The 112,382-nt window shown below is 61.2% G+C and carries 116 protein-coding genes and 1 pseudogene (2 of these 117 cut by a window edge); 61 read left to right on the top strand and 56 right to left on the bottom strand.

Features of this window, described 5'->3' with window-relative positions; genetic code table 11:
• Positions 1-291: the 3' portion of an acetylglutamate kinase gene (gene argB / locus ACQY1K_RS01725; RefSeq protein WP_062453976.1), read on the top strand. The gene continues 597 nt to the left of window position 1, outside the view; 291 of the gene's 888 nt are visible here — the last part of the coding sequence; the start codon falls outside the window, past its left edge; it ends in the stop codon at positions 289-291.
• 21 nt (positions 292-312) lie between these two features.
• Here argB and ACQY1K_RS01720 read toward each other — a convergent pair whose 3' ends face one another.
• Positions 313-1,215, bottom strand: coding sequence for a DMT family transporter (locus ACQY1K_RS01720; protein WP_430250551.1), 903 nt, complete (start codon positions 1,213-1,215; stop codon positions 313-315).
• A 106-nt stretch (positions 1,216-1,321) separates the two neighbouring features.
• Between ACQY1K_RS01720 and ACQY1K_RS01715 the strand changes: the two genes are divergently transcribed.
• Entirely contained in the window at positions 1,322-2,035 is a 714-nt protein-coding gene (locus ACQY1K_RS01715; protein ID WP_184654148.1) for a pyrimidine 5'-nucleotidase, read from the top strand.
• Between the two features lie 105 nt (positions 2,036-2,140).
• Positions 2,141-2,869 (top strand): EF-hand domain-containing protein, encoded by a 729-nt coding sequence (locus tag ACQY1K_RS01710; protein ID WP_062453979.1) that lies wholly within the window; start codon positions 2,141-2,143, stop codon positions 2,867-2,869.
• Between the two features lie 94 nt (positions 2,870-2,963).
• Here ACQY1K_RS01710 and ACQY1K_RS01705 read toward each other — a convergent pair whose 3' ends face one another.
• Positions 2,964-3,866, bottom strand: a complete 903-nt coding sequence (locus tag ACQY1K_RS01705; RefSeq protein WP_062453980.1) for a ribokinase — start codon at positions 3,864-3,866, stop codon at positions 2,964-2,966.
• 49 nt (positions 3,867-3,915) lie between these two features.
• Positions 3,916-5,028, bottom strand: coding sequence for a DNA recombination protein RmuC (locus ACQY1K_RS01700; protein WP_430258864.1), 1,113 nt, complete (start codon positions 5,026-5,028; stop codon positions 3,916-3,918).
• A gap of 205 nt (positions 5,029-5,233) precedes the next feature.
• On the opposite strand from ACQY1K_RS01700, the gene def reads away from it, so the two are divergent.
• From def to truA, 3 genes are read left to right on the top strand one after another with little or no spacing between them, the layout of a single operon-like run.
• Positions 5,234-5,749 carry a peptide deformylase gene (gene def, locus ACQY1K_RS01695; protein WP_430258152.1) on the top strand — a complete coding sequence of 172 codons (516 nt, stop codon included), beginning with the start codon at positions 5,234-5,236 and terminating at the stop codon, positions 5,747-5,749.
• A 58-nt stretch (positions 5,750-5,807) separates the two neighbouring features.
• Complete coding sequence (fmt, locus tag ACQY1K_RS01690) at positions 5,808-6,743, top strand: methionyl-tRNA formyltransferase (RefSeq protein ID WP_430258150.1); 936 nt, start codon at positions 5,808-5,810, stop codon at positions 6,741-6,743.
• Entirely contained in the window at positions 6,743-7,507 is a 765-nt protein-coding gene (gene truA / locus ACQY1K_RS01685) for a tRNA pseudouridine(38-40) synthase TruA (RefSeq protein WP_430250554.1), read from the top strand. Before fmt ends, truA begins: the two co-directional genes overlap by 1 nt.
• Here truA and ACQY1K_RS01680 read toward each other — a convergent pair.
• Genes ACQY1K_RS01680 through dapD form a run of 4 tightly spaced genes read right to left on the bottom strand, consistent with a single transcriptional unit; the run spans position 7,495 to position 10,807 of the window.
• Positions 7,495-8,091 (bottom strand): hypothetical protein, encoded by a 597-nt coding sequence (locus tag ACQY1K_RS01680; protein WP_325263959.1) that lies wholly within the window; start codon positions 8,089-8,091, stop codon positions 7,495-7,497. The genes truA and ACQY1K_RS01680 overlap by 13 nt on opposite strands.
• A 48-nt stretch (positions 8,092-8,139) precedes the next feature.
• On the bottom strand, positions 8,140-8,751 hold the full coding sequence (locus tag ACQY1K_RS01675; RefSeq protein ID WP_430258148.1) for a hypothetical protein: 612 nt from the start codon (positions 8,749-8,751) through the stop codon (positions 8,140-8,142).
• A complete protein-coding gene (dapE, locus tag ACQY1K_RS01670; protein WP_430258146.1) occupies positions 8,735-9,931 on the bottom strand; it encodes a succinyl-diaminopimelate desuccinylase in 1,197 nt (398 codons plus the stop codon). The genes ACQY1K_RS01675 and dapE overlap by 17 nt, the downstream gene beginning before the upstream one ends.
• Positions 9,932-9,946: 15 nt before the next feature.
• Positions 9,947-10,807 (bottom strand): 2,3,4,5-tetrahydropyridine-2,6-dicarboxylate N-succinyltransferase, encoded by an 861-nt coding sequence (dapD, locus tag ACQY1K_RS01665; RefSeq protein ID WP_113166991.1) that lies wholly within the window; start codon positions 10,805-10,807, stop codon positions 9,947-9,949.
• Positions 10,808-10,971: 164 nt separating this feature from the next.
• On the opposite strand from dapD, the gene ACQY1K_RS01660 reads away from it, so the two are divergent.
• Positions 10,972-11,832 (top strand): LOG family protein, encoded by an 861-nt coding sequence (locus tag ACQY1K_RS01660; RefSeq protein WP_062453988.1) that lies wholly within the window; start codon positions 10,972-10,974, stop codon positions 11,830-11,832.
• A 102-nt stretch (positions 11,833-11,934) separates the two neighbouring features.
• On the opposite strand, the gene ACQY1K_RS01655 is transcribed toward ACQY1K_RS01660, so the two are convergent.
• Entirely contained in the window at positions 11,935-12,876 is a 942-nt protein-coding gene (locus ACQY1K_RS01655; protein WP_430250558.1) for a nucleoside hydrolase, read from the bottom strand.
• 160 nt (positions 12,877-13,036) lie between these two features.
• On the opposite strand from ACQY1K_RS01655, the gene ACQY1K_RS01650 reads away from it, so the two are divergent.
• Together ACQY1K_RS01650 and ACQY1K_RS01645 are read left to right on the top strand one after the other, a co-directional pair.
• Positions 13,037-13,480: an Hsp20 family protein gene (locus tag ACQY1K_RS01650; RefSeq protein ID WP_062578879.1), complete on the top strand. Its 444-nt coding sequence runs from the start codon at positions 13,037-13,039 to the stop codon at positions 13,478-13,480.
• A 43-nt stretch (positions 13,481-13,523) separates the two neighbouring features.
• Positions 13,524-13,781 carry a DUF1150 family protein gene (locus tag ACQY1K_RS01645; protein WP_062453991.1) on the top strand — a complete coding sequence of 86 codons (258 nt, stop codon included), beginning with the start codon at positions 13,524-13,526 and terminating at the stop codon, positions 13,779-13,781.
• A gap of 12 nt (positions 13,782-13,793) precedes the next feature.
• Here ACQY1K_RS01645 and trmB read toward each other — a convergent pair whose 3' ends face one another.
• The 16 genes from trmB to ACQY1K_RS01565 form a co-directional block, all read right to left on the bottom strand.
• Entirely contained in the window at positions 13,794-14,495 is a 702-nt protein-coding gene (gene trmB / locus ACQY1K_RS01640) for a tRNA (guanine(46)-N(7))-methyltransferase TrmB (RefSeq protein ID WP_430258144.1), read from the bottom strand.
• 86 nt (positions 14,496-14,581) lie between these two features.
• Complete coding sequence (metK, locus tag ACQY1K_RS01635; protein WP_430258142.1) at positions 14,582-15,841, bottom strand: methionine adenosyltransferase; 1,260 nt, start codon at positions 15,839-15,841, stop codon at positions 14,582-14,584.
• 176 nt (positions 15,842-16,017) lie between these two features.
• Positions 16,018-16,437, bottom strand: coding sequence for a helix-turn-helix domain-containing protein (locus ACQY1K_RS01630; RefSeq protein WP_062453994.1), 420 nt, complete (start codon positions 16,435-16,437; stop codon positions 16,018-16,020).
• Between the two features lie 149 nt (positions 16,438-16,586).
• The gene (lnt, locus tag ACQY1K_RS01625; protein ID WP_430258141.1) at positions 16,587-18,188 is read right to left on the bottom strand and encodes an apolipoprotein N-acyltransferase; all 1,602 of its coding nucleotides are present in this window, start codon (positions 18,186-18,188) and stop codon (positions 16,587-16,589) included.
• A 90-nt stretch (positions 18,189-18,278) separates the two neighbouring features.
• Positions 18,279-19,475, bottom strand: coding sequence for a hemolysin family protein (locus ACQY1K_RS01620; RefSeq protein ID WP_113166986.1), 1,197 nt, complete (start codon positions 19,473-19,475; stop codon positions 18,279-18,281).
• A 9-nt stretch (positions 19,476-19,484) separates the two neighbouring features.
• Entirely contained in the window at positions 19,485-19,994 is a 510-nt protein-coding gene (gene ybeY / locus ACQY1K_RS01615) for an rRNA maturation RNase YbeY (RefSeq protein ID WP_062578871.1), read from the bottom strand.
• 17 nt (positions 19,995-20,011) lie between these two features.
• A complete protein-coding gene (locus ACQY1K_RS01610) occupies positions 20,012-21,067 on the bottom strand; it encodes a PhoH family protein (RefSeq protein ID WP_062453998.1) in 1,056 nt (351 codons plus the stop codon).
• 24 nt (positions 21,068-21,091) lie between these two features.
• Positions 21,092-22,501 (bottom strand): tRNA (N6-isopentenyl adenosine(37)-C2)-methylthiotransferase MiaB, encoded by a 1,410-nt coding sequence (miaB, locus tag ACQY1K_RS01605; protein ID WP_430258139.1) that lies wholly within the window; start codon positions 22,499-22,501, stop codon positions 21,092-21,094.
• Between the two features lie 42 nt (positions 22,502-22,543).
• Positions 22,544-23,347: a lysophospholipid acyltransferase family protein gene (locus ACQY1K_RS01600; RefSeq protein ID WP_062454000.1), complete on the bottom strand. Its 804-nt coding sequence runs from the start codon at positions 23,345-23,347 to the stop codon at positions 22,544-22,546.
• A gap of 39 nt (positions 23,348-23,386) precedes the next feature.
• Positions 23,387-23,812: a Fur family transcriptional regulator gene (locus tag ACQY1K_RS01595; protein ID WP_062454001.1), complete on the bottom strand. Its 426-nt coding sequence runs from the start codon at positions 23,810-23,812 to the stop codon at positions 23,387-23,389.
• Positions 23,813-23,850: 38 nt separating this feature from the next.
• Complete coding sequence (locus ACQY1K_RS01590) at positions 23,851-24,345, bottom strand: GNAT family N-acetyltransferase (RefSeq protein WP_092663734.1); 495 nt, start codon at positions 24,343-24,345, stop codon at positions 23,851-23,853.
• A 39-nt stretch (positions 24,346-24,384) separates the two neighbouring features.
• Positions 24,385-25,038, bottom strand: coding sequence for a tRNA (adenosine(37)-N6)-threonylcarbamoyltransferase complex dimerization subunit type 1 TsaB (tsaB, locus tag ACQY1K_RS01585; protein WP_430258137.1), 654 nt, complete (start codon positions 25,036-25,038; stop codon positions 24,385-24,387).
• Positions 25,039-25,059: 21 nt separating this feature from the next.
• Complete coding sequence (locus ACQY1K_RS01580) at positions 25,060-25,626, bottom strand: NifU family protein (RefSeq protein ID WP_174195519.1); 567 nt, start codon at positions 25,624-25,626, stop codon at positions 25,060-25,062.
• A gap of 121 nt (positions 25,627-25,747) precedes the next feature.
• Positions 25,748-26,239, bottom strand: a complete 492-nt coding sequence (locus tag ACQY1K_RS01575) for a universal stress protein (RefSeq protein ID WP_430258136.1) — start codon at positions 26,237-26,239, stop codon at positions 25,748-25,750.
• 116 nt (positions 26,240-26,355) lie between these two features.
• Positions 26,356-27,420, bottom strand: a complete 1,065-nt coding sequence (gene trpS, locus ACQY1K_RS01570; protein ID WP_430258135.1) for a tryptophan--tRNA ligase — start codon at positions 27,418-27,420, stop codon at positions 26,356-26,358.
• A gap of 138 nt (positions 27,421-27,558) precedes the next feature.
• Positions 27,559-27,966, bottom strand: a complete 408-nt coding sequence (locus tag ACQY1K_RS01565) for a VOC family protein (RefSeq protein ID WP_430258134.1) — start codon at positions 27,964-27,966, stop codon at positions 27,559-27,561.
• Between the two features lie 225 nt (positions 27,967-28,191).
• Here ACQY1K_RS01565 and ACQY1K_RS01560 point away from each other — a divergent pair, with 225 nt between their 5' ends.
• Positions 28,192-28,683, top strand: a complete 492-nt coding sequence (locus ACQY1K_RS01560; RefSeq protein WP_062454008.1) for a YcbK family protein — start codon at positions 28,192-28,194, stop codon at positions 28,681-28,683.
• Between the two features lie 2 nt (positions 28,684-28,685).
• On the opposite strand, the gene murJ is transcribed toward ACQY1K_RS01560, so the two are convergent.
• The 3 genes from murJ to ACQY1K_RS01545 form a co-directional block, all read right to left on the bottom strand.
• The gene (gene murJ / locus ACQY1K_RS01555; RefSeq protein WP_430258132.1) at positions 28,686-30,278 is read right to left on the bottom strand and encodes a murein biosynthesis integral membrane protein MurJ; all 1,593 of its coding nucleotides are present in this window, start codon (positions 30,276-30,278) and stop codon (positions 28,686-28,688) included.
• Between the two features lie 171 nt (positions 30,279-30,449).
• Positions 30,450-33,320, bottom strand: a complete 2,871-nt coding sequence (locus tag ACQY1K_RS01550; protein WP_430258131.1) for a [protein-PII] uridylyltransferase — start codon at positions 33,318-33,320, stop codon at positions 30,450-30,452.
• Positions 33,321-33,495: 175 nt separating this feature from the next.
• The gene (locus ACQY1K_RS01545) at positions 33,496-34,560 is read right to left on the bottom strand and encodes a helix-turn-helix domain-containing protein (RefSeq protein WP_430255808.1); all 1,065 of its coding nucleotides are present in this window, start codon (positions 34,558-34,560) and stop codon (positions 33,496-33,498) included.
• 126 nt (positions 34,561-34,686) lie between these two features.
• On the opposite strand from ACQY1K_RS01545, the gene ACQY1K_RS01540 reads away from it, so the two are divergent.
• On the top strand, positions 34,687-35,739 hold the full coding sequence (locus ACQY1K_RS01540; RefSeq protein ID WP_430258130.1) for an alpha/beta hydrolase family protein: 1,053 nt from the start codon (positions 34,687-34,689) through the stop codon (positions 35,737-35,739).
• A 4-nt stretch (positions 35,740-35,743) separates the two neighbouring features.
• Here ACQY1K_RS01540 and ACQY1K_RS01535 read toward each other — a convergent pair whose 3' ends face one another.
• The 3 genes from ACQY1K_RS01535 to mutS form a co-directional block, all read right to left on the bottom strand.
• Positions 35,744-36,688, bottom strand: a complete 945-nt coding sequence (locus ACQY1K_RS01535) for an MYG1 family protein (RefSeq protein WP_430258129.1) — start codon at positions 36,686-36,688, stop codon at positions 35,744-35,746.
• Between the two features lie 92 nt (positions 36,689-36,780).
• Entirely contained in the window at positions 36,781-37,263 is a 483-nt protein-coding gene (greA, locus tag ACQY1K_RS01530; RefSeq protein WP_092663754.1) for a transcription elongation factor GreA, read from the bottom strand.
• A gap of 30 nt (positions 37,264-37,293) precedes the next feature.
• Positions 37,294-39,942 carry a DNA mismatch repair protein MutS gene (gene mutS, locus ACQY1K_RS01525; protein ID WP_430258862.1) on the bottom strand — a complete coding sequence of 883 codons (2,649 nt, stop codon included), beginning with the start codon at positions 39,940-39,942 and terminating at the stop codon, positions 37,294-37,296.
• 213 nt (positions 39,943-40,155) lie between these two features.
• On the opposite strand from mutS, the gene ACQY1K_RS01520 reads away from it, so the two are divergent.
• Both ACQY1K_RS01520 and ACQY1K_RS01515 read left to right on the top strand, forming a co-directional pair.
• On the top strand, positions 40,156-42,453 hold the full coding sequence (locus ACQY1K_RS01520) for an NADP-dependent malic enzyme (RefSeq protein ID WP_430258128.1): 2,298 nt from the start codon (positions 40,156-40,158) through the stop codon (positions 42,451-42,453).
• Between the two features lie 84 nt (positions 42,454-42,537).
• Positions 42,538-42,801 (top strand): type II toxin-antitoxin system Phd/YefM family antitoxin, encoded by a 264-nt coding sequence (locus ACQY1K_RS01515; protein WP_430258127.1) that lies wholly within the window; start codon positions 42,538-42,540, stop codon positions 42,799-42,801.
• A 122-nt stretch (positions 42,802-42,923) separates the two neighbouring features.
• Here ACQY1K_RS01515 and ACQY1K_RS01510 read toward each other — a convergent pair whose 3' ends face one another.
• From ACQY1K_RS01510 to ACQY1K_RS01490, 5 genes are all read right to left on the bottom strand, one after another.
• Entirely contained in the window at positions 42,924-43,808 is an 885-nt protein-coding gene (locus tag ACQY1K_RS01510; protein WP_430258126.1) for a GNAT family N-acetyltransferase, read from the bottom strand.
• Between the two features lie 112 nt (positions 43,809-43,920).
• On the bottom strand, positions 43,921-45,654 hold the full coding sequence (locus ACQY1K_RS01505) for a hybrid sensor histidine kinase/response regulator (protein ID WP_062578844.1): 1,734 nt from the start codon (positions 45,652-45,654) through the stop codon (positions 43,921-43,923).
• 95 nt (positions 45,655-45,749) lie between these two features.
• Positions 45,750-46,256 carry a signal peptidase II gene (lspA, locus tag ACQY1K_RS01500; RefSeq protein WP_430258125.1) on the bottom strand — a complete coding sequence of 169 codons (507 nt, stop codon included), beginning with the start codon at positions 46,254-46,256 and terminating at the stop codon, positions 45,750-45,752.
• Positions 46,256-47,113 carry a TrmH family RNA methyltransferase gene (locus ACQY1K_RS01495; protein ID WP_430258124.1) on the bottom strand — a complete coding sequence of 286 codons (858 nt, stop codon included), beginning with the start codon at positions 47,111-47,113 and terminating at the stop codon, positions 46,256-46,258. The genes lspA and ACQY1K_RS01495 overlap by 1 nt, the downstream gene beginning before the upstream one ends.
• On the bottom strand, positions 47,110-48,309 hold the full coding sequence (locus ACQY1K_RS01490; RefSeq protein WP_430258860.1) for a class I SAM-dependent methyltransferase: 1,200 nt from the start codon (positions 48,307-48,309) through the stop codon (positions 47,110-47,112). The genes ACQY1K_RS01495 and ACQY1K_RS01490 overlap by 4 nt, the downstream gene beginning before the upstream one ends.
• 133 nt (positions 48,310-48,442) lie before the next feature.
• Between ACQY1K_RS01490 and ACQY1K_RS01485 the strand changes: the two genes are divergently transcribed.
• On the top strand, positions 48,443-48,913 hold the full coding sequence (locus tag ACQY1K_RS01485; RefSeq protein WP_209902951.1) for a CoxG family protein: 471 nt from the start codon (positions 48,443-48,445) through the stop codon (positions 48,911-48,913).
• A 10-nt stretch (positions 48,914-48,923) separates the two neighbouring features.
• On the opposite strand, the gene ACQY1K_RS01480 is transcribed toward ACQY1K_RS01485, so the two are convergent.
• From ACQY1K_RS01480 to sppA, 3 genes are all read right to left on the bottom strand, one after another.
• Positions 48,924-49,307 (bottom strand): lipopolysaccharide assembly protein LapA domain-containing protein, encoded by a 384-nt coding sequence (locus ACQY1K_RS01480; RefSeq protein WP_430258123.1) that lies wholly within the window; start codon positions 49,305-49,307, stop codon positions 48,924-48,926.
• A gap of 118 nt (positions 49,308-49,425) precedes the next feature.
• On the bottom strand, positions 49,426-49,725 hold the full coding sequence (locus ACQY1K_RS01475) for an integration host factor subunit beta (protein ID WP_062454023.1): 300 nt from the start codon (positions 49,723-49,725) through the stop codon (positions 49,426-49,428).
• A 47-nt stretch (positions 49,726-49,772) separates the two neighbouring features.
• Positions 49,773-50,729 carry a signal peptide peptidase SppA gene (sppA, locus tag ACQY1K_RS01470; protein ID WP_430258122.1) on the bottom strand — a complete coding sequence of 319 codons (957 nt, stop codon included), beginning with the start codon at positions 50,727-50,729 and terminating at the stop codon, positions 49,773-49,775.
• Positions 50,730-50,942: 213 nt separating this feature from the next.
• Between sppA and lptC the strand changes: the two genes are divergently transcribed.
• The 7 genes from lptC to ACQY1K_RS01435 all read left to right on the top strand — a co-directional run bounded on the left by lptC (position 50,943) and on the right by ACQY1K_RS01435 (position 56,455).
• Positions 50,943-51,620, top strand: a complete 678-nt coding sequence (lptC, locus tag ACQY1K_RS01465) for an LPS export ABC transporter periplasmic protein LptC (RefSeq protein ID WP_062578831.1) — start codon at positions 50,943-50,945, stop codon at positions 51,618-51,620.
• 12 nt (positions 51,621-51,632) lie between these two features.
• Positions 51,633-52,181: an LptA/OstA family protein gene (locus tag ACQY1K_RS01460; RefSeq protein ID WP_062454026.1), complete on the top strand. Its 549-nt coding sequence runs from the start codon at positions 51,633-51,635 to the stop codon at positions 52,179-52,181.
• Between the two features lie 18 nt (positions 52,182-52,199).
• Complete coding sequence (gene lptB, locus ACQY1K_RS01455) at positions 52,200-53,000, top strand: LPS export ABC transporter ATP-binding protein (RefSeq protein ID WP_371816128.1); 801 nt, start codon at positions 52,200-52,202, stop codon at positions 52,998-53,000.
• Between the two features lie 168 nt (positions 53,001-53,168).
• Positions 53,169-54,752: an RNA polymerase factor sigma-54 gene (rpoN, locus tag ACQY1K_RS01450; RefSeq protein ID WP_430258121.1), complete on the top strand. Its 1,584-nt coding sequence runs from the start codon at positions 53,169-53,171 to the stop codon at positions 54,750-54,752.
• A 228-nt stretch (positions 54,753-54,980) separates the two neighbouring features.
• Positions 54,981-55,553, top strand: coding sequence for a ribosome hibernation-promoting factor, HPF/YfiA family (hpf, locus tag ACQY1K_RS01445; RefSeq protein ID WP_062454028.1), 573 nt, complete (start codon positions 54,981-54,983; stop codon positions 55,551-55,553).
• A gap of 61 nt (positions 55,554-55,614) precedes the next feature.
• The gene (gene ptsN, locus ACQY1K_RS01440) at positions 55,615-56,079 is read left to right on the top strand and encodes a PTS IIA-like nitrogen regulatory protein PtsN (protein ID WP_062454029.1); all 465 of its coding nucleotides are present in this window, start codon (positions 55,615-55,617) and stop codon (positions 56,077-56,079) included.
• A gap of 139 nt (positions 56,080-56,218) precedes the next feature.
• Entirely contained in the window at positions 56,219-56,455 is a 237-nt protein-coding gene (locus ACQY1K_RS01435; RefSeq protein ID WP_062454030.1) for a hypothetical protein, read from the top strand.
• A 72-nt stretch (positions 56,456-56,527) separates the two neighbouring features.
• Here the strand turns inward: ACQY1K_RS01435 and grpE are convergent, their stop codons facing one another.
• Together grpE and hrcA are read right to left on the bottom strand one after the other, a co-directional pair.
• Positions 56,528-57,166, bottom strand: coding sequence for a nucleotide exchange factor GrpE (gene grpE / locus ACQY1K_RS01430; RefSeq protein ID WP_062454031.1), 639 nt, complete (start codon positions 57,164-57,166; stop codon positions 56,528-56,530).
• An 89-nt stretch (positions 57,167-57,255) separates the two neighbouring features.
• Positions 57,256-58,335, bottom strand: coding sequence for a heat-inducible transcriptional repressor HrcA (hrcA, locus tag ACQY1K_RS01425; protein WP_062454032.1), 1,080 nt, complete (start codon positions 58,333-58,335; stop codon positions 57,256-57,258).
• 133 nt (positions 58,336-58,468) lie between these two features.
• Here hrcA and rph point away from each other — a divergent pair, with 133 nt between their 5' ends.
• From rph to hemW, 4 genes are all read left to right on the top strand, one after another.
• Complete coding sequence (gene rph, locus ACQY1K_RS01420; protein WP_092663772.1) at positions 58,469-59,188, top strand: ribonuclease PH; 720 nt, start codon at positions 58,469-58,471, stop codon at positions 59,186-59,188.
• A gap of 123 nt (positions 59,189-59,311) precedes the next feature.
• Complete coding sequence (locus ACQY1K_RS01415; protein ID WP_430258120.1) at positions 59,312-59,716, top strand: VOC family protein; 405 nt, start codon at positions 59,312-59,314, stop codon at positions 59,714-59,716.
• An 8-nt stretch (positions 59,717-59,724) separates the two neighbouring features.
• Positions 59,725-60,369 carry an RdgB/HAM1 family non-canonical purine NTP pyrophosphatase gene (gene rdgB, locus ACQY1K_RS01410; RefSeq protein WP_113166968.1) on the top strand — a complete coding sequence of 215 codons (645 nt, stop codon included), beginning with the start codon at positions 59,725-59,727 and terminating at the stop codon, positions 60,367-60,369.
• Positions 60,370-60,405: 36 nt separating this feature from the next.
• Positions 60,406-61,569, top strand: a complete 1,164-nt coding sequence (hemW, locus tag ACQY1K_RS01405; RefSeq protein ID WP_430258858.1) for a radical SAM family heme chaperone HemW — start codon at positions 60,406-60,408, stop codon at positions 61,567-61,569.
• Here hemW and ACQY1K_RS01400 read toward each other — a convergent pair whose 3' ends face one another.
• The 5 genes from ACQY1K_RS01400 to mutM form a co-directional block, all read right to left on the bottom strand.
• The gene (locus ACQY1K_RS01400) at positions 61,570-62,163 is read right to left on the bottom strand and encodes a class I SAM-dependent methyltransferase (protein WP_062454036.1); all 594 of its coding nucleotides are present in this window, start codon (positions 62,161-62,163) and stop codon (positions 61,570-61,572) included. It abuts the gene before it with no gap.
• Between the two features lie 5 nt (positions 62,164-62,168).
• On the bottom strand, positions 62,169-62,786 hold the full coding sequence (locus ACQY1K_RS01395) for a LysE family translocator (protein ID WP_113167010.1): 618 nt from the start codon (positions 62,784-62,786) through the stop codon (positions 62,169-62,171).
• Between the two features lie 125 nt (positions 62,787-62,911).
• On the bottom strand, positions 62,912-64,480 hold the full coding sequence (gene dnaA / locus ACQY1K_RS01390; protein ID WP_062454037.1) for a chromosomal replication initiator protein DnaA: 1,569 nt from the start codon (positions 64,478-64,480) through the stop codon (positions 62,912-62,914).
• 847 nt (positions 64,481-65,327) lie between these two features.
• Positions 65,328-65,594, bottom strand: a complete 267-nt coding sequence (rpsT, locus tag ACQY1K_RS01385) for a 30S ribosomal protein S20 (protein WP_062454038.1) — start codon at positions 65,592-65,594, stop codon at positions 65,328-65,330.
• A 280-nt stretch (positions 65,595-65,874) separates the two neighbouring features.
• Complete coding sequence (gene mutM, locus ACQY1K_RS01380; protein ID WP_430258119.1) at positions 65,875-66,753, bottom strand: bifunctional DNA-formamidopyrimidine glycosylase/DNA-(apurinic or apyrimidinic site) lyase; 879 nt, start codon at positions 66,751-66,753, stop codon at positions 65,875-65,877.
• Positions 66,754-66,880: 127 nt separating this feature from the next.
• Between mutM and ubiE the strand changes: the two genes are divergently transcribed.
• From ubiE to ACQY1K_RS01355, 5 genes are all read left to right on the top strand, one after another.
• The gene (gene ubiE / locus ACQY1K_RS01375; protein WP_062454932.1) at positions 66,881-67,657 is read left to right on the top strand and encodes a bifunctional demethylmenaquinone methyltransferase/2-methoxy-6-polyprenyl-1,4-benzoquinol methylase UbiE; all 777 of its coding nucleotides are present in this window, start codon (positions 66,881-66,883) and stop codon (positions 67,655-67,657) included.
• A 4-nt stretch (positions 67,658-67,661) separates the two neighbouring features.
• Complete coding sequence (ubiB, locus tag ACQY1K_RS01370) at positions 67,662-69,224, top strand: 2-polyprenylphenol 6-hydroxylase (RefSeq protein WP_430258118.1); 1,563 nt, start codon at positions 67,662-67,664, stop codon at positions 69,222-69,224.
• An 86-nt stretch (positions 69,225-69,310) separates the two neighbouring features.
• Positions 69,311-70,897 (top strand): aromatic amino acid lyase, encoded by a 1,587-nt coding sequence (locus ACQY1K_RS01365; RefSeq protein WP_430258117.1) that lies wholly within the window; start codon positions 69,311-69,313, stop codon positions 70,895-70,897.
• A 93-nt stretch (positions 70,898-70,990) separates the two neighbouring features.
• Complete coding sequence (locus ACQY1K_RS01360) at positions 70,991-72,358, top strand: hypothetical protein (protein WP_430258116.1); 1,368 nt, start codon at positions 70,991-70,993, stop codon at positions 72,356-72,358.
• Positions 72,345-73,130, top strand: coding sequence for an ATP-dependent Clp protease proteolytic subunit (locus ACQY1K_RS01355; RefSeq protein WP_430258115.1), 786 nt, complete (start codon positions 72,345-72,347; stop codon positions 73,128-73,130). Before ACQY1K_RS01360 ends, ACQY1K_RS01355 begins: the two co-directional genes overlap by 14 nt.
• Here ACQY1K_RS01355 and ACQY1K_RS01350 read toward each other — a convergent pair.
• Positions 73,127-74,395 (bottom strand): MFS transporter, encoded by a 1,269-nt coding sequence (locus ACQY1K_RS01350; RefSeq protein WP_430258114.1) that lies wholly within the window; start codon positions 74,393-74,395, stop codon positions 73,127-73,129. The two genes, ACQY1K_RS01355 and ACQY1K_RS01350, sit on opposite strands and share 4 nt — an antisense overlap.
• A 97-nt stretch (positions 74,396-74,492) precedes the next feature.
• On the opposite strand from ACQY1K_RS01350, the gene ACQY1K_RS01345 reads away from it, so the two are divergent.
• Positions 74,493-75,365 (top strand): LysR family transcriptional regulator, encoded by an 873-nt coding sequence (locus tag ACQY1K_RS01345; RefSeq protein ID WP_062578806.1) that lies wholly within the window; start codon positions 74,493-74,495, stop codon positions 75,363-75,365.
• Between the two features lie 9 nt (positions 75,366-75,374).
• Here the strand turns inward: ACQY1K_RS01345 and ACQY1K_RS01340 are convergent.
• Positions 75,375-75,737: pseudogene (locus ACQY1K_RS01340) on the bottom strand (glyoxalase superfamily protein); the annotation flags it as partial.
• Between the two features lie 146 nt (positions 75,738-75,883).
• Between ACQY1K_RS01340 and coaBC the strand changes: the two are divergent.
• The gene (coaBC, locus tag ACQY1K_RS01335; RefSeq protein WP_430258113.1) at positions 75,884-77,089 is read left to right on the top strand and encodes a bifunctional phosphopantothenoylcysteine decarboxylase/phosphopantothenate--cysteine ligase CoaBC; all 1,206 of its coding nucleotides are present in this window, start codon (positions 75,884-75,886) and stop codon (positions 77,087-77,089) included.
• Positions 77,090-77,092: 3 nt separating this feature from the next.
• Here coaBC and ACQY1K_RS01330 read toward each other — a convergent pair whose 3' ends face one another.
• Positions 77,093-77,911 (bottom strand): class II glutamine amidotransferase, encoded by an 819-nt coding sequence (locus ACQY1K_RS01330; RefSeq protein WP_062454047.1) that lies wholly within the window; start codon positions 77,909-77,911, stop codon positions 77,093-77,095.
• Positions 77,912-78,103: 192 nt separating this feature from the next.
• Between ACQY1K_RS01330 and otsB the strand changes: the two genes are divergently transcribed.
• The 4 genes from otsB to ACQY1K_RS01310 all read left to right on the top strand — a co-directional run bounded on the left by otsB (position 78,104) and on the right by ACQY1K_RS01310 (position 82,041).
• Positions 78,104-78,901, top strand: a complete 798-nt coding sequence (gene otsB, locus ACQY1K_RS01325; protein ID WP_430258112.1) for a trehalose-phosphatase — start codon at positions 78,104-78,106, stop codon at positions 78,899-78,901.
• A 35-nt stretch (positions 78,902-78,936) separates the two neighbouring features.
• Positions 78,937-80,316: an alpha,alpha-trehalose-phosphate synthase (UDP-forming) gene (otsA, locus tag ACQY1K_RS01320; protein WP_062454049.1), complete on the top strand. Its 1,380-nt coding sequence runs from the start codon at positions 78,937-78,939 to the stop codon at positions 80,314-80,316.
• A 152-nt stretch (positions 80,317-80,468) separates the two neighbouring features.
• Positions 80,469-81,407, top strand: a complete 939-nt coding sequence (locus ACQY1K_RS01315; RefSeq protein WP_430258111.1) for a threonine/serine dehydratase — start codon at positions 80,469-80,471, stop codon at positions 81,405-81,407.
• Positions 81,408-81,456: 49 nt separating this feature from the next.
• Positions 81,457-82,041 carry an IMPACT family protein gene (locus ACQY1K_RS01310; protein WP_430258109.1) on the top strand — a complete coding sequence of 195 codons (585 nt, stop codon included), beginning with the start codon at positions 81,457-81,459 and terminating at the stop codon, positions 82,039-82,041.
• Positions 82,042-82,043: 2 nt separating this feature from the next.
• Here ACQY1K_RS01310 and ACQY1K_RS01305 read toward each other — a convergent pair whose 3' ends face one another.
• Entirely contained in the window at positions 82,044-83,624 is a 1,581-nt protein-coding gene (locus ACQY1K_RS01305) for a peptide chain release factor 3 (protein WP_430241196.1), read from the bottom strand.
• 90 nt (positions 83,625-83,714) lie between these two features.
• Between ACQY1K_RS01305 and dut the strand changes: the two genes are divergently transcribed.
• Positions 83,715-84,185 carry a dUTP diphosphatase gene (dut, locus tag ACQY1K_RS01300; RefSeq protein WP_430258107.1) on the top strand — a complete coding sequence of 157 codons (471 nt, stop codon included), beginning with the start codon at positions 83,715-83,717 and terminating at the stop codon, positions 84,183-84,185.
• A 36-nt stretch (positions 84,186-84,221) separates the two neighbouring features.
• On the opposite strand, the gene ACQY1K_RS01295 is transcribed toward dut, so the two are convergent.
• The 4 genes from ACQY1K_RS01295 to rsmI all read right to left on the bottom strand — a co-directional run bounded on the left by ACQY1K_RS01295 (position 84,222) and on the right by rsmI (position 88,312).
• Positions 84,222-85,754 (bottom strand): YifB family Mg chelatase-like AAA ATPase, encoded by a 1,533-nt coding sequence (locus ACQY1K_RS01295; RefSeq protein WP_430258105.1) that lies wholly within the window; start codon positions 85,752-85,754, stop codon positions 84,222-84,224.
• A 173-nt stretch (positions 85,755-85,927) separates the two neighbouring features.
• A complete protein-coding gene (gshB, locus tag ACQY1K_RS01290) occupies positions 85,928-86,878 on the bottom strand; it encodes a glutathione synthase (protein WP_062578789.1) in 951 nt (316 codons plus the stop codon).
• A 111-nt stretch (positions 86,879-86,989) separates the two neighbouring features.
• Positions 86,990-87,361: a YraN family protein gene (locus ACQY1K_RS01285; protein WP_062454055.1), complete on the bottom strand. Its 372-nt coding sequence runs from the start codon at positions 87,359-87,361 to the stop codon at positions 86,990-86,992.
• A gap of 9 nt (positions 87,362-87,370) precedes the next feature.
• On the bottom strand, positions 87,371-88,312 hold the full coding sequence (gene rsmI / locus ACQY1K_RS01280; protein WP_062578787.1) for a 16S rRNA (cytidine(1402)-2'-O)-methyltransferase: 942 nt from the start codon (positions 88,310-88,312) through the stop codon (positions 87,371-87,373).
• A gap of 262 nt (positions 88,313-88,574) precedes the next feature.
• Here rsmI and dnaN point away from each other — a divergent pair, with 262 nt between their 5' ends.
• The 4 genes from dnaN to pyrF all read left to right on the top strand — a co-directional run bounded on the left by dnaN (position 88,575) and on the right by pyrF (position 91,733).
• Positions 88,575-89,693, top strand: a complete 1,119-nt coding sequence (dnaN, locus tag ACQY1K_RS01275; protein ID WP_092663804.1) for a DNA polymerase III subunit beta — start codon at positions 88,575-88,577, stop codon at positions 89,691-89,693.
• 123 nt (positions 89,694-89,816) lie between these two features.
• The gene (gene pmtA, locus ACQY1K_RS01270) at positions 89,817-90,410 is read left to right on the top strand and encodes a phospholipid N-methyltransferase PmtA (RefSeq protein ID WP_430258103.1); all 594 of its coding nucleotides are present in this window, start codon (positions 89,817-89,819) and stop codon (positions 90,408-90,410) included.
• Between the two features lie 19 nt (positions 90,411-90,429).
• Positions 90,430-91,017 carry a histidine phosphatase family protein gene (locus ACQY1K_RS01265; RefSeq protein WP_430258101.1) on the top strand — a complete coding sequence of 196 codons (588 nt, stop codon included), beginning with the start codon at positions 90,430-90,432 and terminating at the stop codon, positions 91,015-91,017.
• 5 nt (positions 91,018-91,022) lie between these two features.
• Positions 91,023-91,733 (top strand): orotidine-5'-phosphate decarboxylase, encoded by a 711-nt coding sequence (gene pyrF / locus ACQY1K_RS01260; protein ID WP_430258099.1) that lies wholly within the window; start codon positions 91,023-91,025, stop codon positions 91,731-91,733.
• A gap of 17 nt (positions 91,734-91,750) precedes the next feature.
• Here the strand turns inward: pyrF and ACQY1K_RS01255 are convergent, their stop codons facing one another.
• Positions 91,751-92,821, bottom strand: coding sequence for a NosD domain-containing protein (locus tag ACQY1K_RS01255; RefSeq protein ID WP_430258097.1), 1,071 nt, complete (start codon positions 92,819-92,821; stop codon positions 91,751-91,753).
• 57 nt (positions 92,822-92,878) lie between these two features.
• Between ACQY1K_RS01255 and ACQY1K_RS01250 the strand changes: the two genes are divergently transcribed.
• The 3 genes from ACQY1K_RS01250 to ACQY1K_RS01240 all read left to right on the top strand — a co-directional run bounded on the left by ACQY1K_RS01250 (position 92,879) and on the right by ACQY1K_RS01240 (position 94,629).
• Positions 92,879-93,166 (top strand): DUF1330 domain-containing protein, encoded by a 288-nt coding sequence (locus ACQY1K_RS01250; RefSeq protein WP_430258095.1) that lies wholly within the window; start codon positions 92,879-92,881, stop codon positions 93,164-93,166.
• 113 nt (positions 93,167-93,279) lie between these two features.
• Complete coding sequence (locus tag ACQY1K_RS01245; protein ID WP_325263860.1) at positions 93,280-94,260, top strand: complex I NDUFA9 subunit family protein; 981 nt, start codon at positions 93,280-93,282, stop codon at positions 94,258-94,260.
• 216 nt (positions 94,261-94,476) lie between these two features.
• The gene (locus tag ACQY1K_RS01240) at positions 94,477-94,629 is read left to right on the top strand and encodes a hypothetical protein (protein ID WP_092663810.1); all 153 of its coding nucleotides are present in this window, start codon (positions 94,477-94,479) and stop codon (positions 94,627-94,629) included.
• 70 nt (positions 94,630-94,699) lie between these two features.
• On the opposite strand, the gene ACQY1K_RS01235 is transcribed toward ACQY1K_RS01240, so the two are convergent.
• Positions 94,700-95,506, bottom strand: a complete 807-nt coding sequence (locus ACQY1K_RS01235; protein ID WP_092663812.1) for an undecaprenyl-diphosphate phosphatase — start codon at positions 95,504-95,506, stop codon at positions 94,700-94,702.
• Positions 95,507-95,668: 162 nt separating this feature from the next.
• Here ACQY1K_RS01235 and ACQY1K_RS01230 point away from each other — a divergent pair, with 162 nt between their 5' ends.
• From ACQY1K_RS01230 to ACQY1K_RS01165, 14 genes are all read left to right on the top strand, one after another.
• Positions 95,669-96,361, top strand: a complete 693-nt coding sequence (locus ACQY1K_RS01230) for a glutathione S-transferase family protein (RefSeq protein ID WP_062454065.1) — start codon at positions 95,669-95,671, stop codon at positions 96,359-96,361.
• On the top strand, positions 96,354-97,532 hold the full coding sequence (gene queG / locus ACQY1K_RS01225) for a tRNA epoxyqueuosine(34) reductase QueG (RefSeq protein ID WP_430258856.1): 1,179 nt from the start codon (positions 96,354-96,356) through the stop codon (positions 97,530-97,532). The genes ACQY1K_RS01230 and queG overlap by 8 nt, the downstream gene beginning before the upstream one ends.
• Entirely contained in the window at positions 97,532-98,404 is an 873-nt protein-coding gene (locus tag ACQY1K_RS01220; protein WP_430258093.1) for an SDR family oxidoreductase, read from the top strand. The genes queG and ACQY1K_RS01220 overlap by 1 nt, the downstream gene beginning before the upstream one ends.
• Positions 98,405-98,785: 381 nt before the next feature.
• Positions 98,786-99,202: a septal ring lytic transglycosylase RlpA family protein gene (locus ACQY1K_RS01215; protein WP_430258092.1), complete on the top strand. Its 417-nt coding sequence runs from the start codon at positions 98,786-98,788 to the stop codon at positions 99,200-99,202.
• Positions 99,203-99,301: 99 nt separating this feature from the next.
• Positions 99,302-100,591, top strand: a complete 1,290-nt coding sequence (locus tag ACQY1K_RS01210) for an RsmB/NOP family class I SAM-dependent RNA methyltransferase (protein ID WP_430258090.1) — start codon at positions 99,302-99,304, stop codon at positions 100,589-100,591.
• A gap of 124 nt (positions 100,592-100,715) precedes the next feature.
• Positions 100,716-101,987, top strand: a complete 1,272-nt coding sequence (locus ACQY1K_RS01205) for an imelysin family protein (protein WP_430258089.1) — start codon at positions 100,716-100,718, stop codon at positions 101,985-101,987.
• 212 nt (positions 101,988-102,199) lie between these two features.
• Positions 102,200-103,687, top strand: a complete 1,488-nt coding sequence (locus tag ACQY1K_RS01200; protein ID WP_430258854.1) for a di-heme oxidoredictase family protein — start codon at positions 102,200-102,202, stop codon at positions 103,685-103,687.
• Positions 103,687-104,793: an imelysin family protein gene (locus ACQY1K_RS01195; protein ID WP_062454070.1), complete on the top strand. Its 1,107-nt coding sequence runs from the start codon at positions 103,687-103,689 to the stop codon at positions 104,791-104,793. Before ACQY1K_RS01200 ends, ACQY1K_RS01195 begins: the two co-directional genes overlap by 1 nt.
• A gap of 3 nt (positions 104,794-104,796) precedes the next feature.
• Entirely contained in the window at positions 104,797-105,882 is a 1,086-nt protein-coding gene (locus ACQY1K_RS01190) for a DUF1513 domain-containing protein (protein ID WP_430258088.1), read from the top strand.
• Between the two features lie 37 nt (positions 105,883-105,919).
• On the top strand, positions 105,920-106,372 hold the full coding sequence (locus ACQY1K_RS01185; RefSeq protein WP_062454072.1) for a TspO/MBR family protein: 453 nt from the start codon (positions 105,920-105,922) through the stop codon (positions 106,370-106,372).
• Between the two features lie 70 nt (positions 106,373-106,442).
• The gene (locus ACQY1K_RS01180; RefSeq protein WP_430258086.1) at positions 106,443-106,892 is read left to right on the top strand and encodes a PaaI family thioesterase; all 450 of its coding nucleotides are present in this window, start codon (positions 106,443-106,445) and stop codon (positions 106,890-106,892) included.
• Entirely contained in the window at positions 106,889-107,527 is a 639-nt protein-coding gene (locus tag ACQY1K_RS01175) for a 5'-methylthioadenosine/S-adenosylhomocysteine nucleosidase (protein WP_430258084.1), read from the top strand. Before ACQY1K_RS01180 ends, ACQY1K_RS01175 begins: the two co-directional genes overlap by 4 nt.
• 40 nt (positions 107,528-107,567) lie before the next feature.
• Positions 107,568-109,157: a glutamine-hydrolyzing GMP synthase gene (gene guaA / locus ACQY1K_RS01170; protein ID WP_430258083.1), complete on the top strand. Its 1,590-nt coding sequence runs from the start codon at positions 107,568-107,570 to the stop codon at positions 109,155-109,157.
• A 65-nt stretch (positions 109,158-109,222) separates the two neighbouring features.
• Positions 109,223-109,813: a YqaA family protein gene (locus ACQY1K_RS01165; protein ID WP_430258082.1), complete on the top strand. Its 591-nt coding sequence runs from the start codon at positions 109,223-109,225 to the stop codon at positions 109,811-109,813.
• 255 nt (positions 109,814-110,068) lie between these two features.
• Here ACQY1K_RS01165 and ACQY1K_RS01160 read toward each other — a convergent pair whose 3' ends face one another.
• On the bottom strand, positions 110,069-110,233 hold the full coding sequence (locus ACQY1K_RS01160; protein WP_430258081.1) for a hypothetical protein: 165 nt from the start codon (positions 110,231-110,233) through the stop codon (positions 110,069-110,071).
• Between the two features lie 170 nt (positions 110,234-110,403).
• Here ACQY1K_RS01160 and ACQY1K_RS01155 point away from each other — a divergent pair, with 170 nt between their 5' ends.
• The 3 genes from ACQY1K_RS01155 to ACQY1K_RS01145 form a co-directional block, all read left to right on the top strand.
• Entirely contained in the window at positions 110,404-110,757 is a 354-nt protein-coding gene (locus ACQY1K_RS01155) for an ArsC family reductase (RefSeq protein WP_113109357.1), read from the top strand.
• 5 nt (positions 110,758-110,762) lie between these two features.
• Complete coding sequence (ybaK, locus tag ACQY1K_RS01150) at positions 110,763-111,236, top strand: Cys-tRNA(Pro) deacylase (RefSeq protein ID WP_430258080.1); 474 nt, start codon at positions 110,763-110,765, stop codon at positions 111,234-111,236.
• 92 nt (positions 111,237-111,328) lie between these two features.
• On the top strand, positions 111,329-112,382 hold the 5' portion of the coding sequence (locus ACQY1K_RS01145) for an aminopeptidase (protein ID WP_430258079.1). 200 nt of this gene lie beyond the right edge of the window; 1,054 of the gene's 1,254 nt are visible here — the first part of the coding sequence; it begins with the start codon at positions 111,329-111,331; its stop codon lies beyond the right edge, outside the window.

The raw sequence follows: 112,382 nt of genomic DNA, 5'->3' as shown, positions 1-112,382 counted from the left end.
GCGGGCGCCATTGCCGGCGCGCTGCATGCCACCCGCCTCTTGTTCCTCACCGACGTTCCAGGCGTGCTCGACCGCGACAAGAACCTGATTAAGGAACTGACCGTCGCGCAGGCACAGGCGCTGATCAAGGATGGCACGATTTCCGGCGGCATGATCCCCAAGGTCGAAACCTGCATCGAGGCGATCCGCGCAGGCGTTCAGGGCGTCGTCATCCTGAACGGCAAGACCGCGCATTCGGTGCTGCTCGAGATCTTTACCGAACACGGTGCGGGCACGCTGATCGTTCCCTGATCAGCAGCAAGAACTCGGCCTTCAGGACATCAGAAGGCCGAGAATGCCGCAGACGATCAGCAGGCAGCCCGACAGTTCCATGCGGTTCAACCGCTCGTGGAACAGGAAATAGGACGAGGCGAAGGTGAAGATCAGCTCGATCTGGCCGAGCGCCTTCACATAGGCCACCTGCTGCAGCGTCATGGCCGTGAACCAGCAGGCGGAGCCGACAACGCCAGCGAGCCCCACAAGCGCCGAGGAGCGCCAGGTGCGCGCGACCTGGACGATCTCTCGCTTGTCCTTCCACAGCATCCAGATCAGCATGAAAACGGTCTGGAATATCGTGACGCAGGTCAGCGTGACGGCGGCCTGCATGATCGAATTGGGTCCGTTGAGCGACAGCGACGCGGATCGGAAGGAAATCGAGGCGATGGCGAAGAGGCCGCCCGAGGCCATGCCGATCAGCGCGATCCTGCCGACCATGGCGGTGCCGAGATTGCGCCACGAGAGCGGTAGATTGGCCATCGAGATCAGCATCACCCCGATCACCCCGACGATGATCGCCACTATGCCGCCGGTGGTCAGTTTGTCGCCCAGAATAATAAAGCCAAAGATCGCCGCCTGCACCGGCTCGGTCTTCGAATAGGCGGTGCCGACCGCGAAATTCCTTAGCGAAAACAGGTAGACCAGAAGCATGGTCGCGAAAATCTGCGCAAGCCCGCCGAGAACGACCCAGAAGACGAACTCAAGATCCGGGCTGGGCAATGCATAGCCCACACCGAAATGCAGAACGAGCACGTAGATGACGGCGAGCGGAAATCCGTAGCCGAAGCGCACGAAGCTTGCGCCGCGGGTGCCGAGCGAGCCTTGCAGATGCTTCTGAAGCGCTGACCGCAAATTCTGACAAAAGGCGGCAGCGATGGTTATGGGGATCCAAAGTTCCATCCCAAGGCGGTATCACGCAGGGTCACGACCGGCCAAGGTCGGTGCGGCGTGTAAATGTTCGTAGAGGCGGATTTTCTTCCCGTTCAAACGCTGGCATAACACGGCGATGGACAAGACGCCGAAGACTGCCCCCGACGCCGCCGATTTCGCAAATATCCGTGACTGGGTTTTCGATCTCGACAACACGCTCTACCCGCATCACGTCAATCTGTTTTCGCAGATCGACAAGAACATGACGGCCTATGTGCAGGAATTGCTGCAGCTGGAGCATGACGAGGCCAAGCGACTGCAGAAGCAGTATTACCACGAGCATGGCACGACGCTGCAGGGCCTGATGCTGAACCACGGTATCGATCCGGACGGGTTTCTCGAACAGGCGCATGCGATCGACTACTCGGCGCTGTTGCCGCATCCGGAACTGGGCGCGGCAATCCGGGCGCTTCCCGGCCGCAAGTTCATCTTTACCAATGGCAGCGTGCCGCATGCGCAGGCGGCTGCCCGCGCTCTCGGCATTCTCGACGATTTCGACGACATCTTCGATATCGTCGCCGCCGGTTACCTGCCCAAGCCCGCCGGCGAGACCTACGATAAGTTTGCGGCCCTCCACACGGTCGATACGAAGAATGCCGTGATGTTCGAGGACTTGCCCCGCAACCTCGTCGCGCCGAAAGCGCTCGGCATGCGCACGGTGCTGCTGGTGCCGCGCAACCTCGATACTGTCGTCATTGAGCGCTGGGAAAAGTTTTCCGACGAGGACGATCACATCGATTACGTCACCGACGATCTCACCGCATTCCTGTCAGGCCTCAAATTCGCGTAGGCCGCGCCTTACCAAAAGTTCATCTACATTACAGATGTTTAAGTGGTTTTGACCAGTTGCCGATCCTATCTTCAGGCTATCGAAGCAACCGGAAAGGACCACTCGATGATCGCGAAGAAGATAGTTTTGGCAAGCCTGAGCGCTGCTCTTATCGCTGGCGCAGCCATCCCCGCCTTCGCTGCACCAGGCCCTGACGGACCACGCCACCATGAAGGTCGGCGCGGAGGCCCTGACGGCGGCCCGCATGGCGGTCCACGCGCTGCGATGATGCAGGATGTAATGTTCGTTCGCCTTCTCAAGCAGGCGGATACGAACAAGGACGGCAAGATTTCCAAGGAAGAGCTGACCGCTCGCCAGGAAGCGCTTTTCGCCGAGATCGACCTCAACAAGGACGGGTCCATAACCCGCGGTGAAATGGTTGATTTCCGTGACAACAAGATGGCCGAGTTCCGCAAGAACAACCCGCCGCCGACGCCTGAAGAGGCTGAGGACGAAGGCCCGGATGCAGACGGCCCGATGGCAGAAGGACCCGAGGGTGAAGGCCCTAAGGCTGAGGGCCCTAAGGCTGACGGACCACGTGCCGACCGCGAGCAGGCCCGTGACCGCCACCACGACCGGCACGAGCGCCGGGAAGCTCGCCGAGATCGCGGTCCTAGGGGTGGACCTGGCGACGGTATGATGGGCCCCGGCATGTTCCGCATGATCGACGAGAACCGCGATCGCAAGATCAGCAAGGAAGAAGCCGCTGCTGCCACCGAAAAGCTGTTCGCCCGCATGGACACGAACAAGGACGGACAGATCACGATCGACGACCTGCCGGACCGCCCCCTCTAGTTCTACGCCCCCCTGAACTAGACCGGTAGTCGTCTGATGGACCCGCCTTCCCTTCCGGGAGGCGGGTCCAGTCGTTTTAACTGTCAGAAACGTGTCAGAGCCGCGCCTCAACGGCCGATACCTCAGGGATAGACGGCTGAGCGCCTCTCTGAAGGCATGCGAGCGAGCCCGCAACGGCTGCGCGCCGCAGGGCATCTGCAAAGCCTATCCCCTGATCGAGACTTGCAGCCAGATAGCCGCAGAACGTATCGCCGGCACCCACCGTGTCGACGGGCTCTATCTTCAGGCCCTTGGCCGACAGGATTTCACCATCAAGCATGGCAACGACCCCTTCGCCACCGAGCGTGACCACGAACGTCTGGCCGGTCTCACTGTGAAGGCGGCGCAAAACTTCTTCGCGCGCTTGGGCGTCGATGATCGTGCAACCTGCGAGCAACTCGAATTCGGTCTCGTTGGCGACGACGATATCGGCGAGGCCGGATAGTCGAACCGCATCTGCCGTCAGCGGCGCAGTGTTGATCATCGTCCGGATGCCCTTCGCCTTTGCTGCGCGCAGTGCCGCCTCGACGGCTGCCGGCGGGATCTCGAGCTGCAGCATCAACGTGTCGGATGGAGACATGGCCTCCACCGCGCCCTGCGCCTGCGCCTCGCCGATCGTGCCATTGGCACCGGGCACGACGGCGATCATGTTCTCGCCGCTGTCATCGCCAACCAGTATCAGTGCTGTGCCGGTTGAAATGTTTGTCCGCGTGACCGCTGACAGGTCAGTTCCGGATGCCTGGAGCAAAGCCAGCGCCGGGTCTGCAAAACCGTCGTTTCCGACAGCGCCGACCATGCGCACGTCGCTGCCTGCGCGGCGGGCGGCCAGTGCCTGGTTGGCACCCTTGCCGCCGGAGGCTGTCGCAAAGGTCGAACCCACAACCGTTTCGCCCGGCCCCGGCAACCGCTCCGTCGTTGCGATAAGATCCATGTTGATGGAGCCGAAGACGGTAATCATGCTGTGCCTGCCTGTTTTGTGAAATGCGGGCTGACACTGCCCGAGAGGATCAGTCCTCGTCAACTACCCTCAAGCGCAGCGAACCGGTGCGGCTTTCGACTGCGCCGGATGCCGGAACTGCGGGGGTTGGTCCAGCGTGGGGTATCGGGGCGGCCACCGGTGCTTCCAGTTCGAGCGCTTCGATCCTTGCACCGCGCCGGCCGAGCTTTTCGGTCGACGTCACGATCTGCTCGACATCCTTCTGGGCTGCGAAGAAATGCGATTGCAGCTTGCGGGTCCGCTCGTCGAGGCGACCGAGATCCTCCATCAGCAAGGCCACCTCGCCCTGGATCAGATGCGCCTGTTCGCGCATGCGCTGGTCTTTCAGCACGGCCTGGATGACCTGGATTGACAGCATCAGCAGCGACGGCGAGACGATGACGATCCTCGCGCGCTGCGCCTTCTGGATCACGCCCTCGAAATGCTCGTGGATCTCGGCAAAAATCGATTCGGACGGCACGAAGAGAAAGGCGGTGTCCTGCGTTTCTCCGGCGATCAGGTATTTCTCCGAGACATCGCGGATATGGACTTCCATGTCGCGACGGAATTGCTGGGATGCGGCACGGCGTGCTTCGGGAGCAGCCGCTTCGCGAAACGCATTCCAGGCCTCCAGCGGAAATTTCGCGTCGATGACCAGCGGTGGCAAACCGTTCGGCATGCGGATCACGCAGTCTGGTCTCGACCCGTTCGACAGGGTCTTCTGGAATTCGAAGGCACCCATCGGCAGGCCGTCGGCAACAATCGCCTCCATCCGGCCCTGACCGAAGGCGCCGCGCGTCTGCTTGTTGGAAAGGATCGCCTGCAATCCGACGACATCCTTGGCAAGGCTCTGAATGTTGTTCTGCGCAGCATCGATGACGGCCAGGCGCTCCTGCAACTGGCGCAGGTTGTCATGGGTGGATCTGGTCTGCTCGGTGATGGTTGCGCCGATCCGGTGGGTCATGCCATCAAGCCGCTGGCCGACGACCTGGCTGAGTTCGACCTGACGTGCCGCGAGCGTTTCGCCCATCGCCGAAAGCCTGCCCTGCATTTCCCCCTGCATCCGCATCAGTTCGCCCATACGGGCCTCTGCGTCTTCCGCTTGACGGCTATTCCCTCCGGAAAGGCGCATGAGAAACAACATGAGAAGCATGCCGAAGATGCACGAAGCAGCCATCAGCACCAGTGGGTGCTGGCTCTCCAGAAAACGGGAAATCTCGGTGAACAGGTCATTCATGGCGGCAAGCTAGCAGAAAACCGCGGATTGGAAAGATCAAAACGGGAACATTGATCGAAAACGGCGATCCGGGGCTGTTCCATCGGCGAAAAAGATAGGTTATGGGATCGCCATGACGATCAAGCCGCTTATCATTCTCCCAGATCCGCTCCTGCGTCAGGTGTCCAAGCCTTTCGAACGGGTGGACGACGCACTTTTGAAGCTCGCGGACGACATGCTGGAAACCATGTACGACGCTCCGGGCATCGGCCTTGCCGGGATCCAGATCGGCGTTGCCCGCCGCATTCTCGTGGTCGACGTGTCCCGCGAGGAGGACGAGAAGAACCCGATCGTCGTGATCAATCCGGAGATTATCCGCTCTTCGGACGAGCGATCGGTGTATGAGGAAGGCTGCCTTTCCATCCCGGAATACTATGCCGAGGTGGAGCGCCCCGCTTCCGTGACGGTCAAGCATCTCGGTCGCGACGGCAAGGAACACGTGATCGAGGCCGATGGCCTGCTCGCCACCTGCCTTCAGCACGAGATCGACCATCTGGACGGCGTGCTGTTCATCGACCATATATCGCGGCTGAAGCGCGAAATGGTGGTCAAGAGGTTCACCAAGGCTGCCAAGGCGAAGGCGGTCTAGCGATCGCTTGCAGGCAATCTCGGTATGAAGGCGCGTTCCGTGCGGGCGCGAAAGGTCCATGTCTCTTCGCATCATCTTCATGGGCACGCCGGAATTTTCCGTGCCTACACTGCAGAACCTGAAGCAGGCAGGCCACGAGATCGTCGCGGTCTATAGCCAGCCGCCGCGTCCCGGCGGGCGCCGCGGGCTCGATCTCGTCAAGTCGCCGGTGCATCACGCGGCGGAACTTCTCGGCATTCCGGTCCTGACGCCGCTCAATTTCAAAAGTGAGGAAGACCGCGAGACCTTCAGGTCCTTCAAGGCAGATGTCGCCGTCGTCGTCGCCTATGGCCTGCTTCTGCCTGAGGCGATCCTCACAGGCACGCGGCTCGGCTGCTACAACGGCCATGCTTCGCTGCTGCCGCGCTGGCGGGGTGCTGCCCCGATCCAGCGCGCCATCATGGCTGGCGATGCAAAGACCGGCATGATGGTGATGCAGATGGAAAAGGGCCTCGATACCGGCCCGGTCGCGCTTACCCGGGAAGTCGAGATCGGCGAGGCCATGACCGCAGGCGAGTTGCATGACCGGCTGATGCTGACGGGCGCCCGCGCCATGGTCGAGGCGATGGAGAAGCTCGAAGCCGGCGACCTGCCGCTGACACCGCAGTCTGCTGACGGCGTGCTCTACGCGTCGAAGATCGACAAGGTCGAAACTCGCATCGATTTCTCGAGACCGGCGCGCGACGTTCACAACCATATCCGCGGGCTCTCTCCGTTTCCGGGCGCCTGGTTCGAGGCCGAGATCAACGGAAAGCCGGAACGGATCAAGGTTCTCTCGTCCGCAATGGGCTCCGGGCAGGGAGACGCCGGCACGGTGCTGGACGACCACCTGACGATCGCCTGCGGTGATGGCACCGTTTGCCTGACGCGGCTGCAGAAGGCCGGCGGCAAGGCGCTGGATGCGGCCGATTTCCTGCGTGGCACGGCGATCACGGCCGGAATGCGGGTGGCCTGATGCCGCGTTACAAGATGATCGTCGAATATGACGGCACGTCCTATGTGGGCTGGCAGATGCAGGACAACGGTCATTCGGTGCAGGCCGCGCTGCAGAAAGCGATCCTGAAGCTGACCGGCGAGACCGTATCGGTCCGTGGCGCAGGGCGCACCGATTCAGGCGTACATGCCTGGGGCCAGACGGTTCATACGGATCTTTCCCGCGAGTGGGTGCCGTACAAGCTGCGCAACGCCGTCAACGCCTATCTGATGACGGCATCGGAAAAGGTTTCGGTCATCGATGTCAGCCTCGTCGACGAGACCTTCGATGCGCGGTTCTCGGCCACCAAGCGGCATTACCTCTACCGCATCCTCAACCGCCCTTCTCCCTTGGCGCTCGAGGCGAACCGGGCGTGGTGGGTGTCAAAACCTCTCGACCACGAGGCGATGCATGCCGCAGCCCAGATGCTGGTCGGGCATCACGATTTTACCACCTTCCGCTCCACCCACTGCCAGGCGAAAAGCCCGGTCCGGACGCTCGATCGGCTGGACGTGACGCGCTCAGGCGATCTGATCGAGATCCGCGCCTCGGCCCAGAGCTTTCTGCACAACCAGATCCGCTCGTTTGCGGGTACGCTGAAGATCGCCGGACAAGGCAATGTCACGCCTGAAGACGTTCGGGCAGCGCTCGAGGCGCGCGACCGCAAGCGCTGCGGTCCTGTGGCACCGCCGGATGGCCTCTATTTCATGAAGGTGGATTATCCCGACGACCGTCAGGAAGGGTAGACGCCGAGAAACCGCTGCAGCATCTCGGACAGAAGCATGTCCGGCACGATCAGCACCATCACCAGAGCCGTCACCAGCAGCGGCTGCGGGCCGCAGAGCATGCGCATCACCCGCGTCAGCGCGACAACGACGACAATCAGCAGCGACAGATGCAGGAGGGCGAGAAACCCGGTCATGCCGATCGGCAGGATGAAGGCTGCCGCCAGAACCGCATAAGCATAGGCAAACGGCACGGACAGCCAGTTGACCACGATCACCATCGTCGGGAATTTCTGGCCGAGCCCGAACAGCGCGCAGACGATGCCCACCAGAATGAGCGGCAGGATCCAGTCGATCGCCTCCAGCATGCCGAGCCTGAAGAAGAACAGACCTCCGGTCTTCGTCCCCGGCGGCATTGCCTGCAGAAACATCATCCGCCACCAGGCCCAGGTGACGAACATTGCCGGCAGACACCAGACAAAGGCCCAGAAGGAGCGCAGCAGGCCGCGGTCGGAGAGATCGAGCTGTTTGAACCCTTGCTCATCGCCCTTGATCAGCAGCCAGATGCCGGACACGTAAAACCGGACTTCAGCGTAGCTGGGCATCGGCACCTCTTGGATTGGGAATGCGGGAAGAATGTCCGCGGTGGGCAATCATGCGACCGTCACTCCAAGGCTTGTCTCCAGCCAGGACACGACGACCAGTTCGGTCAACACGGTGAACCCGAGCAGCGAAGCCCGCAACCATGGGGAACCGCCGACAACCGTCGTCAGGAGCCGCCAGTAGAGAAGAACTGCACCGACGAGCATGACGCTAAGCAATCCATATCGGTAAACGAGGCCCGCACCGAACAGGCTGTCCAGCGCAAGGCTGACCGGGAATGCCGTCACGTAAGATGCATAGACCAGCGGCACCGTGAACCAGTTGCGCGTGACGATCAGCGTGCGCAGCAGCGGTCGCAGTCCGAAGGCGACAGCGACGAGGCAGATGGCGAGAACCGGAACGATCCACTGCGCGATCTCCACCAGAAACATCTTTCCGGCGAATGCGAGGACACCGTCACCGCCGCGGGGATGCGCCTGCGCATATTCGGCACGCTTGAACATCCATCCGGCAACGATCGCGGGCAGGCACCACAAGATCGCGAAAAAGGAGCGGGCAACGCCTTGGTCGGAAATGTCGAAGGCGCTGAGGCCGCGCGCATCGCCGCGGATCAGCAGCCAGAGGCCGCTCAGGTGATGGCTGAGGTCATGAAACCGCAGCATCGTCGAACCAGCGGGAGAGGAAGGTTCCGTAGATCTGCGTCAGCGTTTCAAGGTCCGCGATCGCTACCCGCTCGTCCACCATGTGCATGGTCTGGCCGACGAGGCCGAACTCGACGACCGGGCAATAATCCTTGATGAAACGCGCATCGGATGTGCCGCCGGTGGTCGACAGCGCCGGCACCCTGCCCGTCACGGCCTCGACAGCGCCGGACAGCGAACTGATCAGCGCGTTGTTGCGGGTCAAAAAGACGTGGCTCGGTCGCTCGGCCCAGACGATCTCGTAGCGGACCTTGTCGCGACCGGGACGCAGCGTCTGATCGCCTGCCGCCGTATCGAGACGGCGCAGGATCTCGGCCTGGACGGTTTCGGCCGTCCAGGTGTCGTTGAAGCGGATGTTGAAGGCAAAACTCGCCTTGGCAGGCACGACATTGGTGGCCGGGTTGCCGATATCGACCGTGGTGACTTCGAGGTTGGAGGCCGGGAATTCCGGTGTGCCTTCGTCGAATCGCGGGTGCATCAGGGCATGCGCCAGCGGCAGCAGCCCGCGTACAGCGTTATCGGCGAGATGCGGATAGGCCGCGTGGCCCTGAACGCCATGGACCGTGACCTTGCCGGAGACGGAGCCGCGGCGGCCGATCTTGATCATGTCGCCGAGCACATCCGGATTGGTCGGTTCGCCGACCAGGCAGGCATCCCAGCGCTCGCCCTTGTCGGCTGCCCATTTCAGCAGCTTCTCGGTGCCGTTGACGGCCGGGCCTTCCTCGTCGCCAGTGATCAGGAAGGAGATAGAGCCCTGCGGTGCGCCGTGTTCTTCGATATGGCGGGCAACCGCTGCAGCAAAGCAGGCAATGCCGCCCTTCATGTCGACGGCGCCGCGGCCGAACATTTCTCCGCCCTCGATTTCGGCGGAAAACGGAGGATGGCTCCAGGATGCCTCGTCGCCGACCGGCACCACATCCGTATGGCCGGCAAACATCAGGTGCGGACCGCTCGTTCCAAGCCGGGCATAGAGGTTCTCGATGTCGGGCATGCCGGGCTCGGTCGCCACCATCCGCTCGACGGTAAAGCCGAGCGGTGAAAGCATCGCCTCAAGCGCCGACAGGGCGCCGCCTTCGGCAGGCGTGACGGATGGGCAGCGGATGAGGTCCCGCAGGTTTGCGATCGGATCGACAGCGGACATCGGGATTGCCTTCGGTTAGTCGCGCAGCAGTTCGTTGATACCGGTCTTGGAGCGGGTCTTTTCATCGACCGTCTTGACGATGACGGCGCAATAGAGATGCGGTGCGGCCAGGCCGTTCGGCATCGTGGCATTGCCTGACGGCATCGAGCCGGCAACGACGACCGAGTAAGGCGGCACTTCGCCGAACGAGACTTCGCCGGTGGCGCGATTGACGATCTTGGTCGACTTTCCGATGTAGACGCCCATTCCGAGGACCGAGCCTTCGCGAATGATGCAGCCTTCGACGACTTCCGAGCGGGCGCCGATAAAGCAATTGTCCTCGATGATGGTCGGGCCGGCCTGCATCGGCTCCAGCACGCCGCCAATGCCAACGCCGCCCGACAGGTGCACGTTCTTGCCGATCTGTGCGCAGGAACCGACGGTTGCCCAGGTATCGACCATCGTGCCTTCATCGACATAGGCGCCGAGATTGACGAAGGACGGCATCAGCACGACGTTCTTGCCGATATAGGCCGAGCGGCGCACGACGGCGTTCGGCACGGCGCGGAAACCGGCCGAGCGGAACTGGTTCTCGCCCCAGCCTTCGAACTTCGAAGGAACCTTGTCCCACCAGGTGGAGGCGCCGGGGCCGCCCTTGACGACTTCCATGTCGTTGAGGCGGAAGGACAGAAGAACCGCCTTCTTCAGCCACTGGTTGACGGTCCAGCTGCCATCCTCGCCGCGCACGGCCACACGCGCCTCGCCGGCATCGAGAAGGTTGAGCGACTGCTCTACGGCATCGCGGATCTCTCCCTTGGTCGAGATCGTCACGCTGTCGCGGTTGTCGAACGCGGTTTCGATCGTCTTTTCGAGGGAGGAGAGGTCTGCGCTGCTCATGGGAAATCCTTCGTCGTCGTCGATATCGTGATGGCCGCAAAGGCCCGGGACACAGCCGTGCGGCTGGCCAAATGGTGCCAATTGCTCTAAGCGACCGGCACTCAAGCGTCAATGCGAATTGGCGTCAACGCATATAAGCGAACGGCTCCAGAAGGGTTATTGCGATGGCACGGGTGAAGAATGACGGACCACGGCGGAAGGACGGGGTCTGGGATCCGCTGAAGGACAACAAGGCCGACAAAAGTGCCGCCGCAGTTCAGCCGAAAACACCGCAGACGCTGTCGCCGACCTATCGCCTTGCCTTTGCCGATGAGGATTTCCTGAGCCGCGAAGAATTGCGGCCGGTGCGGCTGCAGCTGGAACTCATGAAGGCTGAGATGATGCTCGCCGAGGCCGGGATCAAATCCACGGTCGTGCTGTTCGGCGGTGCCCGCATTCCGGCACCGGGCCAGGCGCCTTGGGCGGCTCACAACGAGACCCAGCGCAATAACCTGATCGCAGCCTCGGTTTTCTACGAAGAGGCCCGCAAGTTCGCGACGCTCTGTGGTGTGCATTCGGCAGCCTACGACCATCAGGAATATGTGGTCGTGACCGGTGGCGGACCGGGCGTGATGGAGGCCGGCAACCTTGGCGCGTCGGAGGTTGGCGCACCGAGCATCGGGCTCAACATCATGCTGCCGCACGAACAGGCGCCCAATCCTTACGTGACGCCGGAGCTCTCGTTCAACTTCCACTATTTCGCGATCCGCAAGATGCATTTCCTGATGCGGGCCAAGGCCGTCGCCGTCTTCCCGGGCGGTTTCGGCACGCTCGACGAGATGTTCGAGGCGCTGACGCTGATCCAGACCAAGCGCATGGAGCGAATCCCGCTCATCCTGTTTTCAGAAAAGTTCTGGCGCGGCATCGTCAACTTCGAAGCGCTTGCCGATTTCGGCACGATCTCGCCGAAGGATCTTGAGTTGATCAGCTTTGTGGAAACCGCAGATCAGGCGTGGAAGATCATCGCGGATTTCTACGGGCTTTGAAGGTGGGACGGTGCAGGTTCCTTACCCTCTCCCCGTGCGCGGGGAGAGGAAACAGGCCCTGATCGGGCAATGACCATTCAGCTTGCCGGTTGAGCTTAGGCCCTAGAGACGACCGACGCGCTCCGTCAGCAATTCGAAGAAACCATCCGCGTCGACATGGCGCATGAAGGTCGCATTGGCCGTGCGGCCGGTAACGCCCCACCAGTCGGCGACCGTCATGCCGACGGTGAGTTCCGATTCGGTCTCGATCTCGACATTGCAATGGCGGCCGGTAAAGAGCTCCGGCTTCAGGAGATAGGCGATGACCGACGGGTCATGCAGCGGGCCGCCGTCGGAGCCGTATTTCTCGATGTCGAAGCGCTCGAAGAAGGCAAGCCATTCGACGAGAACCTGCGACGGGCGGTTGCCGAGTGCGGCGATCTTTTCGACCCGTGCCTTGGTGGTCAGCAGCTGATGCGTGACATCGAGCGGCATCATGACTACAGGGATACCGGCGCCGAACACGATCTTGGCCGCCTCCGGATCCACATAGATGTTGAATTCGGCTGCTGGCGTGATGTTGCCGCCTTCGAACAGGCCGCCACCCATCATCACCAGTTCCTGGACGCGCGAAGCAATGTCCGGCGCCTTGGTGAGCGCCATGGCGATGTTGGTGAGCGGACCGAGCGTGCAAAGCGTCACGGTGCCTTCCGGCTCGCGGCGCAGCGTCTCGATGATGAAGTCGATGGCGTTCTGTTCCTGCGCCGCCATGGTCGGCTCAGGCAGTTCCGCTCCGTCGAGACCAGTCTTGCCGTGGACGTGTTCGGCGGTCACCTGCGGCCGGTTCAATGGCTTCAATGCACCTTCATAGACCTTGGCATCGGGCCTGCCGCAGAGCTCGCAGACGATCCTCAGATTGCGGCTGGTAAACGACAGCGGCACGTTGCCGGCAACGGCAGTCAAACCCAGCACATCCAGCTCGTCGGGGCTCGCAAAGGCCAGCATGATGGCCGCTGCGTCGTCCTGACCGGGATCGGTGTCGATAATGATCTTTCTGCGTTGCATGTCTCTTCCCCTTGAACTTTACGGGTTTTTGAGCCGGGTTGCGGATCGTGTCAAGCGCTCGCCGGCGTCTTGCGCTGACTGCCGCAAATTCCCATATATTGACCCGTCGGCGGGCCTTATGGACGCCGGCACAGTCGCTGGATAAAAGCTGGGACGACCGATGAGCCGTATGACACCTTTCGCAAGCCCTCTTCTTCTGGGCTTCGACGCGATGGAAAAGACACTCGAGCGATTGGGCAAGGGAAGCGACGGCTACCCGCCCTACAATATCGAGCGCGTCAAGAAGACAGCGGGTAACGAGCCGCCCGAAGACGAAGGCGACCTGCTGCGCATCACGCTTGCGGTTGCCGGTTTTTCGGAGGCCGAGCTCGAGGTCATGACCGAAGAAAACCAGCTTATCATTCGCGGCCGGCAGGCCGAGCAGAACGAGCGCGACTACCTCTACCGCGGTATTGCGGCCCGCCAATTCCAGCGGATCTTCGTGCTGGCGGACGGGATGCAGGTGTCCGGCGCATCGTTGAAAAATGGTCTTCTCTCGATCGATCTGATCCGCCCCGAGCCGGAGCGTGTAGTGCGAAAAATTAACATTTCCGTCTCACAGTAGATCAATCAGCAATCGCTGATGCGTCCCCACTGTGGAGGCAGAAATGCTTATGAAAGAAGCGAATCCGAGCTTGACGGAGTCCGAACTCGCGCATCTCGGAAACGGCGAAGTCGGTTACATTCGCAAGATGAAGTCGGACGATGTGTCCCGCTGTTTTCCCGAGGCTCCGGACATCGATCCCAGCCTTGACCTTTGGGCCCTGTTCGGTGCGGACGGTACGCCGATCCTGCTCACCGACAACCGCTCCAGCACCTTTTTCAAGGCTGCCGAAGACGAGCTGAAGACCGTCACCCTGCACTGATCGGAATGAGCGTCAGACCTTGATGAATGTCAGGTAGGCGGATGACCGTCCTTCCCGGCGAGCCTTGTTCTCGTATCGCGTACCCGGCCAGCCGGCATAGGGCGTGAGCCAGTCCGAAGCCTGTTCTGCCTGCCAGGCAAAGCCGCCATGATCGCGGCAATGGATCAGCGTCCAGTTCACATAGGTATCGATGTCGGAGGCGAAGCAGAATGTTGCGCCCGGCTTCAGCACGCGGTGGAACCGCTCCAGGTTGACCTGCGACACGAAGCGGCGCTTCCAGTGCTTCCGCTTTGGCCACGGATCGGCGTAGAGAAGGTCGATCTGATCGATCGACGCATCCGGCAGCCAGTCCAGAACCTGGGTCGCATCGTCATCGTAAAGGCGGATGTTGCGCAGGCCCTGCTCTTCCACGCTGGTCAGAAGCTTTGCCATGGAATTGACGAAGGGTTCGACGCCGATAAAGCCGGTCGACGGATTTTCGGCGGCGCGGTGGATCAGGTGCTCGCCGCCACCGAAACCGATTTCCAGCCGCATCCGCTCGACAGAGAAGTCGTAGAGGCTCTCGATCCTATCCGGTGCAGGGTTGGCGAGATCCAGCTTCAGCTGCGGCAAGAGCGTTGCCAGACCTTCCGCCTGCTTCTCGCGCAACGGCTTTCCCTTGCGGCGGCCGAAAAAGGCTTCCGTGGAACGGCTGGGATGCGGCTTGTCGGTCATGGATCGAATTCTCTCACGGTAAAAGCGGACGCCTTCGGCAGAAGGCACCCGCTTTACTGTTTTACAGGCGTGCTCGTAAAGGGCGATCAGGCCGCTTCGAGCTGATCACCCTTGAGGGCGTCCTTCAAAGGCTTCACGAGATCGGTCTTTTCCCAGGAGAAGGAACCGTCGCGACCGGCCTTGCGACCGAAATGGCCGTAAGCGGACGTCTTTGCATAGATCGGCTTGTTGAGATCGAGGTGACGGCGGATGCCGGACGGGGAAAGGTCCATGGTCTTGCGGATTGCCGCTTCGATCTGGTCTTCCGTCACGTTCTTGCCGGTTCCGTGCAGGTCGACATAGATCGACAGCGGCTGGGAAATGCCGATCGCGTAGGAAATCTGCAATGTGCAGCGTTCGGCAAAGCCGGCGGCCACGACATTCTTGGCGAGGTAGCGGGCTGCATAGGCTGCCGAACGGTCGACCTTTGTCGTGTCCTTGCCGGAGAATGCGCCGCCGCCATGGGGCGCTGCGCCACCGTAGGTATCGACGATGATCTTGCGGCCGGTGAGGCCTGCATCGCCATCGGGACCGCCGATGACGAACTTGCCGGTGGGGTTGATGTACCACTTGCAGTCGGCGGCGATCGGGAGTTCGCCCAGCGCTTCGCGGATATAGGGTTCGACGACGGAGCGTACCTTCTTCGAGTCCCAGCTGGGATCAATATGCTGGGTGGAGAGCACGATCGAGTCGACGGCGGCGGGCTTGCCGTTTTCGTAGCGGACGGTCACCTGGCTCTTGGCATCGGGACCGAGCTTGGCGGCTTCGCCCTCGCCCTTCTTGCGGGCCGTGGCAAGCAGCTGCAGGATCTTGTGCGAATAATAGATCGGCGCCGGCATCAGGTCCGGCGTTTCCTTGCAGGCGTAACCGAACATGATGCCCTGGTCGCCGGCACCTTCGTCGCCCTGACGGTCGCTTGCGTTATCGACGCCCTGCGCGATATCGGCGGACTGCGAATGGAGGAGCACGTCGATCTTGACGGTCTTCCAGTTGAAGCCATCCTGCTCGTAGCCAATGTCGCGGATCGCGCGGCGGGCAGCGGATTTGAACTTCGACGGGTTGATCACGTCAACGCCGTTCTTGTCCTTCTTCATCAGGCTCGGCGGTAGGCGGACTTCGCCCGCAATCACCACCCGGTTTGTCGTCGCCAGCGTTTCACAAGCGATGCGGACGCCCCAAGGATCAATCCCGGTCTTTGCGGCTTCGCGGTAGACGAGATCGACGATCTCATCGGAAATACGATCGCAGACCTTGTCCGGATGACCTTCTGCAACGGACTCACTCGTGAACAGATAACTGGCGCGCATAACGGGATTCCCCTCAAAGAACAGACATCGAATGTTTAGTAAGTTCATGCGCCGAAAACAAGCGTACAACGACATAAATATATCTTTATGCGTCCAAGCGATTACCAATTCCTTGAGGTCACGGCATAAAAAAAGCGGCCCGGAGGCCGCCTTTCAAATAATGACCGGTCGACCGGTCATTCCGTCTCGGCATCGGCGGCAAGCGCCTTGACCAGATCCACCAAACGGCGGCGAACCTTGGGATCGGCGATCTTCACAAATGCGCGGTTCAACTGCAGCCCCTCAGAGGACGACAGGAAATCAACCACGTAGTTCGAGCTGGATGCTTCCGCCATACCGGACGCTCCACCCGCCTGATCGCCTGGCGCATCTTCGAAGAAGAAGGAGACCGGGACGTTCAAGATGGACGAAATGTTCTGCAGACGGCTGGCGCCAACGCGGTTCGTTCCCTTCTCGTATTTCTGAATCTGCTGGAATGTGATACCAAGGCTCTCCCCCAGCTTTTCCTGGCTCATGCCCAGCATTGTGCGGCGCAGACGAATCCGGCTCCCGACGTGAATATCAATCGGGTTCGGCTTCTTCTTGTTTTCAATCATAACGACGTCCTGACGAAGTTGCTGTCAATCTTCAACCCGGTCCGCGTGTGGGAGATACACTTTGGTGGCGCCGGTCACAACAAATCCGGCAAGCAAGGTGTATGGCGAGACGATAGGCCAAACCACTATGCAATTTTAGGGGTTTTGGGTCAATTCTTCCAGAATTTAAAACTTGTACGGGAAATAAGTGCAATCACAAACATGAGACATATCAGCAACCAGAAGTAAAAACGCCGTTCGGAAGCGTTCCAAAATGGGACTTCGACACTCGACATGGTTGAGTCAATCACACCCTTTTGATTGTAATCCAGGCCGCGTACGACCCTGCCGAAAGGATCGACGAAAGCCGAAATACCGGTGTTGGCACCGCGAATCAACGGCATGCCGTTTTCGACAGCCCGGACACGCGCCTGCTGGAAATGCTGGAAGGGTCCGGGCGTTTCACCGAACCATCCATCGTTGGTGACGTTCAAGAGCGCGCTCGAGCGTTCAATGCCGGCACCGATTTCATCCGGGAAGATCGCTTCGTAGCAGATCAGCGGATAGAAGGTTTTCCCGCCCGGCAGCGTCAGCATGGTGCGGCCCGGTGCTGCGGTAAAGCCGCCCGGCATGGCGATCGCATCGGGGATGCCGAGCGACCGCAGCATGTCCTCGTAAGGCACATACTCGCCGTAGGGGACCAGATGCACCTTGTCCGACGCCGACACGATCTGGCCGTTGCTGTCGATGACGTAGATCGAGTTGTAATAGCGGGTCGCAAAACCCGGCCCGGCATTTTCAGCGCGGACGGCGCCGGTCACCAGAACCTGACCATCTTCCAGCACGTCAGCAATGCGCGACAGGGCATCGGGATTATCGGTCAAGATGAACGGAACCGAGGTTTCCGGCCAGACGATGATATCCGGACGCTTTGCACCATCCTTTGCGGGCAGCGCCGTCATCGCCAGATGTTCTTCAAAAATCGCCCCGCGCTCGGAATCGTCGAGTTTGCGCGACTGGTCGATCATCGGCTGGACGAGGCGCACCTCGACCGGATCCTTGGCAGTGGCTGAAAGCACCGCGTCGGCACCCGCAAGCCGCCAGGCGCCGAAGCCTAGATGGGCGCAGAGGAGAAGACCTGCGAGCGCGAGGCCAAGCCCCATGCCGCGTCGGGTCCCGATCAGTGCCGGTGCGGAGAACACGAAAACAGCCAGCACCGTCACACCCGTCACGCCGAGCGGAGCGGCCGACTGCATCATCAGCGGCATCGGCATGGCGCCGTAGCCGATCGAGTTCCAGGGAAAGCCCGTCAGCATGAAGCCCCGCAGCCATTCCGCAAGGCCAAAGCCAAACGCAGCAGCCGCAATCCTGCCCAAGCCATCGGACCAGAGAATGCGTGCCACCAGCGCCGCAAAGCCCCAGAATAGCGCCAGAAAAGCCGGCAGACCCAGAACTGCAAGCGGTATTGCCCAGGCAAACTCGTCCGCCTCGACGAGAAGCGCATTGCCGAGCCACCAGAGGCTGGCGACGAAGTAGCCGAAGCCGAACACCCAGCCGAGGAAAAAGGCCGATCGCAGGCGGCTGAGCCGCCCACCATCCGGATTGCCGGTCGTGCCGTCCATCAGCCAGATGAACAGCGTGAAAGACACGAACAGGGCAGCAAAGAAGCCGAAGGGTGGAAGGGCGAGTGCGCCGACAGCGCCGGCAAAAAACGCAAGGAAGATACGCGGCCAGCCCCATAGAAGCATGACCCTGCCAGCCAGTCGCTCCATCGATGTCCCCTTCGCCCGAATCAGAAGCCGCAGTCTTTCATGAAAAACTGCGGCTTGTCCTGTTGCAGGCTGTTCAAAACACCTGGAAACTCAGGCCGATGGATGATCGTTGCTGCGGTCGGACGAGGGAGCCGCCAGAAGCACGGTCGGCGTCCCGTCGGTAATCGCCTTCTGCTGCGTGTCGGCCACGGGTTCGGCCTCACCCTTCAGCTGCCTGCGGCGAACGAGCGCGCGCTTGCGCATGATCCGGACACGCTTGATGCGGCGCGGATCGGCGTCGAGGATCTGGAATTCGAAGCCTGGCACCGCCTGCACCACTTCACCGCGCACCGGAATGCGACCGAGCGCTGAGAAGATCAATCCGCCTAGCGTATCGACGTCGTCCAGCCGGTCCCGCACGTCGAAATCGGAGCCGATTGCCTTGGAGATTTCCATCAGCTCGATACGGGCATCGGCAATGAAAATATCGTCGCCGGCACGCGAGAACATCACTTCCTCGTCGTCATGCTCGTCCTCGACATCGCCGATCACCATCTCGACGATATCCTCATGCGACACGAGACCATCGGTGCCGCCGTATTCGTCGATCACGAGCGCCATCTGGGTACGGGCGGCCTGCATGGTGCTCATCAGCTCGGATGCCAGCATCGAGGGCGGCACAAACAAAAGCTTGCGCACCAGGCCTGCCTCGGCAACGGTCTGATCGAGATTGACGCGGCTGAGATCGAAGGCCGCCTTGGCGGTACGGGCCGGCTTCTCGACCGCTCCACCGGCAACGACGGCTGCTGCTGCCGTTGCACGGGTACCGGTCCGACGCTTATTGCGGGCCTGCTTTGCCAGATAGGACAGAAGGTCGCGGATATGCACGAAGCCGCGGGCATCATCCAGATTGTCGCTGTAGACCGGCATGCGCGAGCGGCCGGTCTCCTCGAAATGGATCATCAGTTCGCCGATCGTCATGCTCATGTCGACGGCTTCGATATCGGCGCGCGGCACCATGATGTCCTCGACGCGAACCTCGCGGAAGCGGAGGATGTTGTGCAGCATGGCGCGCTCTTCCGGAGAAAAGGCGTTGCTGACATTGGTGTCGGTCATCAGCGCGTCGGCGAGATCCTCGCGGAGCTGTTCGCCCTGCGACGGCCGCAGCAGGCGGACCGCCCGAGACCAGAATGTATTATGGGATTTGGGGTGGTGCTCGGATCGTCCCGAACTACTTCCCTCGTCCGACGAGGGTGAGTCCGAACTGTCCTTGCCCTCGCGGGCGACATTGCTCGAATAATCGTTCATTGTTCCAAACTACACTATCGGGTCCTGCCCCGCATAGGGGTCAGATAGGCCGAGACCGGCTAAAATGCGAGTCTCGAGTGTCTCCATTTCCTCCGCCTCGTCCTTTTCCATGTGGTCGTAACCGAACAGATGGAGAAAGCCGTGGACCAGAAGATGGGTCAGATGATCGTCGAAACTCTTGTCGAGATCAACTGCCTCGCGTTCGACAGTCTGCCTTGCGATGACGATATCGCCCAGCATCGGGCCCGGCATACCGCCGGGTTCGAGCGGAAAAGCGGGGAAAGACAAGACGTTGGTCGGCTTGTCCATGCCGCGCCATTCGGCGTTGATTGCCCGGATGGAATCATCGTCGGTAAAGACGAGAGAGACTTCGGGCGGTATTTTCGGAAACGGTTGATCTTCTTCGCGGACGAGATAATCGGCGGCGGCTGCGAAAACCTTTTGCGTCAACGCCAAAAGCGCCGGCTCTTCCGGCCAGCCTTCGTCGTCGATGCTGATCTGTATGTCGAGTTCGGGCATAGGGACTGGAAACCGGACTAGCGTCCGGCCTCCTCGCTTTCCTCGTGGACGGCATATTGCGCGTCATAGGCCCGGACGATGCGGCCAACCAGCGGGTGGCGCACGACGTCGGTATCCTTGAAGCGGATGACCGAGATGCCTTCGACCCCGTTGAGGATCTGCAGCGCCTCGACCAAACCGGATTTCACGCCGCGCGGCAAATCCACCTGGCTCGGGTCGCCGGTGATGATCATTCTTGCGTTTTCACCCAGACGGGTGAGAAACATCTTCATCTGCATCGATGTCGTGTTCTGCGCCTCGTCGAGGATGATCGCGGCATTGGCAAGCGTGCGGCCGCGCATGAAGGCGAGCGGCGCGATCTCGATGACGCCGGCGGTGATTGCCCGTTCGACCTTGTCGGCTGGGATCATGTCGTAGAGCGCGTCATAGAGCGGCCGCAGATAGGGATCGACCTTTTCCTTCATGTCGCCAGGAAGGAAGCCCAGACGTTCGCCCGCCTCGACGGCCGGACGCGAAAGAATGATCTTGTCGACGGCACCGCGTTCCAGCAGCTGCGCGGCATGCGCCACGGCCAGATAGGTCTTGCCGGTACCGGCCGGACCGACGCCGAACACCATCTCTGCCCGATCGAGCGCCCGCATATAGGCGTCCTGCGTCGGGGTACGCGCGACGATCGTCTTTTTCTTGGTGGAGATCTGGCTCATCGAAAGCCTGGCCTTTTTCTCGAGCGTCGGCAGTTGCAGCTGGTCGTCCGCAGCCTGTGCCATGCGGATAGCTCCTTCGACATCGGATGTTTCGATGGTGCCGCCCTTCTGGATTCGCTCATAGAGGGTATCGAGAGCCCGACGGGCCTGATTGGTGGCTGGGACATCGCCTGAAATGGCCACGGAATTACCGCGGGGCCGCGCATCAATATTGAGGCGCTGTTCGAGAAGTTTCAGATTCTGGTCGAATTGACCGAACAGCTCGCTCGCGAAGCGATTGTTCTCGAACGTCAGGACAAAGTGGTTGGCGTCGGTCGCTGCTGATTTGGGGTGGCGCGCTGTCGAAGAAACCGATTCTCGTCCGCTCAAGTAAACAAGCTCCTCACTTGCTGGTCAGGCACCCATTAAACTCTCTGCCGGCTCGGCAAACAAGCTGTTCGGGCCGGTACCAATGATTCGTACACGGATAATCTCACCGATTTGCGATGTTTTTGCATCAACATTCACAGACTGGAGCCAGGGCGAACGGCCGATCACCTGCCCGGGCATACGTCCCGGCTTTTCCAGAAGCAGATCGATCGTCTTTCCAACACAGGATGTGGCGAAATCGGCCTGCTGTTTCAAGAGCAAAGCCTGCAATCGTTCGAGACGCTCGGCTTTTACCTCTTCAGCGACCTGATCGGTGAGATCCGCGCCGGGTGTTCCCGGCCGGGTCGAATATTTGAACGAGAAGGCGGAGGCGTAGTTGACGTCCTCGACGATCTTCAACGTGTCTTCGAAATCCTGATCGGTCTCGCCCGGGAAACCGACGATGAAATCTCCCGACATGGCGATATCGGGACGGGCATTGCGGATGCGGTCGATCAGCGCCAGATATTCGGCGCCCGTATGGCGACGGTTCATCGCCTTCAGGATGCGGTCGGATCCCGACTGAACAGGCAGATGCAGATAAGGCATCAGGATGCGCAGGTCGCGATGCGCCTCGATCAGTCGGTCATCCATGTCGCGCGGATGGCTTGTCGTATAGCGCAGGCGGGCAAGGCCCGGGATTTCAGCAAGACGATAGAGAAGGTCGGCGAGACCCCAGTCGTTACCGGTTGGTCCTTCAGCGCTCCAGGCATTGACGTTCTGGCCAAGCAGGGTGATTTCGCGCACGCCGCTTTCGACCAGCCGGATGGCCTCATCCACGACCTGGCTGATCGAGCGGGAGACCTCCGAGCCGCGGGTATAGGGCACGACGCAGAAGGTGCAGAACTTGTCGCAGCCTTCCTGCACGGTGAGGAAAGCCGTGACGCCGCGGGCGCGGATAAGCTTGCGGTCGGTGGCCGGCAGATGGTTGAACTTGTCCTCGACCGCATATTCCGTATCGACCACCGGCTTGCCGCCGCGAGCCTTGCGCAGCGCATCCGGCAGGCGGTGGTAGGTCTGCGGGCCGATCACCACGTCGACCGATGGCGCGCGGCGAATGATTTCCTCGCCTTCGGCCTGGGCGACGCAACCGGCAACGCCGATCATCAGCTCACGGCCTTCAGCGGCACGCGCCTTTTTCATGTCACGCAGACGGCCCAGCGCCGAATAGACCTTTTCGGCCGCTTTCTCGCGGATATGACAGGTGTTGAGAAGGATCAGATCCGCCTCGCCCATCTCTTCGGTCGCGACATAGCCTTCGCTCGCCAACGCGTCGCCCATGCGGGTCGAATCGTAGACGTTCATCTGACAGCCGTAGGTCTTGATGAAGACCTTGCGGGTGTTGGGGATGGTGACGGGCTCTTCTGCCGGCGAAAGGGTGACGTGTTCGTTCATGGCCGTCTCCTTACTCCAAGAAGGACCGGATTTGAAGCGGTTCTAATCGGCGTCGTACTCTCTTTGGCGAAGATGCCGGATCAGCATGCGGCGAAGCCGGGCGGTAATGGTCTGGCTGAGATGCTTGCGGTTGTCGCCCGTGCGGAAATCGACCGTCTCGCCGAACGCCACATCCACGTCGATCGCGCCTTCCTTCAGCACGCCCATCAGGTGCGGCATGAGCTCGATATCCCCCGGCCAGGCCGCAAGCGGGCGGTGGAAACGACCCATCGCCATGCCGTGCACCCGCGTATAGGCGATCGATACAGGCTGGACATACACGACGCCGTGGGGCGTGTGCGGCACGGCGGCAGCGGCTGCCCCGAACAGCGAGGACTTTACCTCGAGCAGGCGGTTGCCATCCGACGTCGTGCCTTCCGGGAAGAGCACGACGATCTCGCCCGCCGTCATGCGTGCGGCAATCTCGTTGATCTGGTCGCCGGTTCGGCGTTTTTCCTCGCGGACGACGAAAATCGTCTTCTGCAATTTCGCGAGCGTGCCGAAGATCGGCCATTTGGCGACTTCCGACTTGGCGATGAAGACGACATCCGCGATAGCACCAAGCACGAGGATATCCTTCCACGAGACGTGGTTGGAGGCGAGCATCAGGGGGCGCCGATGCTGCAGGTGACCGTGGACGTGGATGCGGATGCCGAGCAGGAAGCAGGCGGTGCGGTGCCAGAGGCGCGGAATATAACGGCGCATCTTCAGATCGAAGGCGAGGCCGATCAGCTGAAACGGCAACAGCACAGCCGTGACCACCAGCAGACAGACGACGATGAACCCGATGCGGATTGAGGTGATCACTGTCGATCCTTGGCTGTCGTCACGCCGTTCGTGTTCAGGCTATTCGTCTTTGTCGAGCGGGATGCCGTAGAGTTCCAGCCTGTGTCCGACCAGCCGGAAGCCGAGTTCGCGGGCAATGCGCTCCTGCAGCGCTTCGATCTCCGCAGATTGGAATTCGATCACCGTGCCGGCATTGAGATCGATCATGTGATCGTGATGTTCTTCCGGCACCGTCTCGTAGCGAGAGCGACCGTCACGGAAATCGTGGCGCTCGATAATGCCCTCGTCCTCGAACAGTTTCACGGTGCGATAGACGGTCGAGATCGAGATCCGTGGATCGACCTTGGAGGAGCGACGATACAGTTCCTCGACATCCGGATGGTCGTCGGAGTCCTGCAGGATACGCGCGATCACCCGGCGCTGATCCGTCATGCGCATGCCCTTCTCGGCACACAGTTCCTCCAGATTTTTGGAAAGATCCGTCATGACGTTTTGGCCTTCAAATGCTCTCGTTTCATCACGAACTAACGAAGAACGCGGCTCATGACAAGCGCCGAGGACCGTCGTCCATCGGCACCGGTATAATAGGCCGGGCGTTCGCCGACCTTTTTGAAACCCAGCCTGCCATAGAGCGTCACAGCGGCCTTGTTTTCGGCCTCGACCTCGAGAAACATTGTTTCGGCGCCGCGCGATGTCGCTTCGCGCAAGCCGGCCTGCATCAGCCTCCATCCGAGCCCAAGACGGCCAAACTTTTCGGGGACGGCGATCGTGAGAATTTCCGCCTCGCCGGCTGCTTCGCGCACCAGCACGAAGCCCCCGAAGGGTTTGGAAAAGAACGCGTTGGTCTGGCGTGCGACGAAACCGAACACGCCTTTCTGAAGAAGAAGATTCTGAAATTCGCCATCGTTCCAGCCGCGCGGAAAGCGCGCACCATGAAGCTCGGAGACTTCGACGCAGTCGGAGATCTCCATCGGGACGACTTCGAAAAACGGCTTCCAGCTGAGATAATCGTCAAACATCGGGCATTCGGTCGCGTGAAAGAATTGAACGACGCGGAGTTACGAGATCTGCCGCGCCAACGCAAAGCCTGTCTGCGGTTTTGCATCCGGTCCACGAAGATAAAGCGGTTTCGGCTTTTGCGAACCTTTCGGCTTTGAAGCCGCAAGTCTTGCAATGACGGCGATATCGAAATGGTCAGGCAGGACCGGCGCCTCGTGCGGGCGCCATGAGCCGGTGACATCAGCCGAAAGCTGGGCAATCAGGGCCGCCGCATCGTGCGGAGACAGCGCCGCGGGTTCGCTGAGCGCAACGCCTTCGGATGAGAATGCCTGGGCATAGACCTCGTCCCGCTTGGCATCCATGGCGGCAACAACGGGGCGTCCCGGATGCTTGGCAAGATGCGCTGCTGCGAGCGTTTCGAGCGTGGTGACGCCGACGCATTCCACATTGAGCGCCAGTGCCAGACCGCGGGCGGCCGCAACGCCAACTCGAATACCGGTAAACGAGCCCGGGCCGATGCCGACGGCGATACGCTGCACGGATGGAAGTTGAAGGCCAGCTTCATCAAGCGCCTCGTCGACGATCGCCATCAGCCGCTCTGCATGACCCTTGCCGATCGTCTCAGTGACGGACGAAAGAAGTCTGCCGGACGCGCCATCATAGAGCGCGGCGGAACAATCAACCCCGGTAGTATCGATGGCCAGAACGAGCATGTGCGGAACTGTTTTTCGAAATCAGATGGCTTCGACGGCCTGCACTTCAGGCACGAAGTGCTTGAGCAGGTTCTGAACGCCATGCTTCAGGGTCGCGGTCGAGGACGGGCAACCGGCGCAGGCGCCCTTCATGTTGAGATAGACCGTGCCATCCCGAAAACCCTTGAAGGTGATATCGCCGCCATCTTGGGCAACGGCCGGCCGAACGCGGGTTTCCAGCAGTTCCTTGATGGTCGCGACGAGGGTTTCGTCGTCTGCCTCGTAGAACTCGCCGTCCTCATCGGTATCTTCGGCAAGCGACGAGGCACCGCCCATGACCGGCTGACCGGACATGAAATGCTCCATGATCGAGCCGAGGATGGCCGGCTTCAGATGCTGCCACTCGGCGCTATCCTTGGAGACGGTAATGAAGTCGTAGCCGAAATAAACACCGGTGACGCCGTCGATCCCGAACAGTCTGGCGGCCAGCGGAGACGCATCGGCCTCGCTCGCATTGCGGAAATCGGCCGTGCCCTTTTCCATGACGATCTTGCCGGGCAGGAACTTCAGGGTTGCCGGATTGGGTGTGGCTTCCGTCTGAATGAACATGATTTGTCTCCTTGACCCGTGCGCGCCAGCGGGCGCCGCAAACTTAGAACTCTTCCAAAGAAGATAGTCGCGATCAGCTTTTGGTTCAAGTGCGCCTTTCTGCCAATCCGGTCAAGAGAGGTCAGGCGAGCGCGTCGATTTCCTCGTCGGTCAGCGTGTCAGGCAGAACGGTGACGGGAATGGGGAATGCAGCACCCCTGCCCGCGACGGCCGAGACCAGCGGGCCCGGCCCTTCCTTGGTCGAACCGGCCGCCAGAACCAGAACGGCGATATCGCGATCCTCTTCCACCAGCATGTTGATCTGCTCGGGCGCGCTTCCCTCGCGGATGACGATTTCCGGATCGATCCCGATCAATTCGCGCACCCTCTGGGCGGCCTTTGCCATGATCGATTCCGCTTCTTCCATGGCTTCGGCGCGCATGATCTGCTCGACGCCGATCCATTGCTGGAAATCCCCATCGGGGATGACGAAAAGCAGCACCAGGCCGCCATTGGAATTCTTCGCGCGGCGGCCGGCATAGTGCACGGCAAGCTCGCATTCGGGGGTGCCATCGATGACCGCTATGAACTTGCGCCGATGTCCCTCAAGCCTGGAAAGCCGTTTCGAAACCATGCCGCCCCCTCAATTCCCGTCGGACGTTGTCGTTGTGGCGAAATTATACGAACCCGCGAAAATGAAAACCCGCCACGCGACCGTGGCGGGTGCAAGATTTTCGCCGATGTTCCCGCTTAGCGCAGGAAGCCGACGATATCGAACACTTCACCCATGACCTTTTCGGCGCGGGCACGGGCACGCTCGCCCCCATCACGCAGGATGGCATCGATATGGGTCGTGTCGTCCAGCAGGCGGCGCATCTCGAGCGAAATCGGCGCCAGAACTTGAACGGCGAGGTCGGCAAGCGCCGGTTTGAACACCGAGAACTGCTGGCCGCCGAATTCGGCAAGCACATCCGCCTTGGTGCGATCGGCGAGTGCCGCGTAGATGCCCACGAGATTGGCTGCTTCCGGACGCCCTTCGAGGCCTTCGAGTTCGCTCGGCAGGCCTTCCGGATCGGTCTTCGCCTTGCGGATTTTCTTCAGGATCTCATCGGCATCGTCCATCAGGTTGATGCGCGACAGATCTGACGGATCGGATTTCGACATCTTCTTGGTGCCGTCGCGCAAGCTCATGACGCGCGGGGCCGGACCATCGATCAGCGGCTCGACGAGCGGGAAATAGCCGTGGATCGGCTCTTCGCCGACGACCATGTCGACGCCGGTGCCGGTCGCACGGATCTTGTCCTGGAAATCGATGTTGAATTTCTGGGCGATATCGCGGGCAAGCTCCAGGTGCTGCTTCTGGTCATCGCCGACAGGCACATGGGTGGCGCGGTAGACGAGAATGTCGGCGGCCATCAGGCTCGGATAGGCGAGCAGTCCGAGCGAGGCGTTCTCGCGGTCCTTGCCGGCCTTGTCCTTGAACTGGGTCATCCGGTTCATCCAGCCGATGCGGGCGACGCAGTTGAAGATCCAAGCAAGTTCGGCATGCTGCGGCACGGCGGACTGGTTGAAGACGATATGCTTCTTCGGGTCGATGCCGGAGGCGATGAACGCTGCCGCGATGGAGCGGATCTGGCCGCGCAGATCGTCATGCACGAGGTGGGCCGTGATCGCGTGCAGGTCGACGACGCAGTAGATGCAGTCGTTGTTTTCCTGTAGGGCGACGAACTTGCGGATGGCGCCGAGATAGTTGCCGAGATGGAGATTGCCGGTGGGCTGGACACCGGAAAAGACGAGCGGCTTGAAGCTGTTCATTCTAGATCCTCGATAGGCTGATGGAAGGCCTCAGGCCGTTGGACTTGCGCAACCTGACAAGTGTGCGTGCTTGCCGCTGCTGCGCCCCGCGGGCCATGTAGCTGATGGCCGGGCTTATGCACGCCCCGCCACGAGGGATCAAGAGGCTGCATCATCCGCGTGCTGAATGAGATCCCAAAGGTTGCCGTAGCAATCTTCAAACACTGCGACCGTGCCATAGGGTTCGTGGCGCGGTTCTTCGATGAAGCGGACGCCTTTTGCCGACAAACGGGAGTGATCCCCGGCAAAATCTTCGGTTTTTAGGAAAAAACTTACCCTGCCCGCCGTCTGGTTGCCGATCGCCTCCGTTTGGACGTCGCCGTCGGCGCGTGCCAGCAGGAGTGCTGCCCCCTCTTTGCCCGGCGGGCGCACCACCACCCAGCGCTTGGTGGCTTCCAGAGGGGTATCGGAGACAAGGTCAAAGCCCATGATTCCGCAGTAAAAATCGAGCGCTCGATCGTAGTCGTCAACGACCAGCGTGACCAGAAAAAGGGAACGGATCGACATTGAAGCACACCTTGTTTTGACGTGGCGGGAATTGGTCTTCGACGCTTCCTGCCTGCCCTGTCAAGAACGCCGAAGCAACCGCAAGGTTAACGCAGTTTAACCCCTGAGGCAGACAAATCCCACTTTGGGGCAAATTCCTCCATACTGAGGTCACTTTTCGGAAAGAAATACTCCCCCACCAAGTCGACCCCAGTCGGTCGTGAGTATTTTCCGAGGTTTACCCGTATGCGCATCTTTTACCGCGTCGCGCTGTCCTGCTTCATGACGCTCTGCCTAACGCTATCCGCGACCGCACAAGCCGCCGAAAAAGGCGAGAAACGCCGCAGCAGTTCTTTCAAACACGACTACTCTGCTTACTATACTGTCCAGCGCGTCAGCGTTCGGACCAACTGCTTTCCCGAGAAGCTGGGTGCCATCCTTGCCCATATCGCCAAGGAAACCGGCAAGAAGCCGATGGTGACCTCCGGCCACCGTCCGCGCTCTGGGACATCACAGCACAGCCATTGCTACGCCGCCGACATTCGCGTTCCCGGCGTTGCCGAAAAGAGGGTGCTTGCGGCAGCAGCGAGCGCCCCGGGCATCGGCGGCATCGGCCGTTACTGCAACGGCATCGTGCATGTGGATGTCGGCCCGCGGCGTGCCTGGGCGCATTGCGGCAAAGGTGGAAAAGGTGGCAAGGGCAGCCTTGCAAGCCTGAAGCGCCGCGGAAAGTCCTGAGATCAGGACTCCGCCGGTGGTGGAACCGCAGACTTTGGCTTCCGCTTGATGTTTCGCCTGATCATGCCGAGATCGGCACCGCCGATCGCAAACGCGCAGGCGAAATAGACGACCATCGCAATCCCCAGAAGGCAGGCCAGAGCCAGCACCTGGGTCAGGAGATGCGAGCCGGGCTGCAGCCATGGGCTGGCATAGGGAAGCGCATAGAAGAGCGCCGCTGCCATCACCGCTGTCGCGACCAGCAGCAAGGCGGTGCGCCGGGCAAGCGCCCATTCCCAGACGAGATCACCCCGCCAGACCAACGTCGAGAATAGCAGGATCGTGTTGATCCATCCCGCCGCGGCTTCCGCCGTCGCGATGCCGCGTTCGGCGATCATCGGAAACAGCGTGATGGCGAGGCCGGAGTTGATGACGACCGACACCATGGTGAAGCGCATCGGCGTCTTTGTATCCTCGCGGGCATAAAAGCCCGGCTGCAGCGCCTTGATCAGCACGAAACCCGGAAGACCGATACCGTAGATCGCAAGGATCGAGGCGACGACGGTGGTGTTTTCCGCTGAAAACGCACCGCGCTCGTATAGAACGCGGATGATCGCATCCGACAGCATCCAGAGACCGGCAGCGGCAGGAAGCGTCAGGAACAGCACGAATTCGATCGAGCGGTTCTGGATGTTGCCGGCTTCCTTGACGTGGCCGCCCTTCAGCGCCCGTGACAATTCTGGAAGGAGCACGACACCGACGGCAACGCCGACGACACCGAGCGGCAGCTGGTAGATGCGGTCGGCATATTGCAGGGCAGCGATTGCGCCTTCCTTGCCCGACGCAATCGCCTGGCCGATGATCTGGTTGATCTGGGTAATGCCGCCGGTGATCGCGGCCGGAACCGCGAGCCAGAGCAGGCGCTTGACGTTGGGTGTCATCTTCGGCCGGCGAAAGCCGATATTGATGCCCGCGTGGCGCACGCCCACGTAGACGACGCCAAGCTGCAACACGCCCGCAACCAGCACGCTCCACGACAGATACCAGGCGATTTCGCGCGGATCGGCGCCAACCCAGAGGCCGTAGAGAAGCGCTGCGATCATCACCACGTTCAAGAACACCGGCGCGATGGCGGCGGCAAAGAAATGATGCAGCGAGTTGAGCATGCCGCTCATCATCGCCGTCAGCGACATGCACATGAGATAAGGGAACATGACGACAGCCATGCGCACCGTCAGCGCGGTCTTTTCCGCGTCATCGGCAAAGCCCGGGGCAATGACCCACCGCACCAGCCAGGGCATGGCCAGCTGCATGGCGATGGTGATGATCAGTAGCGCGGAAAACAGGACGCCGAAGACCTCTTCGGAAAACCGCTTGGCTCCGTCGACGCCGTTCGCCTCGATTTCCTTGGAAAACAGCGGAACGAAAGCGGCGTTGAAGGCGCCTTCGGCAAACAGCCGGCGAAACAGGTTCGGAAACCGGAAGGCCGCGTAAAACACGTCTGCCATCGGCCCGGTGCCAAGGGCCGCCGCCATGAAGGTTTCACGGGCGAAACCGAAGATGCGGCTGCCGAGCGTCGCGCCGCCGACGGTTGCGAATTTTCTGGCAAGACTCATCGGTTTGGGCTCATCGGCTTGGTCTCATGCTGGGGAAGCTGGGATTGTTCATGTTCTGCCTGTGCGTTGGCATGCGTCGTTCGGCCGGCGCCCTGCCCCACAGTTTCTGCGGCGCAAAAGATCGGACCGAACGAAGCACCCGTTCAGCAGGGATAGCACCGGTGTCGTGTTTCAGACACCGACTTTCGACTTCCGCGGCAAGACATTTGCTCCGTCTGCGGCAGCCGGCTGGGGCGCGACGATACCATCCGGCATGGCTTCCTGAAGCTCGTCTTCCTGTTCCGCCATGACCGCCTTCAGCCGGGTGATGATATTGCCCTGGCGGTTCTCATTGGTCACCTTGTGACCGACGAGATCGGTGACGTAGAACGTATCGATCACCTTTTCACCAAACGTGGTGATACGCGCCGACTGAATATCCAGCGAGAGATCGGCAAGGGCCGCGGTGATTTCCGCAAGCAGACCGGTCCGGTCGAGGCATTCGACCTCGACGACGGTGAATTTGTTGGAAAGCCCGTTGGAGATGATCGCGGACGGCGGGATATCGAAGGCCTTGTTCTTGTTCTTCTTGGCTTTCGCGCGGATGGCGATGACTTCCGGCAGGCGCTTCTTGCCGGCAAGCACATCCTCGATCATCCGTCCGATCGTGCCGCCACGGCGCATTTCGTCGTCATCGACGGCAAATTCCCGGTTGATGTGGATCGTATCGAGCGCACGGCCATCGGAGGTGGTGAAGATCTGCGCATCGGCGATATTGGCACCGGCAGCCGCGCAGGCGCCTGCGATGATCGATAGAAGACGCGGATGGTCGGGGGCGAGAACGGTGATTTCGGTGATCGCCCGAAAACTGTTGGTGCGCACCATGGTGGCGAGCGGCTTGCCGGCCTTGTCGGTTTCACGGATGAAGCTTGCGTGGCGCACCTGGTCCTCGACGGGCACGGAGAGGAGATACGGCTGGTAATGGAGCTTCACCAGCGCCTCGCGGTCCTGCTGGCTCCAGTCGGACAGGGCGTTGGCGAGATCTTCCTCCGCCACCTTGGCCCGCTCCTTGCCGGATGCTTCGGAGAAGCCGCCGGAGAGACGCAGTTCCGTTTCATAGTAGAGGGTGCGCAGAAGCTGACCCTTCCAGCCGTTCCACACACCCGGGCCGACGGCGCGGATATCGCAGATGGTCAGCACCAGCAGCAGCTTCAAGCGATCGAGCGACCGGACTTTTTCGGCAAAGTCGGCAATGGTCTTGCGATCATGCAGATCGCGGGTCTGCGCCGTCATCGACATGATCAGGTGTTGTTCCACCAGCCAGACGACGAGTTCGGTCTGCTTGGCGTTGAGACCGAGACGCGGGCAGAGTTTGCGCGCGATTCGGGCGCCGGCGATCGAATGATCCTCCTGGCGGCCCTTGGCGATGTCGTGGATCAGAACTGCGACATAGAGCGCCGCGCGCTCTTCGATCGTCGGCATCAGCTTGTTGGCGAGCGGATGCATGTCCGCCGCGCGGCCGTGATCGATCTCCGACAGCGCATCGACCGAGCGGATCAGGTGCTCGTCGACCGTATAGTGGTGATACATGTTGAACTGCATCATCGCCACGACCTTGCCGAATTCGGGAATGAAGCGGCCGAGCACGCCGGCCTCGTTCATTCGCCGCAGCATCAGGCCGGGATCCCGCCTAGAGGTGAGGATGGAGAGAAAGAGGCGGTTCGCCTCGTCGTCTTCGCGCAGGGCACTGTCGATAAGCGAAAGCGATCGGGTGATGCTTTTCAGCGCGTCAGGATGCAGTTCCAACCCGGTCAGGTCCGCCACGTGGAAGAAGCGGATCAGGCTGACCGGATCGCGCTTGAAGACGCCCGGATCAGCCAGCGTGATGCGACCGCGGTCCTCCACGAATTCGACGGAGCCGGCGATCTTGTGCAGCCGTTTGGTGAAGCGCGAGATGACGCGCTGGGTGAGGCCCGGTGCGGCCTTCGCCTGCTGGTCCTCCAGCGCTGCGCAAAGAATGCGGGTAAGATCGCCGACGTTCTTCGCGACCAGGAAATAGTGCTTCATGAAGCGTTCGACGGAGGAGAGGCCAGGCCGCGCGTTGTAACCGAGGCTTGCCGCGATATCGCGCTGAATGTCGAACGACAGACGTTCCTCTGCCTTGCCCGTCAGAAAATGCATCTGGCAGCGCACCGCCCAGAGAAAGTCGTCGGCCTTTTCGAAGGACCGTGCCTCTTCGCGCGAGAGGACGCCGAGCTTGACGAGTTCGGTCGTTTCGCGGACGCGGTAGTAATATTTGGCGATCCAGAACAGCGTGTGCAGGTCGCGCAGGCCGCCCTTGCCCTCCTTGACGTTGGGCTCGACCAGATAGCGTGTGTCGCCAGCCTTCTTGTGGCGCTGGTCGCGCTCGGCAAGTTTGGCGGCGACGAATTCCGGACCGGTGCCGGCGACGACTTCCAGATCGAAGCGCGACATCAGCTGATTGACCAGCGCGCCGCTGCCGCAGATCGGGCGGCATTCGAGAATGGCGGTGCGGATCGTCATGTCGGTTTTCGACAGGCGAATGCATTCCTCCACCGTGCGGGTGGCATGGCCGACCTTGAAGCCCATGTCCCACAGGAGATAGAGCAGGAATTCCACCGCCTTGCGCATGGCATCGGAATTCTTTTCGGGCAGCAGGAAAAGAAGATCGATATCGGACCCTGGCGCGAGCGTGCCGCGGCCGTAACCGCCGGTGGCGGCAACGGCGATCTCGCGGCCTTCCGGATAGAGGCTCTCGGTGATGGTTTCATTGAGGACGCAGATCAGCTGGTCCTGGATCCAGGATATGCGGCGGGCGCAGCGAAGACCGCTGCCATCCTGGCTCAGCAGTTCGCGTGCCTTTTCGCGACCGTCGACACTGGCCTGCCGCAGGATCGGCAGGAGAGCTGCCCGCGATTCCAGCAGCGGCCGATCCTTGGTTCCGAGCGCCTCGCGGCATTTCGTCTGCAGGCCGGCGACGTCCATCAGTTCGGAAAAATCGATATCGTGACGATGATCTTGTCTTGTTGCTTGCTTGGCCATGTCTTCCTGCCGGTGCCCGTCCTCTCCATTCCCGATGGAGACGACAACGGATTTCGGGCACCTCCCCTAAAGCGTTCCCAGGTCCCTGCGGCCCTGCCTCATACGCTTTAGCTCATTTTTGTTGCGCAGCCGTTACCGCAGAGCGCTCCGCATGTGAGCAGCGTGCTTACCACGGTCACGGCTTGACGGCGCCAAGTTGTTTGTTCGCGACCGGAACGTCAAGCCCGATATTGCCCGGGTCTGCGATAGACTTCGATCCGCTGCGCCACTGACGCGGGCTCATGCCGGTGATGCGGCGAAACTCGCGGTTGAAGTTCGACTTGGTGGAAAACCCGACATCGAACATGATGACCGTCGCCGGCCGGCGGGTTTCGCGAAGCAGCAGACATGCTTCCGCGATCCGGCGTCTGTTGACGAACTGCGAGATGTTGAGGCCGGTTGCGCGATTGATGGCAACCGACAGATCCCGCGCAGGGACGCCGGCCTTGCGGGCCAGTTTCGCAAGACTGAGGTTTTCGTCGCGGTAGAGACCGTCCCGATCCAAAGCCTCTGTCGCGCGCTGGACGAGACGCTCATCCTGTGGATTGGCTTCCGGTGCCTTCCCGTTCGGCAGCGGGCTTTCTGCAGCTTCCGGTGCAAAATAGTAGATGCCGGTTACCACGAGAACGACGATGTTGATCGCCGTCAGGACAAGCGGAATGTCGTCCCTCCCGTTGAACGTCGTGTAGACCGAGAGGGCAGCATCGCTGACTGCGAAAAACAGCATCAGCGCGGCCGTCATTCTGGCGGCCCGTAGGGCGGGACGCATTCGCTGAAGGCTGGCTTCGACCATGAGATCGGAACCTTCCGAACGGATCAGCCGCCAGAGGGCGACGCCGTAAAAGAGAAAGATCACCAGCAGGAGCGGATCGACCAGGATCGGTACAAAAAGGACGGAAGCGCCGACGCAAAGCGGTGCGGCGAGGTGGCGCCAGGGCGCAGATCGGCCGCCGCCGGAAAGCGACTGGAAGGCGAGAAACGCAAGCGGCGGCATGACGGAGGCCGTGACCGGCTGAACCGGTGCGAGCGCCGTTATGCCGTAGCCAAAATGAAGGCCGACGACCAAGCCCTGGGCCGCATAGAGAACGACAAATGCAATGAAGTAGCGACGGCTTCCCGGCACGTCGACGCCCTTGAGGCTGTGATAGAGCGCAAGGGCAAAGACGATACCGACCAGAAACGGCAAAGGGATAGAGAGCACTGCAGTGACCCCGGCGGTAAATGGCCTGAAACATGTTTGAGGTCCGACCATATCACGATCGAGGTCGAAAGGCAGGCAGATACAGGCGCAAGGGTGGTGCCGTTCACAACCCCGATGGAGATTTCCATGGCCCTGCCCCTACCCCGCCTTCGCCTTGCAACCCTTGCCCTGATCGGTTTCGGGTATTCCGCAACCGCCTTGCCGGCCTTCGCCTTCGAGGCGGGAACCCAGTGGATCCAGATCAATCCTTCGCATCGAACCCAACCCGAGAGAGTGCTGATCACCTATCCGGCAAAGGCCGACGGCGATCCCTATACGCTGGGTGCCGATGCTCTGTGGGTCGGCGTGCCTGCTCGCCGTAATGCCACGCCGGTGCAGGAGAAGTTTCCGCTGGTCATTTTGAGCCATGGCTCGGGCGGCAATGCAGCGGGGCTGGGCTGGCTTTCGACAGAACTCGCGCGCAACGGCTTCATCGTTGCGGCACCCAATCATATCCACTCGACCTCAGGCGATTCCATTCCGGTGGAAAGCTTCAAGATCTGGGAGCGGGCACAGGATGTTTCGGCCCTGATCGATACACTGACGACGAGCGCCACCTGGAGCGCGCTTGTTGACAAGGAGCGGATCGGCGGCATCGGCTTTTCACTTGGGGGCAACACGATGATGCTGACCGCCGGTGCCCACGCGTCGCTGCAGACCTTTGTTGCCCATTGCGCGGAGGCAGGCGGCAAGGATGCGGGCTGCAACTGGTTTCAGAAAGGCGGGGTGGATTTCTCCAAGGTCGACCGGGAGGCATTCGAAGGTGGTTATGGCGACAAACGCGTTTCGGCGGTAATTGCGATCGATCCGGGCTTTGCCGTGGCTTACCAGAACGAAAGTCTTGCCGGCATCGGCAGGCCGATGCTTTTCATCAACCTCGGCGAAGGCGACGGCATCATGTCCGGCACCAACGCCAAGTCGCTGGCGGTCGATATTCCGGAGGCCAACTACGCGCTGGTTCCCGGCGCAAACCATTTCTCGTTCCTGAGCATCTGCAATGCGAACGGAGCCGAATTGCTGAAGCAGTATGAGGATGATCCGGTTTGCGATGAGGTGAGCGACATCCCACGCGAAAAGCTGCATCAGCAGATCTTCTTCAATATCGCCGTCTTTCTGCGCAGAACGCTGCTGGAACGCTAAGCGCTCAGCCGACGGCAGGACGGAGGCCTTCCGACAGGGCCTCCTTCACCGCGAGTTCGGCCATGGCAAGCGTTGCTTCGCGGGTTCTGGCGGCGGCGATAAAGCGGCCGTTGTGGCAGAACGTGGCGCCTTCGACACCGGATGCGGCTTCCAGATCTGCATTGGTGAGCCCGGCCCATGCGGCGGGGAGATCGGCGCGCAGTTCGAAACCGTCATCGGCACGGCGGATGCCGGTGACGCACCAGTCCTTGTCGCGCGGGTGGACGACGAAGAGAAGCTGATCGGCGCCAGCCTTCAGGATGGCGGGGCGGAACGGCATGCCCATCGGCAATTCGAGGATGCGACCCTCGCCGGCCTTGGCAATGGCGTCCAGAACCAGCGTCTCTGCCCGCAGCTTTGCGGCGCGCTGGGAAATACCGGCTTCGACAAAGGCGCGGGCAATGACAAGCGCTGCATGGAAGGCGCGATCATCGGCGCCTTCGTCCTTTTCGTCAAAGGCGGGCTTCAGGGTTTCGAGAAGCGACGGCAGTGTCAGGCCGGCCATCGGACCTGCGGCCGAGGGGCTGAGCGCGCCATTGTCCATCAGGTCGATCGGCAGCACGAACTTGGTGTCGAAGGCTGCGTGCACCGCCTCGACATGGGCTTCCGGTACGCCGAAGGCGAGCAGGTAATCGCGGCCGTAGTGCTTCCAGATCAGGCCGAAGGAACTGAACGGCGCACCGTCTTCGCGCAAGGGCGCACCGCGCTGGTGATGATCGAAAATCTGCGCCTGCGCGTCGAAGGAGCCGCCGACGTCGTAGATGATGCGGTCGCCACCCGGCGTGATCCATTCGGGAGCCCGGCTGCGGACGATGCGTGCATCGGGGAACAGCCGCGTCAGGATGACACTGGACAGGAGTTCGTCGGCATGGAAGCCACCGGAATGGGTGACGAGATAATCTGGAGTCATGCCGCGATCAGCCTTTTCTTTCAATGGAAAGAATCAGATAGCCGGAGCGGAGGGCCTTCTCAAGCGCTGAGGTGTGGTTTCAGGAGAATGCGTCAGGAAATTGCAGTAATTTCGAGTTCATGACCGTTTACGGTCACGACATCGCCGACCGACTTGCCCAGAAGCGCACTTGCAACGGGAGAAACGTAGGAGATCGAACCTTCCTTCGGATCGGCCTCATCCTCGCCAACGATGCGATAAGCCTGTTCGCGGCCGTCGTCACGGCTGAAGCGCACCGTGTTGCCGAAGGCGACGACTTCAGTCGAAACCGGTGCAGGCACTAGCTGAGCGCTGTGCAGCCTCTCGGCGAAGTAGCGGAGGTCGCGCGCGGGACCTGCGGCCTGGCGGCGGCGCTCGTTGACGTCCTCAACCGTGTTGGCCGCGTCAAAAGCCTCCTTTGCGGTACGAAGCTGCGCCTCTAGCGCCTTCAGGCCGGCCTCGGTGACGAGGTTGGGATGCGACGAGACAGGCCTGTCCGGCAGCTGGGTTTCCGCTGCGGTTTCGGCACTTTCTTCCTTCACGAAGGCGACGCTCACGTGCGTGTTCCTTTCAACTGAGATGCGGCCTTACTTGGCCGCAAGTTGCTTCTTCAACGCATATAGGGCGTCGAGCGCATCGCGCGGGCTCATTTCGTCCGGATTGATGGCTTTCAGCGTTTCCTCGACCTTTGACGGACCGCGCTTCATCTCATCTTTTCTCACCGCCACCTGGAATAGCGGCAGATCGTCGATGAGCTGGCTTGCGGGGTTCTTGCGATCGCTGTCCTCAAGCTTGGTCAGCACATCTCGGGCACGGGCGACAACGCTGTCGGGCAGGCCGGCAAGCCGTGCGACCTGGATACCGTAGGAGCGATCGGCAGCACCGGGTCCGACTTCATGCAGGAAGATGACCTCGCCGTCCCATTCCTTGACCTTCATCGTGGCATTGGAAAGGCGGTTGAGCTTTTCCGAGAGCACGGTGAGTTCGTGGAAATGGGTGGCGAACAGCCCACGGCAGCGGTTGCCTTCGTGCAGGTGCTCGACTGCGGCCCAGGCAATCGACAGGCCGTCGAAGGTTGCCGTGCCGCGGCCGATCTCATCAAGGATGACCAGCGAACGGTCGGTCGCCTGGTTGAGGATCGCGGCTGTCTCGACCATTTCGACCATGAAGGTGGAACGGCCCCGGGCAAGATCGTCGGAGGCTCCGACGCGGGAAAACAGGCGGTCGACGATGCCGATATGGGCGGACGCGGCAGGAACGAAGGACCCCATCTGAGCGAGGATGGCAATCAGCGCGTTCTGGCGCAGAAACGTCGATTTACCGCCCATGTTGGGGCCGGTCAGAAGCCAGAGGGCACCGAACTCGTCGGTTCCGGCGGGCGAGAGATCGCATTCGTTGGCGATGAACGGGCCTGATGACTGACGGCGCAGGGCCTGCTCGACGACCGGATGGCGGCCGCCTTCGATCGCGAACATGCGCGACGCATCGACCGCCGGGCGGCGGTAGTCCCACTCCTCGGCAAGCATCGCAAGTCCGGCTGCGACATCCACGATGGCAAGCGCGCGGGCGCCGGCCTTGATGGCCTCGGCTTCGCCAATCACCGCCTCGACCATGAGACGGAAGGCTTCGAGCTCGATCGTTAGCGCCCGGTCGGCGGCGTTGGCGATGCGGCTTTCGAGATCGGCCAGTTCGGTCGTGGTGAAGCGCATCGCATTCGCCATGGTCTGGCGATGGATGAAGCGCGCCTTGCCCTCTGGCGTATCGGTCATCGGGCCGGCATTGCCAGCGGTCACTTCGATAAAGTAGCCAAGCACGTTGTTGTGCTTGATCTTGAGCGACTTGATACCGGTCTCTTCGGCATATTGCAGCTGCAGCCCGGCGATGACCTTGCGCGACTGATCGCGCAGTGCGCGGACCTCGTCCAGTTCGGCACGTGCACCATCCGCAAGAAAGCCGCCATCGCGCTTGAGGAGCGGAAGGTCTTGCGCAAGCGTGGTGCCAAGCAGGGTTTCGAGTTCCCCCGGCAGCATCTTCAGATCATCGAGCGCTTCCGACAGTTCCTGCGGCAGCATGGCACCACTGAGGAAGCTTGCAACGCCACGCGCTGCTTCAAGGCCAGCAAGGATCGCGCCGAGATCACGCGGGCCGCCGCGATCGAGCGCCAGACGTGACAAAGCGCGCGGCATATCCGGCACGTGTTTCAGCGAGGAGCGCAGATCCGAACACAGGCCCGGCTCGTCCCCGAGGAAGGAGACGGAATCGAGCCTTCGGTTGATGCGGTCCGGATCCGTCAGCGGCGACATCAGCCGTTCGGCCAGAAGCCTTGCACCGCCGCCGGTGACGGTTCGGTCGATCGCTTTCAGGAGCGTGCCTTCGCGCTCGCCTGACAAGGTTTTCGTCAGTTCCAGATTGCCGCGGGTGGCTGGATCGATGAACAGCGTCGAGGCGCCGCTTTCGCGCTCCGGCCGGCCGAGCGGCGGGCGCTCCGCCATCTGGGTCTTTTCCACATAGGCGATGGCAGCTGCGGCCGCTGCCATTTCAGCGCGGGAAAACGTGCCGAAGCCATCTAGCGTGCCGACGCCGAAATAGCGCGCGATGCGGCCTTCCGAGGTGGCGCTGTCGAACAGGACCGAAGGCTGCGGCACAGCGACGCGGCCAAGCACGTCGAAGACCGGCTTCAGTTCCGCATCGTGAAACATCGTATCCGGCATGATCAGTTCGCGCGGCTCGATCCGCAGGATGTCGGCCAGCAGGCGCGAGGGCTCGGTTTCCGCCAGCCGGAAGACGCCGGTGGAGATATCGATCCAGGCAAGCGCCATCAGCGGTTCGGCGGCGCCCTTGATGCGGGCAAGCGTCATCAGGTAGTTGGATTCCGAGGCGACGAGCAGCTTCTCCTCGGTGATCGTGCCGGGCGTGACGAGACGCACGACATCGCGTTTGACGACCGATTTGGAGCCGCGCTTCTTCGCTTCCGCCGGATCTTCCACCTGTTCGCAGACGGCGACGCGAAAGCCGAGCATGATCAGCCGCTGCAGATAGTCATCCGCTGCATGCACGGGTACGCCGCACATCGGAATGTCCTGCCCCATATGCTGGCCTCGCCTGGTCAGCGTAATGCCGAGCGCGCGCGAGGCATCGATCGCATCCTCGAAGAACAGCTCGTAAAAATCGCCCATCCGATAGAACAGCAGCGATCCGGGATTGTTGGCCTTGATCTCGATGAACTGTTCCATCATCGGCGTTGCCGACGCGCGGCTTTCCTCCGAAGCCAGCTGGTCGGTCGTCAGGGCATCGAGCGTAGGTCTTTGAAAATGGGTCACGGCACCAATGTTTGTTGCGCAGATTTATTGTTGCGTCTGGAAAGAGGCGACACTATCGGTGATGACCCTTGAATTACAACATCCCCCGCGACCTCGAGGGGCGCTGCCCACAAAAAGCTGGAGAGGCCAATGCCCGCAAACGACAAGACGCCGGAAAAGAACACGCGCAACAGAGCGTCGGTGACCGAGCAGGAAGCGCTTGATTTCCACTCGCAGGGCCGTCCCGGCAAGCTCGAGATCACCCCGACAAAGCCGATGGCGACGCAGCGCGACCTATCGCTTGCCTATTCGCCGGGTGTCGCCGTGCCGGTTCTGGCGATCGCCGCCGACCCTTCCAAGGCCTACGACTACACGACGCGCGGCAACATGGTGGCCGTGATTTCCAACGGCACGGCAATCCTTGGTCTCGGCAATCTCGGTGCACTGGCATCCAAGCCGGTCATGGAAGGCAAGTCTGTCCTGTTCAAGCGGTTTGCCGATGTGGACAGTATCGATCTCGAGGTCGATACGGAAAACGTAGACGAATTCATCAACTGCGTGCGCTATCTCGGCCCGTCCTTCGGCGGCATCAACCTTGAGGACATCAAGGCGCCGGAATGCTTCATCATCGAGAGCCGTCTGCGCGAACTGATGGACATCCCGGTTTTCCATGACGACCAGCACGGTACGGCGATCATCGCCGCCGCCGGTCTCATCAACGCGCTGGAACTCACCGGCCGCGACCTCAAGACGACGAAGCTGGTTTGCAATGGCGCGGGTGCCGCCGCGATCGCCTGTATCGAGCTGATCAAGGCGATGGGCTTCAACCCTGCCAACATCATCCTCTGCGACACCAAGGGCGTGATCTACCAGGGTCGCACCGAGGGTATGAACCAGTGGAAGAGCGCCCACGCCGTCAAGTCCGACAGCCGGACGCTGGAAGAGGCCATGAAGGGTGCCGACGTGGTGTTCGGTCTTTCCCAGAAGGGTGCGTTTACCGAAGCGATGATCCGCTCGATGGCGGACAAGCCGATCATTTTCGCGATGGCCAATCCCGATCCGGAAATCACGCCGGAAGAAGTGGCGCGGATCCGCGACGACGCGATCATGGCGACCGGCCGCTCGGACTATCCGAACCAGGTCAACAACGTGCTGGGCTTTCCCTACATCTTCCGCGGTGCGCTCGATGTGCGGGCCCGCCAGATCAACGATGCGATGAAGATTGCCGCCGCGCAGGCGCTGGCCGATCTTGCCCGCGAGGACGTGCCTGATGACGTGGCTGCCGCCTACCAGGGCAACCGCCCGCGTTTCGGGCCGCAATACATCATTCCCGTGCCGTTCGATCCGCGGCTGATCTCGGCCATTCCCGTCGCCGTTGCCAGAGCTGCAATGGAAAGCGGAGCAGCGCGTCGCGACATCACCGACCTTGACGCCTATGGTCGCGAGCTTTCCGCCCGCCGCGACCCGATCGCTGCAACGACGCAAGGGATCTACGACCGGGTTCGCCGCTTCCCCAAGCGCGTGGTGTTTGCCGAAGCCGAAGAAGAGCAGGTCATGCGGGCCGCGATCTCCTTCTGCAGCCAGGGTCTCGGCACCGCCATCCTGCTCGGCCGCGACGATGTGATCCGCGAGACGGCGGAAAAGGCCGGTATCGACCTCGAACGTCCCGGCATCGAGATCATCAATGCGCGCATTTCCAGGCGCGTCGATACCTATATCGACTTCCTCTACGCCCGCCTGCAGCGCCATGGACTGCTTCTGCGTGACGTGCAGCGGCTGATCCACCACGACCGCAACCATTTTGCCGCGACCATGGTGGCCGTGGGCGATGCGGATGCGATGGTAACCGGCACGACGCGCAATTATGCGACCGCTCTTTCCGACGTGCGCCGCTGCATCGACGACAAGCCCGGACACAGGGTGATCGGCGTGTCGATCGTGGTGGCCCGCGGCCGGACGATCTTCGTGGCGGATACCGCCGTCCACGACATGCCGACTGCCGAGCAGATTGCCGACATCGCCGTGGAAGCCGCGCGCGTCGCCAAGCGCATGGGTTACGAGCCGCGCGTGGCGCTGCTTGCCTATTCCACATTCGGCCAGCCGATCGGCGAACGGTCGGAGCGGGTCCGCGAGGCGGTAAAGATCCTCGACGGACGCCGGGTGGATTTCGAGTATGACGGCGAGATGGGTGCCGACGTGGCGCTCAACGCCAGCCGCATGGAGCAGTATCCGTTCTGCCGCCTCTCCGGCACGGCCAACGTGCTTGTCATGCCGGCCATTCATTCGGCCTCGATCGCCACCCGCATGCTGCAGGAAATCGGTGCCTCGACGCTGATCGGGCCGCTTCTGGTCGGCTTGGACAAATCGGTGCAGATCACTCAGATGGGCGCCAAGGACTCCGAAATCGTCAACATGGCGGCGATTGCGGCCTATAACGCGGGGTCCTGAGAGACCCCGCGCCGACGCTTTTGTTGAAAGCTTCAGCCGATCGGATTAGGGTGTTTCATCTGGTCCGATCGGAGTTCCCGTTTCATGAAGACCGTCAGCATTCAGGAAGCCGAAGAAAACCTGTCGCAGCTTGTCGATGAAGCCGCGAACGGGGAACCGTTCGTGATCGCCAGGGCGGGCAAGCCGCTGGTGACGGTGGTTGCTGTCGATGAGGCGGCCGCACCCGAGGTGACCGGGCTCAGGAAACGGCGGATCGGATTCCTCAAAGGTCAGTTCATCATTCCGGAAGACATGGATAAGGCGCTAGACAAAGAGATCGAGGATCTGTTCTACGGCGCTCACGATTGAGGCTGTTGCTGGATTCCTATCTTCTGATCTGGCTTGTCGCCGCGCCCGAACGCTTGCCATCCTCGGTGCACGACATGGTGGGTCGCTATGGCGGACCGACCAGGCTCCACATCTAGAGTTCTCTAGTTCGCGAAGCGGCCGGCGTCGGCGCCGAAGTAGTTGATGTAGCGGCCGGAGATCGAGGCGATCGGCAGCACGATCAGGACATCCGTGGTGTTGAAGGCCTGATCGACGACGGCACCCTTTCCGATCATGGCGCCGAGGCGAAGATAGCCCTTCACAAGTGGCGGCATGGCGGACAGCGCCTGGCGCGGATTGATCGCCTCGACAGGCATCAGATCCATGTTGCGATTGAGATCAGGCAGTGCGTGGACCATCCACTCGTCCTTCACCAGCGCATTGTGATGGAGGAAGGACAGCGCCAGCGCGTGTTCTTCCGGACGCACGCCGGGGAAAGAGGCGCAGCCGAACATGGCATTGACACCATGCTTCAGCGCATAGGCCCAGTTGCCCTGCCAGAGCAGTTCGACGGTGCGTTTGGTGCGGTATTCGGGCAGCACGCAGGAGCGGCCGAGTTCCATGAACTGCTTGTCGGGATGGCGGGCGAGAAGTGGCGCGATATCGAACTCGGACGTCGAATAAAACCCGCCATTCGCCTCAGCGACGCTCTGGCGCAGAAGCCGGTAGGTTCCGACGATCTGGTCTTCGATTTCACCGTCTATCGCGTTGTCGACGACAAGCAGATGGTCGCAGATCGCATCGTAGCTATCGATATCCCGTCGAAGCCGCATCGCCTCGGGCTCAATCGTGGCGCCCATCTCCTCGACGAAGACGCGGTAGCGCACGGCCTGGGCGGCATCGATTTCGCGCAGGTTGCGGGCAAGCCGCGTTTCCAGCGTGCCGATGCGGCCGAACACATCGCTACCAACGCGGCTATTTGCCGGATCAGCAGCCGGGGCCTGCTTTGTCTCAGAGGTCAATGTGCGGTTCAGGAGTTCGATAGCCATGGTGATTCTTCCCGTACCGGTTGGATCACCCGCGTTTAAACATGCATCTGCAACAAGAGCGTGACAGATATCGTCACAATAGGAAGTGGTGCAAGGCCCGTCAACGCGACTGTCAGGACGTGCTGGAAGCCTGCGCAAAAAGGCGCAATTCCTCAATCAGAACAGCCGGATCGAGCGGCTTCTGAAGCACTTTGCAGGCGCCCTGATCGATGACTTTGCGCCGCGCCTCGCCGCGGCTCTCGGCTGTCAGCACCATGACGGGAACCGGCTGCAGCGCGGTTCTGGAGGCGGCAGAGATGAGATCCATGATGTTGCCGCCGGGCATATGCATGTCGCAGAGAACGACATCCGGGCGGTTTTCGCCAAGGGCTTCGATGAGACTTCCGAAATCCTCCACGGAACGAACCGTGTGCCCTGCCTTGCGCAGAACCGCGGCGACCAGAAGCGCACTGACGGGATCGTCTTCTCCGAGAAGAATATCGAGGGCCGGACCGGCTTCCCGCTTGCGATCGACCGAGTTTGAATTTTCAGGGGCCGGCACGTCCATTACTGGGCGGTCGCGGGCGCCAAAACCACGCATGCGGCCACTTAGGACATCGACCAGCGATTTTTCGCGCAGCGGCCGGATCAGCCAGGCATCGAAATATTCCTGGGGTTGCGACGCCCTTTCCTCCGGATTGACCAGCAGAATACGGTGCAGCGGCGCGTGCGACGGTTCCCACGCGTAGTCGGAGGCCAGTCGGTGATCGACGATGAGATCGGTATAGGGCGAGCCTGTCGCTTTGGCCCGATCGATCAACAGCTGCACCTGGGCGGGATCGGACACATGCCTCCCACGGCCGCCGAGTGTTTCGATGCTGGAAACGGTCGCAAAGGCGGCCGGACCATCTGGCGCGAGCAGAAGCACGCGAGAGCCAAACAGCGAGCGGTTGCGAACGGCAGCACCGGCCGGCGCATCCTCGGCGAGACGCATGGGATAGCGGATGGTGAAGACGCTGCCATTGCCCTTGCGGCTGGAGACCGACAGCGAGCCGCCGAATTCGGCCAGGATGCGCGAGGCGATGCCGAGGCCGAGACCTGTGCCGCCGCTGCGCGTTTCCGCTGATCCTGCCTGTTCGAACGCACCGAAGATTCGGGTCTGCTCTTCCTCGGTCATGCCAGGGCCGGTATCGGCAACAGAAATCGCCACGGTCTCGTTCTCGATGAAGGCTCGAACCAGCACGCCGCCTGTGGTCGTGAACTTGACGGCGTTGCCGATGACGTTGAACAGAACCTGGCGAATGCGGGCAGGATCGAAGTCGAGAAGCTCCGGCACGGCGGCGGATACGGTGGCGGCGATCTCGATCCGTTTGCCATGGGCGCGGGGCGCGAGCATTTCCACGACACCTTCGATCAGTTGGCGCAGATCCGCTGCACGGTTGTTGAGACGGAACCGGCCGGCCTCCATCGTGGAATGATCCAGCAGATCTTCGACCAGTTGAGCCAGGGCGTAGCCGGACTGGCGGATACCGCTCAAGTAATTCTGCTGCTCCGCCGTCAGCTTCGTCTGACCCAAGAGGTGGGTCATCCCAAGAATGCCGTTCAGTGGCGTTCGTAGCTCATGGACGACGTTGGCGATCTGCGGAGAGCCCGAGACGTCGGCAGCAATGGCCTGTGGGCGGCGCCATTTGAGGATTTTCGTGAAGAGTGCGCGAAGAGCGCCTGGATGTCTCTGGACGTTCGCCGCGACCGGCTGCTCCGGCGTGCGGGGCACTCCATTCCATGCGGCGTCGTCAGACCCGTCCTTCGGCGCGAGCGACGTGAAGGCCTGTGAGATACGGTTCTGTATTTCGGCGATGTCGCGCATACGGAAAGATTACCCGAGGTTTCCTTCCGAAGTCTTAGATCAATCCGGTAAAATTATGCCAATCGCTCGATTTCACAATTATCCGTCGAGCAAAATTACTTCTGCTCGTCTACGGATGCCGCCGCTTTGGGACCGAACAGCTCGTCGACAATGACGAGACCTGCACCGACGCTGATAAAACTGTCCGCGAGATTGAACACGGCAAACGACCAGGTGGCGGTGTGAAACAGGATGTAATCCACCACGTGCCCGTAAACGATGCCATCGATCAGGTTCCCGATCGCACCGGCGATGATCATCGCATAGCCGAGATGGGCAAAGGGCCGGTCCTTGGGCGTGCGGCGCCAGAGCCACAGCACGAAGGCGACGATGACGAGGCGCATGCCTATGATGAACTCGCGCTCCATGCCGGACAGAAGCGAGAAGGCTACGCCCATATTATAGGTGCGGTAGAGCGCCAGAAACGGCATGACCGGCACCATCTGCTCGAGCGGCAGCGAGTTTTCGACGGCGATCTTGATCGCCTGGTCGAGCACCACGGCGATGATGATGAAGATGACCGCACTGATGGGTCGAGACAGGAAACCAACGCGAGCGGTCATTATTTATCCTCCAGCGTCAGCAGATGGCGGCGGGCTTCGAACAGCATGACTGCCGTCGCGACCGCGAGATTGAGCGAGTCCGCCCTGCCCTGTTGCGGAATTTTGACTGTGCGATCGGCGGCGCGGGCAAGGCTGTCCGGCAGGCCGGACTGCTCGTTGCCCATCAGGAGAACGACCGGTTTGCGGGTATAGTCCGCGGTGCGGTAATCGACGGCGCCGGCCAGATGGGTGGCAACGACGCTGACGCCCGCTCCCTTTTGCCAGTTCAGGAATTCTTCGGCCGAGCAGCGGATGACCGGCATTGCGAAAATCGAGCCCATCGTGGCGCGCACGGTTTCCAGCGAGAACGGGTCGGTGCTTTCCCCGACCAGCAGCACGGCGGAGGCGCCGGCGGCATCGGCCGTGCGAATAATCGTGCCGAGATTGCCCGGATCGCGGACGCGGTCGAGCGCGACAAACGTCTGGTCGCTCTGCGGCTTCAGATTGGCAAGCCGTGCCCAGCGCTGCTCGAAAATGCCGACCACCATCTGCGGATTGTCGCGGCGCGTGATCGAAGACAGAACCTTTTCGCTGACTTCGAGCACCAAGCCGCCGTCAGCCACGGTCTTTGCCGCGACCTGTTCGACCAGCGGCTTGGCCTTGGCAGCCTTGGCATAAACGAGCGTGCGGATCGACCAGCCGAGTTCCAGCGCGTCGATGACCAGTTTCAGCCCCTCCGCCATGAAGGCACCGGCTTCTTCCCGGTGCTTCTTGTCGGTGAGAAGCTTGATGTCCTTGATGATGGGGTTGGCGAGCGAGGTGACTTCCTTCACCTGCCCGACGCGCCGAGGCCCGTTTCTGTGAAAATTATCGCTCATGCGGGTACCCAGCGGCTGAAAAGAGAGGTGGAAAGCGCGCGGCCATGGACTTTGCCGTCGAGGCCCGCTTCCCGGATGACGAGTTCGCCCGATTCCACCACGCCATCTGCGCCGCGCATGGTTTCGCGCATCAGTTCATGGATGGAATAGAAGCTGGCGCGGATCGAATAGGCTGTTAGCACCAGGCCGACAGCCTTGGGCGACAGGAGCTGCCGGCAGACATCGAGCATCAGCGGCAAATGATCGAACAGATGCCAGACCTCGCCATTTGGACCGCGGCCGAATTTCGGCGGATCGGTGAGAATGATATCGTAGGTGTTGCCGCGGCGTTCCTCGCGCAGGATGAACTTCATCGCGTCTTCGCAGATCCAGCGGATCGGTGCCTTTTCCAAACGCGACAAGGACTGGTTCTCGCGACCCCAGCCGATCGCCTTTTTCGACGCGTCGACATGGGTGACCTCGGCACCGGCGGCAGCCGCCACAAGCGACGCGACGCCGGTGTAGCCGAACAGGTTGAGCACCTTCAGTGTGCGCCCGGCCTTGGCGGCTTCCTCGACGCGTTCCTTCATCCACTCCCAGTGGACGATCTGTTCCGGAAACACGCCGACATGGCGAAATGCGGTGAAGCGGCCGTGGAAATCGATGCCGAGAAGGGCGAGAGGCCAGGTTTCGCCGAGCGTCTGCGCCGGAAAGCGCCAGCGGCCCATCCCATCTTCATCCGTGTCGCCGGTGAAGATCGCGTCGGCATTTTCCCAGATATCGTCGGCAAGCGTCGGCTGCCACAGGGCCTGAGCTTCCGGGCGCACGACCCGGTAATCGCCGTATTGCTCTAGCTTCAGGCCGCGGCCGGTGTCGATCAGGTGGAAATCGCCGGCGCCGGACGATTCCAGAATGATCGGCACGCGTTCGGCTGGCAGATCGCCGCTGCGGGCAAGAAGCGGACGCGTTTCGACCGGTACGTGCGGTTGTGCCTGTGGTCTGTCAGGACGGCGCGACTGGGTGGTTTGGGCTTCGGCCCGACCTTCCGAGCGCGCAGCCTGGGGGCCGGTCGACCTGGTGCGGGTTGCGGCAACGGCCGGACGGCTGCCCGCTTCGCTGCGGCGCTTGTCCGGGCTTTTGGCAGGCGACTTAGGCGCGCCCTTGGCTGCTGGCTTCTCCGGGCGCTTGCCGGTCGGCCGCCTTTCCTTGTTCTTCACTGCGATCATCCGCTCGGGTTCTTGTCTTTCGCAGCAGATAGCATCTGTGCCGCGTTCTTCAAAGCCGGCAATAGCGTCAGATCTGTTTTCGCTCGCTTCGACGCCTATCTAATCAGCGAAACGGGAGAACGAGATGGATATCGAAGGGCAGGAACGGATCGCGGCGCCGCGGGACATCGTGTGGCGGGCGCTGAACGATGCCGAAACCATCCGCCAGTGCATTCCCGGTTGCGAGCGTCTGGAGTGGATTTCGGACAACGAACTTGCCGCCAGTATCAAGGTTCGCTTTAGCCTGATCTCGCTCGGCCTTGCCGGCACGATCACGCTTTCGAACATCGATGCGGGAGAAAGCTACACGCTCTCCGCCGAGGGTCAGGGAAGCATTGCGGGCTTTGCCAAGGGCGCGGCTGACGTGCGGCTTGAGGAAGACGGGACTGAGACCGTGCTGCATTACATCGCGCGTGCGCAAACCGGAGGGCGTATCTCGCAGCTCGGATCCAAGCTCGTGCGGTCGACAACCGAGAAGCTGGCAGCAAAATTCTTTGCGGATTTCAACGCAGCGGTCATCGCCAAGACGGCGGAGGCCAGAACCGAGGGGGTCTGACCGCGGGTCGTTATCTGGCTGGAAGCGCGGCGTTGCTGACCGGGGCGGGAACAACGGCCTGGTTGGCCGGGGCGGGAACGACTGACGGCGACGGCCTGGTCGCGGCAGTGTTCTCCTTTTGCAGTCGGACGGCTTCGCGCGCTTCGATCCGCGCCTGTCGGCGATGTTTGCCCTGGCTCCACCAGGTCACGAACGAGCCGAGCGCCATCCCGAACAGGACGGCCAGGAACAGCAGCAGAAACAGCGGCGCCGTCAGCGACAACAGGCTGTCTTCCGGACGGAAGGGATTGAGCGCGAGCGTGACGCTTTGACGGTTGGCGACGGCCAGAACGATCAAAACGATGCCGAGGGGCACAAAGATCACGAGGCTCACGATCCTCTTGAACTTGGTCATGGTTTTCTCCCGGCAAGTGACAATCAAACGATGGATCGCCGGTCATCGCTGCCGGCGTCTAGTGCAGAATAGAGGGCGGCGTCATGCTTTCAAGTGTGATGCCCGACCTTCGACGCGATCAATCGTCCTCGTCGGCAAGATCCGGGTTGAGGCGCTCGCGCAATTCCTTGCCCGTTTTGAAGAACGGCACCCATTTTTCCTCGACAAAGACGCTTTCGCCTGTGCGCGGATTGCGGCCGGAGCGCGACGGACGGTTCTTTACCGAAAAGGCGCCGAAGCCACGCAGCTCGACCCGGTTTCCGCCGGCGAGAGCATCAGTGATCTCGTCGAGGACCGCATTGACGATATTCTCGACGTCACGATGGTAGAGATGCGGATTGCGCGCTGCAACGATCTGCACCAGTTCAGATTTGATCACTTCTGCCCCCTGAAAAAAGTTAGGTGCCCCCTGAAAAAATTAGGCTTTCAGTCGCTTCCAACCTGCCAAACGGAAACCAGACCGTCAAGGAACAACTTGTCGGAGCCGAAGATCCGAAGCGCTGCCGGGGAAAGCTGGTCGCCCAGTCCGGTCATGCGGAAAAACTGCGCCACGGCACTGGCGAACCAGAATGAGGACGAGGATTTGCCATCCTTCCATTCCACTTCGGGCAGGCTTTCGGCCACACCTCGGGTCGCAAGATAGGCGCGAACTTCGTCTTCGCCGCCGAGTTCATCGACCAGCTTGACGGCAAGCGCCTGACGGCCCGTGAAGATCGTACCGTCAGCGAGTTTCAGAACCTCATCGCGCGGCATGTTGCGGCGATCGGCCACAAGGTCGACGAACCAGGCGTAGCTGTCCATCACCATGTTGCGGATCATCGTCTTGGCTTCTTCGCTGGCAGGATGGAAGGGCGACGGTTCGGCCTTGAGCGGTGCGGACTTGATCTCCTCCAGCGACACGCCGATCTTTTTCAGGGCTTCATCGACCTGCGGATACTGGAAGATGACGCCGATCGAGCCGGTGATGGAGCTTTCGCCGGCGACGATATGATCGCCAGCAGACGCAATCATGTAGCCTGCGGATGCGGCAAGGGTGCGGACCTGCGAGACGACGGGCTTGGTTTGCGCGATATGGCGGATGGCCTTGAAGATGCGCTCGCCGCCATAGGTCGTTCCGCCCGGAGAATTGATCGAGACGATGAGCGCTTTTGCCTGGCTGCTTTCGGCGATCTTCTCCAATCGCTCCAGCAATTCCCTGTCGTCGAGGATCATGCCTGAGATATCGACGCGAGCGACGTGCGCGACCGCGGAGTTGCCACTGGTGCCGACCGTGACCCGATACAGCGCGAAACCGATACCGACGAGAAACACGAGGGCCGCAACCCGCCAGAAACTCAGTTTCCGACGCAACTGGCGCCGTTCAGCAATCCCCATCTGATCCATTCTCAATCCTCAAAGCGAGCCAGCCCAAATAGGGTCCGGCTTATTGTTTCAAGCGGGCATATCACGTTTTTATGTTGTCCATTATTGTTTGTTGAACGATAAAAACCATATTGAGGCCGCAGGTGAACAACTAGCGCCGCTTACGTCGATCTCAACGCAGGCGGCCCAGTCATCTTTACGACAAATCTTGCCGGAAAGGACCGGACGAGCAGAATGCTGCAGCATATCCGCAACCCAGCCCTGGCCGGCGCTTCCCGTGCGATCGGGCAGTCGCCCGACGATATCTATCAGTCGGCACTTGCCCATTCCGCAAGGGTGCGCAAGCTCAAGATATTCCTGCCGATCAGTGCAGCCATCATCTCCGCCGCCTTTATCGGGGTGGCGATCGTGCGCGCCTATCTGCCGGAAAACCTGTCGATCGAAAGCGCGCGCATCGAAAATGGCAAGATCGTCATGGAACGGCCCGCGATTTCCGGCCGCAACAGCGACGGCATCAGCTATTCGATGATTGCCAACCGCGCATTGCAGGATATCCAGAACCCGAACATGATCAGCCTCGAAAACGTCAAGGCGGCCGTGCCGATCAATGACGAGGTCGTTGCGCGTGTCACGGCCGCCGGAGCCGACTTCGATCGTGGCGCCGACAAGCTGGATCTTACCAAACCATTCGACGTTAATTTGTCCAACGGGATTACTGCGCGCTTCCAATCCGCCCGCCTCGATATACCGGGTGGATTGATGGATACGCCGGACCCGGTCAAAATCTCCATGGACGCGGGTTCCATTGTTGCGAACTCCCTGAAGATAACGGATAAGGGACACACAATCACCCTGATCGGCAAGGTTCAGGTCGACCTCGACCCTGCCCGCATCCGCAACCAAGGCAAATAGGGCACGGCCGCAATGACGAATCGACTCTTTCGTATCTCTTCCGCCGTGATGGCCACCGGACTCGTGTTCGGCCTTGCCTTCAGCGCGACCGCCCAGACCACCAGCAGCAAGATGGAAGGCTTGAAGCTTTCCAACGATGCGCCGATCCAGATCCAGAGCGACCAGCTGGAAATCAAGGATCAGGAAAAACGTGCCTTCTTCACCGGCAATGTGCAGGTGGTGCAGGGTACGACCACGATGAAGGCCGGCAAGATGACCGTGCTTTACAAAGGTGAAGGCGCTTCGGTGACCTCCGGCAGCACCGACATCGACAAGATCTTTCTCGACGACACCGTTTTCCTCACCTCGGGCACTCAGCAGGCGACCGCCGAAAAGGGCGAGTTCGACATGACCTCGCAGACCTTCGTGCTTTCCGGCAAGCAAGTGGTGCTTTCCGAAGGCGCCAACGTGTTTCGCGGCTGCAAGCTGACCGTGCAGATGGCGACCGGACAGGCGAAGCTCGATTCCTGCGGTGGCCGCGTGGAAATTATGCTCGACCCGAAGTCGCGGCCTAAGCAATAGAAATCCAAGCCCTTGAAAATACCTTTCCTCTCCAACCGGTCTGCCGACCGGTCGCCCGTGACCGAACCTTTCATTGCACGCGACAAGGCGCGCTATGAGGGTACGCTGGTGGCGCATGGTCTTTCCAAGACCTATGACACGCGGCGCGTGGTGAACGGCGTATCGCTGGTCGTTCGCAAGGGCGAGGCTGTCGGCCTGCTCGGACCGAACGGCGCCGGCAAGACGACGTGTTTCTACATGATCACCGGGCTTGTGCCTGTCGATGAGGGCATGATTGCCATCAATGGCAACGAGGTGACGCATATGCCGATGTATCGGCGCGCGCGTCTCGGCGTCGGCTACCTGCCGCAGGAAGCCTCGATCTTTCGCGGACTGTCTGTTGAGGATAATATCCGGGCCGTTCTCGAAGTTCACGAACCGAACCGCGACAAGCGGGAAGCCAAGCTCGACGAGCTGCTGGAGGAATTCCACATCAGCCAGTTGCGCAAGTCCGCAGCCGTGGCGCTTTCGGGTGGTGAAAGGCGTCGCCTCGAAATCGCCCGCGCGCTTGCGACCGACCCTGCCTTCATGCTGCTGGACGAGCCGTTTGCCGGTGTCGACCCGATTTCGGTGTCCGACATCCAGAACCTTGTTCGCCACTTGACGGCGCGTGGTATCGGGGTACTGATAACGGACCACAATGTCCGTGAAACGCTGGGTCTTATCGACCGTGCCTATATCATTCACGCAGGCGAAGTCCTGACACATGGCAGGGCAGACGATATCGTCAACAACCCGGATGTGCGTCGTCTTTACCTTGGTGACAAGTTCAGCCTCTGAAGCCCAGAAAGAATCCACTTTCCCGCTTCGTGCCGCTTGACCAAATCTATCAAAAAAGCAATTCTTGTGCCAGTTGAAGGATGGCGCCGATAATCTCGGTGTCTTCCTCTCGACTATCGTGCGATGACCGCATGATTTTAAGGAGATCACGGGAGTTTCGCGTCCGCCATGGGGTTATCTGCCAGTCTTTTTCTGCGACAGAGCCAATCGCTGGTGATGACACCGCAGCTGATGCAGTCCATTCAGCTGCTGCAGATGACGCATTTTGAACTCAACCAGTTCATCGCGCAGGAAGTCGAGAAAAATCCGCTGCTCGAAATAGCGGCAGGCGACGGCGATGGTGATGCGGATTTAGGCGGGCTTGATCCCCGCGATCTGGAATTTTCCGGTTCGCGCGATGATGACGGACCGTTCGAAGGCCAGTCGGCGGCGCAAGCCGATGTCGGCTCCCTCGACTGGTATGAGAGCGCAACCCGCGACGGCACGGCCAAGCTTGGCGATCACCTCGATGCCAGCCTTGAAAACGTGTTTCCCGACGACGCACCGGCACAGCGGCCGGACGCGCCCGAACTTCTCGGCCAGTGGAAATCGATGCCCGGCGGCGATGCCGGCGAGGACTACGACCTCGACGATTTCGTTGCGGGTCAGGTGACCCTGCGCGATCATCTCGGACAACAGCTGCCTTTCGTGGTGACCACCCCGGGCGACCGGTTGATCGCCCAGGACCTGCTCGACCAGCTGGACGATGCCGGCTATTTCCAGGGCGACATCGAAGAGGTCGCGGCCCGTCTCGGCAAGGCGCCGGAGGCGGTAGAGGCCGTTCTCATTCAGCTGCAAACCTTCGATCCACCCGGGGTATTTTGCCGTAGCCTGAGCGAATGCCTGGCGATCCAGTTGCGCCAGAACGACCGGCTGGACCCGGCCATGGCAGCGCTGATCGATCACCTCGATCTTCTCGCCAAGCGTGACTTTGCGTCTCTGCGCAAGATCTGCGGCGTGGACGACGAAGATCTGATCGACATGATGGCTGAAATCCGCAAGCTCAACCCGAAGCCGGGTGCAGGCTTCGAGGGCGGGTTCTCGCAGTCTATCTCACCTGATGTCGTGGTCCGGCCATCGCTTGATGGTGGATGGAACGTCGAACTCAATCCCGATACCCTGCCGCGCGTTCTGGTCAACCAGACCTATTTCAACACGGTCTCCAAACACTGCCCGAAGAACGGCGAAGATCACAATTTTCTGTCGGACTGCATGCAGACGGCGAACTGGCTCGCCCGCAGCCTCGACCAGCGCGCCAAGACGATCATGAAAGTGGCAAGCGAGATCGTACGCCAGCAGGATGCCTTCCTGCTGCACGGCGTCGATCACCTGCGACCGCTCAACCTGAAGACGGTGGCAGAGGCCATCAAGATGCACGAATCCACCGTCAGCCGCGTCACCTCCAACAAGTATGTGCTGACGCCACGCGGCCTGTTCGAACTGAAATACTTCTTCACAGTGTCGATCGGCTCGGCGGAAGAAGGTGGAGACACCCATTCGGCCGAATCGGTGCGGCATCGCATCCGGTTGTTGATTTCTCAGGAGCTGCCGAGTGCCGTCCTGTCGGATGACGACATTGTCATCAGCCTCAAACAGGGCGGTGTCGAACTTGCGCGCCGGACGGTGGCGAAATATCGCGAGGCGATGAACATTCCGTCATCGGTGCAACGCAGGCGGGAAAAGCGCGCCATCGCGAAACTGGCAGCGTTCTAGCCTCACATATCGAGGGCAGTCATAGGCGACCCGGTATTCGCCACACGTGCCGCACAGATTGACATTCCGTTAATGGCAGTTTAGAGACCCGCCGCAACCTGACCGGGCGACACGGGATCTAAACCAATTCCCAAACCAATTTGGCCCTGCCATTCGTGAACCGCTTGGATCAAGAGGCCGGTTGGCGTAGACTGGAACATGCAAGTCACGACAATAAGGAGTAACTCCATGAGTGTGCGTGTATCCGGTAAACATATGGAAATCGGCGACTCGTTTCGACAGAAGATCGAGGACCACATCGGCGGTGCAGTGACCAAATACTTCGACGGGGGGTATTCGGGTCAGGTGATCGTCGAGAAGTCCGGCTCGCGTTTTTCGGCAGATTGCAAGGTGCATCTCGATACCGGGATCGTCCTGCATGCGGCCGGAGAAGCGAATGATCCACAGGCAAGTTTCGATGCTGCAGCGGAGCGGATCGAAAAACGCCTTCGTCGCTACAAGCGTCGACTGAAGGACCATCACGCCGGCAATCACGCGAACGGTTTTTCCGAAGTGGCTTACACGGTCATGGACCGGGTACCGGATGAAGAAGACGACGTGCCAGACGATTTCGCACCGACAATCGTTGCGGAAAGCACGAAGCAGTTGATGACCATGTCCGTTGCGACCGCCGTGATGGCGCTCGACATGACGGACGAACCGGTCCTGTTGTTCCGCAGCCCTGGAAAGGAGCTGAACATCGTGTACCGGCGCAATGACGGAAATATCGGTTGGATCGATTCCACCGGTATGAAGAACTAAAAACTCTCGGGAGAGCGCCTTTGGCGCTCTCTTCGCCCTTCGCGGCAAAAGGATGATAAGAATGGCTTTGGCGGATTTGCTGCAGCAAGATGCGATTGTTCCTGCCCTTAAAGTGACCTCCAAGAAGCAGCTTCTTCAGGAACTTGCTGTGAAAGCGGCCAAGCTGACGGGTGTTCCCGAGCGGGAGATCTTCGACGTCATCCTGCAACGGGAGCGGCTGGGGTCGACGGGCGTTGGCCACGGCATTGCCATCCCACATGGCAAGCTCAGCAGCATATCGTCCATCAAGGGCGTGTTCGCCCGCCTGGAATCGCCGATCGACTTCGAAGCGCTGGATGACGAGCCGGTCGATCTTGTCTTCCTGCTGCTCGCCCCAGAGGGCGCCGGCGCCGACCACCTGAAGGCGCTTTCGCGTATTGCCCGCGTATTGCGCGATCAGGATCTCGTTGCCAAGCTTCGCAAGACCGATTCCGCGTCGGCAATCTACGCCTTTCTGAATGCAGAACAGGCAAACCACGCCGCCTGAGGCGGCTCTATACTCCTTTTCTATAGAGTAAAGCCGCCCGTTCGCCCTCGAATGGAGCGGCTAATCTTGTTTTCGAGCCCTCTTTAGAATTGCCTTTTGTCAAATACGCCACATGTCTTTCCCGTTGAAGGAGATAGACATGAATGACGACATACGTGCCAGGATCGCTGCGAATGACAGACTGCTTAAGGCGGTTATCATCCTGCTGGCGATCAAGGATCCCCATCTTCTCGATGAGCTCGATGCAATCTTCAAAATTGCCGATGGTCAGGAGGGACTGATCGGCGATGCGGACAAGAAGACCCGAGCCCATCTCAATTCGGAACTGGCCCTGATCCGTTCCCTGGCGCATGTTTCGCTGGATACGACGCACTGATCCTTACCCGCGGTCGCCAAACGCAAATGGGCGCCCGAGGCGCCCATTTTTCTTGGAAAGGCTCTAAGGAGCTCAGTCCTTCTTGTCTTCAGCCGCCGCTGCTTCAACCTTCGGGCCGCCCTTGGCGACGCCGACCATGGCCGGGCGCAAGACGCGTTCGCCAATAATGAAGCCGGCTTGGACGACCTGCATGACAGTGTTGTTGGGTACGTCCGCATTCGGGATCTCGAACATGGCCTGATGGAAGTTCGGATCGAACTTCTCGCCTTCGGCATCGATCTTCTTGACGCCGTGCCGCTCGAGTGTCGACAGCATGCCACGCTCGGTCATTTCGACGCCTTCAAGCAGGCTCGTCAGCGTCGCATCGGCTCCGGCACGCTTGTCTGCCGGAACAGTGTCGAGCGCGCGGCGCAGATTGTCCGAGACGGCCAGCATGTCGCGGGCAAAGCCCGAGACGGCGTAGGACTTGGCATCCTTTACTTCACGCTCGGTGCGGCGGCGAAGGTTGTCCATCTCTGCAGCAAGCCGCATGAAACGGTCGCGCAAATCGGAATTTTCAGCCTTGAGCACATCGATCGGATCGGGCTCCTGCGCGAAGAAGGCTTCCCCTGCGCTCTGATCGGCGGCGTCTTCGAGAGCGGATGCTACGGCTTCCGCCGTGTTTTCGACAGCAGCTGCGTCAGGTCCGTTCTTCTTGGTTTCGTCGGTCATGACGGTCTCCGGTGCGTATTGGAATCTGGAAGGGTGGTTGCGCCCGATATCGAGGTTCGGGGCGAAAAAATCAAGGGCTTGGGAACATCCTAGCGGGATAGCCTTGCAAGCAGCTGCGCCGTGTAATCCACCATCGGCACGATGCGCGAGTAATTCAGCCGGGTTGGGCCGATCACGCCGACCGCGCCGACGATGCGTTCCTCGCCATCACGATAGGGCGCAACGATGAGCGAGGAGCCGGATAGAGAGAACAGTTTGTTTTCCGAACCGATAAAGATCCGCACGCCCGGCCCCTTTTCGGCAAGGTCGAGGATCTCGATCAGGCTGTCCTTCTTTTCGAGATCGTCAAACAGCAGACGCAGCCGATCGAGATCGCTGACGTCAGCCAGACCTTCCAAGAGGTTTGCCCGGCCGCGGACGATAAGCTGGCCCGGCTTTCCGTCCTCCTGATCGCCCGACCAGAAGGCGAGGCCTCGCTCCACCAGATCATGCGACAGCGTGTGAAGCTCGCTTGCGACCTGTTCCTTCAGCATTTTCATCTGGCCGCGAAATTCCGGCAGCGTCTGGCCGGCGAGATGCGCGTTGAGGAAATTTGCGGCCTCGCCAAGCTGCGACGAGGTTACGCCGGCCGGCAGATCGATGATGCGGTTCTCCACCTGGTTATGATCGCCAACGAGGACGGCGAGCGCCTTGGTCGGCTCTAGGCGGATGAACTCGACATGTTTGAGGACCGGATCGTTCTTGGCGGTGATGACAATGCCAGCACCACGCGAGACGCCCGACAGCATCAGGCTTGCATCCGCCATCAGGTTTTCGAGCGTCTGATCGCGATCAGGCGGACGGATCTGCCGGTCGATGCTGGCGCGGTCTTCTTCCGAGAGATTGCCGACCTGCATGAAGGCATCGACAAAGAACCGCAGCCCTGTCTGGGTTGGCATGCGGCCTGCACTGATATGCGGCGAGTAGATGAGGCCGAGCTCTTCGAGATCGCTCATGACGTTGCGCACGGAAGCCGGTGACAGCGACATGGGCAGAAGTCGCGACAGATTGCGCGAACCGACCGGCTCGCCGGATTCCAGATAGCTTTCCACGATGCGGCGAAAGATTTCCCGCGAACGATCATCAAGCACGGAGCCGTTGTCGCGACCCGTCAGTCCCGGAAATACCATTGGCCCCTTTACCATGCTGCTGATCTCATCTCCCAGATATAGTCGCTCACTTGCGCATCCGCAAAAGGGAAATTCTTTGCAAATGACGGCTCCGAGCCTTAGAAGGCGGAAACAATAATCCAGGGAGTGACGGATGCGGCCTTCAGGCAGACAGACAAATCAGATGCGCAAGATTTCGTTCGAGCGCAATTTCTCCAAGCATGCCGAGGGCTCCTGTCTCGTCAAGTTCGGCGATACCCATGTTCTGTGCACCGCAAGCCTTGAAGAAAAGACGCCGCCGTGGCTGCGCAATTCCGGCAAGGGCTGGGTCACCGCCGAATACGGAATGCTGCCGCGCGCCACCGGCGACCGGATGAAGCGCGAGGCTGCGACCGGCAAGCAGGGTGGCCGCACCCAGGAAATCCAGCGCCTGATCGGCCGTTCGCTGCGCGCCGTGGTCGACCTTTCCGCGCTTGGCGAAAAGCAGATCACCATCGACTGCGACGTGATCCAGGCCGATGGCGGCACCCGCACGGCGGCCATTACCGGTGGCTGGCTGGCGCTGTACGATTGCCTGAAATGGATGGACACCCGCTCGATGATCAAGCTCGACAAGGTTCTGAAAGACCATGTCGCGGCGATCTCGTGCGGCATCTTTGCAAGCCAGCCGGTCATCGATCTCGACTATCTCGAAGATTCGGCCGCCGAGACAGACGCGAATTTCGTCATGACGGGTAGCGGCGGCATCGTCGAGATTCAGGGCACGGCCGAGGGTGCTCCCTTCAGCCAGGAGGAATTCCTCAACCTGCTGTCGCTGGCACAGGACGGCACCCGGGAACTGGTAGCGCTGCAGAAGCAGGCGATCGGCGGCTGATTTCAACGCTGGCTGATCCAAGAGTTGCGAGGGGCAGTCTTCCTTTCCGGAGAGACTACCTCTCGATCGAACCTCCTCCCCCGCCTTCATGGCGGGGCAGCATCAGACAAGGGAGCCACTGTTTTGATCGACGGCATTCTCGAAACAGCGCTCTATGTCGATGATCTCGATGCGGCGGAAGCATTTTACGGTGAACTGCTCGGGCTTGAACGGGTGTTGCGGGCCGGCGATCGCCACGTGTTTTACCGATGCGGACCCGGCATCCTGTTGATCTTCAATCGCGCCGAGACGCTGAAGCCGACGCCTGATGATGCGCTGCCGGTTCCGCCGCACGGCACGGCAGGCCCGGGGCATGTGTGCTTTCGTATGGACGGCCCGGCGATTGACAGAATGGCAGAAAAGCTCAACAAGGCGGGCATCGTGATTGAAAGCGATTTTCGCTGGCCAACCGGCGCCCGATCCCTCTATTTCCGCGACCCGGCCGGCAACAGCCTGGAATGCGCAGAGCCGAGGCTCTGGAATCTATAGGAACCTTCATGCGCAAGCTTGAGACGAAAACGATCGTCGTTGCCAGCCACAATGCCGGCAAGATCCGTGAGATTGCCGAATTGATCGGTCCGTTCGGCTTTTCGGCAAAGTCCGCGGCAGAACTGAAGTTCGAGGAACCGGACGAGACCGGCACGACGTTTGAGGAAAATGCGGCGATCAAGGCGCTTGCGTCTGCCAAGGCGTCCGGCCTGCCCGCCCTTTCCGACGATAGCGGCATCGTCATCGATGCGCTGGACGGCGCTCCCGGTGTCTATACCGCCAACTGGGCCGAGCGCGAGGACGGCAGCCGCGATTTCGCGATGGCGATGCAGAAGGTAGAAGACGCGCTGCAGAAAAAGGGTGCGACCACGCCCGACAAGCGCAGCTGCCGTTTCGTCAGCGTTCTTTGCCTTGCCTGGCCGGATGGCCATACGGAACTCTTCCGCGGCGATGTCGAAGGCGTTGTTGCCTGGCCGCCGCGCGGTGCTGCCGGTTTCGGTTACGACCCGATCTTCCAGCCGGCAGGTCACGAGACCACGTTTGGCGAAATGACCAGCGAGGAAAAGCACGGCTGGAAGCCCGGCGATGACCATGCGCTGTCACACCGGGCGCGCGCGTTCAAGCTGTTCGTTGAAACCTGCCTGGAGGCCTGAACCCATTTGAACGCCGTCGCTCCCCTTTTTCCCGGCATGCTGCTACCCGACACGGGTGAGCCGGGCTTCGGCGTTTACGTGCACTGGCCGTTCTGCGCAGCCAAATGCCCCTATTGCGATTTCAACAGCCATGTCCGCCACCAGCCCGTGGATCAGCTTCGCTACACCGCCGCGTTTCTGAAAGAGATGGAAACGATGCGCAGGATGAGCGGGCCGAAGACGGTCACGAGCATCTTTCTGGGCGGCGGTACGCCTTCGCTGATGGATCCTTCAACCGTCGGGGCGATCCTCAACGGGATCGCGCAGCACTGGCATGTGCCTGACGGGATCGAGATCACGATGGAGGCCAATCCTTCCAGCGTCGAGGCTGAGCGCTTTCGCGGCTATAGGGCTGCCGGCATCAACCGGGTCTCGATGGGCGTGCAGGCTCTCAACGATACGGATCTCAAATTCCTCGGCCGCCTGCATGACGTGGCCGACGCGCTGAAGGCGATCAAGCTGGCGCGCGAGATCTTTCCGCGCATGTCGTTCGACCTGATCTACGCCCGGCCGAAGCAGACGGTGGAGGCTTGGGAAGCGGAGCTGAAGCAGGCCATTTCCTATGCCGTCGATCACCTTTCCCTTTATCAGCTGACGATCGAGGAAGGCACGCCGTTCTACGGCCTGCACAAGGCTGGTAAGCTGATCGTTCCAGATGACGAGCAGTCGGCGCTTCTCTATGAGGCGACGCAGGAGATCACCGCAGCGCATGGCATGCCGGCCTACGAGGTCTCCAACCACGCCAAGCCGGGTGCCGAAAGCCGGCACAACCTGACCTACTGGCGCTATGGCGACTATGCCGGCATCGGCCCCGGTGCGCATGGTCGCCTGACGCGGGGACGCGACAAGATCGCCACCGCCACCGAGCGACGTCCGGAGACGTGGCTGGACCAGGTCGAGACACAAGGCCACGGCATGGTCGACCAGGAACTGCTAGGCTTCGACGAGCAGGCGGACGAGTTGCTTCTGATGGGACTGCGCCTGACCGAAGGCGTCGACCTGGCGCGCTGGCAGGAGCTTTCCGGCCGCGATCCGGACCCGGTCCGCGAAGAGCGGCTTCTGGAACACGGCTTTATCGAGCGGCTGGGAAATTCCAGGCTGCGCTGCACGCCGTCCGGCATGCTGATCCTCGATGCTGTCGTTGCCGACCTCGCCTGCTGACTAGGCCTTCACCGCCGTCACATGCAGCCATTCGGTTGGCCGGTCATCATAGCCGCTGCCGTCGTTCGTGCTTATCTCGAGCGATGACCACGTGACGGTCCTGTAGGCCTGTTCGAGCCAGGGCCGCGACGGGTTGTTGTAATAGCGACCTATCGCATCCGTCATCTCTTCCTCGCCGGTCTTATAGCTTGCGTAGAAAATGCCGCCAGGGCGCAGCGCCCGGTGGATGCGGGCAAGGATATCGGCGAGATCATTTCTCGGCGTGTGCAAAAGGCAGGCATTGGCCCAGACGCCACTATAGGCAGCAACGCTGTCGATATCCCCGAAGCGCAGTAGCGCGACTCTACGCCCCAGACGGCGCGAGGCTTGCTCTGCCATTTCCGCAACGCCATCCGTCGGGGTGACGTCAAAGCCGCGTTCAATCATGAAACCGCTGTCGCGGCCATTGCCGCAGCCAAGTTCCAGAACTCGGGCACCCGGAGAGAGGCGGGAGAGAAATGCTTCCAGCCGGATCTCGTTCGCCTTTTCCCGATAACCGGCATAGGCCTTCGCATTGTCGGCGTAGAAGCGGAGGGTCTGATCGTGTTCCGCCATGGCTCTTACTTCTGTGACAGGAGAAGCTTGGTGCCGAAGCCGACGAAGACGGTGGCAACGCCGAGGTCGATCTTCTGCTTGGCCTTGAGATAGGCGCTCGCCACCCGCGGATGGGTGATCAGGCCGACCAGAAACGTATAGTAACAGGCCGAAACCGCGACCATGACAGCGATTGCCGCTAGCCCGTAGAGAAACGGCGTGCCCGCCGGCATGGTAGCGGCAAACAGCGAGGCAACGAAGAGAGCCGATTTCGGGTTGGCGAGGTTGGTCGCAAGCCCCAGTCGGTAAGCCTTCCTCAGCGGTATCTCGCGTTCTGTGGGGGCAAATTCGGGTGTTGTCCGGGCCTTCCGGACATCCATGAAGACGCGCAGGCCGAGCCATACGAGATAAAGACCGCCGACGATCTTCAGCGCGACATAGGCGAAGGGAGCTGCCTGAAACAGGGCATTGATCCCGAGCCAGCCCGCAAAGCCCCACAGGCATGTTCCGGTAATCGTTCCCATGGCTGCCGTAATGGCAACCTTGCGCGGTGCTGTGAGGCAATAGCGGATCACCAGCAGCGTATTTGGCCCGGGGGTAATGCAGGCGACAGCCCAGATGGTCGCCACGGATAAAAGAAACACGACACGCTCCTCGCACACCAGAAAGATTGGTGTGCGCCAGAAGCCAAATCCCGTCAACGCCCGGACAAACAAAAACCGGCTCTCATCCGATGGGTAAGAGCCGGCTTCGGTCGGTCAGTCGATGATCACAGATTGTTTTCGTTGATCAGGCGCTTCAGAAGCTCGACCTCGTGGCTGAGCTTGCTGTCGCCCGAGATCAGGTCCTCGATCTTGCGAACCGCATGCAGCACGGTCGTATGGTCGCGGCCACCAAACCGACGGCCGATTTCCGGGAAGGAGCGCGGCGTCATGGTTTTCGAGAGGTACATGGCGACCTGGCGCGGCTTGACGATGACGCGGGTGCGGCGGTTGGAGACCAGTTCCTGCCGCGAGACGTTGTAATGGCGTGCCACGACGCGCTGGATATCCTCGATCCGGACGCGCCTTGCTTCCCCGGCGCCGACCAGATGGGCGAGAAGCTCGTCGACGCGCTCGATCGAGAGGTTCGGCTCAAACGAGCGACGGAACAGCAGCTGGTTGAACGCGCCTTCCAGTTCGCGACCGGTGCTGACGACGCTGCGTGCGACGTGATCGAGAATTTCGTGCGGGATATCGAGCGATGGATCATCCTGCTGGGCAGCCGCGAGACGACCTTTGAGCATTTCCATGCGCATATCGTAATCCGGCGTCTCGACCTCAATGGCCACGCCGCCCTGCAGACGCGAGCGAACCCGCGGATCGAGCGATTCCAGTTCCCAAGGCGCGCGGTCGGCAGCAACCACGACCTGCTTGGCGCTGTCGAGCAGCATGTTGAGCAGATGGCAGAATTCGTTCTGGATCATCTTGCCCTGCAGGAACTGCATGTCGTCGATGATCAACAGATCGATATGGCGCAGGCTGTCCTTGAGCGTCAGGGCATCATTGTCGCGGATCGCGGTTGCGAAACGCCACATGAAATATTCGGCGGTGAGATAGACCACGCGCGGCATGCGGGGGCTGCCGACGGCGGCGTTGGCGATGGCCTGAAGAAGGTGGGTCTTGCCGAGACCGACACCGGAATGAATAAACAGCGGGTTGAAACGCACGGCACCGGCACCGGCTTCCGCAATCGTCTTGGCAGCGGCAAGCGCCACGCGGTTCGAGGCGCCTTCAACGAACGTGTCGAACGTATAACGGCTGTCGAGTGGCGAACCGAACAACGGGCCGGGCTGCGAGGACTGGCGAACCGGGGTGGACGCGGCAGTCGGGAACGTGGCGATCTTGCCGATCTCACGCGGTGCAGATGGGCGTTGCGACGCGACAGGTGCCGGAGCATCCGAGCCAATGACGCCGTCCTGGACATCCGATACCGGCTTTGCAGCGCGGGTTGCCGTGCGGACCAGGATCTCCACCTTGAGGATCTCGGCATCTTCCGCCTGGAAGATCGACGTGATCAGATCAAGATAACGGTTGTTGATCCAAGACTTCAGAAACGTCGTGGGCACCGTGAGCCTGACGACACTCTTCGAGACGGTGTGAAGCTTAAGTCTTGCAAACCAGCTTGCGTAAACATCCTGGCCGACCTGTGCTTTAAGACGCACACTGAATCGCTCGAAAAGAGCATCATGCTTCATAACTGGTGTTTCCCCTGCCGCCTGTGCGCAAACGGAATCAAACGCCTGTCGTGCATTGCCCCCGTTGCCGGTTGCACGAGCCGATACGTTATTCATTTGCATTATTCGCCGCCTTTTCCATAGGAGCCCGGCGGTTCTGTTTCCCGCCAGGACACATTCTTTTTAACTACGTCCGACAGCCCGTCTCCGTGCGGAAACGATGACTGCCCTTCCCCATCGATCAAAGTTCCAGGCCAACCGCCCGGACCATCAAAGATCGATCCGGATCACCTCGTCTGATCCAGACCTGCGGGAGCCAACCCGCAACTCAGCGCACGCTCCATCCTCGTTATGAAGAGCCGCTGACTTCCCACTGCCTTCTTCCGACTCCCCAGTCGGCCCCGTCACGCATAAGTTCAGCTGTTGCCGGAAAAGCCAATTTCCGGCTTGCAACCATCGGTTAAATAAGGAAACGAGAAAAACATCTCGCCGCAAGCTGCTTAAAGTCCCCGGGCCGCTCGGTGTCGAGCGGTTGTCGGCAGGCTCTAGGAGTGATCTCCATGCCTCTCGCTAAAAGCCATTTAGGCAGGATCAAATGGCAAGATCAATGATGAATTTTACGCAAAATCCGAGCGCGACCGTTGACTCTCCGGGTGCGATTTGAATGGCCGGAGGGTTGCGGAGAAGAATCCCAGTTGAATCAATGGGATTCAAAATCCATCTATTTCTGATGGTACGATTCAGAGAAAAAATAAAAAAAACCTTGACTCAAAAAGCAGGCGGCGGGTTGGCGGAATTGCCGCCAGACTTGGGCAGACCTCTCATAAGCCTTTGTATTTCATCGGGAAAATCTGTCACGCACCTGACACGTAACCGTTACTGAGCCGGTTAACGAAGTACAAAGGACCGAGAATCACAAAAAGCCCGGTCGACCGACCAGGCTTTTGATGCATGCACGCTAAAGGTGATATTAGGCGGAGAGTGCCTTGACGCGAGCTGCCAGGCGCGAGACCTTGCGGGACGCCGTGTTGCTGTGAAGGACGCCCTTTGTTGCAGCGCGTGCGATTTCCGGCTGAGCTGCCTTCAGAGCAGCAGCAGCGACGGATACGTCACCCGTTGCGATCGCTTCTTCAACCTTGCGGATAAAGCCACGAACGCGCGAGCGGCGGGACTTGTTGACTGCGGTACGGCTAGCGATCTTGCGGGTCGCTTTTTTCGCCGAAGTTGTATTGGCCATATCATGCCTCTCTACGAATTCGAACCAAAACTCCGCCGTTGCCGCGTAGGTCCTGCGACCATCAATCCAGCAATTCGGGAGCAATAGAGGAAGCCGTCGATCAGGCTTTCCCAACTGTGGGCGGGCATATAACCGGTATAGCGCGCCTCGTCAACGCGGATTCGCATGAAGGGTGCCGCTGAATTTGCCGTTTGGCGAAGTCCCGCGTCCTTTTCGCGACCATAACCCCTCCCACTCTCCTTACAGGGATGCGTGTTCAAACATCGCCTGCAACGGCTGATCACTTCTGGCAGCGCGGGCAGTAGAAGGTGGAGCGGCCGGCTTGGGTGATGCGAGAAACGGTGCCGCCGCAGCCCGGCGTGCGGCAGGGCTTATCCTCCTGGTCATAGACAGAGAAGGAATGCTGGAAATAGCCAAGCGAGCCGTCCGTCTGGATATGGTCGCGCAGAGACGAGCCGCCGGCTGCAATCGCATCGGCAATGACAGCGCGGATCGCTTCCGTCAGCAGCACCAGCTCCTTCTTCGGCCGGCCCGTGGGCGTGACGATGCTGCCCGCTGCCCTCTTCGGCGACAGGTGTGCGCGCCACAGCGCTTCGCAGACATAGATATTGCCGAGACCGGCGATCACGGTCTGATCGAGCAGCGTGCTCTTCAATGGCTGCGCCTTGCCGGAAAACCGCTTGCCGAGATACTCCGCATCGAGCGCGTTGCCGGTCGGCTCCGGACCGAGTTGCGCAAATGCCGGGTAGAGATCGAGCTCGCTGCGCTTTGCCAGATGCAGGAAGCCGAAACGGCGCGGATCATTATAGATGACCTTCGTTGTCTCGTTGCCACGCTCCAGATGAAAGACGACGTGGTCATGCTTCTCGTCCTTGGAGCGCGGATGATGAAATGTGCCAAGCGCCTCTTCCTCGACCCTGAACGAGCCGGACATGCCGAGATGGGCAATGATGGTGAGATCGTCTTCGAGGTCGATCAGCAGGTATTTGGCGCGTCTTCCCAGCGCGATGATCTGCCGGCCTTCGACTGCGGCGACAAGATTTTCCGGGAACGGAAAGCGCAGATCGGTGCGGTTCAGCTGCAGCCTTGCAAGCTTTGCTCCCTCCATGGCCGGAGAAAGGCCGCGACGAACGGTTTCGACCTCTGGCAATTCGGGCATGGTCTACCTAACTTCCTGTTTCAACGATGCCGCCGGTGCTCTATAGACCGGGCGGTAATCCACCACATAGCGTCCGGAAACCGGTTTCGCTATGGTCCGCCTGGATAGAGACACCGAGGAGCTGCCCATGACCGAAGCCCGCACCCGCGCCGAAGGCGGAATGGAAACCTCCTATGGCTTCCGCCAGGTGGCCGATGGGGAAAAGCAGGGCCTCGTCAACGACGTATTCCACAAGGTCGCCAAGCGCTATGACGTGATGAACGACGTCATGTCGGCGGGCATGCACCGGGTGTGGAAGGACGCGATGATTACCGCGCTCAATCCGCGCAAGGATGCGAGCTACCGGACGCTGGATGTGGCGGGCGGCACCGGCGACGTCGCATTCCGCATCGTCGAGGCCTCGGGCCTCAAGGCCCATACGACGGTGCTCGATATCAATGGCTCGATGCTGGCCGTGGGTGCCGAGCGGGCGCAGAAGAAAAAGCTGTCCGGCAATCTCGATTTCATCGAGGCGAATGCAGAATCCCTGCCCTTCGAGGACAATTCCTTCGACGCCTATACGGTCGCCTTCGGGATCCGCAACGTTCCGCGCATCGACGTGGCGCTGTCTGAAGCCTTTCGCGTGCTGAAGCGTGGCGGACGGTTGCTGGTTCTGGAATTTTCGGAAGTCGAACTTCCGCTGCTCGACAAGTTTTACGACGAGTGGTCGTTCCGGGCGATCCCGCGCTTCGGCAAGATGATCACCGGTGATTCCGAGCCCTACCAGTATCTGGTGGAATCGATCCGCAAATTCCCCAACCAGGAAAATTTCGCAGCGATGATCCGCACCGCCGGTTTTTCGCGCGTGAGCTACACCAATTATACCGGCGGGATCGCGGCGCTGCATTCCGGCTGGAAGCTCTGAAGCGATGAGCACGATCGGCGCTTATTTCCGGCTCGCCCGTGTCGGCTGGGTTCTTGTCCGCGAAGGCGTGGTTTCGGCCCTGCCGACACAGGACCTGCCGCCGGCCGTCGGCATTCTCAAGTCCATGCTCGAGCCGCTCACCCGTTTCAGGGCGAAGAAGCAGCCCCGCAGCGAAAGGCTGACCCGCGCCGTCGGAAGGCTCGGTCCCTCCTATGTGAAGATCGGCCAGTTTCTCGCCACCCGTCCGGATGTCGTCGGTGTTGACTGGGCCGTCGATCTTGCCATGCTGCAGGACCGGATGGCCTTCTTCCCGACCGATGCTGCCAAGACAGCCGTCGAGACCTCGCTTGGCCGCCCGATCAGCGATCTCTACACATCGTTCCAAGAGCCGATTGCGGCCGCCTCGATCGCGCAGGTGCACCCGGCCGAAGTGAACGGCAAGAAGATGGCCGTGAAAGTGGTGCGCCCCGGCGTGCGCCAGCGTTTCGCAAATGACATCGAAGGCATGTATGTGGTTGCCCGCATGCAGGAACGCCTGATGCCCTCCAGCCGCCGGCTTCGCCCGATTGAGGTGACGCGGACGCTGGAACAGACGACCAAGATGGAAATGGACCTGCGCCTGGAGGCTGCAGCCCTTTCCGAGATTGCCGAAAACACGGCGGACGACCCAGGTTTCCGCGTGCCTGAAGTGGACTGGGAACGGACCGGCCGCGACGTCATCACCATGGAGTGGATCGACGGCGCCAAGATGAACGACGTCCCGGCGCTGCGGGCTGCCGGCCACGATCTGGAAAAGCTCGCAGAAGTGCTGATCCAGTCCTTCCTGCGCCACACGCTGCGCGACGGCTTTTTCCATGCCGACATGCATCCCGGCAACCTCTTCGTCGAGCCTGATGGTACAATCGTCGCCGTCGACATGGGGATCACCGGACGGCTGGGCAAAAAGGAACGGCGCTTCCTCGCCGAAATCCTCTACGGCTTTATCACCCGCGACTATATGCGTGTCGCCGAGGTGCATTTCGAAGCGGGCTATGTGCCTGCGCACCACGACGTGGCGGCCTTCGCTCAGGCGATCCGGGCGATCGGCGAGCCGATCCACGGTCAGCCCGCCGAAACCATCTCCATGGCCCGGCTGCTGGCGCTGCTGTTCGAAGTGACCGACCTGTTCGAGATGCAGACCCAGCCGCAGTTGATCCTCTTGCAGAAGACCATGGTCGTCGTCGAAGGCGTCTCGCGCATTCTCGACCCGCGTTTCAACATGTGGAAGGCCGCAGAGCCTGTCGTCGGCCAGTGGATCCGCGACAATCTCGGCCCCAAGCGCATCGCATCCGACCTCAAGGACGGGATGAAGGCGGGCCTGAAGCTTGCCGAAGCATTGCCGGAGATCGCCGCCAAGACGGAAACCCTGCACCGGGAACTCGTTCACATGAGCGAACACGGCCTGCGTTTCGACCCCGAAACGGCCGACGCGATCGGCAAGGCGGAAGCCAGGCACAGTCGCTCCGGCCGCGTGGCGCTTTGGATCATCGCGATCTCGCTCGTCGTCATCGCCTTCGCCGTCGTCTGAAAAGGCGCATTGCGACATCAGATGTCCAGGTTCTGGGATATACCTTGGGCGACAGGATGAATTAGTGTGCGGGCAAAAGGAATGCCATGTCCGCCGCACCCGAAAATCCAGACCGCATCACGATCGAACTCACCGGCCAGCCGATCGGCTTTGCCGAGCTGATCAAGATCGGTCGTGGCGAAGTCAACGTGACAGCCAGTGCCGAAGGGCTTGCCCGTGTTGCTGCGGCCCGTTTGGTGCTGGAAAGCACGATTGCCGACGGCACGCCCGTCTATGGCGCGACGACCGGCGTCGGTGCGATGAAGGACGTCGCGTGGTCGCCGGAAGAGCTCGACGCCTTCAATATCGGGCTTGTCCGGGCCCATCACTTCGGCACCGGCGAACCGTTTCCGATCTGCGTCGTGCGCAATGCGATGGCGTTGCGCGTCAACACGGCGCTGACGGGCTATGTGGGTTGCTCGACCGAACTGGTTCAGGCCTATCTCGATCTGCTGCAGGCCGACGTCATTCCGGTCGTGCGGCGCACCGGCTCGATCGGCTGCGCCGATATCGGTCTGATGGGGCAGATCGGTGCTGTCCTGACCGGCGTCGGCGAGGCAATGTTCGAGGGACGCCGCCTGCCCGCAGCGGAAGCCTTTGCGGCGGCAGGCATCGCGCCGATGAAAATGGCGCCGCGCGACAGCCTTGCCTCGCTCAGCGTCAATTCCGTCAGCTTTGCGGCCGCCGCAGACGCGACGCGCACGGCCGCCTGCGCCATCCGAACGCTGCTTGCCACAGGCATGGCCGCTTCCGGTGCGATGGGCGGATCCCGCGACCCGTGGATTGCCGTCACCCATGTGGGCACGCCGCGCGAAGCGATGATCGGAAAATGGCTGTGCAACGCATCCGAAGGCTGGGACTGGCCGAAGGCGACGCAAATCCAGGACCCGTTGAGCCTGCGCATGATCGCGCAGGTGTTCGGCACCGTGTTTGAAAGCGTGCTGACCGCCGGCCACAAGATCCTCGCGGCAACGGGCCGCTCCGACGACAACCCCGTGATCGTCGACGGCCGGGTTCTGACATCAGGCGGTTCACTGCCGCTCGACGTTACGGTGCTCCTGGAATCGGCGTCGCTGACGATGGCGCATGCGGCGCGCAACGCCTTCAACCGCTGCGTTCTTCTTGGAAACGGCCAGCGCCGCGATCTGCCGGTCAATCTGGTTCCGCATGGTGTGATTGCGACGGGCTTCGGGCCGATCATCAAGCTGGCCGGCGAGATCTTTTCGCGCGTGCTGTCGATGACCAACCCGGTTTCGGCGCAGTCGCTGGTGGTGGCCGGCGGCATGGAGGACGAGGCAGCGTTTCTGCCGCTGGTGATCGAGCGGTTCGAGCGACAGGTGCAGGCCCTGCAGAGACTGGCGGCGCTTGAAGCGCTGCTTGCTGCCCAGGCGATGGATATCCACGGCGACGAGCCGGGTGGCGCGGTCAAGCTGATCTACGATGCCGTACGCCGCCATGCAGCCTTCTACACGGTCGATCGGCCGCTTTCGGCGGAGGTTGAGGCGATCGAGGCAGAACTCGCGTCCGAGGCCTTCCTGACAGAGCTGATCGCCATCTCGCCGATCCATGCGATCGACGGTTTCTTTGCGCTTGGTGGCTTCGGCATGCAGGGCGTTCAGCCCACGCAAGCGTGAGCACGGCACGCCTTTATTCCGCCGGGTTCTTCAGACTTTCTTAAAGGAATATAGTCCTTTCGCGTGCCCCAAGTGGCCATTTGGAGTTTGCCCATGGCGCTTGGCGCTTCCCGACGGCTGCAGGACGGCGTTGTTGCCGTCGAAACGATGACGCGCTTTGCGCTGGCAGTGCTGGCGCTGGCATCGGGCGTCTATACCTATCTCGGTGCCCGCACCATTCTCGACGGCTCGCCGACGGCGGTGTTCTTTGCAGCGATCATCTATTCGGTGTCGGTGTCGGTCGGCATCTACGCCTTCTGGTCCTACATGGCGCGGTTCTATCCGCATGTCACCTCGCGCACCGGGCGGACCGCGATGCTGGCGGTGATGGCCGCGGGTGCAGCCATGATTATGGCGATGTCGAGCTGGCTGAACGCTGCGGCACTTGCCGGCTCATCCGCCGTCGAACAGCACCTTTCCGAAACCGTGGAAGCCTATACGGCCGATCTCGACCGCGCGCACCAGAACGCGATTGCCGCGCAGAGCCTTCTGCCGGATATCCAGCGCGCCGGTGAACGGTTCTCCCAGCTTGCCGGTGTCGAGCGCCAGTCCGGTTCGCTGACCGGCACCACCGGCTCCGGCAGCGTGGTGCAGTTGCTCACCCAGATGTCGGCCCAGATGAAATCGCTGGAAGGCAATATCAACGGGTCGCGCGAACAGGTGGCCGATCTTTTCGAACAGGGCCAGAAGCGGCTGGAGGCGATGCGCGGGCTGGTCTCGGCGCCGGGCGATATCGGACCCCGCGCCGACCAGTTCTCGACCGAGGCCGTGGCGCTGACGGGCGTCGTGTCCTCGCTGTCGCAGACCTCGATCGCGCCGTCGATCCGTCGTGCGGCAGACGATCTGGCGATCGGCTTTATCGCGCCGGTGCCGGACGGGGCAGCGCCAGACCTCGTCAACCGCCAGAACCAGGTGATGGAGACGGTGAAGGCTTCGGTGAGCGCGCAATCCAAGGCGCTGGCCAAGGCTGCCGACGAAATCCTGTCGCGGCCGACTGTGGGAGAACGGCGCTTCGTGCCGCTTTCGCCGGCCGGCGCCGTTCTGGAATATGCCGGCGACTTTATTCCCGCCTGGGCCGGCGCGATCTCCATCGACCTTCTGCCGGGTGTGATGGTGTTCATCCTGGCCGTCGTGCATGGCGCGATCCGGAGACAGGAGGACCCGCTTCCGTTTGCCGAGCGCATTACCGCTGCCGAGCTTTTGCAGGCGCTCGAAGTCCAGCGCGCCGTCAGTGCCAGCGGCATGAGCGTGGAACAGGCGACCGCCGCTATGGAAAAGCCCGTGACATCGCAGGAGGACGCCCGATTGGCCGAGCTGAAGGCGGACGAGGTGAAGGCCGAAGAGGCAAAGGCCGACGAGAATACCAATATCACCAGTCTCGATCCGAAAACGCGCCGGGACCGCAGCCATGAGGATCGGTGAGGCAATCCGCCGGTTCGACGACGGTGTCATCCTGCGCGGCGTCTTCTACCTCATGCTCGGCATTTCCGGCATTTTCCTCGTCACAGACATTCGCGAGATCGCGACCGCAAAGCCCGAGAGCCCGGGTTACGATCCGATGCGCGAGACGGATCCCGTTCTGCCACCGGCGCTGACCGAGGGGCGACCGGCAGCGCCGCCCGTCGAGCCTTCAAGCCCGGCGGACGTGCTGCGCAAGGCGATGACCTTCAACCTGACGACGGGTGGCATTCTGAAGGCTGAAGGAGCGATCGAGCCGGGTGCCGCCGAGCGCTTTGCGACCGAGATCGAAGCCCGCGGCGAATATGTGAAGACGGTGTCGCTCAACTCCCCCGGCGGCTCGGTGGGCGACGCGATCGCCATGTCGAAGCTGATCCGAGAGAAGAAGCTGGCCACGCTTGTGGTGACCAAGGGGCTCTGTGCTTCCTCCTGCCCGATCGTGTTTGCCGGTGGTGTCACGCGGGTGGCCCAAAAGGATGCGGTGATCGGTGTGCACCAGGTGTTCAACGGCGGCCGCAACAGGCCGAGCGCCGACGAGGCAATGTCCGGCGCACAGGCGACCACGGCGCGCGTCTCGCGGCATCTGGAGGAAATGGGGATCGGCTCCGGCCTGTGGCTGCACGCACTGGAGACCCCGCCGGACCGACTGTACTATCTGACGCCAAAGGAAATGACGGATTTCAAACTGACGACCCCGCCGGCTCCCGCCGTCAACGCGTCCGCCAAGAAGAGCTAGCTTCGCTGCGTGATACTGCGCGACAGCAGTGCTGCCGCGAGGGCGAGCGCCAGCATCGTGCCGGTAAAGGCCGATACGGCCCACCAGCCATCGGCGCTCCAGAAGTGGCCGCCCACCGAGCCGGCGACGCTTGAGCCCAGATAATATCCCAGAAGATAGAGCGAGGACGCGTGGCCCTTGGTGCCTTTTGCCATGCGGCCGACCAAAGCGCTTGCCACCGAATGGGCGATGAAGAAGCCGGAAGTGAGCAGCACGATGCCGAGAATGATCAGCGGCAGCGGTGTGGCGAGTGTGATGACGACGCCTGCAAATGCCAGGACGATACCGGTGAGCATGACGGCGAAATGGCCGAAGCGATCTCCGAGTAGACCGGCGGCCCAGGACGCAACGATGCCGAACAGATAGACCGTGAAGATGAGGCCGAGCTCCGTCTGATCGAGGCTGTAGGGGGCGTCCACAAGCCGGAAGCCGATGTAATTGTAGATGGTGACGAACGCGCCCATCAGCAGGAAGCCGATGGCAAACAGGAGTGCCAGTGCCGGATGGTTCAGGTGACCGAGCCAGGCATCGACATGATAGCGCAGGTTGGATTTGCGCGGCACGAAGTTGCGCGATGGCGGCAGGAGAACGAGAAAGCCGATGGCGGCGACGATGCCGAGCGCGCCCATGCCGACAAGCGCCAGACGCCAGGAGAAATATTCGGCCAGAACCCCGGTGACGACACGCCCAGCCATGCCGCCAAAGGCGTTGCCGGCGATATAGAGACCCATCGCGGCGCCAAGACCTTTCGGATCGACTTCCTCCGACAGATAGGCCATCGCGACCGCCGGAACGCCGCCAAGCAACAGGCCTTCCAGCGCACGAATGATCAGAAGCAGGTTCCAGTTGGGCATGGCGGCGCAGGCGATGGTGCAGATCGAGGCGCCGAGCAGGGACACGAACATCAGGCTGCGGCGGCCGAACCGCTCCGAAACGGCGGCGGCGCAAAAGATGGCGACCGCCAGAAAGCCCGTCGAGAGCGACAGGGACAGCGAGCTTGCAGCCGGACTGACGCCGAAATCACGCGCGAAGATCGGCATCAGCGGCTGGACGCAGTAGAGCAGTGCAAAGGTCGAAAAGCCGGACATGAAGAAGGCCAGACTTGCCCTCCGATAGGCCGGCGTGCCGCGGACGAGATAGAGCTTCTCCCCCTCCCCCTCTTCTGCAAGAGCTTGACCGTTCAATGCCGCGGACAAATCGGCGTTCAGGGATGCGGAGGCGGGCATGGGGTATTCGACCTTTCAGGTCTATCAAAGGTAGCCAGTCGGTTCCCATTAATCCAATATATGGCGCAGGCGTTCTCGATAGGTTTTACAGATACCGATGGAACTGAGGCATATCCGCTATTTCCTCGCTGTCGCCGAGGAGCAGAATTTCACGCGGGCTGCGGCACGGCTTGGTATTGGCCAGCCACCGCTCAGCCAGCAGATCCGCGATCTGGAAACCGAGATCGGGGCAGCGCTTTTCCACCGGGTGCCGCATGGTGCGGAATTGACTGCGGCCGGGGCAGCGTTTCTGCCCGAAGCGCGGGCCTCGCTTGCGGCCGCAGAGGCTGCGAAACTTTCTGCCCGGCGTGCCGCGCGCGGCGAGACAGGAAAGCTGGCGCTGGGATTTACCGCGTCTGCCGCCTTCAACCCGGTCGTGACGGGCGCTATCCGGCGTTTCCGGAGCGAGTGGCCGGGCGTTGCACTGTCGCTTGCGGAGATGAACAGCAACTGGCTGATCGAGAAACTGGAACGCGGCGAGATCGACGCTGCTTTCATCCGTCCAGGCTTGGAAGACCCGAAGGCGGTGCGGCTGAAACGTCTGGCGGACGAGCCGATGCTGATCGCACTGCCGGCGAACCATGAGCTTGCGACCTTACGGACCGTGCCGATCGCAGCGCTTGCAGGAGAGCCCTTCGTGCTGTTTCCGCGCACGGTGGGTCTCAGCCTGTTCGACGATATCCTCAGCGCCTGCCGCGATGCGGGGTTCGAGCTCAACGTCACCCAGGAAGCGCCGCAGATCCCGTCCGTGGTCAATCTGGTTGCCGCAGGGCTGGGCGTCTCGATCGTCCCGGGCTCCATCACGAAGATCGCCATCGAGGGCGTCGTGTACCGGCCGATCGAGGGGCCGGGACCGGTGGCGCGGCTGGGGATCGCCGTCATGAAGGCACAGCGTTCCCCGATCGCGCTCAACCTGTTCGAACTGGTCTAGGCTGACCGATTAGCCTTTGATTTCGCGTTCGCAGAAGGTGATGCGGTTGCTGAACGGATCCGTCACCGAAACCTCCAGACCCCAGGGCGCCTGGTGCAGCCCCGGCCGCATATAGGCGTAGTCCTTGGCATTGAGTTCCCTGTGGAGCGCTGCAGCACCGGTGATGGGGACAAACACGCGGGCACCCGGCGAGGCATCGCCCGCATGTTCGGACAGATGCATCAGCATGCCGCTGCGCGATATCTGGCAATAGAGCGGTGCGTCGGGAGCGAACCGATGCTCCCAGTCGACGCTGAAGCTTAAGAAACCGCAATAGAACTCCATCGCCTTGCCGACGTCGAAAATGCGGAAGATCGGGATGGCAGGCTGGATCAGGGTCTGGCTTGAGGCAGGTTCGACCGACTTGAAATCATTCATTGCGACCGCCGTTCATGGGAGTTTCACCACTCTTGCTGCAGGACGATTGCATGTTCAAGAACTAAACCCTAGCTTCCGGTCACTTCGAAAGCGGGCGGGCTATGGAACTCAAAGACAAGCGTATCCTTCTCATCATCTCCGGCGGCATCGCGGCTTACAAGAGCCTCGACCTGATTCGGCGGCTGCGCGAACGCGGGGCCTCGGTGCGGCCGGTCATGACCAGGGCTGCCCAGGAATTCGTGACGCCGCTTGCCGTCGGGGCACTGTCGGGCGGCCATGTCTATACGGAAATCTTTTCGCGCGAGGACGAGCAGGATGTCGGCCATATCCGGCTGGCGCGCGACGCGGACCTCGTGATCGTGGCACCCGCAAGTGCCGACCTGATGGCAAAGATGGCCCACGGAATGGCGGACGACCTGGCAAGCGCCGTGCTTCTGGCGACCGATCTGCCCGTGCTGGTGGCGCCTGCCATGAACCCGAAAATGTGGGCGGCCGCACCGACGAAACGCAATGCCGAGACACTGAAGGCAGACGGCATCCATGTGATCGGGCCGATGGTCGGCGAGATGGCTGAGAGCAACGAGGTAGGTGCTGGCCGGATGGCCGAGCCGCTTCAGATCGTTGCTGCAGCGATTGCGTTGCTGGATGCTTCGCCGAAGCCGCTTTCCGGCAAGACGGCGATTGTGACCTCCGGCCCCACGCACGAGCCGATCGACCCGGTGCGCTACATTGCCAACCGCTCATCCGGCCGTCAGGGCCATGCGATTGCCGCGGCCCTCGCTAAACTTGGTGCCGATGTGACGCTGGTTTCAGGCCCAGTAACGATCCCCGATCCCGACGGCGTCACGACGCTGCATGTGGAGACAGCGGCTGAGATGCTCGACGCCGTGACGAGCCGTCTGCCCGCCGATATCGCCGTGATGGTGGCGGCCGTTGCCGACTGGCGGGTGGCGTCTTCGACCGACCAGAAGATTAAGAAGATGCCGGGCGAAGCGCCGGCGCCGCTGCTGCTGACCGAAAACCCGGACATCCTCAAAACCGTCGGGCATCACAAGAAGCGTCCCACTCTCGTCGTCGGTTTCGCCGCCGAGACGCAGAATGTCGAAGAGAACGGGCGCTCGAAGCTTCAGCGCAAGGGTGCAGACCTGATTGTTGCAAACGACGTCTCTCCTCAGACCGGCGTCATGGGCGGCATGCGCAATCAGGTGAAGATCATCAGCAAGACCGCGATCGATGCGTGGCCCGATCTTGGCAAGGACGAGGTTGCGATGCGGCTGGCCGAGCTGATAGCGGCCCGCCTCGCATAAGGATCACGCAGCCTTCGACAGCGCCTGCGGCTGGAAGAGCAGTGCCTGCATGCCATCCGGGCAGACCTTGACGGCGCTGCCGTCTGGAATTTCTACCCAGGTATCGGCCTCGTCGTTCAAAGGTTCGGACACCAGGCAGTAGCCGGTCTTTGATCCATCCGCATCCGACCCCTTGCCCGTCATCGGTGCGGCATAGAGGGTCGGTGGCTTGTGATCCGTGGCATAGCGTACCGCATAAAGCTGGCGGCCGTTGGAAAAGCATGCGGTGAAGCGCACGAGTGCCGTGCCAAGCCGTTCCATCGAGATGTCTTCGACGGCGGCGATCGCCTTTTCCATCGCACCCAAGGGATCGGTATCCATGCCGAACTGCAGCGCCAGAAGGAAGAGAAGCTCGGAATCGGTCGATCCGGTCCGGGCCGAGAACAGTTCGTCCGATAACAGGCTTTCGAGCGGCCGGCGGATCGCTTCGAAGCTCGCGACCTGGCCATTGTGCATGAAGGACCAGTGGCCGTGGACGAAGGGGTGACAGTTGTCGCGCCGTGTTGCGCCCGTCGTTGCGGCGCGGACATGGGCAAGGAACAGCGGCGAGCGGATCTGCCGTGCGATACTGCGCAGATTGCAGTCGGACCAGGCCGGAAGGATGTCCCGGTAGCGGCCGGGCTCAGGCCTGTCGCCATACCAGGCGATGCCGAAACCATCGCCATTGGTGGCGGTCTTTGCGCGTGTGGCACAGTGGGATTGCTCGATCAGGGAATGGGCGGGCGAAGAGACCAGTTCTTCCAGATAAAGCGGTTCACCCCGATAAGCTGCCCAACGACACATCTGTCTTTCTGCTCCACTCTGTCTGCCTGCAACGCACGCAACCGTCGAAAATCAAGCGTCTCGAAATAGGGTTAATGAAACATGAATTACCGGCCCAGATGACAGTTTTGTGGCCCCTTCCCCATCACGTTTTGCAACGCAATGTTGCCTCAGCCTGTTGTCGCGGCGGCTTCAAAGCCTAAATGAAGCCGCATGGTTGATGACACGAAAGCGAGCGCGAACGCGCATACGAACACATCTGACGGCACCGACATTCTGCACGAAGTGCTGAACCAGCCCGGGAAATGGGCAGTTTTCTTCGATATCGACGGTACGCTGATCGACATCGCGGATACGCCTGATGGTATCGTCGTGCCTGACGATCTGGCCGAGAATCTGACCCGGCTTTCCGCGAAACTGAGCGGTGCCGTGGCGCTGGTGACGGGTCGGGCTCTGCCCTACGCCGATCAGCTGTTCAAGCCGCATATCTTTCCGATTGCCGGCCTGCACGGGGCGGAAAGACGATCGATGTCGGGAGCGATCGAGCGGGTAACGCCAGGTCCTGATTTCGAGGCGCTGAAAGCAAGCCTTGCCGAGGAAGCAGCAGCCTGGCCGGGCGTTCTTGTCGAGGACAAGGGTCTCGCCGTGGCTGCCCACTACCGACAGGCGCCGACATTCCAGGGGCAAGTCGAGGCGGCGATGGAACGCTATCGCGAGCGGGCAGGATCCGACTTCACTCTGCAGCGAGGGAAGATGGTGGTGGAAATCCGCCCAGCCCGCGCCAGCAAGGGCGATGCACTACGGGCTTTTCTCAGCGAAGAGCCATTTGCCGGCCGGTTGCCGATCGCGATCGGTGACGATGTAACCGATGAAGCGATGTTCAGGGTTGCCAACAAGCTGGGCGGCCACTCGATCCGTATTTCCGATATAGCGGCCGACACCGTCGCGTCGGCAACATTGGGATCGGCCGCCGAACTGCGCGCGCTGATCGCCAAGCTTGCCGCAGCCTGAACTGATTTGAGAATGCATTTTCGAAAGGAAATATCGTGAGCCGTCTAGTGGTCGTATCGAACCGCGTCACCGTTCCGGACAAGACCGGTGCGGCACCTGCCGGCGGCCTTGCCGTAGCCCTGCAGGCAGCCCTTGAGGAACGCGGCGGCATCTGGATGGGTTGGTCCGGCAATTCCAGCGGCAACGAGGAACCCGGCCCGCTTGAGATGCAGGAGCATGGCGCGATCACCTATGCGCTGACCGATCTCACCGACACCGACGTCGAGGAATATTACCACGGCTTTGCCAACCGGGTGCTCTGGCCGATCTGCCACTACCGGATGGACTTGGCCGAATACGGTCGTAAGGAAATGGCCGGCTATTTCCGGGTGAACCGCTTCTTTGCGCAGAAGCTTGCGCCGCTTCTCAAGGAAGACGACATCATCTGGGTGCATGACTACCACCTGATCCCGCTGGCAGCCGAACTTCGCCAGATGGGCTTCAAGAACAAGATCGGCTTCTTCCTGCATATTCCGTGGCCGCCGGCGGACGTGCTGTTCACCATGCCGGTTCACGAGCAGATCATGCGCGGTCTTTCGCAGTATGACCTGGTCGGTTTCCAGACGGATTTCGATCTGGACAATTTCGGCGGCGGGCTGGTGCGCGAAGGGATCGGCGAGCGGATCGACGGCGGCAAGAAGTTCTCGACCTTCGGGCGCACCTTCAAGGGCGGCGCTTACTCGATTTCGATCGAGACCGAGATCTTTTCCAAATTCGCGATCAAGGCCGAAAAGAACGCGATGGTGCGCAAGGCGCGCCAGAGCGTCGAGGGCAAGGACCTCATCATCGGCGTCGACCGCCTGGATTATTCCAAGGGCATTACCCAGCGTATCGACGCCTTCGAGCAGTTTGTCGCAACCAACCCGGATCACCACAACAAGGTGACCTATCTGCAGATCACGCCGAAATCGCGCTCCGAAGTGCCGGAGTACGAGCAGATGCAGCGCATGGTCGCCGAACAGGCTGGCCGCGTGAACGGGGCGATCGGCACCGTGGACTGGGTGCCAATCCGCTATATCAACAGATCCGTGCCACGCCCGGTACTTGCAGGTCTCTACCGGCTGGCGAAGATCGGCCTCGTGACCCCGCTGCGCGACGGCATGAACCTTGTCGCCAAGGAATATGTGGCGGCACAGGATCCGGAAGATCCGGGCGTGCTGGTGCTTTCACGCTTTGCCGGAGCGGCCCGCGAGCTGCGCGGCGCGCTTCTGGTCAACCCATACGACATCGAGGGAACGGCGCATGCCATCGCGCGCGGGCTCAGCATGCCGCTGGATGAGCGGAAGCAGCGCTGGCAGATGATGATGGATCATCTGCTGACCTACGACATCAATCGCTGGTGCGACGACTTCCTCAAGGACCTTATCGAGGACTGACTATCCGCTGGAGCCGCCCCGCAATGCCGGGCGGCTTCAACTCCCTTGAGTGAGGCGGATTGACCGGCCGCCGTCGATGCGCTGAATAGATCCCATTGCCTTTTCATCATTTCGCGACCTGCGGATTGATGCCAATTCATTTTGAGGTCTTCATGCCGGTCGCAGTCACAGCAGAACATATTGCCGAAGCCGAAACCCTGATCCGTCCGCATATCCGCCGCACCCCGACGATGCGGGTAGACATGCAGGATTTTGGGGCCGAACCATGCCAAGTCGATCTCAAGCTCGAGCAGTTGCAGCATTCCGGTTCGTTCAAGGTCCGCGGCGCCTTCACCAATCTTCTTGGCCGCGAGGTGCAGGCAGAAGGCGTGGTTGCGGCGTCCGGCGGCAATCACGGAGCAGCGGTTGCCTATGCGGCCCACAAGCTCGGTGTGCCCGCGCATATCTTTGTGCCAAGCGTCGCCTCCAAGGCGAAGATCGATCTCATCCGCTCCTACGGTGCAGAGCTCGTGATCGGCGGCGACCGCTATGCGGATGCGCTCGCTGCCAGCGAGGCTTATGTCGCGCAGTCCGGGACGATGGCCGTGCATGCGTTCGACCAGGCGGAAACGCTGGCGGGACAAGGTACGCTCGGCAAGGAAATCGAGGAAGACCTGCCGCATATCACGACGTTGCTGGTGGCTGTCGGCGGCGGCGGGCTGATTGGCGGTATCGCATCCTGGATGCGCGGCCGGGTGAAGATCGTCGCCGTCGAATCCGACCGCGCGCCGACCCTTTACGACGCCTTCAAGGCAGGCCGCCCCGTGGATGCGCCGGCAGGCGGTATCGCGGCTGACTCGCTTGCGCCAAGGCAGGTGGGGCAGCTGATGTTCCCGGTGGCACAGGCATTCATCGAGCCGCCGGTCCTCGTGACCGACGAGGACATTCTGAACGCCCAGAAGGCGCTCTGGTCCGGCGCACGGCTGGTGACCGAACCGGGTGGCGCGGCGGCGGTTGCGGCGATCTTGTCGGGCAAATACCGCCCACAACCGGGTGAGCGCGTCTGCGTGCTGGTGTGCGGATCGAACACCACGGCTGTCGATTTCGGTTGAGCGTGCGCCACACTTCCCTTCGGGATGCGGCAGCGATAATGCTGAGACCATGTTTCAGCTAGAACAGCCGGCCACATTCGAGCAGGTCATCAAAAAGAGCCGGTTTCTGGCGATCGCGCTTCCCGTGTTGAGCGAGGGGGAAGCGAAAGACGCCATTGCTGCGCATAGCGTTGCCGATGCCACCCACAACTGCTGGGCCTGGCGGATTGGATCAGCCTATCGCTTTTCCGATGACGGCGAGCCGAGCGGGACTGCGGGCAAGCCGATCCTTGCCGCCATGGACGGCCAGTCGCTCGACAAGGCTGTCGTCATTGTGACCCGCTGGTTCGGCGGCATCCTGCTCGGTAGCGGTGGTCTGGTGCGCGCCTATGGCGGTACGGCGGCCGCCTGTCTGAGGGCGGCCCCGCTTGTCGAAGTCAAGCCGTCGGTGCTGGGTGCCGTCAGCATCGAGTTTTCCGACCTTGCAAGAACGAAAGCCAGGCTGCAGTCGATCGAGGACGTGAAGATCACCGAGGAAGTGTTCACAGAGACAGGTGCCGAGCTGCGGATCCAGATACCGGAGGCCGAGCAGGACATCATCACAAAGCTGATCTCCGACCTTACCAGCGGCAGGTCGGAGCTATCGCTGGATTGAAATCACGCCGCCTTGGCGACGTGATATTCCTTGATGGCCACCATCTTGATGGCCGGGAAGCGTTCGGACTCGTAGCGCAGCGAAAACGAGTCCTGCGCCAGAAAGACCGGATCGCCATCAAGATCGCGGGCGATATCGCCGCGCTTGACCGTCAGGAACTTCTCAAGCTCCGCCGGCTGATCCGACGAGATCCAGCGGCAGACGGAGAAGCGGGACATTTCGAACGAGACCGGCAGCGTATATTCCCCCTGCAGCCGCTCTTTGAGAACGTCGAGCTGCAGCGCGCCGACGACGCCGACGATGGCGGGCGATCCGTCTTCCGGGGAAAACAGCTGCACGACGCCTTCTTCTGCCATCTGCTGCAGGGCTTCCTTCAGCTTCTTCGCCTTCATCGCATCTTCCAGACGCACGCGGCGCAGGATTTCCGGCGAGAAGTTCGGGACGCCCTGGAAGACAAGATTTTCGCCTTCCGTCAGCGTATCGCCAATACGAAGCGTCCCGTGGTTGGGAATGCCGACGACATCACCGGCAAAGGCGGTATCGGCGATGTGACGCTGCGAGGCGAAGAAGAACTGCGGCGCCGTGAGGCCCATCTGCTTGCCGGTGCGGGCAAGCCTTGCCTTCATGCCACGCTCCAGCTTGCCCGAGCAGATGCGCGCAAAGGCGATACGGTCGCGGTGGTTCGGATCCATGTTGGCCTGGATCTTGAAAACGAAGGCCGTCATCTTGTCTTCGCTTGCATGCACAGTGCGGATATCCGCGACCTGGTCACGCGGCGGCGGAGCAAAGTCTGCCAACGCGGTGATCAGATCCCGGACGCCGAGATTGCGCAGCGCCGAGCCGAAGAAGACAGGCGTCATGTGACCTTCGAGAAAGGCCTTCCTGTCAAACGGTCGGCAGGCTTCCCGCGCCAGTTCGACTTCCTCGACGAAGGCCGCGCGTTCGTTTTCCGGCAGACGGTCGGCGACGGCCTGCGGTCCGTTGACCGAGATCGCGTCCTCGCTGTCTGGACCACGCACCCGGTTGTCGGCCAGGTGGTAGGTTCCGCAGAAGCTCTTGGAACGACCGATCGGCCAGGTGATGGGAGCCGTATCCAGCGCAAGCTTTTCTTCGACCTCGTCGAGCACCTCGAAAATGTCGCGGCTTTCGCGGTCCATCTTGTTGATGAAGGTGATGATCGGAATGTCGCGCATGCGGCAGACTTCAAACAGCTTCAGCGTGCGCGGCTCGATGCCCTTGGCGGCATCGATGACCATGATCGCCGCATCGACTGCCGTCAGCGTGCGATAGGTATCGTCCGCGAAGTCTTCGTGGCCGGGCGTATCAAGGATGTTAAAAACCTTGTCGGCATATTCGAACGTCATCACCGACGTCACGACCGAGATGCCGCGCTCGCGTTCGATCTTCATCCAGTCGGACCGCGTCTGGATGCGATCCTTCTTGGCCTTGACCTCACCGGCGAGCTGGATGGCGCCCCCGAACAGAAGCAGCTTTTCCGTCAGCGTTGTCTTGCCCGCGTCCGGATGCGCAATAATCGCGAATGTGCGGCGGCGGGAGACCGCCTCTGCAATGGTTTCGGCCATCTTTTATATCCTGTGAATTGCCGCGGTATCTAGCGACTAAAGCCCGCCATTGCAATTGACCTGCCGCGCTGCGGCGCAAACTAATGGCCAATGACCATTCAAGCCCCCTCCTCACCCGTCCTCAATGTCCTGCGTCTTCCGCACGGCCAGGACCTGGATCTGCCCGCCTACGAGACATCAGGTGCTGCCGGCATGGACCTGCGTGCCGCCGTGACCGATGGCGAGCCGCTGACCATCGCACCCGGCAAGCGCGCCCTGGTGCCGACCGGTCTCGTGTTCGAGATCCCCGCCGGGTTCGAGGTGCAGATCCGCCCGCGTTCGGGGCTTGCGTTCAAGAACGGCATCACGTGCCTCAACACGCCCGGCACGATCGACAGCGACTACCGCGGCGAAGTGAAGGTTTTGCTGATCAATCTGGGAGACGAGGATTTCGTCATTACCCGCGGCATGCGGATCGCACAGATGGTGTTCGCGCCCGTTGTCCAGCCGCAGGTCGTCGAAGTTTCCGAGGCAAGTGCGACGGCGCGCGGCGCCGGCGGGTTCGGATCCACCGGCGTCTGACGTCTGCCGGAATCCTGTGACACCGATCTAGGTCAATCAGGCGGATACCGTGGGGCGCTCCCCGGCCATCCGATACGAGATCGCCTCGGCAAGGTGTATTCTCCCGATACCATCCTTCTCGTCGAGATCGGCCAGCGTCCGCGCCACCCGCAAGACCCGATGATAGCCGCGGGCGGAGAATTTCAGCTTTTCCGCCGCGTCGCGCAACAATTGCAGCCCTCCCGCATCGAGCTCGGCGAACTTCTCGATCATGGCGGTGGAACAGCGCGCGTTGGTGAGAACCGTGTACTGGCCCTCGCCTTCGAAGCGCTCTCTTTGCCTGTCGCGTGCGGCCGCCACCCGCCTTGCCACGCCGGCGCTTGGCTCTGCCGGTGCCGGGCGGATCAGATCGCTTGCGGAGACAGCTGGCACATCGATACGGATATCGATGCGGTCCATCAGCGGGCCGGAGATACGTGCCTGATAATCCGAGGCACAGCGCGGGCCACGGGCGCAGCTATGTCCCGGTTGTCCCGCCATGCCGCAGCGACACGGGTTCATCGCGGCTACGAGCTGGATGCTCGCCGGATAGGAGACCCGGTGGTTGGCCCGGGCGATAACACATTCGCCAGTCTCCAGCGGCTGGCGGAGCGCATCGAGAACCTGGGGCGAGAATTCCGGAAACTCATCCAGGAAAAGGATGCCGTGATGCGCGAGCGAGGCTTCTCCGGGCCTGGCGCGCAGACCGCCGCCGACCAGTGCCGCCATCGTGGCGGAATGATGCGGCATGCGATAGGGCCTCCGGTCCGACAGCTTTCCGCCCGAAAGCTGGCCGGCGATCGAGTGGATCATCGAGACTTCGAGCAGTTCGGTTGCCGAAAGCGGCGGCAATATCGACGGAAGGCGGGCTGCGAGCATGGATTTTCCCGAACCGGGCGGACCGACCATCAGGAGGTTATGACCGCCGGCAGCCGAGACTTCGAGCGCGCGCTTGGCGCTTTCCTGGCCTTTGATATCGACAAGGTCAGGCAGATTGGCGGGCGGTGCACGGACCGCCGGCTGCGGCCGCGACATGACCTGCGTGCCGCGAAAATGATTGGCGAGCGCGATCAGGCTGCGGGGGGCGAGAATATCGACGCCGGGTCCAGCCCATGCCGCCTCGGCGCCGCTTTCGGCTGGGCAGATCAAGCCTTTTCCGATCGCATTGGCGCTGATGGCCGCCGGAAGCGCACCGGCGACGGCGGCAAGCGTTCCATCGAGGTTCAACTCGCCGATCACGACATAATCGGCCAGCATGTCGCCGGGTACGGCACCGAGCGCTGCCATCAGGCCAACGGCGATCGCGAGGTCGAAATGGCTGCCTTCTTTGGGAAGGTCGGCCGGGGCGAGATTGACCGTGACTTTTTTCGGCGGCATGGCAAGGCCCGAGGCATGCAGTGCTGCCTGCACCCGCTCTCGGCTTTCGGCCACTGCCTTGTCCGGCAGCCCGACGATATGCATGCCGAGCTTGCCAGGGCCGATCATGACCTGCACATCGACCGGAATGCCTTCAATGCCCTGAAATGCTACCGTTCTGATACGCGCGACCATTCCGACCCGCCCACATGCGCAAGCTAAGGTGGGGATATTCCCGCCTACCGTGCTACAGGTTGAAAGCTTGCACGATTGCTGGCGAATTTCAAGAACAGGCAGTGAACAATTTCGCGCATGAGACGAAGACAGCGTGCATCAGGTTGCATAACGAGAACAGATGTGAACGGTTATCAGTTCTGCTTGGCGTCGATTGCATCCCACATGAGGCTCGCGACGTCAGCACCGCCGAACTTCTTCACTTCGCGGATGCCCGTCGGAGATGTGACGTTGATCTCGGTCATGTAATCGCCGATCACGTCGATGCCGACAAAGATGAAGCCGCGCTCGCGCAGAGCCGGCCCGATACGGGCGCAGATTTCCTTTTCGCGCGGCGTGATATCGGTCGCCTCGGCACGGCCGCCGACATGCATGTTGGAGCGGCTGTCGGTTTCCGAGGGCACGCGGTTGATCGCGCCGACCGGTTCGCCGTCAACGAGAAGAATGCGTTTGTCGCCCTTGCGCACTGCCGGAAGGTAGGCCTGCGCGATATAGGGCTCGCCGCGATACATCTGGCCGAACATTTCCAGAAGCGAGGTAAAGTTGCGATCATCGCGGGCGGAATGAAACACGCCGGCACCGCCATTGCCGTAAAGCGGCTTCAGGATGATGTCGCCGAGCTCATGGCGGAACTTGGCGATCTCCGCCGGGTCGCGGGAGATCAGTGTCGGCGGCATCAGGTCGGCGAACTCGGTAACGAAGATCTTTTCCGGCGAGTTGCGCACCCAGGCCGGGTCATTGACCACGAGCGTCTTCGGATGGATGCGCTCCAGAAGATGGGTGGATGTAATGTAGCCCATGTCGAAGGGCGGATCCTGGCGAAGCTGCACGACATCCATCGTCGACAGATCGGTCGGCTGCTTTTCCCCAAGGGTAAAGTGATCGCCCTTGATGTCGCGCACCTGCAGCGGCTCGAGAGCTGCAAAGATGCGTCCGTCGCGCATCGTCAGGCGGTCGGGCGTATAGTGGAACAGCTCGTAACCGCGCGATTGCGCTTCGAGCGCCATGGCGAATGTGGAATCGCCGGCAATGTTGATGCCGGAAATGTGGTCCATCTGAAATGCGACCTTGCGAATTTTCGCCATGACTTCAGCCCCCTAGGATTGGCCCGCCTGATGTAGGACGACGAACCCCGAAAGGCAACCTTGGCCCGGATAATCAGCAGAACCGACGATGGGGCCTGCGCTGCCAGAGGCCTAGAACGCATCCTGGAAATGGCGCGGAAACCTTCCCGGCAAGACGGCGATGATGTCGTATCGCTGCGATAACCCGGATACGTCCTTGCGTTTCTGCAGCCAGAGATCGCTCGCGGCCCGGATCCGTTTCTGAGATGCGAAGGAGACGGCGTCGAGCGCCTGCATCTCGGATCGTCTAGCCTTCACCTCGACAAAGACCACGAGATCGCGCTTGCGGGCGATGAGATCGATCTCGCCCAGTTTCGTGCGGTGGCGAAGGGCGAGGATGCGATAGCCTTTCAGCAGGAGATAGGCAGCAGCGACATATTCCGAGACATGGCCGCGGCGCTCTGCCTTGCGACGTCTGGCGCCGATCTCATCCCGTTGTGCCATCGCGATCCATCAGGTCCCGTTCTTCATGGCGATCAGGCGCTGATAGAGATCCTTGCGCGGCAGGCCGGTGATCCTTGCCGCTTCAGTCGCAGCCTTTGCGGTCGGATGCGTTTTGGAAAGGTCCTGCAGGATGGCATCGACCTCCACCTCGCCCGGCGCCTCTTCAGGTGCTGGAGGTTCGATCAGAAGGACGATCTCGCCCTTGACGTTGTGGCCGTCACCGTAATGGGCGGCAAGCTCGGCCAGCGTGCCCCGGCGAAACTCCTCGTAGGTCTTGGTGAGTTCCCGGCAGACGCAGGCAAGCCGGCTGCCGCCGAGCACATCGGCTGCAGAAACGAGCGTGTGGGCAATGCGATGGGGAGATTCAAACAGGATCAGCGTTGCCGGGATCTTTGAAAGTTCCGCAAGCCGGTCGCGGCGGGCTTTATCCTTGGAAGACAGAAAACCGACGAACAGGAAAGCATCCGACGGCATGCCGGAACCGACGAGGGCCGCAAGCGGGGCAGATGCGCCGGGGATGGGCACGACACGATAACCCGCATCGATCGCCATCTGGCCGAGCCGATAGCCGGGATCCGACACCAGCGGCGTGCCCGCATCGGAAACCAGCGCCACGGACTTGCCGGCTTCGAGTGCCGCAATCAGCTTCGGCCCGGCCTCGTTGGCATTGTGCTCATGATAGGAATAGGGGCGATTGACGATGCCGTAGCGATCGAGGAGCACGCGGGTGACCCTTGTGTCCTCGCAGGCGAGCACATCGGCGCCGGACAGGGTTTCGAGCGCGCGCAGCGTGATATCGCCGAGATTGCCGATCGGGGTTGCGACGAGATAGAGCGCCGGCTCGATGGGGCGGGAAGCGATAAACGTGTTGCCGACGCGATAGCCGCGCTGTCCCTTGACGGGTTCGGCGGCGATTTCGGTGGATTGCTCTGAAGATTGGTCGAGGGTCATCGCCTGTTATGGTCGAGGCCGCAGGCTTCGGCAAGCAGAGGCCGGCAGTGTTTTGCGCGTCCGGTTTCGCCGCGTTGCGTTTTCTGTGTGCAAGTGCGGTATGAACAAGCAATTCAAATGGCGCAGGGTCCGTTCTGCTCTTGCTTTCGCATCCGAATGTCTGCCATTTTGCCCGTCCACATGTTCCGGCTGCGCAATGGCCGGCAGAGAATATCAGGTGGTCCGCCAAGCCGGATCGCCACGGTCGAAAGCGATAGTGTCCATGCGTATTACTCTTGAGCGCTCCAATCTCTTGAAGTCGCTGAATCACGTGCACCGCGTCGTGGAACGGCGCAACACGATTCCGATCCTGTCCAACATCCTGCTGCGCGCGTCCGACGCGAGCCTGGACATGAAGGCGACTGACCTTGATCTGGAAGTGACGGAATCGACACCGGCCATGGTGGAACAGGCCGGCGCCACGACCGTGCCGGCGCATCTGCTTTATGAAATCGTCCGCAAGCTGCCGGACGGATCGGAAGTGCTGCTCGCCACCAGCGCCGACGGCGCAACCATGACCGTTCAGTCCGGCCGTTCGAAATTCTCGCTGCAGTGCCTGCCGGAAACGGACTTCCCGGATCTCACAGCCGGCAGCTTCAGCCATACGTTCAAGATGAAGGCGACCGATCTCAAGATGCTGATCGATCGCACCCAGTTTGCGATCTCGACAGAAGAGACCCGCTATTATCTGAACGGCATCTTCTTCCACACGATCGAGGCCGGTGGCGACCTGAAGCTGCGCGCCGTCGCAACCGACGGTCATCGTCTTGCCCGTGCAGACCTCAAGGCGCCTTCGGGCTCCGAAGGCATGCCCGGCATCATCGTGCCGCGCAAGACCGTGGGCGAGTTGCAGAAGCTGGTCGATGATCCGGAAGCCTTCGTGACGGTGGAAGTCTCGGACGCCAAGATCCGCCTTTCGATCGGCGGCATCGTCATGACCTCGAAGCTGATCGACGGCACATTCCCGGATTACCAGCGCGTCATCCCGACCGGCAACGACAAGGAAATGCGCGTCGACTGCCAGAGCTTCACCAAGGCCGTGGACCGCGTCTCGACGATTTCTTCCGAGCGCGGACGTGCCGTGAAGCTGTCGCTGTCCGAAGGGCAGCTGATGCTGACGGTCAACAATCCGGATTCCGGCAGCGCCACGGAAGAAGTGGCCGTCGGCTACGAATACGACGCGATGGAAATCGGCTTCAACGCCAAATACCTGCTCGATATCACCGCCCAGCTTTCCGGCGACGACGCGATCTTCATGCTGGCGGATGCGGGGTCACCGACGCTGGTTCGTGATACGGCGGGCGACGATGCGCTCTATGTGCTGATGCCGATGCGCGTATAGCATCTTACCAGGCGGCTCGGTTAACCCCAGCCGCCTTTTTTGTGCCGTATTCCGCTTGCGACATTTCATCTTGTGTTTGCGGCAAAACGGTTCACATTGGATGAAACTGGAGGGGACGACCTGATGGAACTGCGTTTGAAGGAACGGCTCGGCCGGAAGTTTGACGAGGAGATCCGTTTCTTCAAGGGATGGATCGACGGTCCAAAACAGGTCGGAGCCATCATCCCCACATCCTCAGTCACTGCCAAGCGGATGGCGAGCATCATCGACACAAGTTCTGGCCTGCCGGTTCTCGAGCTCGGACCAGGCACCGGCGTCATCACCAAGGCGATCCTGAAAACCGGCATCGAGCCTCAGAACCTTGTTTCGATCGAGTATTCGACCGATTTCTACCAGCATCTGATGAAGACATTCGAAGGCGTGCATTTCATCAATGGCGACGCGTTCGATCTGGATCGCACGCTCGACACGTTGAAACACCAGAAATTCGACTGCGTGATCTGCGCCATTCCGATGCTGAGCTTTCCGATGGAACGCCGCATCGAACTTCTGGAAGATCTTCTCGACCGGGTTCCTGCGGGTCGCCCTGTCATGCAGATCACCTACAGCCCGGTCTCGCCTATCATCGCCAAGCCCGAGCGCTACAAAATCAAGCACTACGACTTCGTGATGCGCAACATACCGCCGGCACAGCTGTGGACATATACGCGCGCTTAGCGTCCGGACCTTCTCCGACATGACATTTGGGATTTACATCACGCATCCGCAGGTCCGGATCGACCCCAACGTGCCGGTGCCGCAATGGGGCCTGTCCGACACGGGGCGCCAGCGTGCGCAACAGGCCACCAGATCCGACTGGGTATCCAAGCTCGGGCGGATCGTCTCGAGCGACGAAACCAAGGCGATCGAGACCGCCGACATCCTGGCGGCGGCCGCCGGTCTCAGGACAGAGATCATCGGTGAACTGCACGAAAACGATCGCTCGGCGACAGGCTTTCTGGCGCCGCCGGATTTCGAGGCGGCAGCCGACTGGTTTTTTGCCAACCCGACCGAAAGCTTCAAAGGCTGGGAGCGCGCAGTCGATGCGCAGGCGCGGATCGTGTCTGTGGTCGAATCCATTCTGGCGGGCCACGATCCCGCGGTGCCGATCGCCTTTGTCGGTCATGGCGGCGTCGGCACGCTTCTCAAATGTCATCTGAAACGAACGGCCATATCCCGCACGGAGGATCAGCCGAATGGCGGTGGCAATCTGTTTGCCTTCACCCTTGCGGATCGCGCCGTCACATGCGACTGGACCCCGATCGAAACATGGAAGGGAGACTGACAGACATGCAAGCGCGTGACAGGCTGATTGTGGGCCTTGATATCCCGACTGTGTCCGAAGCGGAAAAGATGGTGGCAACGCTTGGCGACACCGTCTCTTTCTACAAGATCGGCTACCAGCTGGCGTTTGCCGGCGGACTGGAATTTGCCCGCGAGCTTGCAGAGGATGGCAAGCAGATCTTTCTCGACATGAAACTCCTCGATATCGACAACACGGTCGCCAAGGGCGTCGAGAACATCGCCAAGATGGGCATGACCATGTTGACGCTGCATGCCTATCCGAAGGCAATGCGCGCCGCTGTCGAAGCCGCAAAGGGCTCCGATCTCCGCCTGCTCGGCGTCACCGTGCTGACCTCGATGGATGCGGCCGACATGACCGAAGCCGGCTATGCGCAGACACCGGGCGAGCTGGTGGCACGCCGCGCCGAACAGGCGCGTGCGGCCGGCATGGGCGGCATCGTCTGCTCGGCCGAGGAGTCAGCTGCCGTCCGGGCGATCGTCGGACCTGATATGGCGGTCGTTACCCCCGGCATTCGTCCGACCGGCTCCGATGCCGGCGACCAGAAACGTGTCGTGACACCGTTCGATGCGCTGAAGTCAGGCTCCAGCCATCTCGTTGTTGCCCGCCCGATCGTCCAGTCGGCCGACCCGAAGGCCTCGGCGCAGGCTATCCTTGCGGAGATGCGCGAGGCGCTCTGGCCTGCAAACGACGCCTGATCCGGATCAGCACCGGATCAGCGGTTGTCGGAGACGACATTGTTCATGTCGCTGTTGAGGACGAAGGTGGCGACGCCGCCCGACAGGCGGTTGCCGGTGACCCGGTTGTTCTGCGCGTAATCGAGCGGGCTGGCTCCGCTGCCAAACGACGCCGTTGGCCGTGTCATGCAATATTTGCGCACGCCTTGCCGGCTGCCGAGCCAGACCGCCGGCATGGCAAGCCAGTCCTTGTAGCGGAAGCTGTTGCCGGAGATGACGTTGCGTTGAGGCGCCTGGTGGCGGATCGTGCCGCCCTCGCCGCAATTGCGGTACAGAAACACGCCGCCCTTGACCGGGTTCACGAACGTGTTTTTCTCGATGAGATTTTCCGCAGATCCGTCGATGGCGATGATCTCGCGCTGGCTGGCTGATGTTTCGAACGTATTGCCGATGACGCGGTTTCTGGCCGATTCCGCGTCCAGATAAATCACGGCCGAAACGGTCTTGCCGGTAAAGCGCGAGTTTTCGACAATGACATTGGTCACGCCGGGCGCGATATAGACCGGCGTGCCGACATTGGCGATGAAGCGGTTTTGTGACAGCACGATATCGCTTGGCGCGATCGACTGCGCTCTTTGCGTATGTCCCGGCGTGAGTGAGGATTCCCTGACCTTCTCGGCCTCTCCGTTGTGACCGAGGCCTTCGATGCGGATATCACCCTTGATCGTGCAGTTGCGGATATGGATGTCGCGGGGCGTGTCCCAGGTGCCATCCTTGCGCTGAACCGAACGGATCACGATCGTGCGGGCCTTGGGCTTGGTGCCATCAAGCGTCGCGCCGTTGCAGTCCATCGTCGTCCCAGACGCGCGACTGCCGGAAAACGCGATCGGCACGGTGATGACGGCATTCTTCTGAAGGGTGAGATCGCAATCGATTTCGATCGGGCGCGTGGCCGCTTCGGCGGGCGAGCGGAGCTGTTCCAGCGTATCGGCGCTGCAGGATGCCGCGCTTGCCGTAGGCGCGCCAAGAAGCATGAACGGCACGAGATAAGGGAGCGCCCAATAGGCGTTGCGCGCTGCAATCCGGCCGCGTTGTCCGGTCTTTATCATGTTGACTCCCCGCCAGATTTGCTCGAATCGAATATGCCCAATCGAGGAGAGGTTATTATGGCAAAAGGTTACTGGATTGCTCGGGTCGATATTCGCGACGCCGAGCGATACAAGGACTACGTCGCTGCGGCAAAACCGGCGTTTGAGGAATACGGCGCCAATTTCCTTGCTCGTGGCGGCGCGATGAACGAACTGGAGGGCACGGCCCGCGGCCGCAATGTGGTGATCGAGTTCCCGTCGATGCAGGCTGCAGTCGATTGCTACAACTCGCCGGCATATCAGATCGCTGCTAAAATCCGCCAGGAAGCGGCCGATGCCGAAATGGTTGTGGTCGAGGGTGTCTGATATCGCTCGCTGACAGCGACAACCGGTTGCGGAAACACTTCCACCGTCGCACGGATTCGGCTAAACAGCATTCCATATTTCGTCGTCCCTTCTTCAGGCTCCCGGAGCTTATCATGACCATCAACAATCTACCGCCTCTCGTCACCGTCTTCGGGGGATCCGGCTTCGTCGGCAGACAGGTGGTTCGCACGCTTGCCAAGCGCGGCTACCGTGTTCGCGTCGCGGTGCGTCGCCCGGATCTTGCCGGCTTTCTTCTGCCCGCCGGCTATGTCGGCCAGATCTCGCTGGTGCAGGCGAACCTGCGCTACCGCGATTCCGTGCTGCGGGCCGTCGAAGGCTCCGCGCATGTGGTCAACTGCATCGGCATCCTGTTTGAAAGCGGCCGCAACACGTTCGACGGCGTCCAGGATATCGGCGTCAAGACCCTGGTCGAAGCCGTGAAGGCTGCCGGCGCGAAGCTGACCCATGTTTCGGCAATCGGTGCCGATATCAATTCCGCCTCGAGCTACGCACGCAGCAAGGGCCGCGCCGAAGCGACGATCCAGGCCGCACTTCCGGATGCGGTGATCCTGCGTCCTTCAGTGGTTTTCGGTGCTGACGACAGCTTCTTCAACCGGTTCGCCTCGATGGCACGGACGTTCCCGTTCCTACCGCTGATCGGTGGTGGCCATACGAAACTGCAGCCGGTCTTCGTGGAAGACGTGGCGGAAACCGTGGGACGCTCCGTCGACGGCTCCATTCCGTCCGGCAAGATCTACGAGCTGGGTGGCGGCGAAGTAATGACGATGCGCGACTGCATGGAAACGGTCATGCGTGTGACCGCCCGCAAGAAACCGCTTCTCTCGCTGCCTTTCGGCGTGGCCTCCATGATCGGCAGCGTTGCCTCGATGGTGCCCCTGATCACCCCGCCGATCACGGCGGACCAGGTGGAACTCCTGAAACGGGACAATGTGGTTTCGGACGCTGCGGAAAAAGAAGGCCGCACGCTTGCCGGTATCGGCATCACGCCGACGCTGGCTACCTCCGTTCTTGCGTCCTATCTCGTGCGCTACCGGCCGCAGGGCCAGTACACGGGCTCCGGCAAGGCCGCCTGATTTCAATATCCTAGATCCTTACCGGATCCTTGACGACGTGCTCTCCGGGGCGCGTCGTTTTTTTTGGGCGCAGGTGTCGAAAGCTCTGTGGCGCAAAGGTCGCAGTTATTGGCCGTCTTGCGTTAACGGGCAGTTTAGCAAAAACGTTTATTGAATATCAGCCACACGGCCCGTAGACCCACACACAGATATTTCCCTTCTGAAAGGCGCATTTGCATGGGCAAACCCATCGCCCTCTTTTTCGTATGTGCAGCACTTGTGATCCTTGCAGGATCGTTCATGGCTCCTGAAACCGGAGCCGCCGGCAAGCTCGATTGTGCGCCTGCTTATGGCGTCGATCCCTGCAGCACTGCATCCATCCGTTACTGAAGCAGTGATTGAACGACCCATATGAAAAAGGCGGCCGGTGGCCGCCTTTTCTGTTTTCAGCTTCCGGCCATCAGGCCCCGAGCAGCAGCGCGGTGAGGCCGATGGCGCCGACTGCGATCCGCCAGTAGGCGAAAGGCGCGTAGCCGCGGCTCGATATGAAATTGAGCAGCGAGCGCACGACAAACACTGCCGTCACGAAGGCTGCCAGAAAGCCGACCACGATCACGGCGCTGTCGTCGAAGGAGAGCAGCGCACGGTTCTTGACGAGATCGAGCGTGAAGGCGCCGACCATTGTCGGCATCGCGAGGAAGAACGAGAACTCCGCGGCCGAACGCTTGTCCGCGCCAAGCAGAAGCGCGCCGACGATGGTGGCGCCGGAGCGCGACGTACCTGGGATCATCGCGAGGCACTGGCAGAAGCCGATCTTGATCGCCAGCGACAGTGGATAATCCATCACGTCATGGTATTTCGGCTCGAACTTCATGCGATCAACGGCAAGCAGGATAAAGCCACCGACGATCAGCATGACGCAGATCAACATCGGCGTTTCGAACAGGACCGTCTTGATGAAATCATGCGCGATTGCGCCGATCACGGCGGCCGGGAGAAAACCCGCCAGGATGGTCAGAACGAAACGGCGCGACTGGACACTGGTCGGCAGCGAGACGGCGATCGAGATCAGCCTTTGCGCATAGACCAGAAGAATGGCCAGTATGGCGCCGAGCTGGATCAGGACCGCAAACGTATTCCCCGGAGAATTGAAACCGAGAAAATGGCCGGCGAGCAGCACGTGTGCGGTGGATGAAACGGGCAAAAATTCCGTGAGCCCCTCGATAATACCGAGTACGAGGGCGCTGATAATGGGCTGATCCACCATTCTTAGTCCTTTGCTATGCGATAGAGGTGGTTTTTAATCGTTTCTTAGCGGTTTGTGGCCCCTGCTTGTACTGGCCCTACCAAATCCATATAGCTGGCATATGTCAGGCGGGCGCCCGAAGCAGCCGCTTTCCTATACATTATAACTGAAGTTTTCTTATCGATGCCCACCCTGTATCATCATCAAATGTCGTCTTCCTCTCGCTTCGTCCGTCTGATCCTCGCCGAATACGGCTTCCAGACGGATCTTGTCGAGGAGCAGCCCTGGGAGAAGCGCCGCGAGTTTCTCACGCTCAACCCGGCGGCGACCCTGCCTGTCTATGTTGACGACAATATGCGCGTTCTGTGCGGTCCGTCGGTTCTGATGGAATTTCTCGACGAGACCCATGGCGTGCTGAAGCGCGACCGCCGGCTGCTTGCCGAAGACCCGTGGCAACGGGCTGAAATACGCCGGCTGACGGAATGGTTCCTGATCAAGATGGAGCAGGACGTGACCCGGCCGCTGACGCGCGAACGGGTCTACAAGCTGCAGATGACCGCGGCTCAGGGCGGCGGCGCACCTGATTCGAAAGTGCTGCGGACATCCCGCGCTAATATTCGCCAGCACATGAAATATCTTGCCTGGCTTGCCGGCTCGCGCCAGTGGCTGGCCGGCGAGCGTCTGAGCTATGCCGACCTTGCCGCCGCCGCCTCGATTTCCGTGCTCGATTATCTCGGCGAAATCGACTGGTCGGAAATTCCGATCGCCAAGGACTGGTACCAGCGGATCAAATCGCGCCCCTCCTTCCGTCCGCTGCTGTCCGAGCGCATTCGCGGCCTCACTCCGGTATCGCATTATGCGGACCTTGATTTCTGAGCCGGACCACGACCTGAGCCTCGAGAAGGTCGACTTTCGGGCCGACCGGCGTCGGCAGAAGCTGACCGCTTTCATTCGCGAGGAAGCCGCAGCCCAGGGCTTTGATCTCTGTCGCATCACAAGGCCCGACAGCATTCCGAAAGCACCGGAACGGCTGACGACTTTTTTATCCGACGAGCATCACGGCACGATGGACTGGATGGCGGAGACGCGCGAGCGTCGCGGCGATCCCAAGGCGCTCTGGTCCGAAGTCAGGTCGATCGTGATGTTTGCGATGAATTACGGGCCGGACGAGGATCCGCGCGGCATTCTGGAGAAGCCCGACAAGGCCGCGATTTCCGTCTATGCCCGCAACCGCGACTATCACGACGTGATCAAGGGTCGGTTGAAGGAGATCGCCACACGGTTTGCCGCCCGTGCCGGCGAGGATGTCAAAGTGTTCGTCGATACGGCACCGGTGATGGAAAAGCCGCTTGGCGAAGCCGCCGGTATCGGGTGGCAGGGCAAGCACACCAATCTGGTCAGCCGCACGCACGGGTCCTGGCTTTTTCTCGGCAGCCTGTTCACGACAGCGGATCTGGCCTTCGACGAGGCTGAGCGGGACTATTGCGGCTCCTGCCGCGCCTGTCTCGACGCCTGCCCGACGGCGGCGTTTCCGGCGCCCTACCGGCTGGATGCGCGGCGCTGCATCTCCTACCTGACGATAGAGCACAAGGGACCGATCGCGCCCGAATTCCGGCCGATGATCGGCAACCGTATCTATGGCTGCGACGATTGCCTGGCGGCATGCCCGTGGAACAAGTTCGCGGCCAGCGCGTCTGAAATGAAGCTGAAGGCGCGCGAGGACCTCAAGGAACCGTCGATCGCGTTTCTTCTGACGCTGGACGATCCGGCATTCCGGGCCTTTTTCAGCGGATCGCCGGTAAAGCGGATTGGCCGTGACCGTTTCGTGCGCAACGTGCTGATCGCCGCCGGCAATTCCGGTGACCGCGGCTTCATCGACCAGTGTCGCAGCCTGTCAGCGGATGCGTCCCCTGTCGTGCGCGGCATGGCGATCTGGGCGCTGAAGCGGCTGATGTCGCAAGGTGAGTTCGCTTTGTTTGCAGATGCGCGCGGGCCGGAGGATGACGCGGAGGTTAAAGACGAATGGACGATGGCAGGAGTGGTTTGATGCGGGTGATGATCTTCGGATGCGGCTATTCCGGCCAGGCGATTGCGGAGGCCTTCATGGCCGAAGGCGCTACGGTTTCCGGCACGGTTCGCAGCGAGGAGAAGGCCGTGGCTCTTCGCGCAAAGGGCATTCGGCCCTTCATCTTCGACGGCAGCGACTTCGATGGAGCGCTACCGGGTGAGATGGCCGAGGTGACGCATCTGGTTCAATCCATCCCACCCGGTCATGAAGGCGATCCGCTCCTGAAGCTGATCGACGGCAAGCTCTCGGCCTTGTTTCCGAAGCTCGAATGGATCGGCTATCTCTCGACCGTCGGTGTCTATGGTGACCATGGCGGTGACTGGGTGACCGAGGAGACGCCGGGAAGCCCCATTCTTGGGCGCTCAATCGAGCGCGTCGATACGGAGGATGCCTGGAGCGAGCAGGCGACCAGTGTCGGCGTGCCATGCGCAGTGCTGCGTCTTTCCGGCATCTACGGGCCCGGCCGCAATGCGTTCGTCAATCTCTCCCGCGGCAGCGCGCGACGCATCATCAAGAAGGGTCAGGTGTTCAACCGGATCCGGGTGGAGGATATCGGGGGCGCCTCGCTGTTTCTCGGGAGCCAGCGGATGGGTGGCCTCTATAATGTCACCGACGACGAGCCATGCCCGCCCCAGGACGTGATCGTCGAGGCTGCCCGGATGATGGGCGTCGAACCGCCGCCCGAACAGGATTTCGACACCGCCGACATGTCGCCGATGGCGAGGTCCTTCTATGGCGCCAACAAGCGCGTCTCGAATGAGAAGATCAGGGCCGCCGGCTTCCAATTCCGCTTTCCGAATTACCGCGTTTCGCTCTCGGAATTGTGGTCTTCCGACCGCTGGAGAGGATGAAATCTCCTCTACTCATCGGTGGGAATTTTCATCCTGAGCCATTATCCCGGTCATAAATTCTTAATGCCTGGGGCGCGGCGCCCCAAAACCGGTTCAAATAAGACAACAGACCGACTTTAAGAGAAAAAAATTTTGCCTGTTTTCGTGAACACGAGTCGTCCGTGGGGAACAGTGGAATGACGTTTCGCTTGGAGACTGATTCTAAAGCTTTTCTTCCGAAAAAGCTTAGCCGGGTGTATTAACAACATCGATCGCAATGTAATCACGAATGTTACAATGCGTAACACTCCGTGATAACGAATCCCACTTTTTCGCCATTTTTGGCCCCGCTTAAGCCGGCTGCACGCAACGTGCAGGGACAAACGGACGGGGACGACCGACTTGACAACAATTCGACGCTCGACACTCGCGGTTGCCATTGCTGCTTTTGCACTACTCGGCACCTCGCAGGCCAATGCTGCGCCCGGATGCGGCCATGCATCCTGGTATGCTCTTTCATCAAAGACCGCTTCCGGCGAGCGGATGAACGCCGCCAAGCTGACCGCCGCACATCGCTCGCTGCCCTTCGGCACCAGGGTTCTCGTGACCAACAAGCGCAACGGCAAAAGCGTCGTCGTGCGCATCAACGATCGCGGCCCGTTCATTCGCGGCCGGGTGATCGACGTTTCGAAAGCAGCAGCCAAGGATATCGGCATGGTCTCTTCGGGCACTGCGCAGGTCTGCTACCAGATCGTTGCCGACACCCGCGCTTCCAGCCAGAAGATCTCCGGCAAGGGTATCAAGGACGTCGACGGCTGAGGCACGAGAGCTTTGAACGCCTGACGTGCTGCACTTGCCCTTTCGACCGTTCGCGGTTACGACCCACCCCACACGGGTTCAACCGAGACGGAGAATGACATGCGACTGGGCGGACGAGTAGCCGGAGCAATCGACGTACTGGCGGATATCGAGGCACGCAGACGCCCCGTCGCCGACGCGCTGAAGGACTGGGGCCTCGCGCACCGCTTTGCCGGATCCGGCGACCGCGCCGCAATCGGAAACATCGTCTACGACGCATTGCGCATGCGGCTCAGCCACGCATTCATCATGGATGACGATAGTGCCGTCGCACTGGCCTATGCGGTTCTCCTTCGCCAGTGGGGATATTCTCCCGAAACGCTGGCTGCCGATTTTGCCGACGACCGTTTCGCGCCGCCGGTTTTGACCGAAGCGCATATCGCCGCCTTTTCCTCCCGCAAGCTGGAAGACGCGCCGCTTCACATCCAGGGCGATATCCCGGACTGGGTTCAGCCCTCCTTCGAAGCAAATTTCGGCGACGACTGGCTGGCTGAGGCAAAGGCACTTGCCACCCGACCGACGCTTGATCTGCGCGCCAACACGCTGAAGGCGTCGCGCGACAAGGTGGTCAAGGCGCTGGACCGCGCCGGTGCCAAGCCTGCGCGCATTGCCCGCAACGGCATCCGGATCGCTGCCGGCGAAGGTGCTTCCCGGCTTCCCAATATCACCGCCGAGCTTTCCTTCCAGAAGGGTTGGTTCGAGGTGCAGGATGAGGGCTCGCAGATCGTGGCCGAGCTCGTGCAGCCTGCCGAGAACCATCAGGTTCTGGACTATTGCGCCGGTGGTGGCGGCAAGACGCTGGCCATGTCGGCTGCGATGAACAACAAGGGCCAGGTTCACGCCTACGATACCGACCGCAAGCGGCTGGCGCCGATCATCGAGCGCCTGCGTCGGGCCGGCACCCGCAACGTCCAGGTTCACGACGATGCCCGCCAGCTCGAAGGTCTCAAGAATAAGCTCGATGCGGTTCTGGTCGATGCGCCCTGCACCGGCACCGGCACCTGGCGCCGTCGGCCCGACACGAAATGGCGGCTGACGCAGAAGAACCTCGACGAGCGCATCGCGCAGCAGCAGGACGCACTTTCCGAAGCATCCGCTTTCGTGAAGCCGGGCGGCGCGCTTCTCTATGTGACCTGTTCGATCCTGCCGGAAGAAAACGACCAGCAGGCTGTCCGTTTCTGTGAGGAGAACCCCGAATTCTCCATTGTACCGGCAGCCGACCAGTGGGCGAAGATTTTCGGAAGCGACGCGGCCACGCCTCGCTTGAAGGATGCAGCGACGGTTACGCTGTCTCCCGCAAGTACCGACACGGACGGATTCTTTTTCTGCCGCATGCAACGCAAGGTTTGAGCGCGCTAGCGTTGCGGCGTTACACTGAAAGTATTCTAAACTAGATCATTTGACACAAGTTTAGATTTGCGCGATGAGCCTTTGAGGCAGCCTCGTTTCAAACGACGCCGCAATGGAGAGGGACATGATCCGCAAATTTGCTTTCGGCGCCGCAGTGGCGCTTCTTGCCGCATCGACGACATTAACGGCAGCGCGCGCCGACACGAAGCCGGCCGCCGTACTCAAGCATTATTCCGAGCTGGCGCATGCCAAGTTCGAGGATTCGCTGATATCAGCGCAAAGCCTCGAAAAGGCCATCGACGGGCTGATTGCAAATCCGAGCGAGGAAACGCTGAAGGCGGCGAAAGCTGCCTGGATCGCGGCGCGTGTTCCCTACCAGCAGACCGAAGTCTATCGTTTCGGCAACTCTGCCGTTGACGACTGGGAAGGCAAGGTCAATGCCTGGCCGCTGGATGAAGGCCTTATCGATTATGTCGACCCCTCCTATGGCACGGAAAGCGACGAGAACGCTCTCTACACGGCGAACATCATTGCCAACCCCAAGATCAAGGTGAACGGCAAGACGCTCGACACGACCAAGATCACCACGAAGACGCTGCGCAGCCTGCATGAGGCCGGCGAGATCGAGGCGAATGTGGCGACCGGGTATCACGCAATCGAGTTTCTGCTGTGGGGCCAGGATACCAATGGCACCGGGCCTGGCGCCGGTGCGCGTCCCTACACGGATTACAGCAAGACCGAATGCACCAACGGCAATTGCGACCGTCGCGCCGCCTACCTGAAAGCTGCGACCGCATTGCTGGTTGCCGATCTGAAGGACATGGTTGTGGCGTGGGGCCCCAAGGGCAAGGCCGCCAGGACCGTCGAGGCCAATGGCAAGAAGGGACTGAGCGCCATCCTGACCGGCATGGGCTCACTCTCCTATGGCGAGCTTGCCGGCGAGCGGATGAAGCTTGGCCTGCTGCTGCACGATCCGGAAGAAGAGCATGACTGCTTCTCCGACAACACCTATGCCTCGCACCTGAACGACGCGATCGGCATCAAGTCGGCCTATACGGGAGAATATACCCGTATCGACGGCACCAAGATGACCGGCGCTTCGCTGTCAGATCTCGTCTTGGCCAAGGACAAGGCGCTGGACGACGAGATGAAGGGCAAGCTGGATGCGACGCTTGCGGCCATGAACGCGATGGCCGACCGTGCCCAGAAGGTCGAGGCCTATGACCAGATGATCGGCGAGAACAATGCCGACGGCAATGCGGTGGTCCAGAAGGCGATCGATGGGCTGATCGACCAGACCAAGACGATCGAGCGCGTCGTTGCGTCGCTCGATCTCGGCAAGGTGGATCTCGAAGGCTCCGACAGCCTGGACAATCCGGAAGCCGTATTTCAGTAAGCCGTTGAAGCGGTTGCCAAGCGATTGCGATGAAACACTTCACCTCATTCACCCCTCCCCGAACGCGGGAGGGGCATAACCACTCCCCGGGTTGTCCCCAGCACCCGCTGGACGATGGGCTCGCGCGCGGCTGCCTTTCCCCTCCCGGGAAAGATGCCGGGAGAAGCAGCGGATACTGGTTCCGACTTGTTTTGCCGGTCCTTTCCGGCGCTCTGTTTCTGATCCCGCTGATCGCAACCGGCGGCGACAGCATTTTTCCGACGTCGCGCACCGATCTCAACCCGAAAGACCAGAAGCGGGTGGCAAGCGTGACGCGTGCCACGACGGACTTCTCCAAGCCGGAGCAGTTCGAGCTGATGGCCGGCGGCGGGGCAACCACCAAGGCAAGCGTCAACGGGAATATCTTCTCGCACTTCTCCGCCAACATCACGTTCGAGGAAGAGCAGGACTTCAAGCTCGGCAATGCGCTGTTCACGAAGCTCTGGGTGTCTTCTCCCTCGTCGACCCAGGCTTCCGACGGGTTGGGGCCGCTGTTCAATGCGCGGGCCTGCCAGAGCTGCCACCTGAAGGACGGCCGCGGGCATCCGCCCGAAGGTGCCGCCGACGCGACATCGATGTTCCTGCGGCTGGCCCGCCCGGCCCGGACCGACGAAGAACGCGCGGTGATCGCCGATTATCGCAAGCTCAACTTTCCGGATGCGGTCTATGGCGAGCAGTTGCAGGATCTCGCCGTGCCCGGGCTGCAGGCCGAAGGCAGACTGCAGATTGCCTATCAGGACCTGCCGGTGAAACTTGCCGATGGCGAGGTGGTTACTCTGCGCAAGCCCAGCTATTCGGTTGCAGACCTGGAATTTGGCCCGATGGAGGGCGATGTCACGCTTTCGCCGCGCGTGGCTCCGCCCATGATCGGCATGGGCCTCATTCAGGCGATCCACGAGGCCGACCTGCTTGCCAACGCCGATCCTGACGACACCGACGGGAACGGTATTTCCGGAAAGGCCGCGCTGGTGCGCGACCACAAGAGCGGCGAGCTGAAGATCGGTCGTTTCGGCTTCAAGGCGCAGAACGCGTCCATCCGCGACCAGAGCTCATCGGCTTTCGTCGGCGATATCGGCATCTCGACGCCGGACGATCCGTTCGATCACGGCGACTGCCGGAAGGCGCAAAGCGACTGTCTGGCCCTGCCGACCGGTGTGCAGCCAAGGCTCGGTCCGGTGGAAGCGCCGGATCCGGTGCTGCCGCTCGTCACGTTCTACTCGGAGAACCTCGCCGTGCCGGCCCGACGCGATATCGGCGATGCCGGCGTGCTGAAGGGTAAGCAGCTGTTTTATCAGGCGGGCTGTGCTTCCTGCCACATGCCGAAATTCGTGACCCGCCGCGATGCGGGAAACAAGGCGCATGCATTCCAGCTGATCTGGCCCTATTCCGACTTCCTGCTCCACGACATGGGCGAAGGTCTTGCCGATGGCCAGCAGGTGGGCGTGGCGAACGGGCAGGAATGGCGCACCCAGCCGCTCTGGGGCATCGGCTTGACGCAGACCGTCAATGGGCACACGTTCTTCCTGCATGACGGGCGGGCGCGAAACCTGACCGAGGCAATTCTCTGGCATGGCGGCGAGGGAGAGAAGGCACGTGATGCCTTTGCATCGCTTTCCAAAGATGATCGCGCTTCTCTTCTCACCTTCCTGGAGTCACTCTGATGCGCAAGATCTTCGCGGCCGGCCTGGCTCTGCTGCTGTCCACAACGGCGCAGGCGCAGGATGCCGACAGCGTGCCGGCGGTCGAGCTTCCGGCAGCAGCCGTCACGAAAGTGATGACCGCGGCCGTCAACGGGTTTATCCGGCCGGGCTATGATGCCTTCGAGACGTCTGCGCAGGACGTGGCCGACAAGAGTGCTGCGCTCTGCAAGGCGCCTTCAGTCGCCAATCTCAACGTCGTCAAAACTGCATTCCGCGCGCTCGTCGTCAGCTGGGGGTCGATCGAGATCGTCCGCACTGGACCGATCATCGAGCAGAACCGGTTCGAGCGGGTGCTGTTTTATCCCGACCGCAAGAGCACCGGTCTGAAGCAGGTGCAGGCTGTGCTTGCCAAGAAGGACGAGACGGCGACGGACCCGACGACGCTTGCCTCCAAAAGCGTTGCAACACAGGGTCTCGGCGCACTCGAATATCTGCTCTACGGCACCAATGCCGATAGCGATCTTCTAGAGGCCGAGAATGCATTTCGCTGCCGATATGCCGCCGCAGCCGCGCAGAACGTTGCCAATGTCGCAAAGGAAGTGGCCGGTATCTGGGACGCGCCGGATGGCATCGCCAAGACGTGGGAACAGCCGGGACCCGACAATCCAGCCTTTCGCACAGGCGGCGAGGCGATAACCGCATTGCTCGGTATTCTGGTCCATGGCGCGGAGGCCGTGCGCGACCAGCGGATCGAGACATTCTACAAAGGTGCCGGCAAGGCGACGTTTCCGAAACAGGCGCTATTCTGGCGTTCGCAAAACACCTGGGACAGCCTGCACGGCAATCTTGATGGATTGTCAAAGCTGCTCGCCACGTCGGGCATGGTCGAGCTGCTGCAGGAAAAGGACCGACCGGTCGTCGCGGCAACGCAGGCCAGATTGCAGTCGATGATCGCCACGGCCCGCACCGTCATGCCCAATATCGAAGTGGCGGTCGAAAACCCCAGCGAACAGGCGAAGCTTCAATCGCTTCTCGACGGCGGCAAGGACGTGATCGCCAAGCTGAACGACGGTTATGGCGGCGCGATCGGGCTTTCCTCCGGCTTCTCGTTTGCAGACGGCGACTAGGCCATGAACTGGCGCGGCGAAACGATCGATCGACGCGGTTTCCTGAAGGCGGCAGGCGTTGCCTTTACCGCGGCCCTTCAACCGGGCTCGCTGATGGCGCTGGAACGGGCGGACGCGGTTTATGCCTCGGGTTTTCGTGCGCCCGATGGTTCGTTCGGCATTGCGACCGTGTCGGAGCGCGGCGAGATCATCGACCGTGTGGCCCTGCCCGCGCGGGCGCATGGCATGGCCTTCAGTGCTGCGACCGGTCGAACGATCGCGTTTGCCCGACGGCCCGGGACCTTCGCCATGGTGTTTGATACGGCACGCCGGGAAGAGCCTGTCATGATCACCGCTCCGGAGGGGCGACATTTCTACGGCCACGGGCATTTCTCGCCTGATGGTACCAGGCTCTACGCGAGCGAGAACGATTTCGACGGCAATCGCGGCTTGATCGGCGTCTATGATGGAAGCGACGGCTTCCGCCGCATCGGCGAATTCGATGCCCATGGTGTCGGCACCCACGACATGACCGTCTCCGACGACGGGTCGACGCTGGTCATTGCCAATGGCGGTATCGAGACGCATCCGGATTTCGGCCGCACCAAGCTCAATCTCGATCGTATGGAGCCATCGCTGGTGCTGCTGGATGCACGATCCGGCGCGCTGATCCAGAAACACCTGATGCCGCCGGCGCTATCGCAGCTTTCCACCCGGCATCTCGACATTGCCGATAGTGGCCGGATCTGGTTTGCCTGCCAGTGGGAAGGTGCGCGCAACGCATTGCCGCCGCTTGCCGGCCGGTTTTCGAAGGGCGAAGACATCGCATTCCTCGACCTGCCCGAACAGACCACGGTCCGGCTTGGCAACTATGTGGGCGCGATCGCCGTCAATCGTCGCGATGGGTTGGTCGGCCTGACATCGCCGGTTGGCGGTGCGGCGGTGACGCTGGATGCAAGGACCGGCAAGGTGATGAGGGAAGAGACGGTGCGGGAGGCTGCGGGCGTGGCACCGGCTGCGCACGGCATCGCGGTCTCGACCTATGACGGGCGTTTCAACGAGACCAAAAGCCGGATAGCCTGGGACCAGCACATCGTTCGCATCGGATGATCTTTCCGGCCGCTCAAACCGCTCTATCTGAGGGTACATGCGCAAACCTATTGTCTACGGTCTCTTCATCATCGCGTCGGTCGCCGTCGGCGTGATCAGCGGCGTCAGCAACATTCCCGGCGAATGGTACCAACAGCTGAACAAGCCGTTCTTCAATCCGCCGAACTGGATCTTCGGACCGGTCTGGACGGTTCTCTACGGCATGATCGGCGCAGCGCTTGCCTCTACCTGGTACGACCAGAACAACACTCGAAGGCTGGTCGTGTTTGCGGTGCAGGCCGTCTTGAACCTGCTCTGGTCTCCGGCCTTTTTCGGGATGCAGAACCCGGTTCTGGGCCTGACCATCATCGTGCCGATGCTCGCTTTCATCCTGCTGTTCATTGCGATGAGCTGGCGGCCGAACCGCACGGCCGCGCTGCTGTTCGTCCCCTATGCGCTGTGGGTCGCGTTTGCGACGATGCTCAATATTTCGATCGTCATGCTCAACTGACGAGCCGAGACCAAACCGGCTTGCCGATACCGGCCCGGCATGGCACCTTGCCCCGATCAAAGGGGCAGGCATGAGCATTCTCGAAACAGGCGATTTTCGCGAGCGTATTCGCCAGAGTTTTGACCGGCAGGGCGCAATGGCAATGCTCGATGCGGAGCTCACCCGGGTCGAGCAGGCGATGATCGAGATCGAGCTGCCCTATAGCGAGAAGCTGACCCAACAGCATGGCTTTCTGCATGCCGGCGTGATTTCCGCGGCCCTCGACACAGCCTGCATCTATGCCGCCTACACGACGATCGCGCCTGACGCCTCGATCCTGACGATCGAGTTCAAGGTGAACCTGCTATCGCCCGGTCGTGGAGAGCGCTTTCTGTTTCGCGGCGAAATCACCAAGCCGGGGTCGACGATCATCGTTGCGGACGGGCGCGGTTATGCGATCGGTGACGGCCCGGCAAAACTCATTGCGTCCATGACCGCATCGATGATGGTCATCCGCGGCAGGCAGGATATCGTCGGATGAATTTCGAACTTAAGGCAGTTTCTGGCAGGCAGATCATGTTCGTCATGGCCGTCGATGCCGAATATGGTCCGCATCTCAAAACCCGTATCAAGCCGCTGATGACCGGTGTAGGCCCGGTGGAGGCAGCGGTCATGCTGTCGCGTGCACTGACACGGCTGGAGGTGGAAAGCCGGTTGCCGGATCTGGTCGTCTCACTCGGGTCCGCCGGCTCGCGCAGTCTCGAGCAGACGGAGGTCTACCAGGTATCCTCCGTTGCCTATCGCGACATGGACGCTTCCCCGCTCGGTTTCGAAAAGGGCCGCACGCCGTTTCTCGATCACCCGGCGATCGTTCCGATGCCGCTGCGCATTCCCGGCATCGCGGAAGCGTCGCTTTCGACGGGCGGCAATATCGTTTCAGGATCGGCTTATGATCTCGTGGCCGCCGATATGGTGGACATGGAGACCTTTGCGGTGCAGCGATGCTGTCAGCTTTTCGGTCTTCCTCTGGTCGGCCTGCGGGGCATTTCGGACGGCAAGGCAGAGCTGAAGCATGTTGACAACTGGACGGAATATCTCCATGTGATCGACGAGAAGCTTGCCGCGGTTATCGACCGGCTTGAAAACGCCCTCGAAAGCGGCGATTTGGCGCTCTGACGCAGTTGCACAAAAGCCAGTTTTTCTCTAAAGGCTCGCCATGACCCAGACAACGCCCTTGGTAGCTCATCCCGACAGCATTCTCATCATCGATTTCGGCAGCCAGGTGACGCAGCTGATTGCGCGCCGCGTGCGCGAAGCGGGTGTGTATTGCGAGATCCACCCGTTTCAGAGTGCATCGGACGCCTTCGACAGGATGGCGCCGAAGGGCGTGATCTTTTCCGGCGGCCCGGCATCGGTCACGACAGAGGGTAGCCCGCGCGCGCCGCAGGCCGTGTTCGACAGCGGCGTTCCGATCCTTGGCATCTGCTACGGCCAGCAGACGCTGGCAACCCAGCTCGGCGGCGTCGTCGAGGGTGGCCATGCCGCGGAATTCGGTCGCGCCGATGTCGAAATCAAGAAATCCAGCCCGCTGTTTGATGGTTTCTGGGAACAGGGCGGACGCTATCCGGTGTGGATGAGCCACGGCGACCGCGTTACGCAGTTGCCCGATGGCTTCGAAGTCATCGCCACATCCGAAAACGCGCCGTTCGCGATCGCTGCCGACGAGAGCCGCCGCTATTACACGACGATGTTCCATCCGGAAGTGGTGCACACGCCAGATGGCGCCAAGCTCTTGTCCAATTTCGTGCACAAGATCGTCGGCCTGAAATCCGACTGGACCATGGCGGCCTACAAGGCCGAAATGATCCGCAAGATCCAGGAACAGGTGGGCACCGAGCGCGTCATCTGCGGCCTCTCCGGCGGCGTTGACTCGTCCGTTGCCGCTATTCTGATCCACGAGGCAATCGGCGACCAGCTGACCTGCATCTATGTCGACCACGGCCTGATGCGTCAGGGCGAGACCGAACAGGTCGTCGGCATGTTCCGTGACGCCTATAACATCCCGCTCGTGGCCGTGGATGCATCCGACCTGTTCCTGACGCAGCTGGCCGGCGTTTCCGACCCTGAGGTCAAGCGCAAGACGATCGGCCGCCTGTTCATCGAGGTTTTCGAATCGGAAGCCGCCAAGATCGCGTCCGACGGCAAGGGCGCTCCGCGCTTCCTCGCACAGGGCACGCTCTATCCTGACGTCATCGAGAGCGTTTCGTTCTCCGGCGGCCCGTCGGTCACCATCAAGAGCCACCACAATGTTGGCGGCCTTCCAGAGCGCATGAACATGCAGCTGGTGGAGCCGCTGCGCGAACTGTTCAAGGACGAAGTCCGCGCTCTGGGTCGTGAACTCGGCCTGCCGGAAAGCTTTATCGGCCGCCACCCGTTCCCGGGCCCAGGCCTTGCCATCCGCTGCCCGGGTGGGATTACCCGCGAAAAGCTCGATATCCTGCGCAAGGCGGATGCGATCTATCTCGACGAAATCCGCAAGGCCGGTCTCTACGACACGATCTGGCAGGCATTCGCGGTGCTGCTGCCGGTCCAGACCGTCGGCGTGATGGGCGACTACCGCACCTATGACTTCGTCTGTGCACTCCGCGCCGTGACCTCCGTCGATGGCATGACAGCGGACTTCTATCCCTACGACATGAACTTCCTTGGCCGTGCGGCAACCCGCATCATCAACGAAGTGCGCGGCATCAACCGCGTCGTCTACGACGTAACCAGCAAGCCGCCCGGCACGATCGAGTGGGAATAGGCCTTTAGTGACCGGCCGCATCACTCAGCGGCCTGTCACCTCTCAATCCCTTCCCGGATATCCCTATGCTCCGCAGCCTCTATGACTGGACGATGGCGCTCAGCGCCCGCAAGTCCGCAAGCGTTTGGCTTGCGGTCATCGCTTTCGTCGAAAGCTCCGTCTTTCTGGTGCCGGCGGATGTGCTGTTTCTGCCCATGGCGCTCGCAAGGCCCGAGCGCGCCTGGCGCTACGCCCTGATCGCCACGACATTTTCGGTGCTGGGTGGCATTGCCGGCTGGTGGATCGGGTATTTCGCGTTCGATGCGATCGCCGTGCCGATCCTCGAATTCTGGGGCAAGCTCGATACGTTCAACGAGCTGAAATCCGGCATCACCTACGAGACGATCCTGCTGATGCTGGTGACCTCAGGCTTTGCGCATCTGCCACCGATCAAGGTGGTCACGATCCTGTCCGGTGCCGTGCATGTCAACATCTGGCTGTTCATCGCGGCGGCCGTGTTGACCCGCGGAGCCCGCTTCTTTCTCCTGGCATGGCTCCTGCGTCGCCATGGCGAGAGCATCCGCCACTTCATCGAGAAGCGGCTCGGGAAGCTGGCACTGATCGGCGCCGTCGTGCTGATCGCCGTCTATTGCGCCTACAAGATGCTGATGAGCTGAGTTGGCGCGACGCCAGCTCGTCTATGCTATCAGGCAGCGTGGGCGCGCCTGGCCTAGTATCATTATTTTTGCGGGGAAGTTTGTGGCTTGATCGCCTATTGGCTTTCGAAACAAGCCATGCGTTTAGCGGGATGGTGACCTGCTCTGGCTGAAGGGCTCCGCCGGGTCATATCATCAGTGCCTATCGTGTGGCGAAGGATACCGCCACACATGTCCGGCAGGAGCTTTCCCGCCGGGCGGTCTTTGGAAGTATGATTAGCGAACCTTGCGGAAAGCCTGGGGATCGATGCCGAGGATCTCGAGGTCACGGGCCTGCGGACGACGGTTGTTCTCGACAGCAGCGGATGCGGAGACGGCAGCGCCGAACAGTGCAAATGCACGACCGAATGCGCCAACGCGGTTCTTGATAGATGCAGACATTTGATCTCTCCTTGTGATGTTCCTAAAATAGGCTGCACATTGTGCCTATACAATCGACAAGCTCACAGAGGAGGCATGCGCCAATCACATGACACGGACCTCACTGCATCCATGTCTTGCCTAACCCGAGGTGTGGTTGCTATCGATCGTCATCAAGCGAAGAGGTTCTCATGGCGATCACCATCTATGGCATCAAGAACTGCGACACGATGAAGAAGGCCCGCGCCTGGCTGGACGAGAAGGGCGTTGCCTATGTCTTCCACGACTACAAGGCGCTCGGTATCGACCGCGATCATCTTGACGACTGGACGGCGCGCGCCGGGTGGGAACAGGTGCTGAACCGCGCAGGCACCACGTTCAAGAAGCTGCCCGAGACCGACAAGCTGGATCTCGACCGGGAGAAGGCGATCGCGCTGATGGCAGCTCAGCCTTCGATGATCAAGCGGCCCATACTGGAAGCGGATGGAAAACTGATTGTCGGCTTCAAACCGGAACGTTACGCCGCGACATTCACCGAGACCTGAATTCCATGTCCAAGGCGACCCGCGCAACCGAAGTGCTCGATAAGGCTGGTGTGAGCTTCACGACGGTCACCTACGACTATGATCCCAACGCCGAACGCATCGGCCTTCAGGCAGCCGAGGCGATCGGCGAAGAGCCTTGCCGTGTCCTGAAGACGTTGATGGCGGAGGTGGACGGCAAGGCGGTCTGCGTTGTCATCCCGTCCGATAGAGAAGTCTCGATGAAGAAGCTTGCGGCGGCCTTCGGCGGCAAGTCTGCGTCCATGATGAAACCGGCTGATGCCGAACGGATAACCGGTTATCGTGTCGGCGGCATCAGCCCGTTCGGACAGAGGAAGCTCGTCCCGACGGCCATCGAAGCGACGGCTCTCGAAGAGGTCCATGTTTTCATCAATGGTGGCCAGCGAGGGCTTCAGGTTCGTCTTGCCCCAAAAGACGCACAATCGGCATTGAAAGCGATAGCCGCGGCCCTTGTTGCGTGAAGCAAGGGGACTATGATCGTGACCGATCGACTTCAAATCCAGCTCAGTCACCCTAAGTCGTGTCAGCAGATATTCCAAGAACAGAGGCCATTATGACAATCGTGCCGAATTTCCAGACCGCCATCGATCCGCAGAAACTCGAAAAGCTTGCCGAAGTGGCGGTCAAGGTTGGCCTTGGGCTCGCGAAGAACCAGGATCTCGTCATCACGGCGCCGATTGCGGCCTTGCCGCTGGTGCGGTTCCTGACCCGCCACGCCTATAAGGCCGGTGCCGGTCTGGTCTCCACGTTCTATTCCGACGAGGAGGCGACGCTTGCGCGCTACGAGTTTGCGCCCGATGCGAGTTTCGACAAGGCCTCGGACTGGCTCTACGAGGGCATGGCGAAGGCCTATGCCAATGGTGCCGCGCGTCTGGCGATCTCCGGCGACAACCCGATGATGCTCTCCGAACAGGATCCGTCCAAAGTTGCGCGGGCCAACAAGGCCAATTCGATGGCCTACAAGCCGGCGCTCGAGAAGATCGCCAATTTCGACATCAACTGGAATATCATTTCCTACCCCAACCCGGCTTGGGCGCGGCAGGTGTTTCCGGATGTGCCGGAAGAGGTGGCGGTGCGCAAGCTGGCCGACGCGATCTTTGCCGCCTCCCGCGTCGATCTCGACGACCCCGTCGCTGCCTGGGCATCGCACAATGCAAACCTCAAGAAGCGCTCAACTTGGCTGAACGGCGAGCGTTTTTCGGCGCTTCATTTCACCGGCCCCGGCACTGATCTCACGGTCGGCCTGGCTGATGGCCATGAATGGCACGGAGGGGCGTCAGTCGCGAAAAACGGCATCACCTGCAATCCGAATATCCCGACCGAAGAAGTGTTCACCACGCCCCATGCGCTGAAGGTGGAAGGCTATGTTTCCAGCACCAAGCCGCTGTCGCATCAGGGCACGTTGATCGACGATATCAGGGTTAAGTTCGAGGGTGGCCGCATCGTCGAGGCAAGTGCCGCCAAGGGCGGGGAAGTGCTGAGCCGGGTTCTCAATACGGATGCGGGTGCTCGCCGGCTGGGCGAAGTGGCCCTGGTGCCGCATTCCTCGCCGATTTCGGCAAGCGGCATCCTGTTCTACAACACGCTGTTCGACGAAAACGCGTCGT

Source organism: Neorhizobium sp. IRS_2294 (genome assembly GCF_050500145.1).
Taxonomy (GTDB): domain Bacteria; phylum Pseudomonadota; class Alphaproteobacteria; order Rhizobiales; family Rhizobiaceae; genus Neorhizobium; species Neorhizobium soli.
This window is presented reverse-complemented; position numbering and strand designations above follow the sequence as displayed.

Coding starts and splice junctions, on each gene's coding strand:
- def (WP_430258152.1), top strand. CDS start 5,234: ATGACGATCAAGCCGCTTATCATTCTCCCAGATCCGCTCCTGCGTCAG.
- ACQY1K_RS01220 (WP_430258093.1), top strand. CDS start 97,532: ATGCGGGTGATGATCTTCGGATGCGGCTATTCCGGCCAGGCGATTGCG.
- ACQY1K_RS01705 (WP_062453980.1), bottom strand. CDS start 3,866: ATGATTACCGTCTTCGGCTCCATCAACATGGATCTTATCGCAACGACG.
- ACQY1K_RS01160 (WP_430258081.1), bottom strand. CDS start 110,233: ATGTCTGCATCTATCAAGAACCGCGTTGGCGCATTCGGTCGTGCATTT.
- ACQY1K_RS01230 (WP_062454065.1), top strand. CDS start 95,669: ATGCCCACCCTGTATCATCATCAAATGTCGTCTTCCTCTCGCTTCGTC.
- fmt (WP_430258150.1), top strand. CDS start 5,808: ATGTCTCTTCGCATCATCTTCATGGGCACGCCGGAATTTTCCGTGCCT.
- guaA (WP_430258083.1), top strand. CDS start 107,568: ATGACCCAGACAACGCCCTTGGTAGCTCATCCCGACAGCATTCTCATC.
- pyrF (WP_430258099.1), top strand. CDS start 91,023: ATGCAAGCGCGTGACAGGCTGATTGTGGGCCTTGATATCCCGACTGTG.
- lnt (WP_430258141.1), bottom strand. CDS start 18,188: ATGGAGCGACTGGCTGGCAGGGTCATGCTTCTATGGGGCTGGCCGCGT.
- rph (WP_092663772.1), top strand. CDS start 58,469: ATGCGGCCTTCAGGCAGACAGACAAATCAGATGCGCAAGATTTCGTTC.
- ACQY1K_RS01350 (WP_430258114.1), bottom strand. CDS start 74,395: ATGCCCGCCTCCGCATCCCTGAACGCCGATTTGTCCGCGGCATTGAAC.
- ACQY1K_RS01435 (WP_062454030.1), top strand. CDS start 56,219: ATGAATGACGACATACGTGCCAGGATCGCTGCGAATGACAGACTGCTT.
- sppA (WP_430258122.1), bottom strand. CDS start 50,729: ATGGATCAGATGGGGATTGCTGAACGGCGCCAGTTGCGTCGGAAACTG.
- ACQY1K_RS01235 (WP_092663812.1), bottom strand. CDS start 95,506: ATGGTGGATCAGCCCATTATCAGCGCCCTCGTACTCGGTATTATCGAG.
- ACQY1K_RS01355 (WP_430258115.1), top strand. CDS start 72,345: ATGAGGATCGGTGAGGCAATCCGCCGGTTCGACGACGGTGTCATCCTG.
- ACQY1K_RS01165 (WP_430258082.1), top strand. CDS start 109,223: ATGCTCCGCAGCCTCTATGACTGGACGATGGCGCTCAGCGCCCGCAAG.
- ACQY1K_RS01495 (WP_430258124.1), bottom strand. CDS start 47,113: ATGAGCGATAATTTTCACAGAAACGGGCCTCGGCGCGTCGGGCAGGTG.
- ACQY1K_RS01535 (WP_430258129.1), bottom strand. CDS start 36,688: ATGACTCCAGATTATCTCGTCACCCATTCCGGTGGCTTCCATGCCGAC.
- ACQY1K_RS01315 (WP_430258111.1), top strand. CDS start 80,469: ATGCCGGTCGCAGTCACAGCAGAACATATTGCCGAAGCCGAAACCCTG.
- trmB (WP_430258144.1), bottom strand. CDS start 14,495: ATGACCGACAAGCCGCATCCCAGCCGTTCCACGGAAGCCTTTTTCGGC.
- ACQY1K_RS01515 (WP_430258127.1), top strand. CDS start 42,538: ATGAAGACCGTCAGCATTCAGGAAGCCGAAGAAAACCTGTCGCAGCTT.
- hpf (WP_062454028.1), top strand. CDS start 54,981: ATGAGTGTGCGTGTATCCGGTAAACATATGGAAATCGGCGACTCGTTT.
- ACQY1K_RS01645 (WP_062453991.1), top strand. CDS start 13,524: ATGCTTATGAAAGAAGCGAATCCGAGCTTGACGGAGTCCGAACTCGCG.
- ACQY1K_RS01540 (WP_430258130.1), top strand. CDS start 34,687: ATGGCCCTGCCCCTACCCCGCCTTCGCCTTGCAACCCTTGCCCTGATC.
- ACQY1K_RS01460 (WP_062454026.1), top strand. CDS start 51,633: ATGACGAATCGACTCTTTCGTATCTCTTCCGCCGTGATGGCCACCGGA.
- ACQY1K_RS01240 (WP_092663810.1), top strand. CDS start 94,477: ATGGGCAAACCCATCGCCCTCTTTTTCGTATGTGCAGCACTTGTGATC.
- rsmI (WP_062578787.1), bottom strand. CDS start 88,312: ATGACCCTCGACCAATCTTCAGAGCAATCCACCGAAATCGCCGCCGAA.
- trpS (WP_430258135.1), bottom strand. CDS start 27,420: ATGAACAGCTTCAAGCCGCTCGTCTTTTCCGGTGTCCAGCCCACCGGC.
- ybeY (WP_062578871.1), bottom strand. CDS start 19,994: ATGCCCGAACTCGACATACAGATCAGCATCGACGACGAAGGCTGGCCG.
- ACQY1K_RS01210 (WP_430258090.1), top strand. CDS start 99,302: ATGCGACTGGGCGGACGAGTAGCCGGAGCAATCGACGTACTGGCGGAT.
- ACQY1K_RS01195 (WP_062454070.1), top strand. CDS start 103,687: ATGCGCAAGATCTTCGCGGCCGGCCTGGCTCTGCTGCTGTCCACAACG.
- ACQY1K_RS01710 (WP_062453979.1), top strand. CDS start 2,141: ATGATCGCGAAGAAGATAGTTTTGGCAAGCCTGAGCGCTGCTCTTATC.
- ACQY1K_RS01205 (WP_430258089.1), top strand. CDS start 100,716: ATGATCCGCAAATTTGCTTTCGGCGCCGCAGTGGCGCTTCTTGCCGCA.
- ACQY1K_RS01175 (WP_430258084.1), top strand. CDS start 106,889: ATGAATTTCGAACTTAAGGCAGTTTCTGGCAGGCAGATCATGTTCGTC.
- ACQY1K_RS01250 (WP_430258095.1), top strand. CDS start 92,879: ATGGCAAAAGGTTACTGGATTGCTCGGGTCGATATTCGCGACGCCGAG.
- dnaN (WP_092663804.1), top strand. CDS start 88,575: ATGCGTATTACTCTTGAGCGCTCCAATCTCTTGAAGTCGCTGAATCAC.
- mutM (WP_430258119.1), bottom strand. CDS start 66,753: ATGCCCGAATTGCCAGAGGTCGAAACCGTTCGTCGCGGCCTTTCTCCG.
- ACQY1K_RS01285 (WP_062454055.1), bottom strand. CDS start 87,361: ATGGCACAACGGGATGAGATCGGCGCCAGACGTCGCAAGGCAGAGCGC.
- ACQY1K_RS01650 (WP_062578879.1), top strand. CDS start 13,037: ATGAGCCGTATGACACCTTTCGCAAGCCCTCTTCTTCTGGGCTTCGAC.
- ACQY1K_RS01180 (WP_430258086.1), top strand. CDS start 106,443: ATGAGCATTCTCGAAACAGGCGATTTTCGCGAGCGTATTCGCCAGAGT.
- ACQY1K_RS01720 (WP_430250551.1), bottom strand. CDS start 1,215: ATGGAACTTTGGATCCCCATAACCATCGCTGCCGCCTTTTGTCAGAAT.
- ACQY1K_RS01655 (WP_430250558.1), bottom strand. CDS start 12,876: ATGCAACGCAGAAAGATCATTATCGACACCGATCCCGGTCAGGACGAC.
- ACQY1K_RS01245 (WP_325263860.1), top strand. CDS start 93,280: ATGACCATCAACAATCTACCGCCTCTCGTCACCGTCTTCGGGGGATCC.
- dut (WP_430258107.1), top strand. CDS start 83,715: ATGACCATTCAAGCCCCCTCCTCACCCGTCCTCAATGTCCTGCGTCTT.
- ptsN (WP_062454029.1), top strand. CDS start 55,615: ATGGCTTTGGCGGATTTGCTGCAGCAAGATGCGATTGTTCCTGCCCTT.
- ACQY1K_RS01305 (WP_430241196.1), bottom strand. CDS start 83,624: ATGGCCGAAACCATTGCAGAGGCGGTCTCCCGCCGCCGCACATTCGCG.
- gshB (WP_062578789.1), bottom strand. CDS start 86,878: ATGGCGAAAATTCGCAAGGTCGCATTTCAGATGGACCACATTTCCGGC.
- ACQY1K_RS01345 (WP_062578806.1), top strand. CDS start 74,493: ATGGAACTGAGGCATATCCGCTATTTCCTCGCTGTCGCCGAGGAGCAG.
- grpE (WP_062454031.1), bottom strand. CDS start 57,166: ATGACCGACGAAACCAAGAAGAACGGACCTGACGCAGCTGCTGTCGAA.
- ACQY1K_RS01295 (WP_430258105.1), bottom strand. CDS start 85,754: ATGGTCGCGCGTATCAGAACGGTAGCATTTCAGGGCATTGAAGGCATT.
- mutS (WP_430258862.1), bottom strand. CDS start 39,942: ATGATGGAACAGTTCATCGAGATCAAGGCCAACAATCCCGGATCGCTG.
- pmtA (WP_430258103.1), top strand. CDS start 89,817: ATGGAACTGCGTTTGAAGGAACGGCTCGGCCGGAAGTTTGACGAGGAG.
- ACQY1K_RS01400 (WP_062454036.1), bottom strand. CDS start 62,163: ATGGCGGAACACGATCAGACCCTCCGCTTCTACGCCGACAATGCGAAG.
- ACQY1K_RS01485 (WP_209902951.1), top strand. CDS start 48,443: ATGGATATCGAAGGGCAGGAACGGATCGCGGCGCCGCGGGACATCGTG.
- dapE (WP_430258146.1), bottom strand. CDS start 9,931: ATGTCCGCTGTCGATCCGATCGCAAACCTGCGGGACCTCATCCGCTGC.
- ACQY1K_RS01560 (WP_062454008.1), top strand. CDS start 28,192: ATGCGCATCTTTTACCGCGTCGCGCTGTCCTGCTTCATGACGCTCTGC.
- metK (WP_430258142.1), bottom strand. CDS start 15,841: ATGCGCGCCAGTTATCTGTTCACGAGTGAGTCCGTTGCAGAAGGTCAT.
- ACQY1K_RS01580 (WP_174195519.1), bottom strand. CDS start 25,626: ATGTTCATTCAGACGGAAGCCACACCCAATCCGGCAACCCTGAAGTTC.
- dnaA (WP_062454037.1), bottom strand. CDS start 64,480: ATGCAAATGAATAACGTATCGGCTCGTGCAACCGGCAACGGGGGCAAT.
- ACQY1K_RS01190 (WP_430258088.1), top strand. CDS start 104,797: ATGAACTGGCGCGGCGAAACGATCGATCGACGCGGTTTCCTGAAGGCG.
- hrcA (WP_062454032.1), bottom strand. CDS start 58,335: ATGGTATTTCCGGGACTGACGGGTCGCGACAACGGCTCCGTGCTTGAT.
- ybaK (WP_430258080.1), top strand. CDS start 110,763: ATGTCCAAGGCGACCCGCGCAACCGAAGTGCTCGATAAGGCTGGTGTG.
- ACQY1K_RS01310 (WP_430258109.1), top strand. CDS start 81,457: ATGTTTCAGCTAGAACAGCCGGCCACATTCGAGCAGGTCATCAAAAAG.
- coaBC (WP_430258113.1), top strand. CDS start 75,884: ATGGAACTCAAAGACAAGCGTATCCTTCTCATCATCTCCGGCGGCATC.
- ACQY1K_RS01660 (WP_062453988.1), top strand. CDS start 10,972: ATGGCACGGGTGAAGAATGACGGACCACGGCGGAAGGACGGGGTCTGG.
- ubiB (WP_430258118.1), top strand. CDS start 67,662: ATGAGCACGATCGGCGCTTATTTCCGGCTCGCCCGTGTCGGCTGGGTT.
- tsaB (WP_430258137.1), bottom strand. CDS start 25,038: ATGCTCGTTCTGGCCATCGATACTACCGGGGTTGATTGTTCCGCCGCG.
- ACQY1K_RS01480 (WP_430258123.1), bottom strand. CDS start 49,307: ATGACCAAGTTCAAGAGGATCGTGAGCCTCGTGATCTTTGTGCCCCTC.
- otsB (WP_430258112.1), top strand. CDS start 78,104: ATGGTTGATGACACGAAAGCGAGCGCGAACGCGCATACGAACACATCT.
- ACQY1K_RS01265 (WP_430258101.1), top strand. CDS start 90,430: ATGACATTTGGGATTTACATCACGCATCCGCAGGTCCGGATCGACCCC.
- ACQY1K_RS01675 (WP_430258148.1), bottom strand. CDS start 8,751: ATGCTGCGGTTTCATGACCTCAGCCATCACCTGAGCGGCCTCTGGCTG.
- ACQY1K_RS01630 (WP_062453994.1), bottom strand. CDS start 16,437: ATGATTGAAAACAAGAAGAAGCCGAACCCGATTGATATTCACGTCGGG.
- ACQY1K_RS01550 (WP_430258131.1), bottom strand. CDS start 33,320: ATGGCCAAGCAAGCAACAAGACAAGATCATCGTCACGATATCGATTTT.
- miaB (WP_430258139.1), bottom strand. CDS start 22,501: ATGAACGAACACGTCACCCTTTCGCCGGCAGAAGAGCCCGTCACCATC.
- ACQY1K_RS01575 (WP_430258136.1), bottom strand. CDS start 26,239: ATGGTTTCGAAACGGCTTTCCAGGCTTGAGGGACATCGGCGCAAGTTC.
- ACQY1K_RS01330 (WP_062454047.1), bottom strand. CDS start 77,911: ATGTGTCGTTGGGCAGCTTATCGGGGTGAACCGCTTTATCTGGAAGAA.
- rpoN (WP_430258121.1), top strand. CDS start 53,169: ATGGGGTTATCTGCCAGTCTTTTTCTGCGACAGAGCCAATCGCTGGTG.
- ACQY1K_RS01590 (WP_092663734.1), bottom strand. CDS start 24,345: ATGTTTGACGATTATCTCAGCTGGAAGCCGTTTTTCGAAGTCGTCCCG.
- ACQY1K_RS01255 (WP_430258097.1), bottom strand. CDS start 92,821: ATGATAAAGACCGGACAACGCGGCCGGATTGCAGCGCGCAACGCCTAT.
- ACQY1K_RS01365 (WP_430258117.1), top strand. CDS start 69,311: ATGTCCGCCGCACCCGAAAATCCAGACCGCATCACGATCGAACTCACC.
- ACQY1K_RS01565 (WP_430258134.1), bottom strand. CDS start 27,966: ATGTCGATCCGTTCCCTTTTTCTGGTCACGCTGGTCGTTGACGACTAC.
- ACQY1K_RS01510 (WP_430258126.1), bottom strand. CDS start 43,808: ATGGCTATCGAACTCCTGAACCGCACATTGACCTCTGAGACAAAGCAG.
- rpsT (WP_062454038.1), bottom strand. CDS start 65,594: ATGGCCAATACAACTTCGGCGAAAAAAGCGACCCGCAAGATCGCTAGC.
- ACQY1K_RS01520 (WP_430258128.1), top strand. CDS start 40,156: ATGCCCGCAAACGACAAGACGCCGGAAAAGAACACGCGCAACAGAGCG.
- truA (WP_430250554.1), top strand. CDS start 6,743: ATGCCGCGTTACAAGATGATCGTCGAATATGACGGCACGTCCTATGTG.
- ACQY1K_RS01680 (WP_325263959.1), bottom strand. CDS start 8,091: ATGCCCAGCTACGCTGAAGTCCGGTTTTACGTGTCCGGCATCTGGCTG.
- lptC (WP_062578831.1), top strand. CDS start 50,943: ATGCTGCAGCATATCCGCAACCCAGCCCTGGCCGGCGCTTCCCGTGCG.
- ACQY1K_RS01185 (WP_062454072.1), top strand. CDS start 105,920: ATGCGCAAACCTATTGTCTACGGTCTCTTCATCATCGCGTCGGTCGCC.
- ACQY1K_RS01505 (WP_062578844.1), bottom strand. CDS start 45,654: ATGCGCGACATCGCCGAAATACAGAACCGTATCTCACAGGCCTTCACG.
- rdgB (WP_113166968.1), top strand. CDS start 59,725: ATGCGCAAGCTTGAGACGAAAACGATCGTCGTTGCCAGCCACAATGCC.
- ACQY1K_RS01155 (WP_113109357.1), top strand. CDS start 110,404: ATGGCGATCACCATCTATGGCATCAAGAACTGCGACACGATGAAGAAG.
- murJ (WP_430258132.1), bottom strand. CDS start 30,278: ATGAGTCTTGCCAGAAAATTCGCAACCGTCGGCGGCGCGACGCTCGGC.
- ACQY1K_RS01595 (WP_062454001.1), bottom strand. CDS start 23,812: ATGACGGATCTTTCCAAAAATCTGGAGGAACTGTGTGCCGAGAAGGGC.
- ACQY1K_RS01360 (WP_430258116.1), top strand. CDS start 70,991: ATGGCGCTTGGCGCTTCCCGACGGCTGCAGGACGGCGTTGTTGCCGTC.
- ACQY1K_RS01620 (WP_113166986.1), bottom strand. CDS start 19,475: ATGAACGATTATTCGAGCAATGTCGCCCGCGAGGGCAAGGACAGTTCG.
- dapD (WP_113166991.1), bottom strand. CDS start 10,807: ATGAGCAGCGCAGACCTCTCCTCCCTCGAAAAGACGATCGAAACCGCG.
- lspA (WP_430258125.1), bottom strand. CDS start 46,256: ATGACCGCTCGCGTTGGTTTCCTGTCTCGACCCATCAGTGCGGTCATC.
- ACQY1K_RS01700 (WP_430258864.1), bottom strand. CDS start 5,028: ATGTTGTTTCTCATGCGCCTTTCCGGAGGGAATAGCCGTCAAGCGGAA.
- ACQY1K_RS01715 (WP_184654148.1), top strand. CDS start 1,322: ATGGACAAGACGCCGAAGACTGCCCCCGACGCCGCCGATTTCGCAAAT.
- hemW (WP_430258858.1), top strand. CDS start 60,406: ATGCTGCTACCCGACACGGGTGAGCCGGGCTTCGGCGTTTACGTGCAC.
- ubiE (WP_062454932.1), top strand. CDS start 66,881: ATGACCGAAGCCCGCACCCGCGCCGAAGGCGGAATGGAAACCTCCTAT.